Here is a 115,343-nt window from a genome sequence, read left to right on the forward strand (position 1 = left end):
TCAAATTGCAGATTTCAAATTGCAGATTTCAAATTGCAGATTTCAAATTGCAGATTTCAAATTGCAGATCGCAGATTGCAGATTCCAAACTCAGCTGGAGCAGGGATTGCTTCCCCTGCCATGTCTCCGGACGCCTGCTGGCTTTACGGAAGCAATCCCTGAATTCGCAGTCCATGAATGAATTTGCAGTCCATGGAAAGATGGAATGATCGAATAATGGAAATATCACCGTGCCACATTCATATTTTCATATTTCCATTTTTCCATTTTTCCATAGTTCCAGATACCCAATCACCTAACTTAATACGTTCCATGCAGCTTCAACACCGCATTATCTGTACACCACTGCTGATACTCCTCACACTCCTTGCGCTCGTCTCGGCGCAGACACACGCCCAGTCCACGGCCATGCAGCGTCAGCTCATGGGTTCTGCTTTTCTGGATAATGCGTCGTATGACATGCTCGAGCGGTTGAGTGATGAGGCAGGGGGACGCTGGATCGGCTCGAAGCAGAACAAGCAGGGCATGCAGATTCTGATGGAAGAGCTGCTCAGACAGGGACTGAAACCGCGGATGGAGAAATTCACCGTGCCTGGCTGGGTGCGGGGCGAGGACGAAGTGCGCATGATCACTCCATCGGATCGCGTCTTCCGTGCTGTCGCACTTGGCTATGTCGATCGCACGCCCGAGTTCGAAACGGCGCTCACCTGGTGCAACCGCGGGTATGTCGAGGACTTTGACAGCACGAACATCGCAGGGAACATCGCACTTGTCACGCAGGAGAAACTCGGGGGACGGGATGCACTGCTGCGTATGGAGGTGATACGGAATGCAGCGAACGCCGGAGCGCGTGCCGTACTGTTTATCAACAACAAGAAAGGCGGCATGGTACTCTGTGGCATGGGGAATTTCTCGGGAGATCCCACGCCCATACCCGCGTTCAGTATCACATGGGAGGAAGGACAGCGCCTGTACCGTCTGCTGGAACGCAACGTGCCGGTTCGCATGCGCATTACGACCAACTCGTACTGCACCGAGGTGCAAAGTGCCAATGTCGTCTGCACTCTGCCGGGTGCCAGCGAGGAAAAAATTGTGATCGGCGCGCACTTTGATTCCTGGGATATCGGGCAGGGAAGCATCGACAATGGACTCGGTACCGCCATCCTCTTTGATGTCGCACGCATTCTCGCCTCCGAATCCCCCGGCAACGCCCGCACTATCGAATTCGTCTGGTTCAACGGCGAGGAGATGGGACTGTGGGGTGCGCGCAGGTACGTCGAAATGCATGAGGACGAACCCATCCATACTGTGATCAATATGGATATGACCGGCTCCATCAATGGCTTCAACGCCATGGGAAACAAGCATCTCCTCCCCTTCCTCGAAGAACTGAATGCCGGAATGCACGGTTTTGAGATGTCCCGCGGCGTGATCAGCACGCCCTGGACCGCAAGCGATCATGCCCCGTTCATGCTCGCGGGTATTCCCGCCATTACCCCTCTGGGACACCTCGACAAGCACATGGTAGAAACCTACCATGACTTCGGCGACACCTTCGACCTCGTCAACCGCAAATACCTCAGTGAGGTTGCGGGAGTCGTCTCCATACTCGCCAATGAACTTGCGAATCGAAGCGATCTCCCCTACGTCCGCCGCAACCGCGAAGAAACCCGTGACTGGCTCATCGAGCACAAGCTGGATGAAAAACTGAAACGAACAGGCGAGTGGACCTTCGACTAGCGACGATTGTTAATAATCATCGTCCTCACGCAGAGCTTCATCGTTCATCGTCCCCACGCTCTGCGTGGGGACGTACGAAACCGCCGCTCTGCGGCGATTCATGGGTTGCATGAACGCAGAGCGTTCAGGATACGCGTCCCCACGCAGAGCGTGGGGACGATGGATGTTTCCATTTTTCCATCCTTCCATCATTCCATCATTCCATGGCAAAGGGGCAGGCCCGAACGGGCCTGCCCCTTTGCATTCAATCCATCCTGGTGAGGATCCGTTCAGACCATCACTCCACTATCCCAGCTTCTTTTTCAGGATGGAGAGAAGTGTTTTCGGATGTATGGGTTTCTGGAACACGCCATCGAGGCCGAGTTCCCTGTAGTCGGTGTTGTCGTCGAGACTGTCTCCGACGGAGCTGAGCATGAACACCGGGGCCGTATTGCCGAGGACTTTCATCTCCTTGGCGAAGTTGGTTCCGGCGTCCACTTCCTCCATCATGAGGTCGACGAGAAGGAAATCGGGATTGGTGTCCTTGTACACCTGCAGTCCTTCCTCGGCACTGTGCGCTTCGACCATCTCGTAGTCATTGGCTTCGAGAATGATGCGCACCGCGTCGAGCATGTCCTGATCGTCGTCCAGGTACAGGACCACGTGTTTGCCGTCATTCATTGTGCATCTCCATATGATGAAATCTCGTGTATTCGCATGCGGTTTCCTGCGAAGGATCAGTTGGCTTCGCCGCTCGTCTGTTCGAGCAGCTGTGGATCCTCGAGTACCATTCTGATGTATTGCAGCGCGTGATCAAGATTTTCCTGCGCTGCCGGTGACAGACGTTCGCCAAATTCGTTGAATTCATATCCGCGAATGCCAAGGATGTAGCCACGTGTCTTTGCCTCGAACAGTGTCTGTGCAAGGTGCAGCAGCACGGCGGGTTCGACGCTGTGACTCGAAAAACTCAAGGCGGCCTTGGGTTCAATGGCTTCCACGTAATACGGTTCCTTCCCGCTGGTCGACGCATCCGCAAAGATCACGATATCGTGCTTCGCGACATCACTGGCATCTTCCACGGTCAGCTGGTAGTCAGAGTCGACTGTGACATGAGACATTGGCCAGCCTTCCACCTCAGCGGCGAGGGCGGGACCGAGTCCGTCATCGAGCCGGCCCGGATTGCCGAAACCGATCAACAGAATTGTGCGCGCTTCACTCATCAGGTACTCTTCTTCGCAACCTCGTTACCTTCGGCATCGACCAGGCGCACGACCAGCGGCATTTTGCCCAGTGCGTGGGTGGCGCAGGACAGGCAGGGATCGTATGCGCGAATGGCGACTTCAATGTGATTGAGCAGTCCCTCGGTGATTTCCGCCTTACCGGAAATATGATCCATGGCGACCTTGGACACTGCCCTGTTCATGGGCTCGTTGTTCGACGTTGTCGATACGATGAGATTGGCCATCTCGACCTGGTCGTTTTCGTTGACACGGTAGTGATGGAACAGCGTACCGCGCGGCGCTTCGATCAGACCCACGCCCTCGGGACGACGATCGCCCTTGACCACAAGATCGGTGCCCTGCAGATCGGGATCCTCGAGCAATTCGCGGATTTTCTCGATGGAATGCAGCGTCTCGATCATGCGTGCCCAGTGATAGGCCATGGTCAGATTGTTCGGCTTTCCGTCGGTCACCGCCATGAATTCCTTCCGGGCGGCTTCCGCTTCGGGAGTGTCGATGAAATCACAGGCGTTGACGCGTGCGAGGGGACCCACGCGGTACCAGCCATCATCCACGCCGAGCGATTTGATGAAGGGGAACTTCATGTATGACCAGTCACGGACGTCTTCCGCGATATAGTCGAGGTAGTTCTGATAGTCGACCTGGTCGAAAATCTTCCCGCCCTGTGCGTCGATGGCGCGCAGGTTTCCATGGTAGAGATCCATGGCACCGTCTTCACGGATGAGCGAGAGATGATTCGAATCGAAGGAGCCGAACGGCGCCACAGCTTCGAGATTCTCCACTGTGTAATCCTTCGCAATCTTGAGTGCGCCGCGTGACCATTCCGTCATCTGATCGATGTCTTTCAGGAAACTGTCGCGTTCCTCGATCGAAAGATTCTTGTTGATACCGCCCGGAATGGCACCGGTACCGTGGATTTTCTTTCCTGCCGTGGCCTTGATGATTTCCTGGCCATACTTGCGCATCATCACACCCTGCACCGCGAGGTCTCTGTGCTTGGCGGCGACGCCGATGACGTTGCGAATGGCGACGTCGGCGTCGAAGCCGAACAGCAGGTCCGGTGATGCGAGATGGAAGAAATGCAGACTGTGCGACTGGAACATCTGTCCGTAATGCATCAGCCGGCGCATCTTCTCCGCCGTCGGCGTCAATTTGTCGACACCTACCACGAGGTCCATCGCCTTCGCTGCGGCGAGGTGATGGCTGACGGGACAGATGCCGCACAGACGCTGCACGAGCACGGGCGCTTCGGTGTAGGGACGTCCCTGGATAAAGCGCTCAAAACCGCGGAACTCCACGATATGGAGCCGCGCCTGTTTGACCTTGTTCTGCTCATCGAGCAGGATGGTCACCTTCCCGTGTCCTTCGACACGGGTCACGGGTTCAATGACGACCCGCCTGAGATCTTGTGTATCTTGCACGTTATTATCTCCTTTTCCTTTCACGTGTCATCCCGAGGGATTAGTCGTATTTGATCAGTTCGTACGGCAGTTCCAGCGGCTTGTCCGTCAGCAGCGCGGTGAGCGCCTGCCAGATGGTTTCTGCGGATGGCGGACACCCGGGCAGGTGATAATCCACTTTCACCACTTCGTGGCAGGGATACACCTTGTCGAGCAACAGGGGGATTTCCGGATCGTTAGGAATTTTCCCTGTACTGTTGTGCACGGAGGGACCGTTGAGATATGCCTCATCAAGACATTCCTTCAGCGGGATGGTATTGCGCATGGCGGGGAGTCCGCCGTTGATCGCGCAGTCACCGAGGGAAATGAGGATCTTGCAATGCTTGCGGAAGTCCTGCAGCACGCGAACGTTTTCCTCGTTCGCACAGCCGCCTTCGACGATGCCAACGAGGCATTCGCCGGTGAACTCCTTGATATCGTTAATGGGAGACTTGTCGAAGTCTATGATTTCCACGAGGTCGAGGATGCGGTCGTCGATGTCGAGAATGGACATGTGACATCCGAAGCATCCGGCCAGGGACGTGGTTGCAACTTTTGGCTTGGCCATGATGTGTTCCTGCTCCTTGGTCAATGTTTGTTTGCTTCGATGTCCGCACCGATGGGCGCGTGGTCGTACTGGCGTTTGCCGACGGGCGTCGCGTAGCCTTCATGCTTGCGCAGGATGGCACCGACGGGACAAACGTCAATCGCCTTGTCGCTTGCGTCGAGATCCGTATCCACAAGACGTGCGCGTGAATTGAACGCGATACGCTTCTCGTGTCCGCGGCCCACGAACTGGAAGACATTCTTCCCGTCGAGGTCGCGCGAGGCGCGCACGCAGCGGGCGCAGAGAATGCAGCGGTTGTGGTCGATGAACACGGCGGGATGCGATGCATCCACATTGCGGTCGGCCGGGAACATGTACGGATATTTCGGCGCGGTGATGCCGAGCCTGTAGGCCAGCGCCTGCAGTTCGCAGTTCCCGCTCTTCTCACAGAACATGCAGAAGTGGTTTCCTTCCACGAACAGCATGTCTACCAGGTTGCGGCGGAACTCGAGCAGTTCTTCCGTGTCGTTTTCTACGATGATGTCGGCTGCGATCGGCTGGGTGCAGGCAGACTGAAAGCGTCCGTTGACCTTCACCGTACAGACGCGGCAGCTGCCATATGGCAGCAGTCCGTCAAAAGCACAGAGGCGCGGGATATAAATGCCCGCGGCATCGGCGGCCTGCATAATGGTCTGCCCGGCCGTTCCCTGCACTTCTACGCCGTCAATTTCGAACGTGATGGTGTTCTCACTCATGATTGTATTCCGATTTCGTTCAATTGCGTGTTATTCGGCGAAGTGCATGGAGGGTCGGCCCGCAATACGCTTGGCGTCGCCCAATGCCTTCTGGATATCAAAGGTCGGCTGGAAGGGCTGATCTTCCTTGACCAGCGCGTCGTATGCCGAACGGAAGTTTTTCAGTGTCGTCAGCACCGGATTCGGAGAGGTCTGACCGAGTCCGCAGCGGCTCGTGGATTTCACGACTTTGCCGAGATCCTCAAGGTACTGCAGATCGGCGGGCTCACCCTTTCCTTCCATGATCTTCTGGAGACGCTCCTTCAGCAGCACGTTGCCGACACGGCAGGGTGTGCAGTAGCCGCAGCTCTCATCGATGAAGAAGTCCATGAAATATTCCGCGATCTCGAGCACGTTGCGGTTGGGACCGAATATCATCAGCGCGCCGCCCGTGGCCAGATCGTCGTAACAGATCGTGCGAGTGAAGTCTTCAGGCCCGATCAGACTTCCGCTCGGACCGCCGACCTGCACCGCCGTGGCTCCTGCGCCACCGGCCATTTCCAGGACTTCATTCATGGTGATGCCGAAGGGAACTTCGTACACTCCCGGACGACGGCAGTCGCCGGAGATGCTCAGCAGCTTGGTGCCGGTACTTCCCTTGGAACCGATCTGCGAGAACCAGCCCGCGCCCTGATCCAGGATGCGTGCCACACAGCAGAAGGTTTCCACGTTGTTGACGGACGTCGGATGCCCGAGATAGCCCTTCTGTGCCGGGAACGGCGGACGATTCTTGGGATCACCGCGCAGTCCTTCACATGAACTGATCAGTGCGGTTTCCTCACCACAGACATAGGCGCCTGCGCCCATCTGGATGCGAATGTCAAAGGAATATTTCTCGTTGCCGAAAACTTTCTCACCGAGCATGCCCGTGTTGCGGGCTTTCTGCAGCATATCCTCGAGGAAAGGACGCAGGTATGCGTATTCGCCTCGAAGGTAAATGATGCCTTCCTGTGCGCCGATGGCGTAACCGGCGATGGCCATTCCTTCAATCAACAGCTCGGGACGTTCGGTAAGGATTACGCGATCCTTGAACGTACCCGGCTCCCCTTCGTCGGCGTTGCAGATGACGAACTTTTTTTCGCCCTTCGCAGCGCGCGTGAAATCCCATTTCATACCGGCAGGGAAACCTGCGCCGCCACGGCCGCGCAGACGCGCCGTCTTGATGTCACGAATGACTTCATTCGGACTCATGGCCAACGCTTTCTTCAGTGCGCGTCCACACTCGAGCGGAGCAAAGATGACTTCGCCTTCCTTGCGAATGTTGTTCGCTACCGCGGCACCGACGAGGGGACTCGAATTGTTGCCGTCACCAAGGCGCCGACGAATCCGTTCCGGAGCGACACCTTCCTTCAGCTGTTCGACAATATCATGCACGGTGTCACGCGACACTTCCGTGAAGATTTCTTCGTTGACCATCACGGCGGGAGCCTGATCGCACATGCCGATGCATGGCGTGGTCTCGAGCGTGAATCGTCCGTCCTCCGTGGTCTCTCCCACTTCGATACCGAGAGCCTCGGTGAAGGACTGCTTGATCCGCTCAAAGCCGAACATGCGGTCGATGATGTCGTCGCATAGGCGTATGACGACACTGCCATTCTGTTTTTTGGTCAGGAACGCGTAGAAAGAAACCACGCTCTCGACCTCGACGCGAGGTGTCTGCACCTGCGCCGCGATGAGATCCATCGCATCATCGTTCACGCTGCCGAAGGTCTCCTGTACTTCCCGAACGATATCCATCATCCGGGTCGCGTCGTTTCCGAGCCCTTCGCAGATCGTCTTGATGACCGATTCCAGGTTTTCTGACATCCAATTACCTCTCAAAGTAACTCACTGTTTATCAGCTCAATCTCAGATTAAGAGATTTTCATAGTGCAAATTATCATTCGAGTGCAACCTATCCAAACAATCACGAAAAATTTCTCGATTAGAGAGAAAAAATATGCAGTTTCTGCATAACCTGCCCCGTATCCAGTCATTTCAAACGGGATTTTCCTCTCGATTCGCGCAGAACACCGAGATGGATATGCAGATTCTGCATAAAAAAATCCCGGCAGCATGCAGACACTGCCGGGATTCTGTTGTCATGATCAGGAAGTTGCGGGGAACTCCTTCATCAGGTGTGCATGGTTACGGGATGAGTTCCACCGTCTTGTTATAGGGGTCGCAGTTCGCATTGATGGCAAAGCCGAATTCACGGTTATTGAATCCGCTCTTCATAACGTCAACGCCGTATTCTCCCTTGCAGAGCCCGTCGAACACCGCTTGGCCATTCGGACCGGTCTGCGTGCTCTCAATGACCACGCCGTTTTTCCAGAGCTTGACGGTTGCGCCCTGCACTGGTGTCGATGAGGAATCGACTGCGGTAACCGTCAGCACGCCACTGCAGCAGACCGATTCGGTTTCAAGGATCACTTCCTTCGTCACCGGATCGCAACTGCTGTTGATGCTGAATTCTCCTTCGACGACCTTGTAGCCTTCCTTCGACACGCGGTAATTGTATTCGCCCTTGCAGAGTCCGTCAACGATGATTTTCCCGTTGGCGTCGGTACGAGGATCCTCGATAACCTGCGATCCCTTACGCACCAGCACTTTGGCGTTCTGCACAGGATTGTTGTTGCCGTCGCGCACGACCAGCGTGAGCACGCCTTCACAACAGGGCTGCTGTTCCATGACCACCGTTTTTGCAACGGGCTCGCAGTTTTCGCCGATACCAATTTCGAACTCACGTTCCGTCCAGCCATCCTTTGACACATCAACGCCATATCCACCGGTACAGAGACTGTCGAATACTGCAATCCCACTGGCATTCGTCTGTGCCGAACGGAGCATTGCGCCGTTGTGCCAGAGACGAACGGTGGCGCCGGCAATGGGCTGACTCTGCGGATCGAGTGCGGTGACGGTCAGCACGCCGCTGCAGCATTCCGGGGTGACAGACTCCAGCGTCACTTCCTTTGTGACCGGATCGCAATTTTCATTGATGGCGAACACCCCTTCAACCACCTTGTATCCTTCTTTCGAAACACGGTAGTTGTACTCACCCTTGCAGAGTCCATCGACGATGATTTTCCCGTTCGCATCGGTGCGGGGATCCTCGATCACCTGCGAGCCCTTGCGTACGAGCACCTTGGCATTCTGCACGGGATTGTTGTTGGCGTCACGCACGATGAGCGTAAACACGCCCTGGCAGCAACCCACCTGCTCCATCACCACGGTTTCGGAAACAGGGTCGCAGCTCTCGTTGATATTGAAATTGAACTCCCTTCCCGTCCAGCCTTCCTTGACAATACCGACGCCATACTTTCCGCCGCAGAGATCTTCGAATACGGCGATACCGTTGCCGCTGGTCGTGGTTTCCGCAATCTTCACGCCGTTTTTCCAGAGTCGGACTGTGGCCCCCATGATGAACTGCCCCTGCGGGTCCTTGACGGTCACGGTAAGCTTCCCGTCGCAGCACACTTCAGCCTTCGGCTCCAGCACTGCGGTCATTTCCACGGGCTCACAGCTGGTATTGATGGTGAATGTCCCTTCGTACACTTTGTAAGTCTCGGTGGCGATACGGAACGTATAGACGCCTGGACACAATCCGTCCTCGACGGCTTTCCCATTCTCATCGGTACGCGGATCCTGTACGATGACGCCATCCTTCTTGATCACGACGGGAATGTTCTGCAGCTTTTCTCCTGCGGTATTCTTGACATGCAGAATGAACACCCCACTGCAGCAGCTGTCCACCGCTGTCATCTGCACGGACATCGCGGAAAGATCTTCCGTTGTCGTGGAAGGATCCATGGCGCTGAAAAGCACCGGAGAGTATCCATCCGCTTCCACGAGGAGGTCCATCACGACCTGCGGGAGACCCGAGATGGTAAATGAACCTTCGCCGTCGGTCACCGCACTGCCGAGCACTTCACTGTTGTCGTGCCGACTTGCAGTCACCTTCGCCCCGGTGATAACATCGCTGCCTCCCGCTTTCTTCACGACGCCGGACACGCTTACTGTTGCCGGCTCGTTCGTCGAATCGTCTGAACAGGAAAGGAGAAATATTCCGAAAAACAGGAGGAGAAGAACGTATCTGTTGATCTGCATGGCACACCCTTGTGTTTGCGGGCCCGGGAAGCTCGGGCGACATGATTGAGGGAGAAATGGGAAATCAGCGTGAGCGTGAATACATAACACCTTATGAGGTATAAAGTTACACCCTCGGGTTTAATGTGCGATCCGCTTCGATGCCATAGCGGTCCATTAGTGTATACATCGTCGTGCGTCCGATGCCGAGCAGGCGGGCGGCTTCACGGACATTCCCCCGACTGCTGCGGAGCGCCTGCCGAACGGCGGCCTGTTTCACTTCGTCCATGGTCATTGTCTTTGTGCTCTCGCGGCTGGAAGCTAATGAGGAACGCGCGATCATACGCGGAAGTACGTGACTGAGCCTGCGGACGTCGATGGGACGCGAAAAATAGTCTGCCGCACCCCTGCGAAGCGCTTCGTAGGCTGTTTCGCGGTGCTGCGTGTCAGTGAGGATGATCAATGGGACGGATGCGCAGCACTTCTGTACCCGCGAAACATCTGACAACGGTGCAATGCCTTCCCCTGTCAACGCAAGGAGGATTGCGGAAGGACACGCACTGCCGTCCTCCTGCATATGTTCTACAAAGCGTGCAGCAGTCGGATACGCACGAAGCTGATACCCCTCCCCGCTGCCGAGCGTGCGCTGCAACAATCGCACTGTTGCGGCGTCCTCGTCGATAGTGGCGATGAAAAATGGCTGAGTGTCCGGCATATTTTCTTGTATATACGGCTGAAATTCGTGCATGCAATATACGCAGCCGCGCACTGTTCCGAAACGGGACACCGATGATTTTCAAAATAAAAGCAGAAAGCCGCGGAACCATGAATGGTTGCATGCGGCTTTCTGCCCTCGTGTGTGAGGAGGGAATCGTACGGTATTGCCTGTCATTCCATGGGATCAGGCCACATTGGCAGCATCCCGGATGAGTCTGAGTGAGGGCGCTTCGACCGTGGGACGGCTTTTCTTCCATTCCTCTTCCGGAATGGCATGCTGTGTTGTTGCCGTCGCAGGAAGCGTAACGGTGAACACTGATCCGACGCCTTTTTCGCTGTGTACGTCGATTTCACCGCCGTGGAGCTGGATGTATTCTCTCGTCAGCGCCAGTCCCAGTCCGATACCTTCATAGGGACGCGAATAACCAATCTGTTCCTGGGAAAACACGTCGAATGCGTGTTTCAGATATTCCTCGGAAATCCCGATACCGGAATCTTTCACCTGCAGGGTACAGGAATTGCTGTTTCCGTCAATGGAAACTTCGACATTGCCTTTTTCGGTGTATTTGATGGCATTGTCAAGCAGGTTGTGCAGTATCTGGTCAACGCAGTACCTGTCGGCATGTACGTTTGCACGCAAGAGTCGTGAACGGAATACCAGTCCCAGTCCACGGTCTGAGGCTGCCTGATGATAATTCTGCATGACATCTTTCGTTTTGCGAACGATATCAATGTCCTCCCTGCTCAGCTGGAAGGTGCCGGCACGGAGACTGGAGATATGCAGCACTTCCTCCACGGTCCGCATCAATCTGCCACCGGCATTGCGCATGCTGTCGATGTAGGCATCCTTATCATGCCCGATTTCTTCATCCGGCGCCCGCAGCAGTTCGACATACCCCAGAATGACATGCAGCGGCGTGCGAATTTCATGCGACATACTGCTGATGAAGGCATCCTTGAGTCGTTCCGAATGTTCCGCCTTGTCGCGGGCGGTGATAAGGTCCTTCTCGGTGCGTTTGCGCGCATCGATTTCCTGCTGCAGCTCGGTGTTGAGAGTGCGCAGTTCCCCCGTCCGGCTCTCGACAAGGCGACTGAGCACGTATTTGTTGCGCGTCGAGACGACGAAGAGGCTGAGCAGGAGCAGAATGATGATTCCTCCCGCAATGCGGAAGGCATTGACCTGATCGCTGACGGAAGCAGACCAGCCGATAGAAGGCACCGCAGCGAGTTCCCAGAATCCATCTATGAGTGGAATGCGCTGCACGGCAGGAGCGGATTTAAAAACTTCGGGGTCGCCGTAAAAAATGTTTTTGTCCGGATCACGTACTGATACGAGCATACTCCCGAGCCGGGATGTAACCTCCGCTTCCAGCATGAGCTGCTCAAGATCAATCACCACTGCAGCCAGTCCCCAGGTCTCTCCATTCTTCTGAATAGGCAGACGTGCGATGAGCCCGCGGCCTCCCTGCTTGAGTTCGAGGGGACCGTTGAAGGTAACACCGTCCGAGGCCATGGCTTTGCGAATGGTACGGGGAACCGAGGGACGCGGATCGGCAAGCAGATCGTAACCAATCACGGCTTCGTTGCCTTCTTCCGGCCAGACATGGCTGATGACGCCATCGTGCACGAGCTGCAGGCAGCGGATGCCACCTGAATTTCCGCGCAACGTGGCCGCGATATACGGGAATTCCCTCTCGAGACGAGCCTCGGAAGGATCAATTTCCACGAAACTTCGCATGCCGTACAGCAGGGAAATCTTGCCGTTCAGCGTGTTGCTGAGCCTTACGCCGCGCTGCACCAGCTGCTCGGCGACATGCGCGCGCACCCTGCCTTCGACCCAGCGTGTATGCACGGAATCGAGCAGGTAAAACGCCCACATCATGAGCAGCATGACGAGCGAAAAAGTTGTGAGTTCTCGATATGTGTAGCGAAGCATGACGTTCGCCCTTGTGTTGTTCTCTCCTCTTACGAATGTCCGCCACGTCACCACATCGCAGCGAACAATGACAACTTACAGTGCGAACATTAACAGAGACTTAACGCCACATGAAAAAATTGTAGGGAAACTGCAGCTTTCCCTTCCCGGCATGTAACAATTCACGGACTTATATTGTCATTATCACATATGCAGCGGCAAATCATTCATTCTTCATAACAACGGAGGAACACCATGAGAGGAAGATTACCACTCATCCTCGCAATTCTGCTGTGTTCGACTTCTCTGGCTCTGGCTCAGAATACGCGTATGATGCTGGAGATCAGTCCGTCCCACACACCTGCGGGACCCCTGACGGTCAAGCCGGGCGAACAGATTCAGTTCACCGCCAAGGCTTACGAGTTCACGGCGGCGGGACGCCAGGAGGTACAGATCGGGCAGCTCAGCTGGAGCCTGGATCCCCAGGCATTCGGCAGTATTGACGGCAACGGTCTTCTCACCGCCGCAGCGCAGAACGGCGCGCCCCGCGGTGTCGTCACTGCAACGGCCACGGTAAATAATGTCACACTGACTGCCGATGTTGCAATTGTCCTCGGACTCGGGGCCTCGACGCATACATTCTCCGGCAACGTCAGCGACGTTAACGGACCGATACAGGACGCCGAAGTGTCGGTGATGAGTGTCGGCATGCTTCCCTTCCTCGTAACGGGGAAAACCGACGCGCACGGCGATTACAGCGTGGACGTTCCCGCAGGCAGTTATATCGTCTACGCCGAGGCGTACGGGTACATCCCTGAGTACCATGACGATGCCCTGACCCGTGACAAGGCAACAACGTATGTGACGGATCCCAACGTAACGACTATCGATGATATCGACTTCGTCCTGAGCACAGGCGGCAGTATTTCCGGTACGGTCTACGACGCCGCCACGAACGCGCCGATCGAAGGCGCCATCGTGTTTGCGGGTCCCGACGGGAACCGCATTCCGCCCAATGGCAGCACTGCCGGATTCCATGCCCGTACCGATGCACAGGGGCACTATGAAATCAAGGGCCTGGTGGATGACGACTATATCGTCATGGCGATGGAACAGAATTACGTCCAGCAGTACTACGATGGCGAAACGGATCCCGCGAATGCAGATCCCGTCACCATCGCAAATGCCGGTACGGCCTCGGGCATCGATTTCGGACTGAATGAGCGTCAGCCGGATCCTGTCTACACCATCTCCGGAACGGTGTACGACAATAACAGCAATCCCATCGAAGGCGCCACGATCTTTGCTGAAATGCAAAGCGGTCCGATGCTTCGCTGGCTCTCCGCGCGCAGTGCGGTGGACGGCAGCTACAGCATCGACGTGCCCGCAGGCACCTTTATCGTGCATGCCATGATGCAGGGACTCGTGACCGAGTATTACGACAACGTCGCGGATGCCTCCCAGGCAACTTCCCTCACTCTCGATGCGAACAACACGGCCGAAACGGGTATCGATTTCACGCTGGGTGAAGGCGGTGTGATTACCGGTACCGTGAAAGATGCCAACGGCAATCCCATCGAAGGCGCTGCGATGAGCGCGTTCGGCGATCCGAATCATCGTACGCCATCCGGAAGCAACGCAGGTGCGTTCAGCCGGACCGACGCGAACGGCGAGTATCGCATCACCGGACTGGCCACGGGCGACTGGTATGTGCAGGCTGTCAAAGACGGCTATGTCATGGAATACTATGATGACGAGACGGACCTGACACTCGCCACCAAGGTTTCGGTCATCGACGGTCAAACCACCAGTGGTATCAATTTCGGGCTGGATATGCTCCCGGGCATCGATGGCACGGTCACCGACGCTGCGACCGGTGCTCCGATTGAGCATGCACTGATCGTGCTCGACGGACCCAATTCCCGCGCATTTGCGTACACCGACGCCAATGGCAACTACCACCTTGCCACGCATCCTGGCACGTTCATGGTCCATTGCAGCGCCACGGGTTATGGTGCCGAATGGTATGATGATGTCACCGATATCGCCCAGGCCACAGCCGTCACCGTCACGCAGAGCGGCTCTGTCACCGGCATCGATTTCGCACTCGACAAGTTCGGTGGCTCGATTACCGGTGTGGTGAAAGACGCCGCAGGCAACGGAATTCAGGACGCCATTGTGCGCGCCTGGTCCAACGTCCGCATTACGCCCGCCGGAAATGTGCCGCACAATTTCGGCACTGCACGTACGGCAGCAGATGGCAGCTATGTCATCGATGGACTCCCCCCTGCAGATTACATCGTCCGCGCAGAGGCGCAGCACTATCTTCCAGAGTACTATGACGATGCAGCCGATATGAGCAATGCCACCTCCGTAACGGTCAGCAACCAGACCGTGTCGGGCATTGACTTTGCACTCGACGCTGGCGGAAGTATCAGTGGCACAATCACGGATGAAGACACCGGCGATCCCCTCCCCCATGCCGTCGTCTTCGTACGCGGCAGCAACATGCGCTTTGAACGCGCGGCCCGCACGGATGCCAATGGTGATTACACGATTGAAGGACTCCGTTCCGACAGTTACATCGTCTTCGCGGCCGGACCCGGTCATCTCGGTGAATTCTATGATGACGCAACCAGTCCCAGCACTGCGACCCCTGTCACGGTCAGCGCTCCTTCAGCAGTGACCGGCATCGACATGGCCCTGGCGACTTCACCTGTTGGTCCGCGAATCTTCCGCGGTTACGTCTTCGCGCGGGGCAACAGCTCGGTACCGCAGTACGTGCTCGTCGAAGCCATCAACCCCGTCAACGGCATGCGTCTGACCACGACCACCAACATCCAGGGGCATTTTGAATTCCAGGCCTGGGAAAACGCCATCATCCGTACCCGCGCGATCGGGTATGTCGGACAGTATGCCGGCGGTACCATGAACTGGAAGGAAAGCCGCTGGGAAGGTGCAACAGGCAGCATGACCTTCATGCTCGACCCTGTGTCCGAAACCGGTATGGCTGAGGTCAGCGGTGTCGTCACCGATGCCTCGACCGGCAATGCGCTGGCCGATGCATGGATCTATGGCATGGATGCCGAAGGTAATGTCTTCTTCACCGTCACTGGCGGCGATGGCAGCTACCTGATGCAGAACACGACCAACGGAAGCCTTGATGTCATGGTTTCGGAAGTGCTGTTCGACAATTCCGGTCAGCAGACAACAGTGGACGATGCGAGCGGCAAGGCAAACATCGCCGCGCAGCGCAGCTCCGTCACTGCAGTGGACGATAGTCCTTCCCTGCCTGCCACGGTGCGCCTGTATCAGAACTATCCGAACCCCTTCAATCCTTCGACCACCCTGCGCTTCGATCTCCCGGAACGTACCGATGTCACGCTACGCGTGTACAACCTTCTCGGACGCGAAATCGCAACGCTGGCCGAGGGCATGCATGACGCAGGAAGCTACTCCGTCAACTTCGATGCGACGGGACTTCCGTCCGGTCTCTACTTCGCCCGTCTCAAGAGCGGCGAGGTGCTCCAGACCAGACGCATGACGTTGATGAAATAACCAATTCCCCTAACAAGACAACAAGGGCTGCCCGCAGTTTGGGCAGCCCTTGTTGTATATGGTCCTGAAATTCAGCGTTGCGGTGGTACTCCGTCCCGCGGTCCGAAGCACAGGTCAATCATCGAGTTTCAGCTTGCGCAGTTTCGGGGCGATGACCGCCTGGCAATACGGTGCGCGCCGGTTGTTGCGGTAGTAATCCTGGTGATAATTCTCCGCCGGCCAGAAACGGTCGAGCGGCGCTATTTCCGTCACGATGGGATCGTCGAAATACTCCTGCGCAGCTTTTTTCGATTTTTCCGCGATTTCATGCTGCTCTTCATCATTGTAGAATATGGCAGAGCGGTATTGTGTTCCGACATCCGCACCCTGGCGGTTCAGCGTTGTAGGATCGTGTGCCTGCCAGAACATTTCCAGCAGTTCGGCATAGCTGATCAGTCCGGTATCGAACACGATCTGCGCCACCTCGGCATGACCGGTTTCCCCGCTGCACACCGCCTGATACGTGGGATTCGGCACCGAGCCCCCGGCGTACCCGGCAGTGACGGACTCCACTCCGTCGAGCTGCTCGAAAATTGCCTCAATGCACCAGAAACAGCCACCGCCGAAGGTCGCCGTATCCTTGATACCACTCGCCTCCTGCTGTATTCCGTCGTCTGCAGTCGGCAGATCCTCTGTATTCTGCATAGCTGTATTCCTCATTTCTTCCGAATTGCCTGTTGATGTCATCTCAGATGTTGCCGCCTGATCAGCACCGCTGTTGTTTCCGCAACCCGTCCAGAACGGGAAGCAGAACAGGGCGACAGCGAGAACAATAGTACGCATTGTGTGCTACTCCATCGTTGTTCGTATGAGTATAACAGCAAGGAGCGGGAAAATCGTCCCCGGTGCAACGCAAAAGCTTCCCCCCCTTCGCTCAGAACACGCCAGGCGGTCGCTGTCCGGGATCCTTCTCGAGCATTTTGGGAGTGACGGTGGATAAGCGACATGAAATGTCTTATAATGTATCAGCCGTCAAACAATAACCGTCGCATTTCATGCAGCCTGATATTCCACTCCTGGCCCAGGCTTCCGAAGCCGTACATTCATCCTTCGAGAAGCATGCCATTCTCCAGAGCATCCCTGCAGGAACAGAACTCAGCCGCGAGGGGGACGCCTGCCATCATTTTCCCATCGTCAAGACGGGAATGATTCGCGTGTTCAAACTCAGCAGGCAGGGACACGAAGTCACACTCTATCGCATACGCGAAGGTGAGAGTTGTATTCTCACGCTGACCTGTTTGATGAAAACCTCCATGTTTCCCGCGCATGCCGTCGTGGAGGAGGACAGTGAGGTCTGGCTGGTGCCGGCAGATGTGTTCCGCGACTGGACGGCACGGGAGGATTTCTGGCGCGATTACGTGATCGGCTATCTGAGCAGGACGTTGAATAATGTGATAGGACTCGTTGACGACATGCTGTTTCGCCGCGTCGAACTTCGCTTGCTCGATGCGCTGCTCGAACAGACCAGTGATGCGCAGCCCGTACTCACCATCACGCATCAGGAACTTGCCAATGAAGTAGGCAGTGCGCGTGAAGTTGTCAGCCGGCATCTCAAGGAATTCGAACGTGATGGATTGCTGTCACTTGCGCGAGGAGAAATCCGCATTCTCGATCGCAGGGAAATGAAGAAAAGAAATGAGCTTTTGTGACTAAAGTCACTGATTCGCCGCGCGCGGGGAAGTATTTTCCCTCTGAGCATGAATCAGCAGCACACAGTACACTGTCCGCTCTCGGTATTGCTGTCCGTGCACGGTATAGCTACCTGCAGGCAGTCGCGGCTCCCCACGAGGAATGCTGTCCCCATAATCATAGACAGCGGCAGAATACCCTTGGCTCAGGATAGACTTCCGCTTCAACCCGGTCCTCTGGACCGGGTTTTTATGTCCCTGCCCCCGTAAAGCGCAGCAGAATATGGCCCCATGCAAGGGAAACACGTATATTGGATACCGGTCCCACGGGACCCTTTACCTGAAAGTAATCGAAGTATTATTTCACAATATGCAGGGAACACCGCATGACACAGGACAAACTTGAACTCGTCACACAGCATCTGACGGATTTGATGGATGCAGGATGGACGGTTGCCGCAATCTCGCGGGAATCCACCGTCAACCAGATCACACTGGGCAATATCAAGAACAGGAAGGCGACGCGGGTGACAGACAAAGTGTATCAACGCGTTGCCGATTTCAAGGCGCGTGTTGACAAAGGACTGGTTGAGGCGCCGACCCGCGGAAGAAAGGCCGGGAAAAAAGCCGGCACGGGGAAAGTCCAACCGACAGCTTCTGCCCCCAAATCTCCCACTCGCACACCGCGTGCAGCTGCTGCAACGAGGTCTGTACCCGCACAGAGAGGTAGCATCATCAATAATGATTACGTCCCTGTAAATGCCTCGCAACTCGGAAGCGTCATCGATCGCCTGATCGACAATTTTTCTGCGGCCATCGCCGAACTCGAAAGCATCCGCAAACAGCTCGGCTGATATCCGCAAGCAACTGGTTTTCGCGAAGCGAGGCTGTGAATCAGAAGCTGTGCCTGCGCGTAAGCGATATCACTGCTCAAACCGGCCGGTCATGAAAAAGCCCACCTTCCGCTTGAAGGTGGGCTTTCTTAATGGGCAGAAAAGAAAACGTCCCCACGAACCGTGGGGACGTTTTCGAATAGTCTATGAAAGGTGCTTACTGAATCGCTTCGATAGCGTTCTGAAGCATTGCCCTTGCATACTTGGGATTGTGCACGCCGTGCGAACCATCCTCGAGAACGAGGAAGCGGTAGTTCCACAGTGCGCCAGCGAGATCCGCAGAGACGGTCTGACCAGAAACGGCCGATCCGCTCTCGGTGAGGACGCCCTTGTCAATGAGAAGCTGCTCGAGCTGAGCGGCGAGGTTGTCAAAGGTGTCAATGGCGCCATTGATATTGAAGTCTTCAGCACTGCCGTGGCAGTTTGCGCAACCGGCCATGTTGTCTTCAATATTTCCATGATAATCATACGCCATCTTCCAGGTGTGCGCACCGGCCTGCGTTCCGTACGCAGCGGCCATATGACAGGTGATGCAGCCATCGCTGATCATCGTCGTGTGGGCGGTGTTGTCGTAAGGAAGGGAACCAGCAACTTCATAGCCACCGGTACCGGCGAGCAGGGCTGACTGCGGACCGTGATGCGGGCCATAACGTGAGCTGCTGATCTCGACATCCGGACCACCGACTTCCGGCGCCCAGACACGCGGCTGGTGACAGTTGGCACAGAGATTGGAGTTACCGAAGTCGTAGGATTCGCTTTCGTTGGCGAGGAAGGTCACAGGGGCCGTCGTCGTCAGCTGATAATCACTGGGTGCGTAATCTTTGTGAAGATTGTGGCAGGTGCGGCAGCCGACCGGAGTCGGATTCGCAATCGTAGCAGCAACGGAGCCCGTCTCCATCTTCTCGATGAAGCCTTCATGCGTATGGCATTCGGCGCAGGACGACGTCGCGCGCTCGAAGTTGCCACCGAGGAAGTGCGTCGATGCCTGATACTGCAGCACTTTCGCCTTCACGTCGGTAGAAACATCATGGCACTGGATACAACCGGCGGTACCGGCTTCACCGGGATCGCCTTTCTCGCCTTTTTCACCCTGCGCACCGGCAGGACCTGCAGGCCCCGTCGCTCCGGCAACGCCGTCTTCGCCTGCGGGACCTTCCGGACCTTCGCAAGCACTAAGTGAAAAAGCGAGGCATGCAAGCACAAACATACCTGCAATCGCACGAAGCATGGCGGGTAGTTTCATAACCTCTCCTGTAATGGTAATGGTGGGATTGTGGGTCATGGCCGGTTCTACGGCTCTATGAGAATCAATCAAGTGCAATTTCTTTTACTTCTGCCTTTCTGCGCGTTCCCCTCGATACAGCCATTATGCAACTTCTGCATAAACAAGGGTTAAGCATGTTCTAACCCGATAATACTCTATTTATCTGACAGAAGCAAATATTATTTTCATGTCCTTTTTTCTTTTGTCCAGCTCAGGAAAACTCGAAAAGAGTTTTGAGAGACGATTGTCGGGATTCAATGTATGGAATAGGACGGATGCAGTCAAGTGATGAACACAAATAATAACAGGCTTTTGCATTGCATCGCGGGAGCATGCGACGTAAGTTGCCTGACAATGCTAACGCGCAGTTCATATCGCATGCAGATCGCAACAGTTGCCATGCTCATTTTTTTTCTCGCTGTCCCTTTGAATGGACTCGGCGTCGTGCAGGCATCCCCCTCCCTGCAGGGTGAAGCACCGCTACTGCATGGTGAAACTCAGCAGCTGCACGTTGAAACTCAGCAGCTGCACGTTGAAACTCAGCAATCCGTTGTGGCAATGTGTGATGACGCGCAGGCATGCTGCCACGCGGACGATGTGCAGGACTACGACAAGCAACCATCGTCGGCGAAACACGAAAACCGTTCCGCACGCGACGCCGCCTCCGCGCCCTGCGAAGATTGCGGCGGTCCCTGTGACAATCAGCATTGCACGGATTGCGGCTGTCAATCCGCTGCGTTGATTTTCCTGCACGTTGACGCCACTGCACACACCGTACTCCCTTCCTCACCTCTCCTCCTGCTCGGCGATCAGAATCTGACATCCATCGACCTTGCTCTCCCCCTGCAGCCCCCTCGCGGCTGATCTCTCCTCATCTTTATTCCCATTCCATTTTCACAAGGAGAGATCCATGCAGTATTCTCACGCATTCGTGGCACGGGTGCGCAAACGCACTTCGACCATCATCATTTTACTTGCACTGCTCATCCCGGCAGCTCTTCATTCCCAGCAGCAGGTTACCGGTACCGTACGGGGTGAGCTGAATAATGAGATTCAGCCGGTCGAGGGAGCACATGTCTACTGGGCAGGGACAAGGAGCGGCACGGTCACCGACCGGAAGGGGCGGTTTCAGCTGCAATACTCTGAATCCCCGGGCACCTCGCTGATCGTCAGCCACGTGCAGTTCAGAGCCGACACCCTCGTGGTGCCGAACCCGGGAGAAATCACCATCACACTTACGCAGGCCAGGAGTGCCGGGGAAGTCGAAATCACCGCTACTGCGCCGGACACCTACATTGCTCCTTTGACGCAGAAAACGGAAGTCATCACCTCTGACGAACTCGAACATGCCGCCTGCTGCGACCTGGCGGGCTGTTTCGGGACGACTGCAACCGTGCAGGCAGAGGCGGTGGATATTGTCACGGACACAAAACAGCTGAGTATGCTGGGACTCGATGGCAGATACACCCAGGTCCTCGTTGACGATGTGCCGCAGATGGTAAGCGGACTCAATGCGCGCTTCGGTGTCAGTTTCCTGCCCGGTCCGTTCATCGACAGGATATACGTAAGCAAGGGAGCGAATTCCGTCATCCAGGGCAGCGACGCCTTCTCAGGTCAGGTCAATGTCATGTTGCATGAAAGTGACGGCGAACGTCCGCTGCTGTTCAACGCATTCACCAACAGCTTTCTCGAGCAGCAATACAACGCCTATGTCATGCGCAGCATGGATCGATGGAGCGGCATGCTCGCCGTGCAGGGAATCCGGCGCGGAGTACGACGCGATCGCAATGGTGACGGGTTCATGGACGCCCCTCTTACGGATCGATTTTCGCTGTTTACGAAATGGATGTATGAGAATGACGGTGCTCTGCTGATGCGCAGCGGACTGAAATACACCTGGGAGGACCGTCTGGGTGGATCGATGGATTTTGAGCAGGAACGTGATCTGGGTGGCGGCAGACGATATAGCCAGTTGATTCAGAATCGCAGAATCGAATTCTACAACCGCACTGAGTTTCCCCTCGGTGAGCAGCAGGCGCTCAAGCTGCATCTCGCAGGCAGCCGACATCAACAGCAGGCATGGTATGGTACAACCCTTTTCGATGCAATCGAACACAGCGGATATGCAGATATTGCATATTCCAGTACCTGGACCGACGACCAGGTCCTGCTCGCCGGCGCATCCTGGCAGTATTCCAATCTCGATGCCAGCATTGATCTCGGCAGCAACCCCCACGGCAAGAGCTACGCCGGAAACCATGATGATCTGATCAGTTCGCCGGGTATTTTCGTGGAGAATGCATCTTCCTTCTTTGAAGACAGGCTGGGAATTGTCGCCGGAGCCAGGGTCGACTACCACCGCCTCGACGGCGCAGTTCTGACGCCCCGTGCCATGCTGCGCTACAACCTCGATGAGGAGACAACAGTGCGGGCATCGGCCGGAACCGCCTATCGCAATGCGCGTCCCTTCCTCGAACACCCCGCAGCCTTCGCCAGCTGGCGTGATATCGTCATAGAAGGCGATCCTCGTCGTGAGCGCGCGGTCAATTTCGGGGCAAATCTCACACATATGTACACAACAGGCGAAATTCGTGGAACGCTCTCACTGGATGCCTACCGCACGGTCTTTTCGCGGCAGGTTGTCGCGGAATATGACGATGATCCATCGTTGGTGGTGTTTCGCAATATCGATGGGACCTCGGCAGCCGACAATATTCTGTTGGAAGCAACAGCTGAAATCGCAGCCGCTACCTGCCGTCTTGCATATACCTACTCCGACAATTACGAAGAAATCAACGGTGAAACACGGCGCATTCCGTTCACTACCCTGCATCGCGTTCTCGGGGTTCTCCACCTCTCCACCGAAGATGAGAGCTGGCAGGGCACTCTGACGCTCGAATGGCATGGAGAACAGACACTCCCTTCGACAATTGCGTCGCTGCCCCTCACTCCCGGTCCCACCGCTGCTGTACCGGAACCGAGCCGGAGTTTCTCACTCGTGCATCTGCATGCGCAACATCGTTGGGATTGGCTCGATATTTACGTTGGTGTGGAGAATCTGCTGGATTTCAGACAACAGTCCCCCATCCTGAACGCACAGCGTCCCTTCGAACGCGGCTTTGAGACCGCATTCGTGTGGGGTCCTGTCCGCGGGAGGGAGGTCTATGCGGGAATCAGGACGCGCGTAAACGTGTTTTGATGGTACACGACTCGCACACTGTTCCGTGGATTACCATTGCTCCCTGTCTTTTTGAGCCTTATCTTGTTGTAATGTGCCTATCCCGATAGGCACTCGCAGCCGACCCAGCCGCGTTACTCAATTCTGACGATTGGATATTTCATGACCATAGCCACTGATCATACATTCCATATCCCCGTTCTCGGTATCGGCTACAGTGTCGATGCCCCGCTGAAGGTTGCGCATCTCGGAATATCGTCCGTGATGTCTCTCGTCGACGACTCTCTGCTCGAAGAGCTGCGGAAGCATTACATGCAGCAGGACGGTCTTCCATATTCCCCGATTGAAGCAAAGGACGAGGACAGCCGCGCACGCCGCATCACCGCGTACCTCGATATGATCCAGCGAAAAGTGCAGGAACGTTTCCAGGCCCTGCGCACCGCATCCTTCGAAACCGACGAAGAATTGCAGCGCTATTTCACAATGCTGCCTGACTCCTCCCTGCTCAAGCGTCGCTACGATGAAATGCTCGCCGAACAGGATATGGAGAAAAAGTTGCTTCTGCAGCAGTGGCTGCGGCAGAACATGACCAGCGGCGCTATCGATGTCAATATCATGACCAAGCTCGATACAGCCCAGCAGCTCCCCGGCGGCGAGACGCAGCCGACAGAGTTCAACGACGCCCATGCCGCGCTGCGCGGTTTTGCCAACAGTGCCCTTGAGAGTTCCGTCGTGTTTTCTGCGGGAATGAATCCCCGACTCTACGGCTATCTCTCCAACTTCCCGGATTTCTTCCCTGACGAACAGGGCGTTCTACGCAAACGTATCACGATCAAGGTCAGTGATTTCCGTTCTGCACTTATCCAGGGAAAATACCTGGCCAAGCGTGGACTGTGGGTTTCCGAATTCCGCATTGAGTCAGGACTCAACTGTGGCGGACATGCGTTTGCGACGGATGGATTGCTCATGGGACCGATACTCGAGGAATTCAGGCATCGTCGCGACGAACTGTTCGCCGACCAGCATGCCGAATACCTCAAGGCTCTCGAAAAACGTGGGACGCAAACGATTCCTCCGCATCTCAATATCTCAGTGACTGCACAGGGCGGCGTCGGGACGCCGGAAGAACAGAGCTTCCTGCTGCGTCACTACAACCTGGAATCCATCGGCTGGGGAAGCCCCTTCCTCCTGGTTCCCGAAGTCATGAATGTGGAACACGACACGCTCGACCTTCTGAGCAAGGCAGGCGAAGACGATCTCTACCTCAGCGACGTTTCACCACTCGGTGTGCCTTTCAACAACGTCCGCAGAAACAGCAAGGATTTGGAGAAGGCAGCGCTCGCTGAATCCGGTAAGCCCGGGAGTCCCTGTGTCAAGAAATTCCTCACCTTCAATACCGAGTTCACGGACAAGCCAGTGTGCACGGCTTCGATCACCTATCTCAAGAAGAAGATTCGTGACCTGCGTGATCGTATCGAAGACGATGAGACCTATCAGAAGGAATACGCCAAAGCAGTCGACAAAGCCTGCCTGTGTGAAGGACTGACCATTTCCGCGCTTGCGGTAAAAGACATCGAGATGCCGAAACTCAGCAAGGCTGTGTCGGTGTGTCCCGGTCCGAACCTCGCATACTTCTCGCGTATCGCTTCATTGCGACAGATGGTGGATCATATCTATGGCCGCATCAACCTGATGACCGATCCCGATCGTCCCCATGTCTTCATCAAGGAATTGCAGCTGTACGTGGATTACCTGCACCGCCAGATGAAGGAGCAGATGGAGAGCCTCTCACAGCGCAAATCCGCCCTCTTCGATACCTTCCATGAGAACCTGATGCAGGGTATCAAGTACTACCGCTCGCTCATTCCGGAAATCCGCGAAGAAAGTGAGCAGGTACGCAATCGCATGCAGGAAATGCTCGCGCAACTCGAAGCGCGCCTGCTGGATCTCCAGCCTGCGGCTGTGTAATACGTGCCTGGCAATTCCCCACCCCGAATTCCCTTCCCTGACAGAAATGCAGCGCCCCGGTTCTTCCCGGGGCGCTATCATTTTACTTCAGTTCGCGTGCGCGCTGAAACACATCGTCCAGCGCCGGCCCCAGCAGAGCCGGATCATCGGTCTTGCTCGGCATATTGTCGAACACCACGTAAGGCACCCGGTGCCCCTTGATCTCAAGGTGGGTCGGGGAAGCGGCGGAAAATTCCTCCCAGTCGATATCCCGGTACATTTTCTCCAGCTTGGCATCCGGCAGTCCGTGCTCGAGTATGGAATCGGGCCGGTCGGGATTGAAGCGTTTGCGGTTCTTCCGCAGTGATTCCTCGTACGGCACCTGGATAAACACCACCACGGCCTTCTCCAGGATGGCATCGTTCAAATGCTGAAATGCGCTCCGATACCCGCCATGCTCGCTGCCGCGGGAAAATTCGAGAATCGCAGTGTGTGTGTCGTGATACTGCGGATCCCGCAGCTTTTTATCATACTCCAGGCTGATGCGTTCAATCAGCAGATCCCACTGATACTGGTGCAGGAAGTATCCATCGGCATCCGTATGCATACGCGGCTTACCCATTACCTTCTCGAGCAGCGCATCGTCCTCGAACCAGGTCCACAGCATCGGAAAATCATCGATCTCATCAAACGCCCCGATACCGAAACGACGCAGTCGCTCCTCCACCGGCGTCTTCTTCAGAAAATCAATCACCTCCGACTTCCCCGCCGCCGGACGTCCTATCAATATTATTACCGGAAAATCAGGCTTCATAGTATCACTCCTTCGTCGTGAATTGAAAGATGGAAAAATCGAAAAATGGAATAATACCGGATCTGCCATCTTTCCATTTTTCCATCTTTCCATTTTTACATCTTTCCATTTTTTTCATCGTCCCCACGCTCCGCGTGGGGACGTGAATTACCGCCGCTCCGCGGCGATTTGGAATTCAATGAACGCAGAGCGTTCGAGCTCGGCGTCCCCACGCAGAGCGTGGGGACGATGAATCTGCCATCTGCAATCTGCAATCTGCCATCTGCCATCTGCTATCTGCAATTTGAAATCAGGCCTTTTTCTTCGTCGGGATGGCATGCCAAATCCGTATTGTGAGCAGGATGCCGGCGATGGCGAATGGGATGAGGAAAATGGGCCAGTACTGCCAGTTGCTGCTGGTGATGTAGCCGAGAGAGAGTGATTGGATGCCCGTGCCGAGATACACGAGTCCGTCAATCAAACCCACAGCGGTGGCCGCTGCCTTGCGTCCACCGAAATCCATAGTCGCAGTGCCGCTCAGCATGCCATGTGTTCCGATCACGGCGATTGAGATGACAAAGACCAGGATGCCGAGTACATGCGGGTGTCCGTACAGGGCGAACACCATACCGATGACAGCGAGCAGAAGTACACTGTAGAGAATACCCGCGACGGGTGCGCGGCGGGAACCGAAAAGGTGGTCAGACATCCAGCCCGCGAGCATGCCGCCGGTCGCACCTGCAATCATCAGCATGAGTCCCCAGTTGTTGAGCCAGAACTCCCAGGAGGAGACCTGCGATACGGCAGCGATCTGCTCATTCGCGTAAATCGGGAACCAGTGCATGACGCCATTGCGCAGTACCCCTGTACACAGTTCGATCATGCCGACGGTTATGATGACAGGATTCGTGAAGATGCGGCGCAGAATATCCTTGAGTACGAACGGCGCGTCTTCTTCTCCGCTGGATGCATCGCCCGTGTCGAAGTCTTCAAATCCCGCCTGTCCGGGAGTATCGCGCAGGACAGCAATATCCATCAGTACCCAGAACAGCAGGATCACGGCGGGGACGAAAAACACCAGCCAGTATTGCGGGTGATGCGGATTTGCGGCTTCCGTCCAGTTGACGATGGCCTGACTCCAGTCGAAGGCGAAATACAGTCCCAGCGAAATCAGGATGCCGAATATCCCACCGAACACGCCGCGTTCGCGCACATGAAACCATGAGGAATTCACTTTCACGATGGCCACGGCGCCGTAACTCTGGAAATACATGTTCATGGCATAGGTGACGGAGAACGCCAGTGTCAGGTTCAGCGTCCATCCCCACTCGAGTATGCCCAGAACCAGCAAGCCCATGACGCCGTTCATGATGGCGGAACCTGTGGCACCGATAAGTATCGCTTTTTTCCCCCCGATACGATCAGTGAGGGGACCATTGATCAGGAAAGAAAACGCGTAGGTGATCGTTCCCGCGGCGAAAATAATGCCGAACGCCTCTTTCGACATGAGGGGACCAAGGGCATTTTTCGACACGGTAAGATTGTACCGGGCCATATAAAGAAAAGCATACGTGAGCCCAAGCGGCAGCCAGTTGAAAACGCGCCTTCGGCGGAAAGCGGGACTGTGCTGCATCGGATTTCGGGAAAACGGCATGGCATCCCCTGTTCACAAATGATGGCGTTGCGATAATCAATGAAAGATAGAGTTTTCCCCCGTCGCGCCAAAGAGATCGGGCCAGCGATCATACGCAAACAGCATAAAAAAACCCGTTCCGCTGACAGAAGCGGAACGGGCAACAGCGCATTGCTGACAGAATCAGACCTGGACGAACTTCTCGCCTTTCAGTCCGCAGGTGGGACAATTATCCGGTGCGGTACCGAATTCGATGTGTCCGCAGACGGGACAGAGGTAGAACTCTGTGACTTCGAGATCTTTTCCCTGCTCCGCGGCTTCCAGCGCCAGCGAATACAGTTTCGCATGCACGGCCTCTGCCGTCAGCGCATACTTGAACATGGTCTTCGCGCGATGTCCCTCGCTCTCAGCCTGCTCGAGCATCGGGGGATACATGGTCTCAAATTCAAACGTCTCGCCACCGATGGCTGCCTTGAGGTTGTCGGCTGTCGTGCCGATGCCCTCGAGCGAACCGAAATGTCCTTCGGCATGGATGCGCTCCGCTTCCGCTGTCGTACGGAACAAGCGGGCGATATTCGGATACCCGTCTTTCTCGGCTTTCTTTGCGAATGCACGGTATTTCTGATTCGCCTGGCTCTCGCCTGCGAATGCTTCCTGCAGATGATCTTTTGTGCTGGCCATGGATTGTCCTTCTGCTTGCGTGATACGATGATGCTCCTCCCTTCCCGCTGCCCTTGCAGCTCTACGAATGTAGCATCACGAAAGCGGATAATCAAACCCCATTATATAACACTTAGACCCTTCCTGCGTCCTCACATCCCCCAGGGATAAATATGACGTGGCACCCGATGCTCGCCCTCGGACTCGGAGGCCAGGTCAATTTCGAATTCCATCGGTGTATCCGTTACATGGCGATATGGCTCCTCGACCACAATATGCCAGACCTGTGCTGCGAGATGCGTGAGCTTCAGGTCAAGGTCGTACAGGCAATTGCAGCGACAGGCAGCTTCGCTCTCGTGCTCGGTGATGGTGATCACATCACCATTGATGCGCATATCCGCTCCGAGCACACCGGGACAACAGTTAAATCCTGCGTTCTCATGTTTGAGCGAGAGCGTCTGCGTCTCACGGTCGTAGGTAAAAAGCATTGCCGACTCTGAAGAGCCGTTGCGATCATCGAACGCATGCTTCATGAACAACTTGCATTCGGTCGCACTCGTCAGCGAAAGTTCCGGGTCATGCGAGGCCCCGTCATCGACCGGCGACGAGTCTTCACTGCAGGAAATCATTACAAGCGCAATCAATGAAATGAATACAGATACCTTCAGGCGTTTCATTGTTCTCTCCTCGTGCTTGGAAACTGCTGAACCGCACGGCGCCTTGTCCGTGCGACGACTGCTTCATAGACCAGCGACAGTGAAAAACGTTACGTCAAAATTACATAAAAAACGGGGCATTTACCCGGTATCTGCCTCGACCCTCCGGAATATGCAGTTTCTGCATATTTCAGGCGGAATAATTATGCAGTTTCTGCATAATTCCAGGCGGCAGTTTATGCAGTTTCTGCATATGGAAGGACGTGAAGGACGTCAGTAGATTCCCAGATCCCTTCCGACCCTGACCTCACCATCGTAGGTGGAGTGTACTTCGTCAAGCAGATCCTGCTCCGATGCGCCCCAGAACAGGATGTGGTAGAGCAGAAGCAATTTCGGCCGGGCCTGTGCGGCGATGCGTCCCAGTTCGATCGTGGATGTGTGATGTGCATGATGGTAGGATTGCCACGCGTGCCGTCGGCCTTCCTCGAGTCCCCGCGCATAGTAGACCTCATGCACCAGCACGTCTGCACCCCGGGCGATGCGAGCGATGGTTTCCGAGGGACGTGAATCCCCGGAGATGACGATGACCCGGTCCGGGGTCGTGAAACGATACGCCAGCGAAACGGGCCAGCTGCCATGGGGAACGGCGAAGGCCTCGACACGCACGAGGCTGTCCGCATACACCAGGCCGGTATCCACCTCCGTTACAGCGGTGCGCCAGCCCTGGTTGTTCGCGGGTTCTTCTCCGAAGAGCCGGTACTGGATATCGGCACTGTACGCCTTCTGCAGATGCGACATCATGTCACTTGTCCCTTCGGGACCGTAAATCTGCAGTGGTCTGTCGCGTCCCATCACCCACGGCGTGAGCATGAGATCCGGGAGTCCGACGGTGTGATCGGAGTGCAGATGCGTGAGGAATAGGATATTGAGCTTTGAGGCTGCGAGAGCGGTGACCGCGCCACCGTAACGGGGAGAAAGCTTCGCCGCACGCCGTACGATGCCGGCTCCTGCATCCACCAGGTACGCCTGATCGTCGACGACAACGGCGACCGCCGGACCCGCGTGCTCCGGATCGGGGTTGGGATTACCCGTCCCGAGCAGGACGACCTTACTGCGGGGAGCGACAGCGTCGTCGCTCTGCGCCAAGACGCTCGTTGAGCAGAATGCTATAAAGACAAGGAGAATGAGGATGGATCGCATGCGTTGCTCATGACTGTGACAATGCAATAATCTGTGGCGGAAACGACAAAAGTGCAACACCGCCGAACTGTCTCACGGGAGCGGCTGGACACGAAAGCGGCTGGACACGAAAGCGTCAGATCACGGCAGTGGGTGGTCACGGGAGCGGCAGCTTCCCGAGCAAGGCGGAAAAGGCCTTATCCCGGCGTGAGAAATCGAATCGTGCTCGTTCCTGTCGGAGGAAATCCCCGATCTGCGTGATTCCGGGATTTCCGGGACTGCCGAGGTGCGTCGATGGGACAGCAGCTTCTGCTGTAAAACTTCCATCATCCAGTTCCACGCCGACCTGGCGGTAGGCTTCCCGAAACGGTGTACCGGCTTCCACCCTGCGTTGAATCTCGTCGACTGAAAATATGACGTCGTAGCGGCGGTCTTCAAGGATGTCGCTCTGTGCTTCGATGTGCGCCGTGGCGTGCTGTGCGATGGCAAGGCAGCGCTGCAGGCGCGTCAACGCGGGAAGCATAAGCGATTTGCACAGCTGGAAGTCACGGTGATAGCCTGACGTCAGGTTCGTGGCAAGCCCGCTGACATTCCCGGGAAGTGATTGCAGCAGGTTGCAATGCGCGCGGATCAACTCGAAGACGTCGGGATTATGTTTGTGCGGCATGATGCTCGATCCGGTGGTGATCTCGGGATGCAGGCGGATGAAACGGTAATTATCGGACGCATACATGCAGACATCAGCGGCGAAGCGTCCCAGCGCTGTCGCAACGACGGCAAGTGCATTCGCCACTGCGAGGTCCGTCGACACTCTCCCCATTTGCGCCTGCACCGCGCTGACATGCATACCGGAAAATCCGAGCAGTTCCGTTGTGCGCTCACGGTCGATGGGAAAAGATGTTCCAAACCCGGCGGCGGATCCGAGGGGATTGCGATCCGCAACACGGTAGGCTGTCTGCAACGGAAGCAGCGCCTCCGCCAGTGCCTCTGCATGTGCGGAAAACCATTGACCGAACGAAGACGGCATGGCAGCCTGACCGTGCGTATACCCCGGCAGCAGTAAATTCAGATTCTCTTCAGCACGCCCGAGCAACGTCTTACTGAATTGCGTGACCTGTTCGACGATGTCCCGCAGCCTGTCCCTGTAAAGCAGCTTGATGTCGACGAGTACCTGGTCATTCCTGGACCGGGCCGTATGCAGCCGTTTCCCGGCATCACCGCACATCCGTGTAAGTTCAAACTCCACCTGACTGTGGATATCCTCCATGCCTTCTTCCATGCTGAACGTGCCGTTGATGATGCGTTCATATATCTCACGCAGTCCATTGTCAAGCGCCTGCCAGTCGTCCAGCGGCAGCAGTCCACGTTCATGCAGCATGCGAGCATGCGCCAGCGATGCGATGACATCGTACGAAGCAAGCTGCATGTCGTACAGCGGATCATCACCGACGGTAAAGTCGTGTACCAGGGCATCCATTTTCATTCCCTTGTCCCATAATTTCATTGCATGATCTCCGCATATTCATCCAGTAATCGCAGGTAGGTTTCGATGCCGTTTTCCAGTTCATCCGCAGTCACGAATTCGTCTGCGGTGTGCGAACGGGAAGAACGGCCGGGACCCAGTTTGACGGAAGGGACCGAGAGCAGGGCCTGGTCTGACATCGTGGGTGACGCATAGGTTTCGATGCCGCAGCGTTGGGCGGCAAGGACAACAGGATGATCGAGACTGATCGCGGAGGGACGCAGGCGGGTCGACCGCGGGACGACATCAGCGTCAACGTGCGACCGGATGATGTCGAGCAGTTCCTCATGCGTGTAGGCATCGGTGACACGCACATCCACCACATACGTACAACGGTCCGGAATGACGTTGTGCTGCGTTCCCGCGTTGATCTGCGTGACGGACATCAGGATGTCGCCAAGCGCAGGTGAGGATTTCTCAAACTCGTATTCCTGAAACCACCGCACCTGCTCCAGCGCAAGGGTGATGGCGTTCGTCCCATCTCCCCGTCCCGCATGTCCCGAAATCCCGTGCGCGGTGCAATCGAGCACCATCAGTCCCCGCTCCGCAATCGCCATGCGCAGTGAGGTCGGTTCACCGACGATGGCAAGATCGACGGGCGGCAGCTCATCCTGAAGCAGTCGTATGCCTCCCTCACCCGCTATCTCTTCTTCGGCGGTGAGCGCAAGGATGAGGTTGAAAGGCAGCATACGCTGCTGCAGGGCATCAAAAGCGACGCTCATGCAGGCAAGGGATGCGCCGGCGTCATTGCTTCCGAGTCCGCACAGCTTCCCATCGGAATAGAACGGCGCGAAAGGATTCTCGGTCCAGGTGGAAACAGGGCGCACGGTGTCATGATGGGAACACAACATGACGGTGGGACGCGAGGCATCGAAGTCCTCGCGTTTCACCCAGATGTTGTTTCCCTTCCTGCGTGGGGTGTGTCCTTTCGCAGCGAGCCATGTTTCCAATATGTCCGCGGTGCCCTGCTCCTCCCGGCTGAATGACGGAATGCGGATGAGATCGCAGAGCAGCTCAAAGGCATCGCCGAATCGAGTCCCGTACTTTGCCCTCATATTGATGCCACCTCCCTCCGTTGCGCCGATGTACGTACCTGTGTCCAATTTCCTTCCCCTCCCTGTGCCGCTGCGGCAATGTCCCCGGCAGCACAAAGCACAACGCGTGAAACGCCCCGTGTACTGGCAGACAACGCAGCTTGCACCTTGGGGATCATTCCGCCATTGATATACCCGGAGTTGATGCCGTGCTGCAGCATGTCGCGGTCAATCACCGGCAAGGTGTGCTGCTTTGCATCCTGGACGCCCGGACGATCGAGAGCCAGCAGCAGCTGCGTCGTTGCGTGCTCAGCGCTGGCAGTAGCGACAGCTGCAGCGATGGAATCTGCGTTCGTATTCAGCAGCTGACCATCGCCGTCATGTGTCAGTGGCGCGAGTACGGGGAGCAGTTTGGCCTCAAGGAGCTGCATGAGTACGTCGAAGTTGACGGCAAGGATATCCCCGACAAAACCGTAGTCGATATCGGCTCCGAAGCGCCGCTGCGCAAGAATGCAATTTGCGTCGGCGCCGGTGAGTCCGATCGCAGGTCTGCCCAGGGCAGACAGTTCAGCGACAAGCCGTTTATTGACCAGTCCCCCGTACACCATGGTCACCACATCGAGCATGTCCTTCCCGGTAACACGTCGTCCATCGACAAGCGTTGATGGGATCCCGGCGCGATCGCCCCAGGCGGTCGCTTCGCGTCCACCGCCATGGACGAGGATGCAGTGGCCCGGATAGGAGGTAACCGCAGTAAGGACTTCCTTCCTTCCATGTTTATGCTCGAGCAGTGCCCCACCCAGCTTGATGACGGTAATTGTTGATGAAGAGTTCAATTCATCGCCTCCAGCATGCGTTTGAGTACGACCTGGGCTGTCCATATCCGGTTTTCTGCCTGAGGGATGACAATGGAGTGATCGCTGTCGAGTACCGCATCCTCAACGACGACGTTGCGGCGTACCGGAAGACAGTGCATGAAATGCGCATTCGCGGTGTGCCGCAAATCCTCCGCAGTCACCATCCATTCGCTGTCCCGGGTGAGGACTTCCCCATACGAAGTGTAACTGGACCAGTTTTTCGCGTACACGAAATCGGCGGACGCCAGCGCTTCTTCCCTGTCATGCAGTACCTGCACTCCTTCCGTGAAGGCGGGATTGAGTTCATAGCCTTCGGGATGGGTGAGGACCAGATTGACATCCATGTGCCGCATCCATTCAAGAAAGGAGTTGGCGACACTGTGCGGCAGCGCCCGGGGATGCGGGGCCCAGGTGAGAACGACCCTTGGTCGTGCGCCGGTACGGAATTCTTCCACCGTGAGACAATCGGCAAAGGATTGCAGCGGATGACGCGTGGCCGATTCCATGCTGATGACGGGTTTCCCCGAATGACGGATGATGCTGCTCAATATCTCTTCCTTCTCATCGTCATCCCGGTCTTGCAGTCCCGGAAATGCGCGAACGGCAATAATATCACAGTACGCACCGAGCACTGCGGCCGCTTCACGGATATGCTCGGCAGTGCCACCGTCCATGACGGTCCCGTCCGCAAATTCGAGTTTCCAGGCATCGCCACCGGTATTGAGGACGATCACATCGAGTCCCAGGTTGCGCGCGGCCCGCTGCATGCTGAGCCTCGTGCGCAGGCTGTTGTTGAAAAACACGAGTCCGAGTGTCTTCCGTTGTCCGAGCGCGCTATGCGCAAAAGGATCTTCCTTCAGACTGCGAGCTTCCGCGATGGCCGCCTTGAGATCTCCGATATCCGCGACGGAAAGAAATTGCTTCATGGGTTACCTTGTTCCCGTTGATAACATGAATTAATACACCGACGCCTTGAGCTGCAGTCCCTCGCCCTCATCGAGGTCCAGCACGAGATTCATATTCTGCACCGCCTGTCCCGCGGCGCCCTTGAGCAGATTGTCGATTACCGAAGTGACCACGAACATGCCCTCCCGCACCTCGACATGCACCTGACAGTTGTTCGTGTTGACCACATCCTTCAGCGCAGGCTGTTGTTCACACACCGCAACGAAATGCTCCAAATCGTATGCGCCGTGATAGAGATCCGCGACAGCACTCGCATCTCCATCGAAAGCCGTATACGTACAGGCAATAATTCCACGGGTGAAAGGTCCCCGGTACGGGATGAAGAAATGCCGTCCTTCATATCCCGGTACATGCCGCCGCAGCGTCTCCCGAATCTCACCCAGATGCTGATGTGTCAGCGGTTTGTAGACCTGCATGTTCCCCTGCCGCCAGGAGAAATGTGTCGAGGGGAGTTGCGCGTTCCCGGCTCCGGTCGATCCCGTCACCGCACTGCTGTGAAGATCGCTGACCGGGAGTCCGGCACGCAGCAGAGGGAGCAATCCCAGCTGAATCGCCGTCGCAAAGCAGCCCGGGTTGGCAATATGCTTACCCCGCCGCCGTGCGCCGCGAATTTCTTCCCTCCGATCCTCCGTGAGTCCATACACGAAATCTGCTGAAGCATCGCGCAGACGATGGTCGGCGCTCAAATCGATAACTGTCGTCCCCTGCGAAATCGTCAGTGTCCGAAGCGCCGCGGCACTTTCCCCATGGGGTAGAGCCAGGAAAAGAATATCCGCTTCCGCCACAGCTTCCCCCGCAAACGGCATGTCCGACAGCGCCGTGAGTCCCTGATGCACACTTCCCAGTTTCTGTCCCGCCTGCGATGCGCTCACAACCGAAACCACTTCAGTATCGGCGTGCTGCTCGAGCAAACGCAGCAGTTCTCCCGCCACGAGTCCACTGCCCCCCAGAATTGCGATTTTATATCGCATCCGACCCCCGGTGCTTTGTGAAGTACATCATTAACTGATTGGCGTAAATCTTTGAAAAACCACGCACATCTTCTCCATTCCACAAAGAATTTTCCTCCCCGTACGTCCCGAAGTCGGTAGACAGCAGATCATGATCGGAGCGTATTCCGAGCAGGTCGAATCGATGCGGAGCGAGAAGGATATCGACCTCTCCGGTCACATGCCGCTGTGTGCTCAGCAGCAGCGCTTCAATATCACGTGCGGCGGGTTCGAGGAACTGCGCTTCATGGACCAGGCTGCCATAAGTGAGTGCGACCTGCTCTTTCATCAGCTGCTGCTGCCTGGTCAGCGTGTGTTTCTCGAGCAGACGATGTGCAGCGATGATGACATGCGGCGCCGCGGCAGCAAATCCCACACGCCCCTTGAGTCCGATAATGGTATCCCCGACATGCATACCTCTGCCGATTCCGTATGGGGCGGCGAGATCTTCGAGCTGACGAATCACGGAGATTGAATCAGCGGAATGTCCGTCAATGCCGTCCACCTCACCCTGTGTGAAGTGAAGGGTGACCTTGCGTTCATCGATTGCAGTCTGAGGCACGGGGTAGGCAGTTTCCGGCAGCACTCCGTCGGATTGCAGCGTTTCACGTCCCCCGATGGACGTCCCCCACAATCCGGCATTGATCGAGTACACGGAAGCTGCGGCATCCATGTCCACTCCAGCTTCCTGGAGGTATGCGATTTCCTGCTCCCTGGAGAGCGACATATCCCGAACGGGCGTGATAATGCGCGCTTCGGGCAGAATGATGCGGAACACGGTATCGAAACGCACCTGGTCATTGCCCGCACCGGTTGAGCCATGGGCGATGGCATCGGCATGCTGATCACGCGCGTAGGCTGCAATGGCTTCTGCCTGGAACACGCGCTCGGCGCTCACGGACAGTGGATAGCTGTTTCCGCGAAGGACGTTCCCGAACACGAGGAAGCGAATGCAGCGGCTGTAAAACTCCTGCGTGCGCTGCAGCGTGACATGTTTTTCCGCACCGAGCAGCAGGGCCTGTTGTTCCATGGCAGCAAGTTCTTCAGCCGTATGCCCCCCGGTATCGACAAACACGGTGTGCACGCGATACTGCAGCTGTTTCGACAGGTACATTGCGCAGTAGGAAGTATCGAGTCCCCCGCTGAATGCGAGCACGGCGAGTTTTTTCTCAGGCATCGAGTCCCTCCTTCTCCATGTTTATCGCAGGGATGGCGACTTCGCTGCGCTGCACTGTCTTCACCGGATCATAGAGCATGCTCGTGCACAGGCACATGCTGCGTCCCGTTCTCTGGAGAATATCGTAGTTGGGACAGCTTTTACAGCCGTTCCAGAATTCGTCATCATCCGTCAGTTCCGAATACGGTACCGGCACATAGCCGAGATCCGTATTGATCTTCATCACTGCATGACTGGTGGTAATGCCGAACAGCCGGGCTTCAGGAAACAGTTCACGCGAAAGCGCGAACGCCTGCCGTTTGATGGAACGGGCGAGTCCGCTGTGCCTGAATGCCGGTACGACAATGAGACCGGAATTCGCCACATACTTTTTCCCGCCCCAGGTTTCGATATAACAGAAACCGGCGAAGGTCGCAGCAGCCTCCCCTTCATCGAACGCCAGGGCGATGACCGCCTTGCCCTCGCGAATTTTGGCGATGATGTATTCCTCCGTACGCAGGGCGATGCCCGTGCCGCGTTCCTGTGCTGCGCGCGCGATGGACTCGCAGATGTGAGGTGCCCAGGAAACATGGACTTCCGTTGCTCGTTCTATGTTGAGACGTACTGACATACCGTATCCTTAAACCTGTAGCGGAATGGGGAAAAAAATGCCGCGTATCACACGCGGCTGCACAAAATGTTCGGGGGATTCTAAACGAAGGGGAGAATTACCAGAAACGCATACCGGTGTGGAGAGCGGCGGTTCGTCGTCGCGGAAAAGCAGCACCCGGAATGAGCGCGGAAAATGCGAAGTATGCGTGTTCAGTATTCAGCATATGGTCTAGTGATATTCAACTGGGATAAAGGTAGTCCTAATTACAGATAAAATCCAAATAAAAAATTCATCGGACAGGTACACCTTAAGATGATGTAATTTATTTGTAACGCAATGTTCAGGCAGCGCAATGACCTGTGCCGTAGATTATTTCCGTGGGATGCCCCCTTATCGGAGCATTCCACGGAACGTGGCCCGCACGGACTGCGGCGGTTTCATTCATGTACAACAACGACCGGGAATCACCATGGGTGGTGTTCAAATGATGCTCGTACTGGCGGCGATGACCCTGCTGTCCATCCTGGTACTCTCGATGAACAGGGCGAAGCTCTTTTCAGACGAGCAGCTGTCACAGGCCGAGTACACGATGGCCGCGACTGCCGTGGGACAAACCCTGATCAACGACATCGTCAGCAAGGAATACGATGCCGCTACCGTGGGAAAGGATTTCGTGGACGTTTCGCAGTTCACCGCACCGCAGTCGCTCGGACATGGCTCCTGGGAAAGCTATCCCAATTTCAATGATGTGGACGATTACAACCGGCTGCGAACCACGGTAAACACACCACGGGCCGGCAGCTTTGACCTTACTTGCCGTGTGCACTACGTGAATCCGTCCAACCCGGACACTCCCGTGTACGTGCGCACACGCAGCAAACGCATCGAGGTTTCGGTCAACTCCGCATTCCTCGCCCATCCCGTCACACTCGTTTCCTACAAAAGCTTCTAAGGCATCGATATGGGATCTTCTCTCGACCTGTTAGGATCGTACATCATCGGCGGCATTGTCATCATTCTTATGGGTGCAGTGATACTGAATTTCCAGGAGGGTGCGCAGCAGGCGACGCTCAATGAAATTTCCCAGGTGACCATGGCGGAAATGAGTCAGACCATGGAGAAAGAACTCGTCAATCTCGGCTATCGCGTGCCGGGAAATAAAATTGTTTCCATCGATTATCGTTCCATCACTTTCCTCTCGGACTATGACAATGACGGTACGGTCGACACCATCAGCTATATGATGGGCAAGGGCGCAAGCGGACCGGTGATCACGCGCCGCATTGCCACTCCCGGACAGCGTCCCATGGAATGGACCACGCGCGGATCGATGGTTCTGTTCTCAGGTTACGATTCGACCGGAACGCAGACGTCCGTCGCGTCCCGTGTCCGTGCAGTCGAGGCCTCCATGCTCACCAGCAACGTCCTTTTTGAAAAAATCTCGGATGCGAACGCACAAACTTCCACGCTGCTGAGCGGTGACCTGGACGGCAAGCAACTGACAGTCTCGCATGACCGCCTGCTGACAACAGCGGTGGACTGTGAGGCCGGAGCATACTGGCACAAGGTCATCTACCCACGCAACCTCGGCACCGTTGCCCCGCAGATCGCAGGTGCCACACCCTCATCCTCCACCGGATCGAGTACCGATGAAGGAGATACTGATGATGGAGGATATACCTATCCCGGCGATACGGGTGACACCGGTGATACGGGTGATGCCGGCGATACAGGCGGTACGGTGGACGCAGGCGACACAGGTGGATCGGAAGACGACAGCGATATCCTGCCCACAAAGGATCCCTGTGATCCCCCGCCGGGGAAAAATGACCCGTGCTGCTGCGGCAGTGGTCTGAAGTACAAACAGTGCTGCGGGAAGTAGTCGCGATGATGCGCGCGCGAACCGCAGATATGGAATCGTATATAGGAAAAGCTCATGGGTAAAATGCTTGTCATATTGGTCATCGGAATGGGACTGATTGCGTCCTGGTCGATGATGCAGCTCAACGAAAGCAATATGAACGTTACCGACAATGCGTCGGACGATTATGAAATCAACCAGGCACGCAATCTCGCGGCGAGTGGTGTTGAACATGCCATCATGGAACTGGCACAGGACAGCACCTGGTCGAGTGGATATAAAAGCGAGATGGCAAGCGGGACTGTTGCGGTGTCGATTGAACGCACGCGCGCCATGTATCCCGGAGGTCCCGACGAGGGACTCAACAACGCCCGCCTCATCACTGCAACAGGTGTCGTACAGGGAAGAACAGTGACCGTGCGCACCGTGGTTGAAATCCCTTCGGTATACGTCCGTCCCCCGGGACTCGGCTACGGCATCTTCTCGGATCAGAGCATGGATCTGAGCGGAAACATCTTCGCCGGGGACTACAACAATCCTTCACTCAACGCAAACATCCATACGAATAATGATCTCACGTATGGTGGAAGCACCAAGGTGGAAGGATACGGTACCTTCAGTGAAAGTTGTCCCTCCGGCACAGGCGATGCCGCGAAGTACTTCGACCCCAATCGTGACAGCGGTGGCGACCTGGTGTACAAAGACGATCCCGTTGCCATCCCGGAAATCGATCCGGACAAATGGGAGCATCTGGCGACACGGAAATTCTATTCCAACACCAAGGTGACCGGGAAAATGAAACTGGGCACAAAGGAGCAGCCTGAGATCATATTCGTGCAAGGGGACCTTGACCTGAACGCCCAGATGGAAGGATACGGCGTGTTTCTCGTCACGGGTGACTTGAAAATCAACGGACAGGCAACGGTGTCCGCCGTCGACCCCAGCGGAAACAATCTCGGCATAATCGTTGGCGGTGATGCACAGATCAATGGTACGAGTGATATCGAAGCCACACTGCTGATCAAGGGCAACGCAAAGATCAACGGTACCACGCGCATCGTTGGCTCCATTATCGCAGAAGGAGAATTGAACTTCGGCGGTACGGCGGACGTGCTGTACAATCCCATGCTTGATGAACTCGCACGCAAGATTTGGGAAGGAAAGGCCGAGCGTCCCCGCATTGTTTCGTACTACGAGTAATCCCTCCAGCAGTTATACATCCCCGTCAGCACCGTTCCGCTCAACGTGGAGCGGTGCTTTCGTATAAAAGCCATATTGTCTTTTGTTCCGGGACTGCGTAGATTTTCACATGCAGCAACAACACTCCCCTCATGTTCCCCGGCTTGCATGGACTGCGCTTTTCAGCGAGAACGGTACCCCCATCGCTTCCGGCGCACAGGCATTCGGTGATGCCCTGCGTGTGACTGGTTTCGCCGTCATTTCCGGCGCGCCGTTCCGCAGCGACCTGCTGCAGACCAACTACCAACTCATGCGTGAAGTGTTCGGGCTCGGGAGCGAACAACTGCAGCGTGAGTGCAGTCATCCGGAAATCGGCTTTCAGCGCGGCTACATGCCGACACGCACCGAAGTGGGCATCCGCTGTGGTGGCGATCCCGACGACAAGGAAGTCATGGCCTTCGGGTCGTATCACAATGTCGCCGTCCCTTCCGTGCCTGCCTATCTCGATGCAGCCGAGCAGTACTATTCCGCCTGCCAGGACATCGGCTACGCGCTCATGCATGTCCTTGCCCTGTATCTCGATCCCTCTGGGGCTGAAACCGGCTACGTGCTCGGACTCTTCCGGAATGCTGACGGAAGGCGCATCGACGATTCACACATGCGGCATATCCGCTATCCCGGCACCGCCCGGCGCATGGCCTGCGAACATACGGATTCCAACATGCTCTCCCTCCTTCCCGCTGCGACGAGCAGAGGACTCGAGGTACTCGACAACAGCGGGAACTGGCTGGCGGTGGAAACGACGGAGGGGGACCTCGTCGTTAACGCCGGAGACATGCTCAACTTCATTTCCGGGGGACGCATTCGCAGCACGCTGCACCGCGTGGAAAACCGCTTCAACGATCCCACGCGCTACCGTCACTCCATGCCCTTCTTCTACCACCCCGACCACACCCAGGAACTGAAAATCCTCGACAGCTGCACCGATGAACCCACCGACCGGCGCATGTTCCCCCACCAGCGCATCACCGGCTACGCCCTGCTTTACGAACTCCTCTCCACCTACAAAGTCATCCCACCCGATGTGTCTCTCTCGCAGTGGGTCGACTCCATGGAACATCTCAAGCATCACGGTTTCTGAGAGCCATGGAACGATAGAAGGATGGAAAAATGGAAACATGACACCCCGGTGTCATATTTCCATCCTTCCATTTTCCTATCTTTCGATAAGCGATCAGGGATCGCTTGCGGGATGAAGCCAGGCATCTCGGAACACGCAAAAGCAAGCAATCCCTGCTCCAGCTCTGTTTGCCATCTGCCATCTGCAATTTGTCATCTGCCATCTGAGGTCACCTATGCGAAGCATTCTCGCCCTCATCATCCTACTAAGTTCAATCGCAGCAGCCCAGACGCCGACAAAGCTGTGGGAATTCGATACGCAGGATGCGAGTTTCGGACAGTCCGCCGCAGGGGACATCGACGGTGACGGACGACTGGAACTGGTGTTCGGCTGTTATCGCAATGATGGACACATTTACGCATTGAATGCTGAGGACGGTTCGCTGCTGTGGAAAGTGGATGCCACAGCTCCCGGTGGACAGGGTTGCAATGACGTCGCACCGGCGATTTTCGATACTGATGGAGACGGCACGCTCGAGGTCATCGTACCCAGCAGTTGCAATCCCATCACGTATTGCTTTGATGGAGCAACGGGGAATATCCGTTGGTCCGCCCCCACGCGCGGAAGCGATTCCCCTCCCTCCGTGGCCGACATTGACAACGATGGCGTCCTTGAAATCCTTCACGGGGAATTCGGAGGCTGGGTGCGCTGTCTTGATGCGCGCAACGGTGATCTCGAGTGGGAGCTTGCGGTGGATACGCATTCCTGGATACAGACCGCACCCACGCTGCTCGACGCCGATGGCGATGGCGGGATGGACTTCGTGGTTGCAACCTGGAACCGCACCGAAGGCGACACCAACACCATTCGCTGCTACCGATGCAGCGATCGCGCACTGCTCTGGAGTCATCCGCTGAGGGATGTCGTCTATCACGGAACAGCCGTGGCCGACCTGAACGCGGACGACATCCCGGAACTCGTGATCGGGGATTACAACGGAGACATCAACGTGCTGCGTGCCAGCGATGGCCAGTGGCTCTGGGGAGTGAATACTCCGGGACATTATGTCGGGAGTCCCATCACCGCTGGCGACGTCGACGGAGACGGAAGCTGCGAACTGTTCGCCGTCGTGTGGTACAGGGTATACGGCATCAATTCCAGCGGGAGTATCATTTCGGAATACATCATCGATCAGCGACAGACCGCGTTCCGGGGCGTCGTGCTGTCCGACGTCAACGGGGATTCCCGGCTCGACCCCGTCTTCGGCACGAGTGACGGGAAACTCATCGCACTCAGGGACACATCGAGCGAAGAGCTCTGGAAAATCGACCTCGCGGCGGAATACGGCGACAGCCGCTATGAACTCGATCACGCACCCATCATTGCCGATTTCGACGGCGATGGCGGACTCGACGTCTTCATCGTGGGCGGACACGCCGAGTACCCCGACATACAGAACAACTTCGGGCGCGCATACGCATACAGCATCGGCCGCGGCGAGGGTCCCCCCTGGCTCATGTTCCAGCAGAATCTGCACCGCAGCAGCAGTCTCTTCCCCGCCCGCACCGTCGGCATCAGCGATCTGCCCTCCGCCAGCACGCCCGAACTCGAAATCTACCCCCACCCCGTCCGCAACATTATGCACATTCTGCATAATTCGGAGGGGCCCACCAGGATATACGATCTCTACGGCCGTGAAGTCCTCAGAGTTAGCTCAATCGAATCAGCTGGGAGCATAAATCTCAGCGCCCTTCCTTCAGGTATGTACATTCTTCGCATTGACAATGAATTGCAGCCAGAGACAATCCCCTTTGTCAAGCGCTAACCGGAAGCATCTGCAATCTGCAATCTGCGATCTGCAATCTGTATTCTGCCCACGCGGAATGGTATTGCCTTCGACTGCGTAGCAATGTACTTTATATATTCCCAATGGGGATGCAATGGTTTCGACGGGTTGTCGGGATTATGCAAACGCGTTCCGTGCCTGGTGTAAGCACGTTAATCTTGGACCATTTGGTATAATTGCCAACTACGATTACGCACTGGCCGCTTAATTGACGGTCACGTCCCCCGGAGACCCGCCTGTTGGCCAAAGGGTAGGACGACGCCAATAACAGGATAGGCACCTCTAGCGTTCGAGGCGAGGGCCGAAACACTTCTTCGAACTAGCTTCATCGCACGTCCTGTCTGTCGGGCAGCGACGAAGCGAACCATCAAAAGACAGACTATGAGCGTAGTAAGTTGCAGGTTCTGCTTCTCGGACGGGGGTTCGATTCCCCCCATCTCCACCAGCCTCCGCTTCGCGCCGTCAGGCGAGAAGCAGAGGCTGTCCGCCGAAGCCTTGGCGAAGGCGGAATCTTTTCGAATCGGTTCAGGCTCAGCTTCGGCTGGCACAGCCATTCAGATGTACCCGCTCAGCTACTGTGTCCGCCGAAGTTGAGCGTAGCGAAACGAAGGCGGGCGGCTGGCACAGCCATTCAGATGTACCCGCTCAGCTACTGTGTCCGCCGAATTTGAGAGCAGTATTTTTTTCTCATGCATTCAATGTAGGGAGCATCGAATGTACTACGTATATGTCCTTCAATCTAATAGGTATCCAAAGCAGCACTATTATGGATTCACGACACACGTCGAGAATCGCGTGCGAGCGCATAACGCTGGACAGGTACCCAGCACTGCACGGCTGAGGCCATGGAGGCTATTGGCATACACCGCGTTTCCAGATAAGGGGCTAGCCCTCTCCTTCGAGCGCTACCTCAAATCCGGCTCGGGCCGTGCGTTTGCGAAAAAGCACTTTGAAGCGTGATGCAGATTCCTGTTTTACCGCAGCAGGAGAATCTTACGTGTCTGTGCACCTGATGTCGTCTCGAGACGTATGAAGTAGGGTCCGGGTACAAGTTCACCGGCATTCATCGTATACATGTGGCGACCCGGTGAACGATCGCCCTCTGCCAGCACTTTCACAATCTCACCCACTGAGTTCAGAAGGGTCAGACGAATCCTGTCCATTCGCAACAGGTTAAATGAAATTTGTGTGCTTGAATGAAAGGGATTCGGAATATTTGTCTCAAGTTCAAAGCCGAGTGCGTCGGCGGGAGAATCGACCCCATCCCAGATTTCCCATTCAAGAATGAATCCCGAGCGGGTGGGCGAGCTTGTGGTTACATCGATGCCATCGGTGGCTTCCACAAACCAGAAAAACTCCATATACCGACAGCTTCGACACCCCTGTGAGCGAAGAATCTCAATCAATTGACCGTTTGCGACGGTAGCTCTGGGCAGGGCACCTGCACTGTCGGAAGGACAACGGAAAATGGTCGTGCCGTATATGTTTGCAATGGAAAGGGTGTAGCGAACGCTATCGGACCAGCGGGTAGAATCGTTTATGGTCCGACGCATTGAATCGTAGGGATCCGGAGGCTCGGGTTTCTCCCAGCTGAACACTGCTGTCCTGTTGGGGAGATGGAACCATACCGTGATTTCGCCATCAGGAGGAGGATCTTCCAGGGAGAAGGACGAAGGGGGATGTGGAAGCACGAAAAACTGCTCACTTTGACCGCTGCTATGCACCGAATCTTCGGAGTACAAAAGCAGCCTCTGCTGCTCCATCCCGCCAACCCGTTTGAAGGAAGGCGTAAGCATGATTGAAGTTGCTCCACGAATTTCGAATGGGAACTGGAAGTACCCCATAGATGCGGCATCGAACTCACCCGGGAAACGCGCACCCAGACGGACACGGAGCAGCGTGTCGATCGCGTTCCCGTCACTGTCGCATGGTGTGATTCGCAGTTCAAAGGGACGCTGCACATACACATTATGCATCCCTTCCTGTGGCCAGGTTATCTCCAGTTTAAAATCTGCAACGCGTCCCGGTGTCGAATGTGCGAGAGATGGAACGCTCAGCAGGAAGAGTATGAGGATGATTCGGACAGTCTGCATCTGCTCCTCACGGAAGTACTTAATGTCCACTGCATGACACATGACACAGCTGATAATTCCGCTACGGAGCAATGGCGGACAAGTTCATCGAAGCCTGGTCCGTACCGTTTCCGGTGAGTTCCTTCCCCTCAAATTCGTAGCACATTGGATTAACGCTTCAATTCTGCACTGCCGATTCACCGCACCAGCACCATTTTTCTCGTCTGCCTCTGCCCGCCGGCCTCAAGGCTGTAGAAATACACCCCGGAAGATAAACCGGAGGCATCGAACTGTGCGCGATGCGTTCCTGCCAACTTGAATTCGCCTTCGAGGATACGTCGCACTTCGCGGCCATAGTGGTCACTGACAACGAGAGAGACGTGCTGCGGCTGCTGCAAATTGTAGTCGATCGTGGTTGCCGGATTGAAGGGATTGGGGTAGTTCTGATGCAGTACGACGTTCTGTGGCACGGACTTCTGATCATTTACCGATGTCACACGTCCGATGCTGTTGTGAAGTACGATGCCGAATTGGCCGGCGACGGAATATTTCCTGCCACCGAATGCATACGCCACGGTCAATCCCCAATCGAAGAGCTTGGGTTCAGCAATCCACGTCTCTCCACCATCAGTGGTACGAAGTATTGTCCCGCCATCTCCGGCAATGCATCCATTCCATCTGTCTGTGAATGCAACAGCAGCAAGGTCAGCGCTGCTTCCACTTGTTTGCGTTTCCCAGGTGTCACCGCCATCCTCCGTTTTCCAAATGGCGCCGTTGTTTCCCACGACGAATCCCAGCCGGGCATCGATGAAATCCATCGCGTTCACAGAGTACGTTGGAGAGGCAATGGTTTTAGGACTCCAGCTATCGCCCTTGTCGGTGGAGATAAGCAGGATGGCGTTGGCATCCAGCACGAACACAGTGTTCGAATCCATATGGCAGACCTGGACGAGCTGATGATTGGTTTCGGCAGTAATCTGGGTCCATGTGCGTCCCGCATCCGTGGACCGTATCATGGCTCCTCCTGTGCCGACTGCAATGCCGTTCCTCTCATCGCTAAAGGATACATCCTGCCAGTTGACGGTGGATACAGGTGCAAGCATCTTGCGCCAGTTCTGTCCACCATCGGTCGTCCGCAGGATGGTACCCGCTTCACCGACGACCACTGCTGCATCCCTGTCAATACAGGCTACCCCCATGAAATGCCTCGCCTCCCCTCTCTCATTGAACTGATGCGCCTGCTGAAATTCCCAACTTCCACCCCTGTTCGATGTTCGAAGTATTGTGCCGGACAAACCAACGGCATATCCCGTAGAAGAGTCGCAGAAGTCCATATCCTTGAGATTCCAGATCGACCCGCCGGCTGCATACCCCCATGCCCAATCGTCTACCGGAGCGTAAGCGATTATCCCCATGGTACCGAAGCCTAAAGCATTCAGAGAATCGGGCATGAAGGCAGCACTATAGTTCCATCCGTGGATGAAGGGCACGGACCGCTCCCATGACGCACCTGCATCTGATGACTGATAAAATCCGAAACTGCCGAGACCGGTCCACCTGGAGGCATCATTGAAGTATACGGCAGCAATGAAATCCCCTGCGATCCATGTCTTTCCGCCATCGTACGTTCTGTAGTTACTGTACGCGAGGATACCGGTATTGTTGTCATAGAAATGAAAACGCTGTCCTTCACCCGTGTTCTCGAAATTCAAACGCGTCCAAGTGATTCCTCCATCCGTGGTCCGGGAGGAGGAATCTCCGCAAATGATGAACGTACGGTCATCGAACATATGGACATCATACAGGTTCGAGTCTTCACCGTACTCGAGTGAAGTCCAGTGTTCCCCGCCATCCTTGGTTTGAAGGACGGTACCTGCATCACCGACCACCACTCCTGTCTCTGGAGTGAGGAAATCCACTCCGATCAGATGCTTTGAAACGTCGGCACTGCTTTCCTCCCAGTGAACTCCGCCATCGGAGGAGAACAAAATGAGTCCATCCTGTCCGACTGCTACCACGTGAAAAGCATCGATCATGACAACATCGTTAAGATCGGTCCCGTTATATGGAGTGCGGAGCACCCATTCTTTCCCGCCGCTCGTTGTAGTAATGACGGTTCCCTGATCCCCCACGCCCACACCCTGCTGTTCGTTCGCAAAATCAACTGCCACGATGCTTTTGTGATGCGTGAGTGGATTCTGCCACTGCCAGTCGGACTGCGCCCTGGCGATGAAACATCCCGACAATGCCAGTGACAGGAATACTACTGCTGATATTGATTTGTGCATGGTCCCTCCAATTTGAATTTCCCAGGCTACCAAGTAGACACATTAAATGAAAAATGGTTGCGGATCAACAGGGAGAAAGACCCGTGTCCCCCATCGGGCGATGATATTTACTGCATGAGGAATCGCTATGCATCTCTGCAATCGAAGAGAAGAAGGCAGAATAATTGTAACAACACACTACCTCTGGTGTTTAACTCGTACCACATCATCGAAATAACTGTGCCTCCCAATCGTTGAAATGCTGAACAAAATTTTTTATTCTCGACAGTTGCCGAAAACAGGGATCACTTCGGAAAAGATCGTACTGCATCAGGAGGGTTTATGAAACTCGTACTACAGGGCATGTTCACCATACTCAGTCTCATTGCGGTGCTGCCGCTTCCGGCCCAGGCCCAATGGACCCGTCTGATGTCGCTGGAGGGTATGAATGTATGGGACTTTGAAGTATCGACTTCAGGGGTTCTGTATGCCCTTCCTTTCCCGCGGACTGAATTCTATGTTTCGACGAATGGCGGAGATTCATGGGAATTGCGTGCCGCTCCCGATTCCCTGGAGGTTCGGAATTTCGAGGTAAGTGGAGAAGATCTGTATTTGCTCGCAGAAAGTCCTTCCTCCACAACAAGATTCTACCGCAGTTCGGATCAAGGGAGAACGTTCACGTTCGTTCCGACCGAACGTCCGTTACGGGCTTTCTGCTGCAGCGCTGACGGAAAGGTGTACGGGGTAATGCATGCCGTGGAGATGGATTCCGTCTTCGTATCTGAGGATAAGGGCGCACACTGGGGTGGTTTTGCTCCGATCGACTTCCAACTGTCGCAGCTTTATACCGAGGACGTCTTGAGTACGGGATATGATGGCAGTCTGTGGTGCAACGACCGCAACCGGCTGCTGCGCTTCGATGGAGGAAGCAGCAACTGGATTCCGTATGAAGGCGGCGTTGAGGAGGGCACGCAATTGCAGACAGTATTTCATCAGCCAAACGGTGACATCTATATGAACAGCTGGTATCGCATGCTCAAATATGATGCCGTTGCGGACTCGGTGAAAGAGCTGTACAACCGTGATAACCTTTGGCCGTTTGCATTCAATGCCATCGCGACGGAAGACGGCCGTCTGCTCGTTTCGCATGGGTCTCCCTACGGGCCACACAGTTACATCCTGGAGAGCAGCGATGATGGAGCGTCGTGGAGAATCGCCGACTCCACACTTGCCTCCACTCTTGAGTACTACGGACAATATGACGGACGCATATTCGCCGGAAGTGAGAGTGTCATGCGCAGATCCACAGATGGCATCGCCTTCGAGGAATGTATGAATGGGCTGTCTTCGCCACATATCATCCATTTCGAAACGCGTGGTCAACGGGTACATGTCATGGGGGGAAGGTACGCCTTGAGCAGTGACGGCGGGACAACCTGGTGCTACCCGGGAATCGGGAGCGGCATCAATCCATACGCACTGCAAATGACCTCCGACGGAATCATGTATGAGAACCGCGGACGTCTTCGTATCTCACGCGACAGCGCCAGGACCTGGGAGCAGCCATTCGAATGGGAGATGTATGACTTTATCGCGCTGGATGAAATCATCCTTGTTTCGGTCTCGGACAGCAGGATCATTCGGTCAACGGATCAGGGACGAAGCTTCTCGGATACCTATACGAGCCTGACCCCTGTATCCAATTTCAGGGAAGAAGGAAACACGCTGTATGCCCTGACGCGGGATGTACTTTTACGTTCATACGACAGAGGTGCCAGCTGGTCGGAATTCTCTCTGCCCCAGGGCCAGGGAGGGTACAGAAACATCATCGCCAACGACCATGTGCTTGTGTACACTGTCGGCAACATGGCATGGACGTCGCGGACACAGGGAGAGGACTGGACAGGTCCAACCGAAGCCGGACTGGATGTCGGATTGGTTGACGCGACAGTCAACAGCGATGGCACCTTCGCGGGGATTGTCTGCCGCGGCTTCCTCGATGAGCGACACCAGACGCATCCGATACAGGATGTCGTGCTCTCCACAGATGACGGAATGTCCTGGAAGTCAATCGGGGAAGGTCTGCCAGCGGCATTCTTCACACCCAGGAATTACATCATGTATTCAAGAGTCGGCTATACGGAGCGCAGCCGTCTGCTCGTGAACAGCGAGTATGGATTGTTCGCGTATGATGCAGTTCCGCTATCGGTAACGGAGGATGCAGTATCCCCTGAAGGACCTGTTCTTTCTGCGTGGCCGACACCCGCACATGACAGGATCACATGGACTATACATGGAGCAGATGCCACGGTCAATGTATGTCTCATCGATCTTTCCGGCAGAGAGGTTGTCCATTCAAGCAGCACCTCCGCCCTCACTGGAAGCATTGATGTCTCCGGGCTGCCGGAGGGAGTGTACCTGCTTCGTGTCGCCTCTTTAAGCGACCGGCTGCGTTCCGGTGGTCCGCGCCTTACCAAAAGGGTGGTGGTCCTGCGGTAACACACAGACGAACACTAAGTAACACTGGATTGCATGGTATGTCAATAATTTGATTACATACCATGCAAAATCATGCAGATTATCAAGTAGCGCTACAATGGAGTTCTCGACCTGAACAATCCCGATGTCGTGCCGAGAAACAGGTGGCCTTTTGAATCCAGCACTGCGCTTGTGATGTGTCCGTGTTTCCCGATTGCGAGCTGAATTTCTCGCCAGGTCGCACCTGCATCCATGCTCAGGTATATGTAGGGCCGCTTCCCGATAATGGCAACAGTGGAGTCGTTCACGGTGAGAAGATGCTCGAATCGTAGATCATCACGATCTTTGCGCCATGCGTCCCAGCTCTCGCCGGCATCCGTGCTGCGCATGAGTTTCCATGGAGTCAGGCAGATGATCGTATGACCCATGGTGAAAACATCTTGCAGAAAGCGTTCCGTAAGAAGCATAGTTGTTTCCTCTGCATCGTACCGCCGATGAAACAGCGTATCTCCTCGAACCGCATATATACCCGAAGTAGTAGCATGGATGTCACGCGCTTCGCTGAACATTGGGTCCGTCGACCAGGTGTCCCCTCCATCAGTGCTGAAATTGTTCTCACGTCCGCCAGTGAATACGTGCATTCCTTTCCCTGGCTCCATCGCCCAGTTATCGACGCTCCGGACATCCAGTGTGCTCCAGGTTTTACCGGTATCATGAGAGACATGAACACTCAGTCCGGTGCAAATGAAATCCTGGTGAAGGACACTGCCATTGAACCTGTAAATATCATTCGGTGCAGATGAACTGCTGCCGATGACAATGTGTCCAGGTGCAAGCGAGAAACCGCGTTTGATGTTATGGAGTCCGGGAGTAGACCGCATCCAGCTCCCGCCATCGTCCGCCGAACGATACAATCCACCCAGTGCCGTCCCGGCCCAAGTATTCCCCGCATCATCCCTGAACAGATGGGTGATACCACGCTGTCCGAGACCATCTGAGGATTCCATCCATGTGCGGCCGTCATCGACCGACCGCATTATCGCGCCGTGCATGGCCGCAAAGGCTGTACCGTCCGGCGTTTCACAGAAATCATTGACTGCACCGGTTATAACTGATGTTTCCTGCCAGGATTGTCCGCTGTCCGCCGAGTACCATATCCCCATCGAGGACGACTTCTTACCACTCAGCACTCTCCCACTCTGCAGGACGATGGACGGGGACTCAAGGAGAAATCGTTGTGTAAATGGAGCAGTTGTCCAACTGTCACCAGAGGGATCAATTCGGATCAGGGATCTCGGGCCTGGACTCATCAGTGAATCCATTGCCTCTGTGATTACACCGCCCAGAGGATCTATGCTCAGACCTGAAAAATATCCGAAGGGTAAATCAAGCTTTCTCCATGAGATCCCATGATCGCTGCTGTGAAATATGCCATAGGGACATTGAGTAAACATTGCGGTATCGGACAAGATTTCCAGCGGGTATTCGCCATGGCAACGTTCTGAGTGCGGCGGTGTCCTCTGCAGGGTGGTCCATGTCACACCGTCATCCGTCGACTGATGCAGACCGGCACCTCCAACCCTGTTCTCATCCATGCCTTCGCTGTAAAGGCTTCCTTCCCATTGACGTATGACCGTACTTCCGATGTAGCGGTCGTACTCTTCGGGAAGGGACTCCCATGTATGCCCCTGGTCGGTAGAAACCGCAATCATTCTGTCGAAAAAGGGCTTTCGGATGAACGCAAAGAGTTTCCCCGTGGCAGTCACGTACAGTGGATACACTGCCCCTTCCTTCAGCGCCGTCGCTTCCCACGAGTTCCCGCCATCGGTCGAGCGAAACACTCCCTTTCCTCGCATACCGGCAAATACCATTCCGTTGCTGTCCGACACGATGGACAACACGACGTCGCCACGTGGACCGTCGATCTTCTCGAACGTACACCCCGAACCCTGCCGGATGACGGTGTCAAGCAGCGGCAGCGATTGGCAACCGGAAAGCAACACCAGCGAAATGACGAAGAAGAAAGCGCGCAAGATTCCCCCATGCGGTCAAGAGAGGACAATGTCTTCTTTCATATATATGCAGAAATGAGGTGTACTGCAAGGAATGCGCAATCAATCTTCCCGGTGGTCACACCTCCACCCTCTCCACCGCTGCATGAAAAAATCTTTTGTCCATACCGCCACGCTGTCGGGAGTTCTGAGGAAGGGAAGCACCGCATTCTTCGCTGCATCAACATCGAGAGTGTCGATCCGAAGGCAGATGGCGCTTCAAATCCAGCACCGTACTTGCGATCTGACCGTGTCCTTCCGATCTCGAGGTTAATTCCCCTGCATCCGCATCAACCATGCCCGCAATCCTGATGACACTCCAAAATGTGGGAAACTGAAGGTATTGCATGTGTTTCTCGTATTCCATATGATGAATTACCGTATTGGGGGGAATATTTTCTGTGAACTGTATTCTTCCCCGCAGTGCGGCACACTGTCCCACTCCACTGGCATGCTGGTGATAATTTTGAACAGTCATAGGGTGATGAGACGAGTGATACAAGGGGCGATGCTTGCTGGCGTGCTCATGTTCTGTCTGTCCTGCCAGGAGGATCTTCCCGTGCAGCAGCAAAGCGAAACTGCACCGCCGGCCGCATGGGAGAAACCGTTTGCCCTTCTATCCTATCTCACTCCCGACACGATCGCGCCGCTCCCGGCACCACGGTTGCGTTGGGTTCTGTATGACAGCACCATTCGTGAAGTGAGCATCTGGTATCAGAAAGATGCGTTGCCGCGGTGGAACTACATCGAAACGGTGCCGGCGGCACTGCCATACTATGATGTGCCGGTGGATCTTGCGGACATCTCCAGTGTGCGTTTTGCGGTGACGCGTGTGAACGGGAAGGAACGGGATTCCTCCGCTGTGCTGACAGTGGACAAGCAGCAGGTGTACCTCCTGGAACCGGTGGACGGCATGCTGTACCTGCGCTCTGATTCCCTGCGAATACACTGGCGTCCATTGGTAGATGGCATTGAAAAGGTCCAGATCGAAATAGCCACGGAGGGAAAGGACGACTGGCATCATGCCCTGATGCTTACGCGCGCTGATACCGTATACACCTGGGTGCGGCCGCCGTTCTACGCGGGAGGATGCAACAAAATGCGCATCAGTGCCCAGTACTGGAATACATGGTCAACTGTGGAGGAACTGAAATTCGCTTCCTTTAATGTAGACCATCCCCGTGAAGGTGATGTGCTGTATCGTTTTCTCCCGGCAAGTATCGAGGATGAGATCATCATCCCTGATTGCATGACGCCCGCGGAATCGACACAGTACGCGCTCTCGACGGATGGTGGCGTGAGCTGGAATGATGTGGAAAAAGAATGGGTGGTCATGGCTGAGGCCACGACATCTGCCATGCTGCGCGTGACGCAGCCAACGCTGGGGATGACTGCGACTACGGGACCATTCACTATCGAGGATCGCAGCGCGACTTACTTTGCCCTGCAGAAAGGTATGGAACTCCGTTACATGCGCGCTGATGTCAAAGTTGGACTCCACCTGCCTTCCGACACCGTTTTGACGCAATGGCTCACAGTACATATTGACGATGAGATCGTCCGCAACGGCCGCACGGAGTATCCGTGTACTGTGACTGTTCGCGACGGGAACGGCACGTCAACAACCTCGACGCAGCTGCTCTGGCAGGAACGGAGCGGACAGCAACTGATCAAAGGAGATTTTGAACCGTTCAGCCTCGGCGAGATCTTCGGGATTCATGACGCCTCGATAGACGAATTTTCCAATAATCTGGTGATACAGCAGACACCCACATCTACAACAACCAGGCGCTATCGCACTGAGCGCGGCCGGGGACTCGTTTCCGCCGCTCATACAGTGGTCACCGGACACATCACGCCTACCTCCCAAAGCCGCACATATCAGCTCCTGGACTAAGGCGGATCTGGGCAGTTTCATTCCATGCATGTCGATTTTCATTGATTGGTATGCGGGATTTGCCGTTCTTTCAACATGCTTCGGCGAATATTCATACCGGCACTGATCACCGCTTGCCTCTTTCTGCTGGCAGTTAGTCCGCAGGGCGAGCTTCAGGGATGGGTTCCTTCCAGCACCACGATGGTGGCAGGTCCTCTCATTCCAGTGCAGGAAGCCGAAGCGGAGGAACAGCTCTCAACGGCTCAGTCCTTCGCCCATGTCCGGCAGGAACGTCGTCAGGTCAGCGTCAGCCCCGTCAAGGTGACGCCGACGCAGAGCAGTCCACCCGTTCCCCGTCTCAGACCGGCGCCTGATATCCTGCCCGATGCGCCGGAATTCCTCTTTCTCTCCCCCCGTGCCCCTCCAGCCTGCTGATTCCACGACAACAGGCATCTTTTCGAACATTTCAATTTTGGAGGAGCACCATGTCTGAGCAAACTCAGCAAACGGAGCGCCTGCCCATTGGCCTCATCCTTATGGTATCGGTCATTGTTCTGGGCGTTGGCATGCTGGCCGTGCAGCTTATCATTGGCTAAGCACACACCACAGATTATCATAGACGACAAACCCGGGCACACAGTGTGTCCGGGTTTGTTGTTTCCAGCCTGATGCAGATCTCCGCGATTAGCGACCCACCCGCTGTCTCTTTTTAGCACACTCCATCATTTTCAAAATAGCACTTGCACTGTGTCTTTATTGCACAGCGTGCGGTTCCGGCCATGCATGGATTTTTCCATTGCCGGAGTTCCTGACCTTTTACATGTTTGTGCGGTAATAAATGCATTCTTCTTTTTCCACCGTGGAAGAATGGCGGGGCCCGGGCGAGGAAAATTTGAAAAGCCCAAGTAAGGATTGTTCATAAACGAGGTCTGAAATGCACAAGTGCTCCATGTTTCCCGGTACGCGGTGCGGCGTGAACACGCCGACATTCGCTCAGCGGATGCTGCGTATAGTCCTGATCTTCTGTGTCGCGCTCGGCAGCGGACTGCTTGGCAGCGCCCTGCTGCCCGCAGCTGTGCAGGCGCAGGGATCGATGTCTCTTTCCACCGGGCACACCGCCAACAACGGTGCCGGCGCGAACAGTTCGATCATGTTCAATATCACCGCGCTGCAGCCCGTGCAGATTTATCGCTTCTCCAGCGCCTTCGGGACGACGGGAACGGACTATGTCGAAATCTGGGCCAAGGCCGGCGGTATTGTTGCGAATGACAATACAGGTTGGACCTTCGTCGGTCGCGCACAGACGACGGTGACGAACACCACCGGCGATTTTGAAATCCCGGTCAACATGAATTTCAACATCAATCCAAACCAGACGTATGGATTTGCCATCTTCTCGCCGCTGGGCGTGCGCTATCAGACAGGCGTGACGGGTACATACATCACGTCTGATTCGTGGATCTCCATCAATACCGAATCCTACGCCAGCACCGGTTCGACGAACTGGCAGGCCGGTACGGTCAGCTTCGGGTACGTCAACTATCCCCGTCAGCTTTGCGGCACGGTGAAATACGATCCGGGCGTCGTCGCTCCGAACGACGCGGCGCTCTTCTCCCTGACATCGCCTGTCAATTTCTGTGGCGGAACGGAACCGATCAAGGTGCGTCTGTTCAATATGGGCAACAACACGCTTACCAGCGTGCAGATCAACTGGACCTTCGACGGTATACCGCAAACGCCACTGTACTGGACCGGAAGTCTCCCGAGCACTGCAAATGAAGAAGTCACGCTCGGAACGAAAACCTTCAATCCCGGTGTGCTCCACAATATCGTGGCCATCAGCAGTCTGCCGAACGGCGTGCAGGATACGCGCATCAGCAACGATACGCTCATGGCGAGCGTGAAACCTGCGCTGAGCGGCACCTTCACCGTCGGCGGCGCATCGCCGGATTATGCGAACCTGACGGATGCCCTGGCTGATATCCATGCCACCGGACTCTGTGGTCCTGTCGTCCTCAAGGTGCGTTCCGGCACCTACAACGAACAGATGCGTATCGGTCGTCCGACAAGTATCACCGGCGTTTCCTCGGTAAACACCATTACCATCGAGTCGGAAAGCGGTAACCGCGGTGATGTCACCGTGACCTATGCATCGACCACCGGCAATCCCACGCTCGTCATCGACAACACGGATTACGTCACCATCCGCAACATGACCATCCGCGCTACCAATCCTTCGGACTGCCGCGCTCTGCACATCACAGGCGGCGCAGAGCATTGTACATTTGAGAATCTCGATCTCATCTCCATGCCGACGACCACGATTTCCAACGTCACCGCGGTGGTGGAATCCCCGAGCGGTTCTCTCGACAATTACATGACTTTCCGCAACTGCAACATCCAGAACGGCAGCTACGGCATGTATATGTACGGTTCAGGCACAACGGCAACTGAGGACTTTAACGTTATCGAGAACTGCACGTTCACCGGACAGTACTACTATCCCCTCTACATGTACTATATCGGCGAGCTCAGCTTCCTCGGGAATACCGTGGTTCAGAACTCCGCATATACCACCAAGTATCTCGGACTGTTCTATTACGGCTACAACACGAAGATGGAACGCAACACCTTCCTGGCGGATGGTGGTACCTACAGCTACGGCGTCTACCTGTATTACGACAACTACTATCAGACGGGTGAAAGCCGCTTCGTGAACAACTTTGTTTCGGTAATGAATTCGACGTCCACCACCTATGGCGTGCGTCCCTATTACTGCGACAACCTCCTGTTCGCGCACAACACCGTGTACACGAAAACTCCATACACAAGTTCGTACACGGTGTATTCGTACTACGGCTCGAACCAGCGTTACTACAACAATATTTTCTATACTGACGGACCGGGGATGAACTGGTATGTGCCGAGTACGACCAGTATCATTGCATCCGACTTCAACGTATTCCACACCAACGGCAGCAGCTTCGGATACTGGGGCGGCACGATCACAAACCTCGCGGCTCTGCAGGCAGCTTCGGGAATGGATGCCAACTCCATCGACAAGCTGGTCAGTTTCAAGAACACCCTCACCGGTGATCTGCATCTCGCCAGTCCTTCCGACGACGACATCGCTCTCTTCGGCACACTGCTCACGGAAGTCACCGATGACATCGATGGCGACACGCGCGTCAATCCCTACCGCGGGGCGGACGAAGCCTGCTACGTCATTCCCGGCTCCCTGAATTATTCGTTTGTCGACGAGTACGGGTACCCCGCAGCCTACTGCGAAGCGCCGGGCAGCATCGGCGTGAAATACTCCGTAACCTTCCCCGAGTTTGCTTCGACTGTCGGCTTCACCGTGCGTTTCATCAACGTCCATACGGAAACCGTCGTCTGGCAGACCTCGTTCAATGCGAACAAGGCCGCGGACGTTGCGCTCAACGGCGTGCAGTACATCACACTACCGTCTTCTCTGCCGCCGGGCGCGTACAAGATCGAAGTGGTGTTCAACACGAAGAACAGCTGTGATGTGTACCATGAGTACATGCCGTATCCTTCCGCACTGCTCGTGGTCGGAACCGGACAGCAGCCCTGCGTTGTGTGGCCGGGTGACGTCAATAATGACGCCATCGTCAACTACACCGATCGACGCGCGCTGAATCTCTACATCTTCAACGCCAACCTCCGTACGACCTGGCTCAACGGTCCCGCACGCTACCAGGCTGATGTGGAAAGCAATCCCTTCACCTACCTCGAATGGAAACCGCAGGCCGGCGCGCCGTGGCTCACCCCCGAGGGCTGCTACATGGACACCGACGGGAACGGCGTGGTGAACAACCTCGATTACGTTGCCATGAAGATCAACTGGGCGCAGTCCACCCCGTACTACGGCGGAACACCGAAGTCCGGCAACAGCAATGCGAACAGTTTTGCGATGGATCAGAACTATCCCAACCCGTTCAATCCCACAACGGTGATTCGTTACCACGTGCAGGAAAACAGCAACGTGCGTCTTACCGTTACCGACGCGCTGGGACGCGCGGTCGCCACGCTGGTTGACGGTATCGTCGAAAGCGGCACACACGAAGTGACCTTCGATGCGTCTTCGCTCTCCAGCGGCACGTACATCGCGACGATCAATATGACCGGTGCGTCCTCTGGCGTCACCTTCACGAAGAATATCAAGATGGCGCTGAGCAAATAAACGCACCATCTCGATTACCTCATGGATGCAGGCTCCGGAAACGGGGCCTGTTTTATTCTATCCAGCGCAGAGCTCTTGGTCAATCATACATGCTCGAGCGATGGTCACTGAACGGGAAACGCATGGAATTCGTTATCATTGCATAAGAAAAAGTCTTCACGCAAACAGGAAATCTGAAAGCACGCATGTCTGAACATACCGCTGAAACTCCCACACCGGCTCCCGCGACAATCGAACTCCGTCATCTGCAGCTCGAGGATTATCTCGACCTCAAGGAGGCGATGACCGATGCGTATTCCGCCATCGGCGGAGCGCACTGGTCGGAAGACGCCATACGCAAGCTGCTGGATATTTTCCCGGAGGGACAGATCTGCGTGGTGGTGAACGGTCGCGTGGTCGCTTCCGCGCTGGCCATCATCGTCGACTACAGCAAGTTCGGCGACAATCATACATACCGTGAGATCACGGGGACATACAGTTTCGACACGCACGATTCAGATGGGGATATTCTGTACGGCATCGAGATTTTCGTGCATTCGGAGTACCGCGGACTGCGTCTCGGCCGGCGACTGTACGATGCGCGAAAGGAGCTCTGTGAGAACCTGAATCTGCGGGGCATCGTCGCCGGGGGACGCATCCCGAACTTCGAGAAATACGCAGACAACATGACGCCGCGTGAGTACATTGAGAAAGTCCGGCTGCGGGAATTGCATGACCCGACTCTCTCATTCCAGCTTTCCAACGGCTTCCACGTGAAGAAAGTCCTGAAAGGATACCTGCCCGGGGACAGTCAGTCGCGCGAGTATGCCACGCTTCTCGAATGGAATAACATTTACTACGAGGAGGAAACCAGACTCATCAAGCGCCCCAAACCTGTCGTGCGTCTCGGTGTCGTCCAGTGGCAGATGCGGCATTTTGACGGACTTGAGGCGCTGCTCGAGCAGATGGAGTATTTCATTGATGCCGTCAGTGATTATGCATCGGATTTCATCCTCTTCCCTGAACTCTTCAACGCGCCGTTGATGGCCGAGTACAATCATCTCGGAGAGGCGAAAGCAATTCGTGAGCTGGCAAATTTCACAGAGGATATCCGCGCGAAATGCGTGGAGTTCGCGATGAGCTACAATGTGAATATCATCATCGGCAGCATGCCACTGCTCGAGGATGGGAAACTCTACAACATTTCATATCTCTGCAGGCGTGACGGAACATGGGATGAGTATCGCAAGATTCATATTACGCCGAGTGAAGTAGACGCCTGGGGAATATCAGGTGGAGACAGCGTCGTTGCATTTGACACGGATGCCGGACGCATTGGAATCCTGATCTGCTATGACGTGGAATTCCCTGAGCTTGCGCGGCTGTACGCTGACCAGGGGGTGCAGATTCTTTTCGTACCCTTCCTCACCGATACGCAGAACGGCTACAACCGTGTCAAGCGCTGCGCACAGGCACGGGCGATTGAAAACGAATGCTACGTTGCCATCGCCGGCTGCGTCGGCAATCTCCCCAAGGTCAACAACATGGACATCCAGTACGCGCAGTCAGCCATCTTCACTCCTTCCGACTTCGCCTTCCCCACCAACAGCATAAAGGCGGAAGCGACGGCGAATACAGAAATGACACTGATCGCAGATGTGGACCTCGAACTGCTCATGGAACTGCATGAACATGGAAGTGTGCGCACGCTCAAAGACCGAAGGACGGATCTGTATGAATTGAAGATGAAAAGCAGGGGTGGTGGACAGTAGTCCAACGCCTGTCCCATCGTCGCAGCCTCCCCCCCAGCATTTCGATTACCGGCTCCTGAACAACCCGGATTCCGGGGCATCGGTTCGGGCGCTGTCACTATCACCGAGCAGAGAACTCATCACCTTGTCGATAATTCCGATGGAGAAACGTTCGGAGAAGCCGGCCAGGAAAGCAATGATCAGGAGGAGATGGTTCTGGTCGATGACCGCATCTCGTGATATGGCAAGAAGCGCGGTCTGGATAATGAGCACAGCGAGTCCACCCATGATCGCTCCCATCGCAGGTTTGAGCATGTACCACGTGCCGTAGGATGGGTCGAACGCCAGGCTGCGCGTATGCCGGACGATACCCCACCACGATGCTGTCACACCACCGAGCATCCCAAGCCAGAGATATTGATAGAGATCAGGAAGGAATTTCCCGAGAGAAATGTCAGAGTCCGCCATCGATCGGAAGGTGTACTCCAATCCCAACAGCGCTGCAAACCAGACAATATTCACAAAGAAGATTCGCCATCGCGTGTCCCTGGATTCATCGGAAATGATGGCACGGTTGATCATGGACACGGCGCGATTCATTTCCGTGATCGCTTCGTTTGCGCTGGCTCCCGTGAGCAAGCGCCGCGCCCGCGTGGTGTGATCAAGCACGCCACGGGTGAACTGCGGATTGTGTGCGTACTGCTGTGCCGCCTCTTCGACCTCCGCGAGCCGACGGTACAGCATCGGGAGATCGTCTTTCCCTTCTTCCTCCATCTCACTTAATTCCGTGAGGTGGATGATCGGATATTCACGCCGTACCGATTGAATTGGTTCGACTACGGCCGCCTCTACCGTTTCTTCTTCAGACATGAGGGCTACTCCTTTAGAAGATGCGTCTACTGCTGCGCCTTTCAGCAGTGATCGAATGGCGTCACCTGGACCAATGAAGTACTCCGGGCCGTACGCTCCTCTTCACGCATCTGGGACAATGCTCAAACAATGAAATATGATGGGACCAAGAACAATATAAGGAATTCAGGGAAAGATGCATATGCCGCCATCTTGATCCGGCCGGGATGTACTACCCCCATCTGTAAAGCGAAGGCACCCCGGCAGCATCACCGCGAGCCCTCACGCAGCGTATTGTCATCATGCCGTAAATCCTTGCCAAGAGGACGGGAATTCCGTGTTCACCCAGCACCTGTCGGTTCCTTTACCGTATCGACTGCTCCGTTCCTCATCTGAAGCATTATGCAGTTTCTGCATATTGCATTTCACCCAGCATCAGTATACAAGCAGCTTGGTGTGAAGGGCACGGCTGGATTGGTGCAGTGTCACCATGTACAGGCCAGGAGAGGTATTGTTGAGTGTGATTTGATGTCGAACGCTTGAACCGACAAGTGAGATACTGGCAGTCTGAATTTCGCGTCCAAGCATATCTGTAACACACAGCTGCGCCATCCCTGCCTGAAATCCGTCACCCACAATCACCACATCCTGCTGGCTCAGCGGGATGGGATTTGGATACACAGAAAGTTCGAGACTGGAGGGCTGCAAGAGTTCAGTGTCAATCTCTACAAGATCGCCCCAGGTCTCACCACAGTTTTCCGCGTATAAAAGCTCAAACCGTGATTTGTACTCCCATCCTACCCACTCAGCCAGTTGCATCCCCACTCCTGCCAAAAGGTACACTGTCCATCCTGGAGCACCTTCAGTGGAATAACCGATATCGGCTGCGGCTTTCAACAATCGACGGTGTACACCGGCATCGATGACGGTGCTCGTGTCATACACGATGCCCCACTCGCACCAGTCGCCAAGACTCGCATCACTGCGAAGAATAAGATTGTCTGCGCCTCCCTGCGTGTCATAGCTATGCAGCCCGTCCTCAGCCCATCGCAACCACCCGGAAAGTGGTCTGCCGAATATGCCTAACCTTGTCTGCGGGAGGAGAAACCAGGTATCGCCCGAAATGATGGAGTCGGCTGCAAACTCCCACCAATCTATGCTTTCACTCCATTCAAACGTCCGTTTGAATTGCATGCGATCACCTTCACAGAGGTCGAAATACCTGTAGCGCGAACTGTCACGATTGAAAGACGTATCTCGCACCACAGCCGAAGTGAGATAGCATTCTCCTGCGTCAACCGATTCGGATCCGGTAAACGCGCGGATCTCTCCGAATCGGTCAGTAATGATACGTGAATGGGGGCCGCGGACCAACTCATACGCCCTACAATCCGCTCCCAAAACCAGCGTGTCAAAACGCCGGGCAACTGTCCAGGCTACATCGTTCAGGAGTATTTCATCCCTCGTTGGAATGAACGCGGGGTACAGTTCGAGGGAATCGTTTTCGTAAACCTCATACCAGGTCAGGACATTTCTCTCATTCAGGGAAACGCGCACTCCATCGTACGGGATACGATATCGTTTTGGCAGCAATAAATATCCTGAATGCCAGGATCCCCTGATATTCTGTCCCCTCTTCAGGGTCTTGAGAAAATAATTATGCCAATCCGTTGTGAACCAGTGTGTGGTTCGGCGCCGAAACACGAGCAGATCTTCGTCTCCGAAGGGTGGAGTGAATTCCTGTTCCTGGAAGATTCTCAGAGGCGCGAAACATGATGTCGATTCCATGAAGCGAAACGTGCGATTCCCCTGATCCACCTGCACCGCGCCAAGTTGGTCCGCCCATCTCCATACTCCATCTGCACCGTAGTCAATCGTCACCGTACTTCTTCGCGTTACACCACAGTGTACGCTGCCGGTATCAACGATCATTCCGCTTTCGAAAATTTCACCAACGCTGCACTCAAGAGGAAGCCACAACCGGTCAACGGTGCTGCCTGCACTGTCTTTGAGCATATGTAATCCATCGACTGCGTACCGGTACCAGCCGCACATGGGACAATCATTTCTGCCCGAGTGCAACTCAACCCATGCATTCCCCAGGCTATCTCTCACAGCCCCGGATTTGAGCTGCATAGCCTCCCCCAGCATCTCTGTATGATCATCCACGACGTAGCGCGAGGATACGTTCTCAAGCGGCACAGTAAGAGGAGTTCGATTCAATCTACTCCCTCTCGGTTGTGCATCCATCGCACCTGACAGGCAGGAAAGTGCAATTGCGAGAAACAGAATACGCATTGCCATGTGGCCCTCCACCAGTAATATTCAGGGAACCTGATTGAAGATATAATCGTCATTTAATATGTTATGGTCAAGCTCATGTGCATAGGAACGGCTACAGCTATTCATGTGTCTTGTAATTCGAGCACATAGATGCAGAAGTCATGACAGTCAGGTACAGACAATGACAGCAGCGCCACGTTCTCTCCAATTCCACTTTCGTCTACAACAGGCGACCGGACTACTCGTCCTCTCCCTGCTTCTGCTCTCCTGCACAGAGGAGACTCCACAGGAACCATCTGCCTCGGTCGTGCCGTCGGTTACATGGGAAAAGCCATTTGAGTTGACCTCCTATACCACATTCAGCACACTGCTATCCCGGGATACGGTACGCCTCAGCTGGGTACTCTATGACACGAGCATGACCAACCTTGCTGTCTGGTATCGAAAAATTCCGAAATCTGAATGGACCTTCCTCAAGCTTGTTCCCGCAATAAAGCAGAGAACCGATGTGGAGGTGGCCCTCTGGGACGCTCCTGCCTGGAGGTTCGCGATCGCCAGGACGGATACCCTTGAGATGGATTCGACTGCGGTTATAGGCATTGAGCAGGAAGCAGCCTATTTCATCGAACCGAGGGAGAATACGATTTACTTCAATTCAGACTCCGTTTTGATACACTGGAGACCAAAAACTGATCGTCCCATCAGAGCCATACTCGAATACACGAAGATGGGGAATGAGGACTGGAAGGAGGGTGTCATACTGGGTCCCGCAGATACCGTTTTTACATGGACGGACAATCCGCTCGGACAGGGAGGCTGCTATCAGATGCGTCTTTCCTTTATAGACGCGCCCCCCTCCTACGTACGTGGTGTCATGTTCGGCGGATTCGAGGTGCACAAGCCGCAGGAGAATGCTATCCTCTACCGCTTCCTGCCTGTCGACATTGATGCCGAAATACATATTCCGCATTGCATGAATCAGGATGGTGAAACCGTGTATGAATTTTCCTCCGATGGTGGAAGCTCCTGGCGGGAAGTCGATAAAGGCTGGCGACTGACAGCGGATGCCACAAACAATGCTGCGCTACGTGTCTCGGAGCTCACGATGGGAGTTTCACAGATCATCAGTCCTGTGATCATTGAAGATCGCAGTACGACATTTTTCGAACTGAACCCTGGGCTCGAAATGCGATACCGACACTCAGGGTTCAGGAGTACTCGCTACGGCTCCGATACAACATATGCAGAGTGGTACACGATACATGTCGATGATGAGATCGTCCATAATGATCGCATTGAATATCCCTGCACGATTACGATTGAACGGGACGGCGAAGCACCGACTACTGAGAAACATTCTCTGTATCAGTCACGAGATGGACAGCAAATGATCAGCGGGAATTTCGGACCGTTCAGCTTCGGCGAAATCTTTGGTCTCCACGACATTTCCATTGACAGCGAGCAATTCTCCATCGTACATAGTCAGGGACCCGATTATGTCGATCGCAGCTTCTATGTCGTGGAACGCGGACGCGGTATCAGTACCGGCTACCATACGCACGTCTCCGGACATATCAACCCTGTAGGAAGCGGACACCGATATGTCCTGATGGACTGATATGCACTTTCTGCATATTTCATGCGGCGCTCCCCCCTGCAGCTGGGGAAATATGCACTTTCTGCATATTTCCTTCCACGCAGTCTACCGAATCTGCACCGCACGGATGGTGTTTACTCCGCCATGATGGATGTGGAGGTAGTAGATGCCCCTTCCCCATCCGTCGGTTTCGATGGTGAAGGTGTGCAGTCCCACGATACGAAATGCCTCCGAGGAGTACACCGCGCGACCCAGCAGATCGTATGCGGTGATATCTACCGATTCTGATCTGCTTGAGTGGAAACGAAGGTTCAGTGCGCCGCTGCCGGGCTGCGGGTAGATATCCACGGCGAACAATCCCGGAACGGGGAACTCCGCATCGAGTACATCGACGGTGAATGGATCCGAGACATTCTCACATCCGTCACCGTTCCGCACGATGACTCTGTACACACCAACATCATCGAGTTTGTAAGATCGTCCGGTAGCGCCGGGAATGGACGTGGTGTCCTTCATCCACTGCCAGCTCGTGGCAGGATCCGTTCGCAGACTGTCCCCGCTGCGCGTAATCATCGGCTTCGGCGGCAGGGGTACTGCGGTTACGTTGATGGTATCCGACATCGCGGTCTGACCGAAGTAATCGGTTACCTCCACCCAGAACGCACCGCTCTGCGTGACTTCGATGCGGCGCGTTGTATCGCCTTTTGACCACAGGTACGTTTCATACCCGGCACCTCCATCGAGTATAAGGGACTCTCCCTCACAGAACGTGAGAGCACCAAGTGGGTTGATCTTAACGGACAATGGAGCAGTGAGCGGCGGAATCGTGATCGTGACCTGACACATTGTTGAGTCCGCATTCGCTGTCTTTACCCAAATTTGAATATCATACTGCTGCGCGGTTAGTGTTCGGGGGTGCTTGACCATCCACATGACGCTGCCGGATTGTGCGCTGGATAACCGTGACGGCAGAATGCGTTTCGTATTGTTGTCGGGCGCATCGATATCTGCCAGAGAGAGATCAGGCGGGAGGATGATGGTCGCAAAAACGGAATCCGTTCGCAGCCCCCCGGTATTCGTGACCGTCAGCGTCACGGGAAATGGCATCGGGGCATACACACCTCTCACGGTATCCGCCACGAGAGTCGGGACATTGATACCGCATTCGAGAATGGGATCCGTGGGCGGAATGTACACCGGGGTGCAGCAGGTTACGTCCCTGTGATTATCCGCCATCGCCGTGATACATATCTGTGTGGCGACACCGTTGCTCCGTCTTTTGGCGGACACCTGCCAGCGCACTTCCGTATAGGCTCCGGTATCGATATCTGCTGGGACACCGGGCTGTTCGTCTGAAAGCGGGGACACCAGCTCAATGTCATTGGCGTTGTACGCGATTTTGAAGCGGACGTTTTCCACGCTCCAGTCTCCCTGATTTCCGAAACGTCCGACGACCTCGAAGGGATTGGGGAGATAATCGTTGATGGCGCGTTGCCATGTCAATTCCAGGGGCGCATCGACATCACAGGTCAGAATTGGGAGCTGTGGATAAATGCAGATTTCCCCGGAGGTAAACTTCGGCAGGAAACAGCCCTGCTCTAACACACCGTCCGACCCGTCGATCTGCACGCAGGTTGTGTCGTCCGGATCCGACGCCCGGAAGGTGAGTTCCATAAGCGTCCCGGTGCCGCTGAGCAGTTTCCTGTCCGTGGTCTGCACCCGCATGCCACCAGCGACTTCCGTCGCATTGATCCCCACATTTTCCAGGAGGGTCCCTGGAGGTGCTTCGGCACCCAGAAAGACCAGCTTGCTCTTGTCATAGAGCAGGGTGTATTCGAAAGGGTAGAATAGTTTATCTCCCGCGGGCGTCAGCAGTTCGAGGGGTATCGTGATATCACTCCTACCCTCGCCTGTACGCGTCCCAACTTCCATGTACAGATCTGAATACGTGGATGAGTCACTCGGGGCACGATAGGATCTGGTTTTGACGTCCGTGCCGCCGCAGAAATCCGTCAGATGAAGTTCGACGCTACGCATTTCTCCATCCGCGCAGTCACGCTCGTAGGTGATCACGCATTCCTGGAATCCCTGGAAAAGTATAGTAGCAATCTCATCATATATCGACGCCAGCTGTCCCGCATCAGGTGTCCGGTAGTAACGTCCCCCGGTGAGTATCGCGATCATCTCCAGCTCCACCGCGTTGACGTTGGAGCCATACGCCACGGTGTATACGCGAATGTGATTATTAATGGCCAGGTTAATGATTTCCGCAGGGGTACGTGTTGAGGAATTGTCTGCTCCGTCACAGAGCAGTATCACCGCGCGACAGGGATTGATGCCATTGTTGATCAGCTCGAAGATTCCTTCATACGCACCATCCCACACGGCCGTGGCTCCTCCGACAGGCAGACTGTCTATCGCTGCATGCAGCAGGAACTGCAGCCGTGTCGTCTGCTGCGCAATATTCACCCTCTCATTGAACCACAACACCACAGCTTCGTCAACAGATTCGTCCATTCTGTCAACGAATGCATGTCCCGCAGCCATGGCGCCCGCGTTACCGGCGCCGGACATTGAGCCGGATGCGTCAAAGACGAGAGCGACCGAGGCAGGACAGTGCTGTGAAGGATCCGGGCAGGACATCGTGAAATCCTTTACCTCCACCCCGTTCTCAAAAACGCTGAAATCCTCTTTCGCCATGTTGTAGGCCGGAGTCCCATCGCAGGCGACGGAGAAATACAGCTCGATCGTCGGCCAGTTCACTGCAGCGCGTTTGAAATTCAAATAGGGCTGTGCATACGTCGCGCCTGACATGCAGGAAAGTGCAATTGCGAGAAACAGAAAACGCCGTGCCATGTGGCCCTCCACCAATAAAATTCATAATCCCGATTGAGGATATAATCGTCATTTTCCCTGCCTGTATCAACCCACCAGGCGAAATCCTTGCCCGTGGTAATATGCACTTTCTGCATATTTCCCGCCGCTCAGGCTACCGTATCTGCACCGCACGGATGGTGTTTTCTCCGCCATGATTGATGCGGAGGTAATAAATACCCCTTCCCCATCCATCAGTTTCGATGGTGAAGGTATGCAGTCCCGCGATACGAAATGCATCCGAGGAATACACCGCGCGGCCCAGCAAATCGTAGGCCGTGATGTCCACCAGTTCCGACTGCGTCGAATTGAAACGAAGGTTCAGTGTGCCGGTACCGGGCTGCGGGAAGATATCTACAGCGAACAATCCAGGAACGGGGAACTCCGCGTCGAGCACATCCACGATGAAGGGATCGGAAGTATTTTCGCAACCTTCAGCATTGTACACGATGACCGCGTATTCGCCCACATCATTCAGCACAATTGCTTGTTCATCCGCTCCCGGGATCAGCGCACTGTCCTTGATCCACACGTACTGCGCCGCGGGATCGGTGATCAGGCTGTCGCCGCTTCGTCTGATAACGGGCTTCGGGGGCAGGGGGTAGACAGTGACGACGACGGTATCGGATGTCGCGGTCTGTCCGCTCGCGTCCCACACCTGCGCCCAGTATGAGCCGCTCTGATTGACGAGAATCTTCTGTGTGGTATCACCTCTCGACCAGAGATATTTTTCGTAACCACTCCCTGCATCCAGCACAACAGACTTTCCTTCACAGAAAGCGAGTGCACCTTCCGGTGTGATGGTGGCCGACAACGGTGTGGTGAGTGGAGGGATCGTAACGACAGCCTCGCAGAGTGAGGAGTCTGCGTTCGAAGTTTTCACCCATACCTGAATCGTATACTGTTTTTCGGTGAGGGCACGGGGATGCTTGACCATCCACATGGCCGTACCGACTTGTGACGCGGAAAGTATTGCAGGCAGCACGCGTTTTGTGTGATTGTCAGGAGCATCATTCGCGGCCAGGGAGAGATCAGGAGGAACGATGATGGTGGCGAATACGGAATCCGTCTGCAGTCCACCGGAATTCGTAACCGTCACAGTGACGGGAAATGGCATCGGCGCATACATCCCTTTCTCTGTATCGGCAGTGATTATCGGGATATCCAGTGCGCATTCAAGGATAGGCTCCGCAGGCGGAATATAAATCTGCGCACAACATGTCACGTCTTCATGATTATCAAACATCGCAGTGATGCACAGATCCGTCGTATCACCTGTAGATTGCGGCTTAACCTGGATGATCCACTCCACCTCCACAGAACTCCCGGTATCGATATCCGCCGGCACAGCAACCTGCTCATCCGAACTTGGCGTCATCAAGGAAAAGACGGAGTCATCATATGTAATTTTGAAGCGCGTATTTTTCGCTCGCCGGTCACCGGAGTTGAAGAATCTCCCTCGTATCTGGAACGGGTTTGGATTGTAGGAGCCCAGCGCACGATCCCAGACAAACGAAAAAGTTGGGAACGGTTCGCAGGTGACGAGCGGAGCCCCGGGGAGGATGCAGATCTGTCCCGCTGCCACGACAGGCAGGAAACAGCCCTGTTCAAATGCCGCGTCAGCAATCTGAATATTGCAGCAGGTCGTATCATTGGGACGCGAGGCACGGAAGGTGAACTCCATGAGCTCGCCGATACTGCCGAGCAGCTTGCGGTCCGTCGTCTCTATTCGTACGCCTCCCGGAACCGGTGAGATGTCGAGTGGAACTCCTTCAAGCAGCGCCCCTGTCGGTGCGTTCACGCCCACAAAGGAGACGCACTGCTGATCGAACAGCAACGAAAAGCTGAAGGGATAGAACATTCTGTCACCCGGTGGCGCAAGGAGGTTGAGCGGGATGCTGACTTCGCTCCCGGCATTGACCGTGGCATCTCCAATTTCCATCTGAAGACCGGAGAAGGTCGTGGAATCCATCGGCGCACGATAGCCTTTGACTTTCACATCCGATCCCCCGCAGAAATTTACGAGCTGCAGTTCCAGATCCCGCATCGCACCATCGGAGCAGTCGCTCTCATAGGTGATCGTGCATTCCTGGAAACCCTGAAACATGATTGTCGAAATCTCCTGGTAAATCGCAGCCAGCTGTCCCGCATTGGGAGTATGGTAATAGCGTCCCCCGGTCAGCAGCGCGATCATCTCCAGTTCTGTAGCATTGATGTTTGAACCCAGTCCAACTGTGTACACGCGTACATGGTGCTGATTCGCAAGATCGATGATTTCCTGCGGGGTGCGTGATGAGGAATTGTCTTCCCCGTCGCCCAGCAGTATCACCCCCCTGCAGGGATTGGTCCCATGCAGAGCCACTTCCTCAACTCCTCTGTAGCAGCCATCCCATATGGCGGTGAAGCCACCGGTCGGAAGTGCTTCGAGCGCGGAATAGAGCAGCGGTTTCAGAGTCGTCATCTGCTGCTGCACCGTGACCTGCGCGTTGAACCAGATAATGCTCACCTGGTCGAGGACTCCGTCAATAATATCCACGAACGCCCGTCCCGCCGCTTTGGCACCCGCATTCCCCGCACCCGCCATTGAACCGGAACCATCGAACACGAGGGCAACGGAAATGGCGCAGCGCTGTGTGGGGTCGGGACAGGAAAGCGCAAAGTCATTGACCTCCACTCCATTTTCGAACACCCGCAAATTCTGCTTTGTCATGTTGTAGGCGGGAGTCCCGCTGCAGCCCACCGAGAAGTACAGTTCGACCGTCGGCCAGTTCGTCGCGACCCGTTTGAAATTCAGGTTGGGCTGCGCTGTCACTGCTACGGTCAACGCAGCAAAAAGCAGTGTCGTCAGAAGGAAACGCTTCGCCAAAAGGCCCTCCACCAATCTTTTCTCATGAAAACCGATTGGAGACATAATCGTCATTATTGGTATTTGAATCAACCGGCCGCGCAGCTAGCGAATCGTCAGGATTTTTGTTTCCAAATGATTCGGCGTGCGCAAAAGCAGGAAATATGTGCCAGTAGAAACCCCGGAGAGCAGAAAAGTTTCAGTATGTGTACCTGAAAGAAAGGACAGGGAGCCGCTGGAGCAGCTCCCTGTCCATGGATGTCAGTTTTGAAGGACAATGCGCATGCTCTGGACGCCTTCGGCGGATGAAAGTCGCACGAAATATGTCCCTGACGGCAAGGCGCCGGCATTGAATTGCACGTTATGGGAACCGGCTGTACGGTATTCGTCAACCGCAGTGATGATCTCCCTCCCGAGAGCATCGTATACACGGATCGAGACATGCATTGATTCTTGCAGAGCAAATCGAATATTTGCTGTGCTTCCACCTGTGAACGATCCCGTCCCGAATGGGTTGGGATATGGAGCGTGAAGCAGACAGTTCGATTGAACCTCTGCACTGCGCTTGGGACTCCCTTCGCACAGATACGGGACACCTGTCTGATCATTGAATGTGTAACCAGCCAATTGAATATCAGTCACCGTATAGCACCAGTTGAGATTCAGGTCCTTCTTCGTGCTGGCAGTTTCAATCGTTACCTGCCCCGAAGCGTCCGTGAATCCGGAAACCACCCCAGTTGTCGGCCCGGAATATGAGACGAAAACCTCAGCACCTGCGACTGCTGCGGAATTGCCCTCAATCGTCAGGAGGGACTGTCCGGCAGTTCTGTTTCCTGGCAGCACCACACGCGAAAGAAGCTGGTTTACCACGAAGATGTCCATTCCACCGGTTGAACTGACATTGATCGATGCAGTCGCTTGATCAATTCCGGAATCGTCATCCGTTACAGTGAGTGTAGCTGTGTAAGTACCTCCATTCTGATACGTGTGGGAAATCAGCATGCCGCTGCCTGTCGATCCGTCACCAAAATCCCAATCGTAGGCCACGATACTCCCGTCCGGATCGTCCGAGGTCGAAGCATCAAAGCTCACTTGCAGCGGAGCGTCTCCGCTGCTGGGTGTGGCTGTGAAACTTGCGACTGGGGGTGTATTGCTCCCAATTGGTTGTGAAGGGTCGTATGAATACCACTCATATCCGTAGGTTGGCTCATAGGCAAAGAACAGAATCTTTCCATTTACTTCGGTGATATAGAGCGGATTCGAACTGCCTGCGGGATTGATATCGAATAGTTTAGTAGTCCCTGCTGAGGTACCATCACTGCTCCAGAGTTCGTATCCGTTCCCATCATCTGCAGCGAAGTAAACAATACCGTTGTAGGAAGTCATGACCAGCATGTAGTCCTCATCCGAACAACGATACTCGTAGTTCGCAAACGTTGTGAACCGGGGATTTGAACTTCCATACGCATTGATATCCTTCAGCATATTCGTACCACCTGGTGTACCGTCGCTGATCCACAACTCTCTGCCGTTTGTGCCATCGTCCGCGCTGAAGAACAGCAGGTCTCCGCCCGCAGTGTTCACTGTCGTGAGCCACAGCGGTTCGGAATTTCCGTTCGGATTAATATCCTTCACCAGCACCGTCCCGTTGGCGGTGCCATCGGACTTCCACAACTCAAATCCTGCGTCATCATCGTAGGCGGCGAAATACAGTTCCCCATTCAATTCCGCGAACATGCAGGGCCAGGAACTGCCAGAACCAGGGTTGATATCCTTTACCATCACCGTCCCTGCTGCAGTTCCATCGCTCATCCATAGCTCATCACCGGCAACGCCGTCTGCGAACCGACCGTAGTAAGTTCCATTGGAGGCGAATGGCCGCCAGTAATGACTGCTTGCGTAAGGATCGGGCAGCGGATATGGTTCGACGGAACAGTATCCGGTACCGGGACATATGTCCTTCAATTCGACCGTACCACTTGAAGTCCCATCTGATTTCCAGAGATCAAACATGTAGATGAAAAGATCGTTTCCCATAGGAGTCAAATCAATGATCCCGTTGGGGACCGAAGCAACGACAGAGGTACCGTTCGTCGTTCCATCCGTTGTCATCAGATTGATCACAGGCGTGGTAAACTGTTTCTTGTTGTACCCATGAATGAAGTACACAGCACCATTGAACGACTCGAAGTCCCACTCGTTGGTAGATGCAGACATACGTTTGCCAAGGTCTGTAAGCCTGAATGTTCCTGCCGCTGTTCCATCGCTTCGCCATGGATCGTCCCAGTTGTTGGGATCTGGATCAGCTCCGGTGAAGTACACGAGATCACCAATGGCCCTGACTTCGCCGACGACCTGCGCCGATGCATATCGGGTCGTTCCGGAAGGCGTACCATCAGTCCTCCACAGATTTCCGATACGAACAGTGGAATTCGTGGGATGGATTTCCGATCCGATGCCATCATACATTTTGAAATACATGTATCCGTTTGCCACATCACGTGACATCCAGCCTCTGAAGATATTGTCGTTTCCGGGATCGATGGGTCCAAGCATGGCGGGATTTTGCTGTCCATATGCGAACGATACAGACAACAACACAATCGCTATCAGCATCATCGAAGTTTGCTTCATGACGCCTCCTGCTACAGATGGATAAAAATTCGGAAATGTATATGATTGCTTCCGGTTTGAGGGAAGCAGTGGATGCTGTTGACAGGAGTTCGCAAAAGACGCGCAATCAATCCGTGCCACGAATTAATTTGATAGGTGGATTTTCCTTGTCGTGGGACAACGCAATACGCGTCGACACAGGCAGGCGAATACACAAACAGTGCTTCGCCACCGGTTCATCGACCATCCACGAAAAGGATGCGATTACGGGTGGGATGATGAGACTATAACAAATAAACAAACGGAATAGCAGATTTCAATAGGTGGTACTACCTATTTTACTGATGGTGCAATGCCAACAGTTGAGATTCGTGCAACTACGCGATTAGATTACGTAGCATTTGTCCACTACCTGACTCATAGAGCGATTCAGTTAGGGAACAGCCGAATTCACCTACCGCAGCGAGTGCAGTACACTGAAAACATCCACCTCGGGAGCACCGATGACCTTATACGACGACGCGATTGTTGCGGCGAGCTCAGAATTGCGGAACGCCTGCATGGATTCTTCACTGTCCCACACATACACACCTCCGAATTTCTTCCCTTCGGCGCAGCGTAAAAGGCGGTTACCGTGATGACAGACAACATCACGGCATGTGTGCGGAGGACCGAACCGGTAGCCGGGAGACAGGATGACTCAGCGCAGCAAGAGGAGCTTTTCTGTACGCACATCTTCACCTGCGGCCAGGCGAACGAAATACAATCCCGCGGGAACGCTTGTAAGCTGCACAGAGCGGGTATACTTGCCACTGGATAGGTACTCGCCGTCCAGGACCGTATGCACAATTCTCCCCAGTGCATCGGTCACGACGAGATGCACGGAGCCTGTTCGGCCAAGGGTGAGATTAATGTATGCGGTGTTCCTCACGGGATTGGGCTGGACGCTCAATGCGCAGGTCTGAGGCAGCGTCGAGTTTGAGTGTACAGCCAGCGGCATGACGGGATCAATCTGCACGTAGCCATCACAGGCCTCTCTGTTGTATGGCGTTTCCTCCGACCCTGCTTCAAGGTGGAATTGAATGTACTGCGGGGTTTGAGTGGTGTTCATATTCCGCAGACGAAGTCCCCAGGTACATGTGGTATCCCTGCCCGGAAGCAGCATACCGAAAAAGCGTGGATTTCCATTGTTCGGGTAATCCGAATCGAGTTCAAGGAGGTGCTCACCACTGACATCATCCCAGCGAATCCTGGTCTCAATATTGTACAGCGGTACGCTGCCAAGATTCATGAACTTCGCGGAGAAGACAAATCGATCAGGATGATACGTACCTGTTGTGGAGTCGTATTGCAGCACAGGGGTATCGGTGTGAAAGTCGCAGGCAAGTGTGGCTTCAAGTCCCACAATCGGCAGCCAGTCTTCGCAGGGAATGGGATTGCCTTCATCATCAAACGCTATGACCTGGATTTTTGGCTGTCTGCGCTTGGCACGCCCGTCGACATTAATCGTCCAGGTCCAGGTGTGTTCCTCCCCCATATCCAGTTCCAGATTCGGATTGAAAGTCGTCGGATTAGGCGAGGACGTACTCAAACTCAATCCCTCACTCATTGGGAAATAGAGTGTCACCTGCTTAATTCTCCCCACCTGGTTGCTGATGTTGCGTATGGTGTACTTCACGGTGAAGGGATTTGGTTCGACATCCGTCCCTTCCCGGTTCAAACCGAGCGAATCTGGAAGCTCGAGGTCGCAGGCGAAATATGGCTGCAGGCCCGGGACACTGAACTGCCCGACCGCGTCCACGGAATCAAGAAGCACACCGTTCGAATCTCTTCCCACAACGACGTACCGTACCCGAGGAACCTTCTCGACTCGATGACGCTCGGTCCACCTACACGTCCACCGGACATCCTGTATCGAGTCACCGGACTTCCACGGATGTAGCGTCGAGGGTGAAAAATTCAGTACAGGAGATTGTCCCGGGGGATCGAATTCCATTCCGGGCGCAAGTTCTATTCGGCCTATGACATCGTAGGCCGGGTTGCTTCCCCGGTTCACACATTCCACCCTGCAGACAAACGGATTGGGATAGTAGTCGTTTGTCTCCCTGTCGAAGCCCAGCGAATCCGGCACAACGCAGCGCGGCGAGAGTGAGGGACCCGATGTTGCCTGCGCCCATCCCGCAGACAGTGGCAACAGCAGGACTAAACTCAGAAACGTAACAGTTCTCACGATCAGTTTGCTGTGAAAGCTCTGCATTGCCATGCGAATCAGATAACGCATACTCATCCCGCCTTTTGTTGTGGACTCCCATATACAACACATGAAGTGAGGAGTGGTTACGCTGCAATCAATGCGGAAGGCATTGCACGACCTGGCGAACTATCTCACGGTGTAAAATGCACACTCATTGACGCTGCGTTGGTTGGATACTCCCGGGCAATGAAGTTGTTCGTAACATCGGTTTCTCCGAGGTGTTGCCAGAAGGTGTAGCTGATGGAAAGAATCAATTCTTCCTGCATCCCTGACCACTTACCGACAGGCAGATCCGCAAGGAGTCCGGTTCGAAGCACCGGGTACCAGGGAAGAGTCACCTTCCCATCATCGATCTCGTCCTCGTAGTTGAACAGAAGTGTAAACATGTCGAGTATCGACGCACCGGCTGTGATACCAGGATAGATACTGCTTGAATACATGAAACGTGTCGGTTCCTCGATGTATGTGGCTCCAGCGCCAAACAGCAGTCTGGGTTTGAGATCCGACGAGCCGGACACATGAAGGGGCAGCTGCCACAGCGCGCCCAGACGGAGGTGTCGTACTTTCCGCTCGGTGTACACTGCAACGTCCTCCAGCGGAAGCTCAAAATCTGTATCGAGAAGATTCGCGGCCTGCACTCCTGCGCGCAGAACATCCCCCTCTACAATCGCGTCTTCTGTGGAAATGCGAAGCGACAATCCGAGATCATACGTGGGATACACGGTACCATCCGACACGCTTATAATGTTGTTCCCTTCGTCCCTGCGTACGATTCCTTCCGTGCTGTATGCATACCGGCGCCCCTCCACACCGACCTCCAACCACTCTGCCAGCCGATACCCGGCGTGCAGACGCAGGAGGGCGTAGTCGATGCTCGCACCAACGTCTGCGAGATCGAACGTCGACCAGGTGAGTCCGACACCGAGTTTACCAGGGAGTACGGCCGCTGCGGCGGCGAGATCGGCAGCATCAGCATCCATATATGTAGGAAGCGTCTGGCCCAATCCGGCGGAAATGCCGTAGCCGCGCAACGCGGCGGCAGCAGAGGAATTGACAAACAGCGCCGATGTGCCTTCCGCGGCTGCGACGGCGGATTGTCCCCACGCGACATTTCTCGCATCGCGAAGATGGCTAAATTGCACGCCGTACTGTGCAACAGCGGTGTCAAGTACGGTGATACTCAGTACAGCAATGAAAAGAACCCAACGCATGCAGCCTCCAGCTTCCTGATTAACGAATCCATGTACGAATTGTCCTGGTGTTTTTCCACTCCCCGTCTTCCCGATCGAACAGCATCATCCGGTACACATCCCTGTACAGCTCCACCTCCACTACCGCCTGACTGCGGTCAGGGTGCACAGCAATGCGACAAACGGTTGGATAGCCCGCACGCACGTGGAAGCGGGAATACCGATCACTCCTGATTGCAAACCATTGCTCGATCCACCGCAGCTTGGCTATCGCGATATCGGAGAACGCAGATAGAGTAGCACCACACACCCAGTGTTGCCATGCATCAATGGCGTGGTGAAATGCTTTGTCGAGGTAAATGGTCTGCTTCCCAGGGACCTCAATCGGCGGCGTCCTGTACGCAGGGAGAAACCGCAGCACGCGGTCTGCCTCTTTCGAGACAGGGTTTTCGAGTATGCGATCCCAGTCACGCTCGCATTCCAGAACGGAGTACGCCAGACTATCCGGCAGAATGATATGCGGTTTCTGCAGGTCGAATGTAGTGAGCACAGCTTCGAGCAGCTCTCCTGCCTCCTGTCCGGCAGTTGCCGACTCAAACCTCTCACGCGTCGTTCGGGCGGAAGCGTATCGCAGCAGTTTCTCCATCTGCCTGTAGGCCTCCGTACTGTCGCCGGAGTTTAAGCTCTCCGTGATAGCGCAGAGTGTATCGATGTATGGGTGCGTATGCGCGTAATACGTCGAATCCCAGAAACTCCACCGCGGGTATACAGGGCGTCCACGAATCCCGAACGCAGGCCCGTTGCCTTCAAATGCCAGCTCAATCGTTTCACGCAGACGCTGCTTCCACAGATCGACGGGAATATGCGTACCGAAGCCGAAGTCATCGTATTCATCGACTACGCATCCATCAACAACCGGATACATGCAGCCTGTGGTGGAGAGCCAGACTATCGAAGGTGCAAGGCTTATCGGAAGAACATTACGGTATTCCTTGCTGCTGTGGTCGACAACAACACCCAGAAAATCGAGGAAGACAACATACTCCCGTCCTTCCTGAACCCAGTTATTGAGGTTCCCCGAAGGCTCCATCCCGTACCCATGTCCCAGGCGATGCCAGCTTTCTCTGTACTCGAATTCCAGGCAGCTTGCAGGCTCTGCCTCGTGCTTAAACGAGACTGAGGAACTTCCTGTACAATCCGGCACATACTCTCCCTTGATCACGTCAAGGATTTCTGCCGTGGCTATCGTAGAACTCTTATCCACAATGGCGGTGCTATCGATTTCATAGCGCACGTCGTTCACTCGTACGTGGGCAATGATTGGACTACCGAGCAGTAATCCAGCAGGAACATCATCATCCATACGCTGTCTCACTGCATTGAAAACAGCCTCATCCAGAACGCTGAATTCAATCCCCGGTCTGGCGGAACGCCATTGGAGGTAATACAGCGGATCTTCGTTCTGCATGATGTATGTCGCGTGCATGAGCCGCCGCAATGAATCCGCATCGAATGTGGGACGCGCGATAATTTGTTCCATCTGCCATCGAGGGATGCCCATTCCCAGCAGCTGCTCGATCTCCCGGTAGCTGTCTTTCGCCTCTGTGGAAAAATCTGGTGGCACTGCTGCCCTGTCCGCAATTCGGGGGATCCTGAAGATCAAGGGAGGTGATGGGGCAGACTGACCTGCGGAATGAAGGAGGAGCTTCCCCGCGGGGTCCTTCCTTCCAGCGTGGGGATTCGCGATCGAATCCTGCTGTGCCTTGCAGGTCACAGCGAGCAAAAAGATCAGGATAGCCGTACGGAAAATCATGCGGTGTCCCTCCGGGAGATCGTCAACCTGAAAGTAATCGGGTTGGGGTGGCCACTGCCCCGCCCACACAATACGAACTCCCGTGTTCAGGAGCAACAGATCGTTTTCCCCTATCCCAAATTTTGTGATCGCCGCTGTGGGACGTATATTTGTAGATCATGAAGTGACAATCCCCCCATATCCTCATTCCTCGAAGCAGTGTTTCGCTGCTCCCTCTCCCCTGTTGCTGACAGCGCTGTGAAGTGTTCTGTCGGCCTGTCCACCTTACGAAGCATTTCATGTATTTCAGGATTATCAAGGATTGTCATGTATACCACACTGTATCAATTCACACAGCGTCCCGTGCCCTTCTCGCGCAGTACCGCGCGAGAGTTGTGGACGCGTCCCCATATTGCGCGTCAGATGCTGACGTATCACCTGAATCCGGAGACGGAACTCGCATCCCGCAGTGCAGGCATCATCGATGGTATTGTTACATCGCTTGATGACAGATTTTCACTCAATGGGAAGCGGGTCTGTGATCTGGGGTGCGGACCGGGACTGTACACTTCCCGCTTCGCCGCACTCGGTGCGGAGGTTACGGGGGTGGATTTCTCCCGGAACTCGCTCGAATACGCGGAGAAAGAAGCCGGCCGCAACGGACAAGAGATTACATATATCCATGCGGACTATGTGGAAGATGCGCTGCCGGGAGATTTCGACCTCGTCACCTTCATATACTATGACTATGGCGTGCTCTCCCCCGAACATCGTCGCCACCTGCTCACGAAAATTCATTCCATGCTGCGTCCAGGAGGCTATCTCGCGCTGGATGCCCTGGGAATGGGAAGCTTTTCCGCGAAGCGGGAAACGACAGCGATCGAACACAGGCTCATGAACGGATTCTGGTCTGAGAAAGATTACATCGGACTGCAGCGCACGCTGCTCTATTCCGACGATGCCGTGTCACTCGACCACTACGTGATCATCGAGCCAGGAGAGCACTGGGAAATCTATAACTGGCTGCAGCACTTCACCCCTGATCACCTTGCTGACGAACTCGAGCAGGCTGGATTCAGCATTGAAGCGGTCAACGCTTCCCTTGCAGGTGATGCGCTCACCGACACCTCCGAAACCATTGCTGTCATCGCGAGGAAATAAACCATGTCGCTATCCTTTCACAATATCACCTTTACGCATGACGGCGCGCCGTTCCCGCTGCTCGAGGATGTGTCTGCACATTTCGATGCGGGGTGGACCGGCGTTGTCGGTGCGAATGGCACAGGGAAAACCACCGTGCTGCAACTGGCTGCTGGACTGCTTGAAGCTGAAGCGGGAAATATCATCAGAGCCGGACATATGGTCATCTGTCCCCAGCGCACAGATCATGCACCGGAGATGCTGGCGGACTTCCTCACAGCGATGGAGCCCGAGGCTTTTGCGCTGCGTGGACGTCTGGGCATCGGGGAGGACTGGGCCGCCCGCTGGTTCACCCTCAGTCATGGCGAACGAAAGCGCGCCCAGATCGGTACGGCACTCTGGCGCGATCCGGATGTGCTGCTCATCGACGAGGCGACGAATCATATCGACGCCGATGCGCGCTCACAGCTCATCGACGCGCTGCGTCGTTTTCACGGCGTCGGCATCATCGTCAGTCACGACCGGGAAGTACTCGACATACTCTGCTCACAATGCCTTTTCCTTCATCCCCCGGACGCCGTCATGCGTCCGGGGAGCTATACGCAGGCTGCCGCCGAAGCGCAACGCGAAGCGGAAAGTGCATACGAAGAACGTCAACAACTGCAGACGCAGCTCGTGCGCCTGAAACAGGAGTCCCGCACACGGCACAGCAAAGCGTCGCAAGCGGACCGGAAGCGCTCGAAGCGTGGACTCGCGCGCGGGGACAGTGACGGACGCGCGAAACTGGATCTCGCTCGAGTCACGGGGAAGGATGGACAGGCTGGCAGGCTGGCGCGGCAGCTCGATGGACGCATTGCGCAGCTCGAAGAAAAAGTCGCCGCTGTGGAAACCCACGCGCAACGTGTGCCGCAGTTCTGGCTCGAAGGTTCGTGTTCACCGCGCCGCGTGCTCTTCACACTTCCATCTGGTGAAATCGATCTCGGGGAATCGCGCATACTGAGCTTTCCTTCCCTCACCATGCAACGGAATGACCGCATTGCAATCACGGGCGGGAACGGACTCGGAAAAAGCACCTTCATCCGTCATATTCTTCGTGAACTGCAGATCGAGGAGCAGCACCTGGTTTATCTTCCGCAGGAAATTGACCTCGAGCAGACAAGGCGCATCATGTCGGATGTACGTGCGCTCCCGAATGACCTGCTGGGACATGTCTACACCATTGTCAGCACACTTGGATCCGATCCGAAACGGCTGCTGCAGAACGATGACGCGAGTCCGGGCGAACTCCGCAAAATCCTCCTCGCCCTCGGGGTCGTGCGCCATCCGCACCTGATCGTGATGGATGAACCCACGAACCATCTCGATCTTCCGGCAGTGGAATGTCTCGAGCAGGCGCTGCGTGACTGTCCCTGCGGACTCCTTCTCGTCAGTCACGACATGCGATTTCTTTCGAACGTCGCCACGACGAAATGGCAGTTGACACAAAACGGATCCACTGTCAGCATTGCCGAGGAATTGATCTGATCGGAACAGGTTGGAATACAATAGCCCAGCGTCTACTCCTCGAACCATGACCTTGTGTTATCAGCCGCGAAGCAACGCCCTGATATCCCGATTTTCAAGAATGGAGCGTCCCGCCAGCAATTCCGGTGCCGCCCCGACCTTCACCATCACACGTGCGAGGTCGTCTGATGTCAGTCCGATATTCGGATAGACGTACCGTGCGACGGGATACAGCAGCCTGCTGATGCGATACATGAGATTGGGTTCTTCACGGGGAGTACTCGGGTATATGTAGCCGGGACGAAATATCGCGAGGTGTTGAAAATCCATCGACATCAGGGCCTTCTCCGCCGCACCCTTGTAGCGGGCGAAAGACAGTCGGCTTTTCTCCGTCAGGTCCGCCCCCTGTCCACTGAGAAAGCAGAACGTCGCATCCGGACTCCACTGCTTCAGCGCAGTCGCAAACGCGATGGTATAATCGACTGTGATCTCACGAAAGCGTTCATCATCCACCGCACCGGTATAAACGCCGATGCAGAAGAATGCGATATCAAATCCAGCGAGCTGTTCACCGAGTCCACTCATATCCCCGAAATCCTCATGCATTATCTGCCTGACTTCCGGGGGAGCAGACTCCATCGGCCGTCTTCCAACGACGGTGATATCCCCTATGTCTGTATGATCGATGCAGTACTGAAGGACTGCTGAACCGACCATTCCCGTCGCACCGGTGATGATCGCACGTTTCTTTTCCATACCTGGCCTTTCTTCTCACTGTGCTGTGGAGGAATCTGGAGCAAGGTACACATATTCTCCGCCGAATCAGCTCAGTCAGCTGCTCCGATCTGAAGGCGAAGGCTGAAGGCGTTCACCTGTTGGGGATGTTTCTCGGGATCGAAGCGGTACCATGAATCCGTCTCGCTGTTCCATGCAGTATGTGCGTAGTCAAACTGCACTCCGACCGCCCTTTCAAAGTTCAGTATGTGATGAAGCGGGAGATAAATCCCTATACCATAGCGGAACACCGGGTATTCATCCCATCCCGAAAAGCTCTCCGGCAGCCGGATGATATTTTCCACCCCTCCACTGAGCATAAGCACTTCAAGGAGACGAACTTCCATCGCGCCAGCAACCGTACCCCAATTTTTGAATTCATACTCGACACCCTGAATCGTCGATTCTGCGGATACGAGGGCAGAAAAGACATCCAATCCGGCGGCCTGACCGAAATCGGGATTCCAGAAATACGCTGCGCCGACGCGGAAAACCTGTTGTATGGGGTCCTTCTGGGCCTCGTCAATGTAGTAGGTCTCCGTGCTCAGTACATTCGAGAGTCCGAGCATGCATCGAAGCTCATCGTCATCGCGCCCGAGGAAATCCACCCGGTGCCGTGACATGGCCGAGAGTGCGAAGTCCATAAACGTAGCGCGCCCCGTTCCCGATTCATGCGCCCAAGAGTAGGCTTCCAGGTAGGAATCATACACCATGATCGCAGCTCCGATCGCCAGCCAGTCCGTCATGCTCCGTGCCGCATGCAATCCATACCTTCTATTTGTTACTGTGTACCTTGAAAGATTCTCAGCATCCCACCGCGGTTCCCATTCAAACTGATCCAGGTTAACGCTCGCACCGAAGGTCATTCGCCATTCAGGAACGTGCACCGTTGCAGCGGCGTCGAGCGGAAGGTCGTATTCCCAATCGTTCTCGCCAAGACTGCGACCGGTAGACACATCCAGTTGCTTTCCTTTCAGGAACGCGAGTGCGGCACTGTTGACATGCATGACTGCAGGACCGCGTCCCACCGCGGCATATGCACTGCCCAGCCGGATTACCTCCGCGAACTGCGGATAGGTGTATTCGGTAAACGCTCCGTAGCGCTGTGCATGCGCAACGGAGAACGAGCATAGAAGTGCGAAGAGGAGCATCAACTGGTGAATTCGCATAATCCCGCCAGAAAGTGTTACGGATGAGAATATCGGATAATACGCTCCCCGGCAATCATGACGAAAGGGGAATTCTGATCCGGTCAGAATCTCTCCTGCTGCAAACTACGTCACCAGCGTCGGATGAATGTCCAACCCGAGCCCTCGCTCTGCATTGGGGATGAGGCGCTGCCACGCCACGAGCGTTTTAATCCGATGCCGCGCTCGAGTATCATGCCGCTCCAGCTGCGAGGGTAATTGGAATACGGATATTGATTGATATAGCGGTCGTAGCTGATCGTATCGACATCTGCATCCAGATAGCGGAAGATCCTTCCTCCAGTAGCCAGGAGACCGGTTACCTCATGCAGTCCTGAATTTTCCTCATAAACCGTCATTGCCGACCAACTGCTATCCACGCTTCCGATGAATCTGCTCCTGGCCTGATAAACGAATCTGGACGCCTCCGATGAGACAGAAAGTATCTGAATTTCAAGTGTGTCGTCGAATGTCGTCGTTGGTGCTCCCATTTGTCTTCCCCCCCTTGTATACCTGTAGTGGAACTGAGAGCCCGCTTCCAGTGGAGGGAAAAATTCTGTGAGGTTCTCTGTAATGCTGAACGTTGCTGTTGTGTCACACAATACGAATCCCTCATACTCCTTTTCAATTCGAATCATGTTCTTATTCCCGGCAGCAGCGGTGATGATATCGGTAACAATGTCGATGCTGTCCCAGTGCTTTCCACCATCTGAGGACATGAAATGAGTCACCTTCTCGCCATCAATGGAGGATGTGCCAGAGAGCACGATGTCGTGATCCAATGTCCATGGTGCACCTCGTTTCGCGACATGTGCATTTCCGGCCAGCGCAACCTGGAAATGCGCATAGAAGAAGGTCCCGGATTCCACCCATCCCGCACCGCCCACGCGACGCAGCCGAAGTCGATATTTCCCTGCTTTGCTGAGCAGCGATGAGAATGGTATTTCCCGTTCACTCTGATCGTACACGCCGATTTGCTGCCAGGGATCATCACCTCTCGCCATTTCGACCTCAACAGCTGCGAAGTTGACGCTACCACTGGGTCGCCAGCACAGTGCAACGTCAGACATTTTGTGATGATAGAGGATATCACCTCCCACCGGCTTCTCTATCCAGAGCGCGGGTTCATCCTCTACGACAAGCGGAATCACGACGGCTGTCGTATCCTCGTATCCCAGCGCCTGCAACTTCAGTACAGCATTCCCTGCGTACACAAACGAGGATGGCCAGCTGCACTGGTTTGCGTCTCCATACACAGTAGTGTCGAAGGTCCAAAATGCGGCACCTTCGGGTTTGATTGAAATCGTCACCGCATCCACAATGAAATTCTCCGTTCGCTCCCACTGTATGATACCTTCCTGTTTTCGATACCTTGCTACGTGGGCATGTGGATGTGGTGTGATCAGAGTAACAGGCTGCAGAACTTGTGATCGGTCCACTGTAATCCAGCCTGATAGAGCGGCCTCCTCTCTTCTGATAGGATGAAGGCGAAACTGCAGGCGGTCAACACCGAGACGCTCATGTTCGATGCGTACCCGTCCGGTATATCCTGAAACCTGCCCAACCACCTCCCAATCGTCTCCGGGACCGCGATATTCCAATTGCACCACGAGATCGCTGAGGTCTGGTCTGATCTCGAATGCAATGATCAGTGGTCCCCCTATCCCCACGGTCACATCCTGTTGGAAATTCAACATGCGAATAACCGGAACTTCAGGTGTTACCGGATCATCTTCTCCGCAAGCTGAACACAATATGGCGCTGATTATCCCCATCACAACGAATATTGCTTTTGTGCGAATCAGAACGCGCTTCATCATTCCACCACCATTACCCTTCGTAGCTGTGTGAGCCGGATCTGCGAAATCCATCCCCTGAATGACACAAGAAAGCAGCTCAGATTCCTCTCAGCGCCGGGAATATGCAAAAACTGCATAATTCTTCGCTCAGCCGCTGAGCAGGATGGAGACGAGTATGAAAACAGAAAGACGCACAGGGGATATCCTTATGGATGTAGAAGTTGAAATCGCGTAACAGACACAGTAGATGCTCCGGCCTGGCCTTTCACACCATCGGCGGTAATGCGCAGGAGGTACATCCCTGAAGGAAGCTTACTGCTCAGTGCAATGGTATGCACACGCTCCCGTCCCTGGCTGGCAGGCAGGATGCCATGCCATACTTCACGTCCCAGGATGTCAACAATACTTGCACGAACTGCGGTTGCCACATCCGACTGGTAGGTGAGGTGCAGCTGATCCCGCGCGGGCTGAGGGTATGCGCTCAGGAGTTGGAATCCATCAGCGAGAGACTGAGAGGTAACACTGGAAACTACTGGCATCACCGTGAGTTCAGCCTGTCCTGCTTCGGTCACGATACAGTTGCCGTATCTCCCCCAGACGTGACAGGTAACCGGTGTTTCAAGTGTGTCCTCTGTAGCCAGCGCTGTGAAATGGAATGTTCCAATAGGTCCACTCCCAGGTACCCTGTTCGTGTGGATTCCAAAGAAAAGGCTTCCCTTCTTCTCCAGCGGATTCAGCAAATCGCCGTATGAACCTCCGGCATAATGGATGCTGTCCAATTGAAGAACAAGTGTATCCCAGGTAAGCAGACACTCGGAGTTTGCCCATGATTCCCCAACCGCCAACTCGTATCGAAAACTGACGGAAACTGGCTGACCGGCATGAACCTGCAGCTTTTCTCCCAAGACGCGCAGGGGTGTGGTGCGTTCCTCCGGCACGGTGAACGTGTGAGAGATCGTCGTGTCCTTTCCACATCCGTCCGTTAGCCGAAGCGAGAGTTCATGTTCAGGACCGCTCCAGCAATGGATATTATAATGTATGCCTGCATCGCGATAACGTTGGTCTGCGAGACGCTCACTCACAATACGATCAAGAAGATACGAGGACGACAGGTAAGAAGGGTATTGGTACGATTCGGAGCGGACCAACAATGCTGATGTCGTGGGCATCGCCTGAGACAACCGAATGGAGTGCCTGCTCGCAATCAACGATGCGGAATCCTGCGCCTGTTGTGCGGACTGATGCCAACCATCGGATAAATAGTACATCAATGAAGATCCGCTATGCGGGTTCCGCGTTTCGGCAAGCACCGCTTCCTTCAGTCCCACCTCGATCTGTTGTCCACCTCTCGCCGTGAGTGTATCCAGATAGTCGGCAAGCCCGGACATGATCCCTGTGAATTCCCGCATCCCTTCGAGATGATCCGTCAGTTCATAAACGACCAGGGTGTCACGACCGGCATCGAGCATCCCACCTGCCTGACGTATGAGATCCTTTGTCAGCTCGAGTGCTGCTCCATCCGCCATACTGTGGCTCAGATCCAAGGCAAAGGCGAGCCGTATCGCGCGGACCTCGTCATTGAACTCCTGTCCGCTATAGGCGAATTCCATCGGTACACCGTTGTCATGGAGTTCAATAGCGTTCTTCAACAATGTGACGGACTGTGAACCACACCATGTTTCAAGATTGACGTTCATTGATGGACCAGCCGGCTTCTGACGGTCGAGCCGGAAGCGGACTGCAAGTTCCGCCAGCCGGGCCCTGATTACGGGCACGGCGCTTGTCTCGGTCATTGCATACGCCAGGAAATCCGTACAGTCGTCTTCGTTGTAAACGATTGTTTCGAAATGGAACAGGAGGAAATCCGATAATGTGGAAACCGGGATCCACATTCTGCAATTGACAAGCAGGGTGTCTCCAGCTCCGATGCGTATGCCGTCAAAACCACCCATGGGATCGGTGAATTCATAGAAAACCCGTGCTCCGAAGGCAAACAATCCGTCAGTATCGAGCAGGAAATCCTTCAGCAATCGCGCGCTCCCACTCGCGCTGTATATGCGAATGGGGATTTCGAGCAACAGTTCGCCGGTGGAGTCGGAAACTTCATTCAGGCGCAGTGTATCAGGGAACTGTGCTTCCACCCTCAGATCGTTCGGAATACGTTCTCCAGAGCACCCACCAAGATCCATCACCACCCCATGTCCCTCACGCGTGTTGACTGCACTCCCGGCACTCTCCTTCCACTTGATAAGCCAGAACAGCTGCTGCGGCACATACAGCTTTCCACTGTGACGGATATTCTGCTTCAGGTCCAGAGGCAGAACAACCGAATCACCGGGAGCAATCGGGTCTTCAAGATCGATCGTTCGGGTCATCAGCTTGTCATCAAGCATGAGTCCTTCAGGACAGTAGATCTCCACCCTCACATCGTACGCCGTATCAGCTCCGGTGTTCAAAACCGAGACGTCAGCCGAAATGTCAAAGGGATCGTATGTCCCCGTGGCTTCGTCATACCAGGAGGTATCCGACTCCCAGACCTGTGCGACAACCTGCGCCTCCAGAGAGGAAGGCACAGCACAGAGTAGAATGATCACAGTGGCAAAAAGCGATCGTGTCAGAACGACAGCATGTATGCGACAGGCATTCATCACGTGCAGGAATAGCATATCCCCCTCCGAATAGTACAATGAACCGAATGTGCAAAACATACAGGATTGATTGTAAGATGCAATGCGAAAAACCCCGTCGGGATGCTTCAGTCACATTTGTTCACTGGCACAAATCACGCACAGGTAACGCGAAAGCCCCGCCTGAGCGGGGCTTTCTCAACATAGCGTCGATGCAAGAGCGTAGATTAATTCGGACTGGAATACATGGTGTACATATTGTCCTTATGCGACTTGATTTTCGACACCCACTCCATAAACGTATCTGGATGTGCTGCCTGCAGCCGATCGATGTACTCGTCCCACGCTTTGAGAAAATCCTCATGCGTTTTCGTGACGAAGAAGAAATTGAAATTCCATTCGTCGCCCCAGGCATGCGTGAACAAACCGTAATTGAGGACGAGTCCTTCCTTCTTCATTTCCTCGAGAATGGGCACGGCCCGTTCAAACCACATGGTTCTGAGGGCGGCCATGTCCTTCATGTCCACCTGGTTCTGATTGACGACCAGAAACACGGGTTCAGGGCTATCCGCCTCCTGTGCGTAAATGGCAGTGGTAAGCAGCAGGCCGAGCAATGTATACAGCAGTGTGCGTTTCATGAAAACCTCCGGGGTAATGTATGTAATTATGGAACAGCCTGCACAGAAAGCTGCCACCACGGCATCACACCGGGTCCTTGAGACTCCGGGACTCACGCGTGCCGCAACGCCTGCAACAACAACAACTGTTTGATGACGGACATAATGTACAGGTTTTAACCTGTATCCGCAATACGACGCTGCAGCGGATCAGGTATCAGAGGGAAGGAGTACAGCATTCCCACAGCAGGGAATGTTTGATGTTCTGCGGCATACGACTTTCGCGCTTCTGAATTCGTCCGGGAATTTGCAAATGGCGCAATGAGGCAGGCAGGAATGGACTGACCTGCACGTCGTGGGGATTTACCTGAATGCCACACTGTTGAGCGGACGCTGAATGCTTTGGCGATAGCGGTACTTTGGATAACCAAGAACGAGAGACGTGATCACCCGATGGGAATCCGGGATCCCGTAGCGCTGCCGCAGTTCCTTCGACCTGTCAACGATCGGTGGCACCAGTCCGATAATCGTACTGCCCAGTCCCATCGACAGCGCTGCAAGCATCGCCTGATGACAAACGATGTGCGCGTTCTCCTCGTACGACATGGCCCCGGTGTCGCCATGAAACAGCATGATGACAGGCGCGTTATAGGTATACCTGTCCTTCCTGTCCCGGCGAAAATCGGCATTCGCAGTGCGTGTAAGATGCAGTATATGTTCGCGAAGCATGCGGTAATTTTCCCCACCCGCTGCGCGGCGAACGAAGAAACGTCCGACTGCGCTGCCCATCGCCTTATCGATGGAGGCGTACCCCTCCACAAGTTCTTCGAGCAGGTGTTTTCTTTCCTCTCTGTCCGACAGAACCACAACCCCGGTGGAATGCGGCGGGAAGCCCATTGGCGCAAGTGCCGCCATCGCAAGGATCCGGTCGACCACTTCCCTTTCAACCGGAGTGTTGCGAAATGTGCGTACGCTTCTGCGTGAGCGAAGAAAATCTTCAAATTGCTCTGCGGAAAGCACATCCCTGTTGAGCTTCCGGAAATTTGCTTCCGGAAGATCGGGCATGGTGATGGAGGCTGTTGGACACACAGCAACACATTGACCGCAGAGGATGCACTCATCGACGCGTTCTTCTATCGTTGCTACTTTGGCTGCACGAAGTTGCAATACATCTTTCGGGCAAACATCCACACAAATCCCATCACCCCTGCATGTCTCCCTGTTTACAACATGTAACGATTGCATAAAGTCCTCTCCTGGCAGATTCCCAAATACGTCCACCTGCCTCTCCCCTGGAGAGCCACGGACGTGTTATTCAAACCATTGCGTTTTTAACCTCTGTGTGTATTTTACCAATTGCATAGGTACCAGACAAACTCATCGGATAGTTTTTTATCATTCCCCGGGGGGAAGCATGCACAAAGTTATCGTTCCAGTATTGCTGATAATCTTGCTCCCTGCTTCGGTGCAGGCACAAGGCCTCAGTTGTACTGTGACGGATTCAACAGGAGTCTCCGTCACCGCGACATGGCTGAATCCTGAGCCACAGGGCAACACCATTCGCGATATGTGCTTTCCCGACAGCCTGCACGGCTGGGCGGTTGGGGATTATGGTACTATCATGCATACGCGGAATGCCGGACAGAATTGGGAAATTCAGCCCTCACGTACTACACTCCCGCTTTGGGGACTATCCTTCTGCGATTCCACACATGGCTGGATATGCGGACATAGGATCCTGCTTCGAACTACCGATGCCGGGGCATCATGGACTGAAATCCCATGTCCACAACCTTTCAGACACACGCGTGACTGGCCAAAACAGGTGCATATGATCAGCAAGGATACTGTACTTCTGCGCACCTACTATTTCCTGTACTTGAGTTCCAACAATGGACGCGACTGGGCGCAAAAACATCTCCGCTTCAGTGACATCATGCACTTCCGCAATCCCACTTCGGGCTTACTTATCGATGGCCATCAGCTTCATCACATCGACAACAAAGCGAACTACCTCGACACCATTCAGATTTCGAGTTCAGGATTCTTCGATATGGTCTGTCCGACAGATTCATTATACGTCGGAGCAAGTATCAATGGATTGGAAATAAGTACAGACGGTGGGCATCATTGGAGATCTACAGTCCCTCGGATTCCTGCGGTCACACAGATCGCGTCAGTGGCGGGAGAAAAACTATTCGTTCTGTCGAATAATACTCTGAAGGTCAGCAACGACCGAGCGGCGACATGGGAAGAAAGTCCACACCCCGCAGAGTCTGCACTGACCTGTATCCGCTTCGTTGACAATTCAGCTGGATATTTGGCAGCTCACGACGGAAGAATGCTCCATACCACTGATACTGGTGTGACATGGGAACCGATGCATACCTCTCAATTCAACATCCCCCATGCTGTCTCCTTCACTTCCCGCGACGAAGGCTGGCTCGCCGGAGATGGGATCTTCCACACGACTGACGGAGGATTGCACTGGGAGCGGCAGAATGCTGAGCAGGATTCTCTTCTCTATAACATGTTCTTTCTCGACAACACACATGGCTGGATAATCGGGGACTCGGGACGCGTTCAGCGTACGACGGACGGTGGTGCGTCCTGGCAGTACCAGCACCTCCCGGCAGGAAAACGACAAGGACTAGTTCGCGTTTTTTTCTCCGACACCCTTCATGGGTGGATTGTGAGGAGTGATGGTGTTCTCTTCCGCTCTGAGGACGGAGGATCGACCTGGCATTCACAGAATCTCCCAGTATCATTTTTCACCACAGGCTTGCACTTCGCTGACCGTCTTCATGGATGTATCGCAGGAACCGGGCATATTCTTACCACTACCGATGGCGGAAACATCTGGAGGCACAACAGCCTCCCGGATAAGTACAGGGTTGAAGATGCCCGGATTTTGAGAGATGGCACCCTCATTGTCCTCGCGAGGGAATACAATGTGAGCACCGTACTACTACGAAGCAGCGACAGCGGATCGCACTGGGAGGAAAAGAAAATCGCGGATGATGACGAAGGAAAGGGACTCACCCTCTTCGGTGACGATGAGATCTTTGTCCAGTGCTACAATGGTGAAATCCTGCACTCCATGGATGGAGGAGTCTCGTGGGTTACCCTTCCCCTGCCTTTTGGTTTCGGCGTTTCACATTTCTCCGTGCCTGAGCGTGATCGTGTCTTCCTTACCGGGCATGGTGGTACCATTCTCCGACTCGATTTGACAGAACAGGCACAATAACCATCAGAACGCCAGATATTATGCAGAAACTGCATATTCCTTGCTCCGGGAATATGCAGTTTCTGCATAATTTCGCGCGACAATGTCATGACACACGCATTTTACTCTGCACGAGCGATGGCAGAATGCGAATCAGTGTTTTCAGGATGCGCGTTTTCCCGACAAGGATTTCCGTAGCTCCCCGTTCCAGACCTTTCATCAGCGCCTCGGCAACTTCTGATGGTGTGACCTTCCCTGTACAACGTCCTGCAGTCATGTCGGTGTCCACGAGCGGAGGCATGAGTTCGACGATGCGAAGCGGACTACCCTCCACCTGGTAGCGGAGGCTTTGTGTGAAGCTCTGCAGGGCGGACTTTGTCGCGCAGTACACCGCGGCATTCTGCTTTGGTGCAAGGGCGAGCGCGGATGTGAGGTTGATGATGGCTGCTTCATCCTGCACACTCAGGGTGGACAGGAACAATGCCGACAGACGTATCGGGGCGAGCAGGTTCACCGCGACCTCATCATCGACGCGGGTGAACGGAAGCGGCTCCTCGGTGAACTGGTAATTGAACTGCACGCCTGCATTGTTGACAAGGATATTGAGCGCGGGCCAGCGTTTGGTGACCTCGGTGAATAGTCGTTCGATTTCATCAGCCTGCCTGAGGTCGCAGCACACGGATTGCACGCCCGGGAGTTTTTGTGTGGCTGCTTCCAGGTGGGACTCACTGCGGCCCGTGATGATGACGGTGTTGCCGCTTTCGAGAAAGCGCTTCGCAATGGCAAATCCGATCCCACGGCTGCCACCCGTGACCAGTATGGTGTTTCCGGTGAGCTTCATCGTGCTGTCCTTTCCGCTGCAGCCTGGGGCTGTTCGGCTTCCGCGAACTGCTGCTCCGCAATGTGTTTGAGTGCAATGTTCATTTCGTTGTATCCCTGTTCTATGTATTCAGCGCCGAGGGGTACGACGGGGAGTGCCAGTCCCCAGAAATCTTCATCATGCCGAACGCGTGTCGTGACGCTGTCGATTTCTTCGAGAATGAAGCGATGCTCACCACTGAAAATACCGGGCAGTCCTTCACCCCAGTACAGTGCGAGACCGGGATCGAGTCTTGTGATCTCCGCTTCGAGATCCAGCGAGTCGCCGTTGGGTTTGTGGATGAATACCTGGATTCGATCATGCTGCTCGATGTTCGTGGAGTTGGCTCGGTGTGCGAGTCGCTCTACGCGAACATGATAGGGATTCCAATCGCTGTAGTTGTCAAAATCACTGAGGATGTTCCAGACGATATGTTTCGGTGCGCGAATCACGATGTCGGTGCGGATTTCCTTCCTGAACGTGTTTCCTTCAATCATGACGAACATGGTGAGCAGCAGGACGAAGGCTGTTATCAATGCGATTCCTGTTGTTGTGTTTGTCATGATCATTACTCCGCGATCCTGTAGGCAATGCCGAGATTGAACATGTGGTAATGGTTGTGGAGGTTGTCCTTGTATGCTTTGCGCATGTGCTGCTTGAGAGACGCAAGGTCCGCCTCGCGAAGTTCGGCATCGTGCCGAACCGTGATATCCGGCGTGGCAACGGCAGTGAAGAATGAAAGCGCAAGGTTGGTATTTACACTGATGCGATTGTCGAAATCGTACTGCCAGCCGATGCCGACGGTGGGACCATGTCCCGAAGGACGACTCTGCGTAATGTCGATCGCTCCGGGATACATGTTTTCACCTATCATGCGCTCACTGTTCCCGAAGCGCATTTCCTCGGTATCGATGTCGTTGTATACCCAGCCGGCGGTGACGTAGGGACTCCATTCCACCGGACGATAGCGAAATTCAATTCCCGCCCGCATACCTGTACGCTCCTTCGAAGAGAGCAGTCCTCCGAGCCCGGTGTTCTCAGCGTTGAAGGATTCCTGATCGCGCTGGATGTAGTCGTGAGACTGTATGATGACACCAAGATAGAAATGCTCATCGAAATGGTAGCCAACGGTGATGCCCGGTTTGAAACTGCCGGCAAGGATGGGAATCTCTCCGAAGGTGAGTCCGATCTGCCACTGGTTGCGATCGATAGTAGGGGATTGCGCCTGCACGGTGGAGCTGACGATGGCGAGGGCGAGGAGAAGTGTATATATGTGTCGCATGCTGCGTCCTTTCAAAATCATGAGGTGATTGATTACGCAAGCAAGCTAGCCCTCACGCTTCCCCGGGACATTAACATATGTTTATGGATGCACCGTGCTCCCCATCTGCATCAGGATTGAAAGAGTTTTTTCCGTATACGACTCAGCTGTATGGGTGTCACACCGAGGTAGGAGGCGATGTGATATTGCGGGATACGCTGCTCGAGTCCGGGATGCTCCTCCCTGAATACCTCGTATCGGGTGGTCGCATCATCCGTAACCAGGCGTATTTCCCGTATCTCCTTTTTCGCCCACTCGAACTCGATGATGCGGCGCGCCATGCGCTCGAGCAGTGGCCAGCGATCATACAGTGCGAGCAGCTGCGCGTAATCGAGCAAAAGCAGCTTTGAATCCTCGAGCGCCTGCAGGTTGATTAGGTTCGGCTGTCCCGTAACCATCGCGGTTAGTGCGACCATGAACGTTCCTTCCGGGAAGAACGTCTTGTTGTATTCCACTCCCTCAGGGGTACGGTAAAATGCACGGTAGACTCCCTTGCAGATGAAAGCGAGATCGGTTGGATTGTCACCCTCGGCTGCAAAATAGCCGTGTTTCGAAATACTGCATTCACGCAGCCGGGGCTGAATGTCAGACCAGCATTCATCCGATATCGCCTCAGCGCTGCGCATGGCGTCACGCATGGCGTCCGTGCATGAGTTCTGCATGCTTCAATCTCGTCCATGTGTTGAGGAACGCAGAAAAATACGGCTGCTTCTCAACCCATACAACCACCAGGCTGCGTCGCCCGGCATACCACGCTCAGCGTAGCAGCAGCATCCTGCGGGAAACCACCGCATCATCAGATTCCAGTGTGTACGTATAGACACCGCTCGAGAGTGTGCGTCCATCAACATCACGCCCATCCCATGCCACATACTGCAGAGCAGAAGAGGATGATTGAACTCCGTACCTGCGCACTTCCCTGCCCAGTGCGTCGAAGATGCGCAGCAATGCCTGTTGTCCTGATGGAATGGAAAATGCTATGGTCGTTGTCGGGTTGAACGGATTGGGATAATTCTGCCGGAGACTGAGCTGCGGCGACTGTGTCGCCTTCCATTCAATGCCCGTGCTCGCAGACCACGGAAGGTGGATGTAACGTGGGTCCTGCATTTCCTCGAAATACTTCCCGGCGATGTAGGGACTGCTCTGTATGCGTGCATCTGACCAGCCAGGGTACGCATGTTCCGGCCAATCGGTATTGATGTAGCTGAAGCCCTTGATCTCCGGATGCACTTCGATGAATTCCCAGAACTTCTCGAACCAGGCATCCCAGTCCGCCGCTCCATCTGCGGGATCCGCGGTCAGTTCCAGCCTGATCGCCGAAGTTTCGCTCATGTATACGGGCTTATTCTTCGCACGCGCCATGGCGAGGAAGAGTTCGCTTTTCCCCTTTGTCGTGAGTCCGCGACGGTCGCTGTCGGGGAGGGACTGATCGAAGTTTTCGGAATCAAACACATCGAGTCCGAACCAGTCGACATAGTCGTCGCCGGGATACCAGAGCGGACCACGTACATCGACGGAATCGAAATTCGCCGGTGCAGCAGGCATGTAGCACCAGATGGTGGCGATGGAATCCCGGAGTCCCCGCGCGGCAAACATATCCGTAATCTTCCGAAACATGTCCACATACAGATACTCATGATACCCGTTCCAGGTGCCGTTGAATTCCCCGCCGATGCGCAGGAACATCGCACGACCATACTGCGCCGACAGCGTGACGATGCTGTCGATCACATCGTCGTAGGTATCCGACACGGCGATCACGCTGTCCGTAGAATGTTCCCCGGTCAGGAACAGGCTCAGCTCGGGAATGAAGCCGATGGAATCGGCCTGCTCGTAGAACCGCTCCAGTGCCTGCAGCGTCATTGCCGGACCACGCGTACCCGGGATGCTGAAGAAGAAGCCACGCACCGCGGGCTGCGTCCGCTCATCCATCGCAGCCAGGTACCCATCCAGATCCGCGCTTCCGTTGCCGAAACTGACTGTCTGCACCCCATGATACACGCGTCCGTCTTCAGGTTCCAACAGCACCCTGCCGGTATCAGCAATTTCTTCCACGTCCCACACAACGAACTTTGGCTCCTGTCCCGCCAGTATGCTGATCTCATCGAGTGGAACGAAGCGGGTTTCCAATAACTGGCCGAAAATGTCGTACACCTTGATTGCCAGGGGACCATCGGGACGCCCCTTGAGTTCCACCGGGACCGGTAGTATCGCACCCTGAGTTGAATTGTCCGTATCGAACAGGGCATCCATCCAGACGACATCAATGATGCTTTTCTCTCGGAAGCGGTATACCGCGGTTGCACTTCCTGAGAAGTCCTCAGGTGCTGAGCGGGGATGGATCAATGAGTGCACGAAGGTATAGGCATCGGCGGACATGTAGCGCTGACCGCGATCAGAATACAATCCGAAAAAGCGATCAGGTGGCGCACCGACAATCGGCGTGCAGATGCCCTGCAATCCTGCGATGATACCACTTATCCATTTCCGCACCATGTCCCCCGCGTGGAAACGATCGTCGAACTGCGTCGTCCCACCGGATTCAATCTGCATCGCCGCTTCAGCTGCGAACCAGGGCTTGAGTGTTCCACCTGAATCCTGCACAGCGGACTCAAACGCATGCATGTTGTGGAATATGTATCGCGGCTTGAAGTGATAATGGATGTCGAACCAGTCGAGCCACTGGGTCTGTCCCGCTATTGCATCCATCCAATACGTCGGAGGCATCCCGCTGCCGCGTTGCATGTGGCGGCGGAATTCGTTCCAGTTCGAAAGCGGATTCGGCCACAATCTCTCGTAGTGCGAATTGTACAGTGCCAGAAGTGAATCCTGTACCGACACGTGCGCCTCCCCGTATTCGAACCACTCCCGCTCCAGTTGTGCATAGTAATAGAAGCCGCCATGCGAAACCATGATATCGGTGCCGTTGTCGGCTGCCGCCTTGTGAGCGGCGACGTAGGCCGTACGCAGGCAGCGGATATAGTCTTCCACATCCTGCCGGTACGTCTGTTCAGTCGTAATCCAGTGATCTGTAAACTGCGGCTCATTCCCGTAACGAAGGTAGCGCAGCACGGATGGATTCCGCTTTGCGGCACGATCGACAATCTTATAAGTGTAATCGTACAGTGCTTCGGAATACCCACGTTCCGGTACCGCTGCGGAAAGCGGCAAGTTGCGATCAAGATCATCGGGAGCCCGGGCTTCCCCGCTGCTGGCCCAGGAAGATGCCGGTGTCAGTAGCAACACGGCATCCGCGCCCATATCCGCAGCAAAATCCACTGCGTTATCCACGTACGCCCAGTTGAACGTATCGTCAGGATTTTCGAGACGATCCCACTGAAATCCGAATGCCACATGTTGAGGATTCAGTGCGTCGTACACAGGCTGAGGCAACTGCATATCGATATTGCGCAATCCCCAGTATCCGGCTTGCGGCGGCGGTGGTGGTGCGAGCCCGCGCAGCACTTCACGAGTGAGATTCGTCATGGTGTATGGCATACTCTCAGGCAGCCAGGCGTCAGGCAGCGAGTACCAGGACTGCACCCAGTAGCCGTCGGGATGTCCAACACGCTGATGATAGAGGTCGATTAGTGCAAGCGTCTGTTCGGAATACTGCTGCGCGGTGCGTGCACCATTGGTGTTGAAAATCATATTCACCCGCATACCCATGCTGCGTGCGGCCGAGTCCAGTTCCGCAAGGCGCTGCATCCAGTCCACCCCCCTGATAAGACTGGCCTGATTGCTCTGTGCGCTCCCGGTGGCATAGTCGTATGGATTGTCTATGGTGAGTCCATCGAGCTGAAGGCCAGGCTTTGCTGCAATGGCAGCGAGGACGTCCTGGTACTGCCCGTAACCGTCACTGCTGCCATTGAGGAGATAATACGCCGGCGTCGAACCCCACGCCCAGTTCGGGAAGTTGGTAAGAAGGTTGATACGGATGCCGGGAACGGAATCCCGCCACAGCTGCACGACCTCAGCCAGCTCATCAACCGCTGTCGTCAGTGTATGAAAGTTTTCCTTCTTGCCCTGTGGATACAGCATACGCCGGATGGGTCCGTCCATATCCAGCATGTCTATACTGCGGGAAGGATCAACGTCCTTTATCATTCGAATGAGCGGTAACACGTTGCTGTAATCCTGCTGGAAGGAAGCTTCGGCGGACTCGGATCCCTTCGATGCGTACCAGTCCAGCAATCCCCCGAGTTCGACGGCAAATTTAATATCCCGGGTGACCATCGTCCTGACGAACGCCCGCTGCAGCGCGGTATCCACACGTCCTCCACCGATATTCCCGATGTAAATCTTGATCACGTCGAGCTGCCCGTACACCTCACTCCACTGCGAAGTATCGGCCAGTTCCCACGGCTGTCCCCAGCACATGGTCACCTCCCGCGGAGGCTGCGTGGGCTGAGCGTGGAGCGGCTGAAAGGCAAGAACCTGGATCAGAATGAGTATGGGGAAATACCTCATGGGGACTCCGGATGCATATGATCAATCGCGATTTTTCCGATCACCCTGCCCTCTCCGATTTCACGCATGGCATCGGACAACCGTGTTAGCGGATACCGGCTGCCGATGATGGGAGTGACTTTCCCTTCCACGACCATATCTGTCAGTTCCTGCAATCCCTTATTCGGCACATGCGGCATGACGCCGAGGAAACGTCCACCGGAAAAACGCCGGGTCCATCCAAACAATCCTACCGAAATCAGCGAGGATGTGCGCCCCCCGACCATGGAATACACACCGCCCGGACGAAGCACACGGCTGTACGCACCGAGTCCATGCTGCGCGATGACATCCAGCACGCGGTCGTAGCGCTTTTCCCTCTCCGTAAAATTCTCTTTCCGGTAATCGATAACATGATCCGCACCGAGCTGTCGCAGCATATCGAGTTTCTCAGCGCTGTCGACCACGGTCACTTCAACCCCAAGGGATTTCGCTATCTGCACCGCGAAGGTACCCACACCTCCACCTGCCCCGTTGATGAGCAGCTGCTCACCTTCGCGCATTTCCCGGTGCTGCCGCAGTCCCTGCAAGGCCAGCAGTCCCGCCTGCGGGAGTGACGCTGCCTGCTCATAACTCAGCGCTGACGGCTTGGGATGAAGCAGCTTGGAAGGAACATTCACATACTCCGCGAAGCCTCCCCAGTTCCTGTCGGTCAGATCCCCGAACGCCGCATCCCCGGGACTGAACTGCATGACATCCTTGCCCACGGCTTCAACGACACCCGCGACATCGAAACCGAGGATGCGATGTTTTGGACGCGTCAATCCCCACATGCGTATGAAGAACGGTGATCCACAGAGCAGATCCCAGTCCCATGAATTCACCGACGAAGCATGCACGCGAAGCAGCACCTCATCGTCCTTCGGTACCGGAGTCGGGACTTCCTCAACGCGCAGTTCTTCCGGACCGCCATAACGGTCGTAAACGACAGCTTTCATAAACACTCAATGGGAATGGTGTGTACGGCCTGCCACAGCAACCTACGACACATCCCCGAAGCTGTCAACTACTCGACCTGAATACGTGCAGTGACATGCATACCAGCCTGCAGAAATTGCAGGAAGTAGCTGCCCGTTTCGAGCGCGGAAGGAAGCTGCAGAGACAGATCTTTCAACATCACAGACCCGGGCGGAATACTGCCAGCCAGCACTTCCCTGCCCAGCACGTCGAACATCCTGTAGCTGCAGCCCGCACCGGGACTCATTGAAATGCGCACATGCAACTGTTCATCGGCCGGCTGCGGATAGACGTTGTGTATCGCCAGTCTGCCGGGTATCACCGGGACTCCGACCCCCGTGCTGTTCGGTATGACCCGGAGTTCGCAATCTCCGGAAGGAACAGGATCGCACGCAGCGTTGAGATCCCACGCATCAAAGGAAAATCCTGCAGCGGTCGTGTCTTGCACGTCAATAACCGTGAAGCAAAGCTGCGCAAGTTCATGCGTACTGTAATTCGGACGAAAGCGTGCCTCCAGGTGAAGCTGTCCCATCGTCGGAGAACCCAGTTCCCACACTTCGATGCCCGCGCCCTGTACATCAACAGAATCGAAATACATCACGCTTGTATTGTAGTGCACCTTGAATTCCGCCTCGTAGTTTCGTCCTGCCGAGAGTCCCTCATATCGCAGCGGCAAACGCAACTGCTGTCCGGGATGGGCTTCCCCGGGACAATCGAAAACGTATGCGGCATTCGGCGGTGTCAGGCTGTCTCCTGCCATGGAATACTGCACCGTGTACGTTGTATCACGGTCGCAGATGTCGTTCAGCAGGATATCGACCGTGTGCTCCGTACCCTGCCAGCACGGTGCAATCCACTCCAACCGACCCGGTTCATAGCGGTTGGGATCCCATCTGTAGCTCGCCAGGAGATGCGAAACTTCCGTTGCATCGAGACTGTTCCCCGCATTTTCGATCACGTAGGCTTCTGCGTTGTTGAGGAGATCCAGCCTGGTATCCATGTCCGGAAGATAGCGGGACAATCTCAGATTGTGTTCCCGGCTTTTGTCCTTCAGCGTATCGAGATCATCCTGCATGGCGGAGTACCACCTGTCGGTCAGAAGGAAAAATAATCGCACGGCTGAGGACCGGGGTGGTGGAATATTGTCCATCGCAGCCAGTGCCGAAACGGGAACGGCGTTACCCGGACGAACCTGCAGCTTTCGCAGTGCGGCTTCGATTGTGGACACATCCTGCGTGAGTGAGCAGAGCCTTTCAGAAGTATTTGAAAGACTGTATATGGAAAGTGAATCCGTATTGTTGTCCATTCGTGCATACCAGTCACGAATGATCTCTCGAACCCGTTCCAATCCTTCCTCCCCGATGCTCTCGGTGACGTCAACGGCGAAGTAGGCGTGGATAGCGTGCCTCTCCTGCTCAAGAACTGCCGGATCGAAATCACTGAAGTGCACACGCTCACCGTTGTCATGAAGCAGCACCTGCGATGAGTCGAGCGGTATGGCTATACCGTCGCAGAAGGGAATGATGGTGAATGCCTGGACCTGGCGTCCGGGGGTCCGGCGATAACTGCCTGCTCCCACATATGCGATGCTCACGGGCGCTCTCTCGATCCAGACTGTTTTCCGCCGGAATGTAGACAGTGTAGGTGTACCGCAGTCGACTGCATTTGTCCGTGTGACATCTGCGCTGAGATTGACGTACTGATGCAGTGCGAGATAGGAAATCCCGAGGCTGTAGCGGATGGCCAGCGTATCCCCAGGCATGATGGTCGCACCCTGAATGGAATCAAGAGGCGTCAGTCGCGTGACTTCACTTGTATACGGAATGTTGAGTACCATGGCGCCTTCGATGTGCAGACTGACATCGACGAGATTGATCGGGTCAGCAGTTTTCGAATAGATACGGCACAGCACATCGGTTTCCGTCTTCGTTTCATGATCCGGGAACGGATACAGTGTCAGCGTATCGATTGTGACGATATCGATCCCGACAAAGTGTGGTGCGTCACTGCCTTCCGGACAGTCCCCGATGAGCAGGGCGGGGGCATGTCCCTCAGTTGAATACGCCGTTCGCCCCGGACCCTGCGCCCACTGAATGAAAAAATGCGCCTCCTCCGCAATCTCGAGCTTTCTCCCGCTCACGTCTGGTTGCACGAACAGATGCAATGGGATATGGAGGGAGTCATGGGGTGCGAGAATCGCGGCAGGCCGGAAAATCCGGAAGTGTGTGCTGTCATCGAACTCAAGATGCCGCTGAAGGGACATCTCCACGACAGGCGTATATACGGTGTCGTCACTCTCATTGACCAGCGAGAAGACGGGCGTTATGATTTCAGGGATATAAATCCCGAGCGGCTTGTAACGCCAGCTGGTATCCGCCTTCCATATCTCTCCATGGACCATGGACCCCGATATCGTTCCGGATCCGGAGATTGTCCCCCACCGCGCTCCACAGATCTCCGCATAGATCAACTGGTAATCAATTGTCCCTGCTTCAAAAGTCACGACATGGCGCGAGAACAGGCCGAGGCCTTCCACGAACTGGGACGCACCGCTATAGTGATGGTATGACAGAATGGTATTGAGCTGCTTGCGCGTGCTGCCGTCATCAGATCGCGTGAGCGTATCGACGACCAGTCCATACCCGGAGACATCCCCGATGTTCGCGTTCCCAGCGAGTACGAGCACCTCCCGGTCGGTGGAGGTATCATAGCTGTACACATCGCTTCCGTCTTCACGGAACCAGCCTGTGAGCGGACCTTCACCTTCGAGCGCATACCAGGTTTTCCCGGCTATGGTCGTATCATGCGTTACCACGGTCCACACAGTCCTGTCCTGCACGTATTGTTCCGAATGATCGTACTGATAACGGTTCCCAACGCAGAAATTGAAATAGCTGTGTGCCCGCGTATCCCGATTGTAATTCACGCCTCGAATGCGTGCGGAACTCAGAAGGCAGACGCCGTCACTGGATGTCCAGTATGTATCACCGAAAAGATTGGTGATGACCCGGTACTGATCCGCACGCTGCAGCACATAGGCGCGGCACTGTTCACCGAGTACGATCGTATCGAATACGCGCGGTACCTGCCAGATGACATTGTTAAGCATGACCTCGGGAGTGGTGGGAATGTATGCGGGATAGAGTTCCAGCGGTTGATTTCGTCTCTGGGTGTCAAACGTACTCAGCACATTCCGCTCATTGAGGGCCAGGTACCATTCAGACTGAGAGGACGCTGAATTCGGGAAGAGTAGATAAAAGCGGCCACTGTTCGCCCATAATGCCGTCCCTGAATCCGCGCACTGCAGGATATTCAGGCTCCAGTAAGAGTATTTTTTACGCATCCTATGCACCAGGATGTCCCCTGAGCCTATCGGGACCTCCCACTCGCGAGGATTTACAGCGAGCAGTGGATGCAGGTATCCGGTCGTTTCCAGAAGCTGATAGTACCGACCGAAGGATCGTACCTCGAGAATGCCTATGCCGTCGACCAGCACCCATTCCTCGCTGCTGCTGCGCTGCAGGGTAACGGATGAACGCAGCACGCCGTTGCAGTCGACGCTGCCGGTATCGCGAATCCACCCGGACGGTATCGTGTCACCCACATTCCAGCTGGCAGGAAGCAGCTGCAGCGCTGTGCGCCGCGCCCCTGCACTGTCGCGTAGGAAATACAGTCCGTCCACATCCGTGCGATACCAGCCATCCATCGGTGAAGATGCTTCATCCCCGAAAAAACCAAACCAGCGATGTCCCAGCGTATCGAGCCAACGCGAGTAGTTGTGTGTGAACGCAGTCCCGACGATGTCCGTCTCCCTCTCCATCGCGTAGCGCGGCGCAGTGAGTGTATCGATCGGGAAGGAGATCTGTGATTGCAGCGAGATTGCAGCATTCCCTGCCGCCTGCTGCGCGTTGACATGTCCTGTCAGGCATGCAGCTGTAAAACAAGAGCTGATAAGCAGCATTGTGAAAATTCGCATGGGACCCTCCATCAGTATAGAGCATGCGCCAATGGGCACATAGTTTTATTGGAATACTATCGGTTGTGTCTGTACGCGACCGTGTGCGGACAATGAGATGAAATACAGCCCGTGCAGCCTGATTCTTGACATGTATGTGTAGAGCGTTGCCTGATGATCTCCCCGTATGCGATCACCATCGAGCAGCACGTACATTTCTTTCCCCGAGGTGTCGTGGAGTGTGAGACGCACGTGACCGGGCTCATCCAGTTTGAATGGTATAATCGCGTAGTTCGACGCCGGATTGGGAAAGGGCGGACGCAATGTAAAGGACATGGGGAAATAACTTGCCGCAAGGGTGGCATCGCTGCGGTACAGTCCGGCAGAGGTCCCAACAAGAAGTCTCCCTTCCCTGTCGAACACACTGGTATACACCTCCTGCAACAGGCCGGACTGTTCCACCCCGATGCGCGTCCAGGTGCTGCCGAGGTTCGTTGAAAGCAACAGCGGCCCCCGCCCGCCTGTCATCGCAACGGCTCCAAACCAATCCGATACAGCATGCTCATATTCACGCGATGTGAGTCCGGAAATAACCGTGCTCCACTCCCGTCCAGGATACTCCAGCCTGTGCATCCCATCACTATCTGTGACAAGCAGGTTGCCCTCGACGCTAACAACAGATCCCGGCCAGTCAAACTCGGCAAACAGCTCCCAACTATCCGCCCCATGCGCGCGATACAGCAGGGAGTCCCTGCGAAGCACATACATGCCCTTGAAATGGTACGTGATGTCCTTCGCGCTCGCGTACATCGCGTCAGTTTGCCAGGTAATCCCACCATCCGTCGAGTAATTATTCTCCGTGCTATTCGAATACACATTGAATCGGCCATGGGTAGCGACCCGTGTGGCGGAAAGATGTTCTCTGGTGGGACGTGTCCAGCTGCTTCCACCATCAAGCGTCAGCTCAGCGTCATAGCTCCAGCCCCATCGCTCATCCATCAATGGTCCCGACAGAGTATATATTGTCATCGAATTCGGTACTTCCGTCCAGATCAATACCTGTCCCGCCCGAGCGGAGTGACAGTACTGCACGGTGGAAGGAATGGACGTCAGCACTTCCCAGCTGCCGCCGTCATCCGTTGAAGCATACAGTCCGCCGAACATGGTCCCGGCATACAGCGTCCCAAGACTGTCCGTTTCAATCGCGGTTATTGTGCGGGGCGCTGTGGTCATGGAACAGAGCTTCCAGCTCGTCCCGTTGTCACGGGAACGGTAGAGTCCTGCCGCCGTTGCTGCGAAAATGCTCCCATCCACACCCAGATGGAAATCCGCAATGCGCGTGCCCGCCATCAGGGTATCAACCCACGTGCGTCCTGCATCGGTGGAGCGAAAGATTCCTTCGGCCTTTTCGTTGTGTCCCGCCAGAAGAAGTCCATCAGACAGCACGATCGTTGAGGTAGGACCGTCAACCATGGGTGCCGGACCGAGCTTCTCGAGCACGGCACCCTCCGGGGAGACGCGATACAGTGAGCTTGGGGCACCGAATTCTGCAGCGGTATCCCTCGCAGCCATAACGACATTGCCGAGTCCATCATGAAACATCGAGGTAAAGGCGGTGATCCCGGGTTGTATCTTGTCCCAGTTCTTACCATTGTCCGCACTTCGGTAGAGGGTGCGGTAATTGCATGCCAGTGCATTGCCGTCAGGGAAAAACTCCAGCAGATAATCTCCCGAGCAGCACTTGTCGAACGCAGAGTCGCGCAACACCGTCCATGTTCTGCCATTATCGTCACTGCGATGCAGTCCCCCGCCACCCTCACTGAAGATGGCACTCCCGGTTCTGTGTACTACCGACCAGCCGTAAGGCATATCCATTTCCTCCTTCTGCTGTTCCCATTGCATCCCCCCATCGCGGGAGATCCAGATACTTCGCCACGAAATATATCCAGTGTAGCTGAATGCGATCAGACTGTTTGCCGGAGTGGCATAGAGAAAGGCTATGTCGCCGGACTGCAGTCCTGTCTTTTCCCAGCTTGCACCCCCGTTGGTCGATTTCAGGACCCCGTGTCCCACAGTACCTGCAAACAGGGTACCGTTTTCGAATCCTGTGACCGATACAATCTGTTCGCCGGTGGGACCACCCACGAACTCGAGTGCGAAGGGACGCAACGGTGATGTCGCCGTTCTGTGCAATGACTGGGCCCAGAGCTGACCCGACACAAGCAGCAGCAATAAAAACAGACGCATGGATTCCCCCCGTTTCGGACAGCGAACAAATACGTTATCTCTGTCCGAATATAGAGATATGCTATTCCATGTTCAACCCGCGCTTGCGCCGTCAGCAATGCGCAGGTTATTTTCGCAAAACGAACTGTCAGACATCTCATCTCGCTTACCAAATATCTCATCACGCTGAGGAGACAACGATGAAAAACGGGAAAGCGGCGCTTGCCGTGATTGTTGCGGGACTCTGGATCACGCTATCGGAGTTCGTGCGCAACGAGCTGCTGTTCAAATCATACTGGACCGAGCACTACGCATCGCTCGGCCTCACATGGCCCTCGGATCCGGTCAACGGCATGCTCTGGCTGGTGTGGAGCCTGGTGTTTGCCGGAGCATTGTTCTGGATATCAAGGAAGTTCTCCTTCTTCCAGACCTTCATGCTCGGATGGCTCGTGGGCTTCGTGCTCATGTGGCTGGTGATCGGCAACATGCAGGTGCTCCCCATGGGAATCCTGACCTACGCCATCCCCCTCAGTCTGCTTGAAGTACTCATCGCCGTACTGATACTCACGAAAATGGCTCCAGCACAGAAAGCGAAATGATCATCCTGCAGGCGCCGCAGCCGCTTCGCTCCGCACGCCTTTGATGAGCAGATACAGGCAGAGCGACAGTTCGGCGACGACAGCAGGAGGAGCAACAACCCATGCAAATACCTCCTCGAATTGCGGAAGCAGTATCGTCCCGAAGCTTTCCGCCAGGTACCCCAGCGCAGCGAGAGCCAGCAGATAGCCCAACCAGGCAGGGAAACGGTCGGACTTTACCAGAAGATATCCGAGCAGCAGGCAATGCACACCGAAGAACGCCCCCGCGATGAGATAACCGAAATGATGCGCGTCAAGAAACACCATGACCAGCGTCTGCAACTGGACTGCGTCGAAACTGCCGGCCGCCGTGGCGCTGCCCAGAAGCGGCAGAACGATCAGCTCGTTCAGCAGGTTCACCGCGGCAATGGCCGGATGCGCCAGCAGCCGCAGCGACGCTGCCACGAGGGCCAGCGAACGATGGACGGGACGCAGCAGGACGTAGAAGAGTACCGAAACCACCGCATCGCTGATGAAGGCAATCAGATCGGTAACGATGCCAAGGCGATAGAATGACAGCGCGCCTCCGATGTTCTCCACTGTAGCTGCGCCATCACCAGGAACAATCAATCCAGCCCGCATCGCACCCTCACTGAAACCGGCGAACACGATGATGATCAGGTACAGCACTCCCGCTGTACGGGCAAGCGATTTCGGTGACGCGTCGTGAAATTGACTGCTCATGATGCTCCTCGAATGGGGGATGACAGTTCAAAATCTACCACGGAACAGCTTTCATCGCAAGTCGGCGACACAACGAGATATTTTTATTTCGGAGGCGGGAATGCAGAACTTCCGGCCACCGTTTTGCGTTGTGCATATATGGGATAGGAAACGCCGTCGGCGGCATTTCCACCAGAGCCTTACAAACGCATCTCACTTTTTTCATATCATTACGAGGAATTACTCATGCAGCGTTTTGCATCAGCCCAGTGGCAGGGAGCACTTAAGGACGGCAAGGGAACCATGACAACAGGCAGCGGCGTCCTGACAGACATCGCCTATGATTTCGGCAAGCGTTTTGCCGACGAACCCGGTACCAATCCGGAAGAACTGATCGCCGCCGCGCATTCGGGCTGCTTCTCGATGGCACTCGCCAACATTCTCGACGGCGACGGCTTCCCGCCGCAAAGCGTTGAGACCAAGGCTACCATGGATTTTGAAAAGACCGATGCCGGTTTCACCATCACAAAAATTCATCTCGATACCGTGGTGAAGGCGGAAGGCCTGACTGAAGCCGCCCTGCAGGACTGTGCCGGCAAGGCCAAGGCCGGCTGCCCCGTCAGTCGCGCTCTGACCGCGGAGATCACCTTCACGGCCAAACTCGGCTGATTGATTTTCGGGTTGGACCATGCTGCACACGCGGCATGGTCCAACACTTTTTCCCCTCCCCTCCTCCCTTCCTTCTTCTCAATACTGGCATTTCTTTCTGTGCTTCCTTATGCTATGGGAAACCATGACATGACGCAGAGCGAGGCAGAAGCGATGAAGGAAGCGCACAAACTCGATAAAATCGCCATCACGGTAAAATCCCACCGTTTGCTCAAACAGCTTCTCCAGGAAAATCCCGTCCTGGAAGAAATCATGCGCAACTCGAAAAATGAGACGGAAGCGCTGGTGGGTGTGCAGCAATGGGTGCTGGAGGAGTTGCGTAAAAATCCCGATGCATACGCCTATTATTCGCAGGAGCACGCGGGACGCGAGCTGTTCGAACGGCTGCAGTGGAAAGACTACGCGGCGATTCGGCTGCTCGATTATATCGACAATGCGGGACGAGAATTCCCGGACCACAATCTCCGAGGAGAGATCGCGGTCAGTAATCCCATCAAACTGCTCTGGCTTGCGGTCAACAAGGGTACGGGCGGAGCCAAACCCTACTTCTTTGAGGACATGCTGCAGCTGTTCCGGCAGCTGACCGGTGCGACCACGGTGCATCCGCCCGACGATGAACAGGTACGGACGTGGATGGACCGCTATCCCACGGGAACGGACCCCCGCATCATCAAGCTGCGCGAGGAGAACCGCGAGCGCATCATCAACCTGCTGATCGACCTGATTGACAGCGGGGAGATGTCGAGCAACAAATACAAGTTCACCGAAGGGATGTCACGGGAACAGAAATTCCTTCAGATGCTGCGCTGGTGGAACGAGCATACCTTCCATCTACATTTCGCCGTCCGCTCTCCTGACCTGCTCAACCGCATGCTCGGAGAATCCCTCGACCCAGATACCATGAAAATCCTCCACGCCGCGGAGGAACAGGGCATTCCCTTTTTCGTCAACCCGTATTACCTCTCCCTTCTCCACGTGCGGGTGCCGTACTTCGCCATCGGCGCCGATCTCGCCATCCGGCACTATGTCGTGTACAGCCAGCAGCTGGTCGACGAGTTCGGGCATATCGTGGCATGGGAGAAGGAAGACAAAGTGCGTCCGGGTGAGCCCAACGCTGCGGGCTGGCTCCTGCCGTCGGAGAAGAATGTGCATCGCCGCTACCCCGAGGTCGCGATTCTGATTCCTGATACGGTGGGACGCGCATGCGGGGGACTCTGTTCATCCTGTCAGCGCATGTACGATTTCCAGAGCGGACATCTGAACTTCAATCTCGACCGTCTGCGTCCCGACGAAACCTGGTCCGAGCGCCTGAAGCGGCTGATGGACTATTTCGAAAACGACACGCAGCTGCGCGACATCCTGATTACCGGCGGCGATGCACTGATGAGCACCGACCGCTCTCTGGGGCACATCCTCGACAGCATTTACGATATGGCGCTGCGCAAGCGCGAAGCAAACAAGGAACGTCCCGACGGAGAAAAATACGCCGAGCTCCTGCGCGTACGCCTTGGCTCGCGCCTGCCTGCCTATCTCCCCCAGCGCATCACACCCGAGCTGACTGCAATGCTGGCAGCGTTTCGTGAGAAAGCCGCTGCCATTGGTGTGCGGCAGTTCGTCGTGCAGACCCACATCGAATCGCCCATGGAGATCACGCCGGAAACACGGGAGGCCGTCCGCCGATTGCTCGACGCCGGCTGGGTGGTCACGAATCAGCTGGTCTTTACCGCAGCCGCATCACGAAGGGGACACACCGCGCGACTGCGGGAAGCGCTCAACGATATCGGTGTGCTCACCTACTACACTTTCACGGTGAAGGGGTACATGGAAAACAATTTCAATTTCGCCCCGAATGCGCGTGCCGTGCAGGAGGAACTCGAGGAAAAACGCCTCGGTGTGATTCCGGAAACTTATCATGATCGCGTCCGCAGTTTCGCGGATGACGGCATGCATATGACGGAGAATATTGACGCCCTGCGGCGGGAAGCCGGACTCCCCTTCCTCGCAACGGATCGCAACGTGCTCAACCTCCCCGGTGTCGGAAAAAGTCTCACCTACCGCGTTATCGGCATTACACGGTATGGCCGCCGCATCCTGGCCTTCGACCACGACGCGACACGAAATCATAGTCCCATCATTCACAAAATGGGAAAAGTCATCATCATCGAATCGAAATCCATCAGCGAATACCTGCAGCAGCTGGCGGACATTGGTGAGGACAGGGACGAATACGCCGATTTGTTCGGATACTCCATCGGTGAAACGGAACCACGCATGAATATTTTCGAGTATCCGGAATTCGACTTCGCGATTTCCGAAGAGTACTCAAATCTGGAAGTGTAACGACTGCACCAACCCGGGAAATCAGAAAGGCCGGTCACACTGACCGGCCTTTTCATACACATCATGTACCGTAATGCTAACCGAGCTTCGCTCGCGCTTCATTGCGGATAACAGCATAATCCAGACTGTTGAAGTTCCAGTCTGCCACCTCTTTGTAGAGCTCCATCGCCCTGTCGGTATTCCCCAGTGCTTCCTCCGCTCTGGCGGTGAAGAATTTCACCTCGAACCAGTCCTGGTCAGACTTTCCAAGATAATCCAGTGCCTCCTGCGTATCGCCTTTCTGCAGGGCGATATAGCCTTTGAGTAGATAGGTCGCATCGAGTTTGTTCGGATTCTTGCTGCTGGCGAGATGCTCGGCTGCAGCATCGGCATGTGCCATCGCCTCATCATATTTTCCTTCCTTCGCGGCAATCCAACCCTGGAGAATTGAGAGTGACGATTCGACGCTGCTGCTGAAATCTTCAATGTCCACCGAAGATGTAATTTCCCGCTCAAGCCGGGCATGTTCAGCGAAGGCGTCGTGCGCAATGTCGAACGCGCCGGCTTCACATGCGAGTTTGACGCGATCTTCCAGGCATCGTGCCATCGCCTGTTTCTGCTGATCCTCATCCGGGATCATCGTCTGGAGATTCTGCATCACCGCAGCGTTCGCATTGAGTGCGGAAGGGAGGTCACCCGCGTACACGTACGTGTACACGCCGAAATTCGCTCCACTCGCCTTCATTCCCCCCTCGGCATGCTTCATCGCAGCCTGGAAATCCGCCCGCGCCTGATCGAAATCGCCGAGGAAGGTGTTGGCATGTCCCAGCTTGGCATAGGCAACAGGCTGATCCGGGTCCACCTCCACGGCTTTCTGATAGGCGTCCCGCGCCTTGGTAAGTTCCACCTGCGCGCGATAGACATCCCCGAGCAGAATATGGGAGTCCGCCTCGTTGGGAACCAGCTGCACGTACTTCTTCGCAGCTTTCTCTGCCGCTGAATAATCCGTGGGATCGTCAAACGTGTAGCTGTTTGCGAGTTGCCGGTAGGCACTCGCAAATTCGGGAAATTTTTCGGTGATGGACTGCAGTTTCTCCCGCCGCGCCTCCGTCTGCTTCATGCCCCCGAGCGCATAGGCAACTTCCATCGCGGCCCTGGGACTTTCCGGGTAGGCCTTTTCCAGTTCCTTCGCCTGTTCGAGTACCGCTTCCCTGTCATCCGAGACGAAATACGGGATCATCCCGATCATGAGCTTCTCACCGTTACTCGCGTTCGTCGAGTGTTCCTTGGCCAGATCCGTGAATTTTTTCCATTCCGCCGGAGTGCGCGCGACCCGGGCACGATAGAAATAGGCTATGGCGAGCGTCGGATCCGCTTCGATCGCTTTGTCCAGTAATTCACGGGCATCTTCAGTGCGGCCTACATCCAGAGCTGTTCTGCCCTGAATGAAATACGCATGTGCCTCGTCGGATTCGGTAGTGATGGGAATGCTGCCTTCGTCCGCAGCGTTCTGACCGCAGCCACCCACGAGCATCAGGAGCACCAGTGCGGCACCCATGCTGTAAGCAATACTATGTCGTTTCATAATTCGCTCCAGTAAAATGATGGTAACCCGCCCCGTCTTGCAGCGGCGTTCGGAGATCATGGTTGTAGTGTGATGGACAACAGGAAGATGGCACAAAGCGAATGGAATTTCAAATGACTATATGCTCTGCTTTTGCCGTTTTCTCTGCGCATTCCGAGTAATCCTTGCGCATTCCGAGTAATCCTTGCGCATTCCGAGTAATCCTTCTCATGCGGTCTGCCTGCGCTTCCGTATATTGAGGTACATGACCTCAACGAATGGGAATCGCATGCATATCCTCCCCTCGCTCCTCAGTATTGTCGCATTCATCAGCTTCGTCGGTTGCGGACAGCAGGAAGCTCCCGCAGTGCAGGAACCCGCGTTCAGCGACATCACACCGGAAATCAGTGCCCTTCTGCAGCGCTGCGACGTGACGCTCGATGCGATCGGCGATATACGTTACAATGTGCTGCACAGCTTCAAATCGACCACGAGCAAAGACACGACGCACAATATCTACACGGTGCTGCTCCGGCGGGATACGGAAAATCCGTACGGCTACAAGTTGTTTGCACGCAATGCCGGAGGATACCACATCCTTTATGACGGCGTTCGAGTGTATTCAGGCGATCCTTCGACGAAGAAAATGACCGTGCGGGATTCTTCTGATGCACCCGTGCAGTGGTTGGACCGCAGCTTCGCAAGCCGCGTCCGTATCGGTATGCTGAACGGGTCACGACTGACGAAGCGAATTCGTCAGAGTGGAACGATTGAGGGCATGAGACTGGAGGATACGAAATGGGAGAATGCTCCAGCGAAACGCCTCCTGCTCAAGGTTGGCAGCAAGCCTCCCGTTACCGGGGGTGAAGTCGAGCTGATTTTCCGCAACAGCGATGCAATGCCTGTTTCAATCCACGAAGAACTCCATTTCCTCATCGATGGAAAAGAACAAATGCAGTTTACGTCTGCAGCATTCGTGGAAATTGACAGGGAGCCGGCGTTTCCGGAGGGACAGTTCACACGCCAGGCACTGCCGGAAACTGTGGAGTTGGAGTCCCCGTAATCGCGTGGATGCTGTGTGTCAGGACTTCCGCTGAAACCGCCTGAACATGCTCCAGATCAGCCAGCCCAGGTAGAGGAAATAGCCGATAAGAACAGGCCAGAACAACGGACTGAGCCGGGGTGAGGGAAGCAGGTTGGCTTCAAAGGTATCGAACATCATGAGTAACATGAAAAGCAGTGTTGCATTCCCCATGCGCATCATGCTGTTGTGGAGATAGGCAATACTTTCCGCCCTGCGTTCGGGGGCGAGCCAGTATTTCTTTCGCGGAAGATTGATCATGCTGTCTGGCAGCACCTTCATCAGCCAGGCACTCCCGGCAAACGTTCCGGCAAGGAAGAGGAACAGGAAGCCGTACAGGACCATGAAGCCATCGCGTGACATCCAGCCGTTTGCCTCCCCCTCACTGCCGAAATGTGAGGCGACTTCCTCAGGCAGGCTGGGGTAGTACCAGATACCGAGCATGGCTGCCAGGATAAGCAATATGACCATGGTTCTCATGGCCGCAATCTACGCAAGCATTGTTGATTTTCCATTCCCCCCCCCCGTTCCGGAGCATTGTCTCTTTACCGAAGCACGACGCATTGCCGCGATTGCACACCCTGTGGCGTGTGCAGCCGGATCATGTAGCTGCCCGCCGGAAGGCCGGTGGCATTCCATGCCGCTGTATGCGCACCTGCATCCTGCATGCCCTCGGTGATATCGGCAACCTTGCGCCCCTGCAGTGAATAAACGGAGAGACGCACGTACATGCGCTCAGGCAGGTCAAAACTGATATTCGTGCCGCGGGAGACGGGGTTCGGGTAGTTCTGATGCAGCACGGGCGTGCGGACATGCGCCGCACCGTCATACGAGACTGAGGTGACTTCGGTACTGACATTGATGTCATCGATGTGCAGCAGGTATGTCGGTGTACTTGTATCCCATATGTAGGCACCGATGGCACCTTTGAGAATGCTGAAATCATTGACCGGACAACCAGGCAGTTCCTGTCCGTCGAACCAGAAGGTGAAGCTGTGGTTCTGACAGAGCACCGCCATGAGATGCCAGCCGCTTTCCTGTGGAATTCCGCCCGGAATATCATCCGCTTCCCAGTCGCGGATCACCGTCGGCATGCCGGGGTTATCCGGGGGACGCACTCTGAAGCGCAGCCGTTCACTGACCATGCCGCCGGGACGAAATCGCGCGACGAACTGGTAGCCGGACGAGAGTCCCGCCGTATCAACACGAAATTCGAGTCCGTAATACACGGCCTCATCCACGGGAATGTAGACATGGGCTTCGTAGTAATAATTCGCCATTTCCGGATCGCCGGAATGGCTCTCCCCTACATTGCCACCGGAGAAGTGATTTCCCAGACTCCCCACCCAGCCGTCTCCGCTCGGATTTCCCGGCCAGTTGGCCACTTCCATCGTGTTCCCGTTGAATCCGGCGAACCAGGCATTGTCTGCCGTCCCACCGGTAAACTCCTCCTGGTAGAGCACGCCCTGTGCGCTCAGCATGCAGGGAATAAATACAAGAAGCAGAGTCAGTGACCGTGTGCTCATTGGGGCCTCTTTAGAAATCTTCGTCCTCGTCTTCATCCCCGTCATCGTCCATGGTGTTGTTCACCTTGAAGTCGGGGTTGATATAGCTCAGAATTTCTGCAACGCGTCCGGCCTCCTGTTCGTCCCCCTGCTGCTGATATGCGAGATAGAGATTGCGCCACATGCGCTCTATGATATCACGCGTCGCCACCGGAGCGAGCATCTCTGGTGTCAGCCTGATACCGCTTGAGCTCAGCATGAGCCGGCACTGATCACGCGTGATGATGATACCGCTGTTGAAGGCGTCGACAAAGAACATGCGTGAACCATCGTCATACTGTACGAGAAAATGCATGGGCATGCCGATGCCGTGCAGTGAAATCCCCAGCCGCCGCCCCAGCGTCAGCAGCAGAATGGACAGCGTGATGGGAATGCCTTTGCGGTAATCGATGACCTTGTTGATGAAGCTGTTGTTGGGATTGTAATAATCTTCCCTGTTCCCGATAAATCCGAGGTCACTGAACAGGTAGCTGCGCAGCTTCATGAAGGTCTCGAGAGGTGTGGCGCGCGTTCCCGCGAGCACACGAATGTCAGCCGCCATGTCGTCGAGACGGCGCTGATACGTCGTTGTGCTGATTTCAGGAAAGCCATAGCGGGCGAGGATGAAGGCCCCCTCTTCGAGATCCACGGGTTCGTCAGGACCCGAAAACTCCCGTTCCAGGCGGCGAAGGGCCATACTGCGGCGGATCTCGTCTACGAGATCTCTCACCACCTCCTGATGCATATTCCCATGCGCTTCTGTCAACTCACGGAGACCGGCGACGGATTCTTCTCCCAGGGCGAGGATCCGGTCCCGAACAGCTTGCTGAACAGAGGCCTGCGGATCATCGAGAAGGGAATAGAGCGCATACAATTCGCGCGTGGGAGTCATTTTTCGAGATACCTCTCCGTAAGTTTTCTCTTGAGATAATTAAAAGCTTCTTTGGGAGTATTGCAAGTCTTGAAAAGTCTAAGGTCTGCGCGGCTGATCACGTGCATATCGGCAAGCGCTTCGAAATCGATAATTTTATTCCAGAAGTCGCCTCCGTAGAGCACGATGAACACTTTTTTCCGCAGTTTCTCGGTCTGCACCAGTGTCAGCACTTCCATGAGCTCATCCATGGTGCCAAAACCACCCGGGAACACCACGATGGCCTTGCTCGGGTACACGAACCAGAACTTGCGCATAAAGAAATAGTGAAATTCAAAGTTGAGTTCGGGCGGGATGTATGGATTGGAAAACTGCTCGAACGGCAGACTGATGTTGAGTCCGATGGATTTCGCACCCGCGGCATGCGCGCCACGATTCGCGGCTTCCATGATGCCGGGGCCTCCACCGGAACAGATGACGAAGCGCTGCTTCTTCAGCGTCAGCGACCATTCGGAAAGCAGACGCGCCAGTTCGACGGCATCTTCGTAATAGCGTGAAGTTTCTACCTCGCGCTCGGCTTTCTGCAGCTGCTCGAGCAGCGATTTCGGTGTTTCCGTGCGGCTCGAGCGATGGATGGCGTCCAGAACCTCCTGCTTCTCGCGCAGTGCGTCCTCACGCGATTTCAGGCGGGCGGATCCGAAGAACACGATGGTATCCTGCACCTTGTTGCGCCGCAGCCTGCGGAGAGGCTCGAGGTACTCCGAGAGCAGGCGTATGGTGCGTGCGTCGGGACTGGTGAGGAATTCGAGATCCTTGTACGCCTTGGTCGGTTCGCTGTGATTGCTCATGTATTACCGCTGCTTGATGATGGTTGTTTTGCTCAAACGGCCACACTGCCCCCGGTGACGGGAAGCACATGTCCGGTGATATAGGCTGTCCCCTCCGCGAGAAACAGGACGGCATCCGCCAGATCTTTCGGCGTTCCGTATCGCTGCATGGGGAAACGGGACGCAGGGATGTGATCGATCACTTCTTCGCCGGGGACGATGATGATTCCCGGTGCCACGGCGTTGACGCGCACCGCGGGAGCGAGCGCTTTGGCCATGCCCCTCGTCAGCATGATGACACCTGCCTTGGAGACATTGTACGGGATATGGCTGTTCCAGGGCTCATAGCCCCCTGCACTGGCAATGTTTACCACACAGCCCCCCGCCTCACGCAGCAGTCCGATGCAGGACTGCGTCATGAAAAAGTAACTGCGGCAGTTGACATTCTGTGTTTCATCCCAGAGCTCAGGTGTCACATCGTCGA

Annotated in this window: 82 protein-coding genes, 1 other RNA gene and 1 pseudogene (1 of these 84 running past the window's edge); 28 read left to right on the forward strand and 56 right to left on the reverse strand. The window is 55.1% G+C overall.

Going from position 1 to position 115,343, the window contains the following annotated elements:
* Together KQI65_13595 and KQI65_13600 are read left to right on the forward strand one after the other, a co-directional pair.
* The coding region (locus tag KQI65_13595) for a hypothetical protein (protein ID MCB2205774.1) at positions 1 to 181 on the forward strand (181 nt) is incomplete at its 5' end.
* Between the two features lie 131 nt (positions 182 to 312).
* Positions 313 to 1,740, forward strand: a complete 1,428-nt coding sequence (locus KQI65_13600) for a M28 family peptidase (protein ID MCB2205775.1) — start codon at positions 313 to 315, stop codon at positions 1,738 to 1,740.
* 9 nt (positions 1,741 to 1,749) lie between these two features.
* Here the strand turns inward: KQI65_13600 and KQI65_13605 are convergent, their stop codons facing one another.
* The 10 genes from KQI65_13605 to KQI65_13650 form a co-directional block, all read right to left on the reverse strand.
* Complete coding sequence (locus KQI65_13605) at positions 1,750 to 1,932, reverse strand: hypothetical protein (protein MCB2205776.1); 183 nt, start codon at positions 1,930 to 1,932, stop codon at positions 1,750 to 1,752.
* 93 nt (positions 1,933 to 2,025) lie between these two features.
* Positions 2,026 to 2,400 carry a response regulator gene (locus KQI65_13610; protein ID MCB2205777.1) on the reverse strand — a complete coding sequence of 125 codons (375 nt, stop codon included), beginning with the start codon at positions 2,398 to 2,400 and terminating at the stop codon, positions 2,026 to 2,028.
* Between the two features lie 56 nt (positions 2,401 to 2,456).
* Positions 2,457 to 2,939 (reverse strand): hydrogenase maturation protease, encoded by a 483-nt coding sequence (locus KQI65_13615; protein MCB2205778.1) that lies wholly within the window; start codon positions 2,937 to 2,939, stop codon positions 2,457 to 2,459.
* The gene (locus KQI65_13620; GenBank protein MCB2205779.1) at positions 2,939 to 4,381 is read right to left on the reverse strand and encodes a Ni/Fe hydrogenase subunit alpha; all 1,443 of its coding nucleotides are present in this window, start codon (positions 4,379 to 4,381) and stop codon (positions 2,939 to 2,941) included. The genes KQI65_13615 and KQI65_13620 overlap by 1 nt, the downstream gene beginning before the upstream one ends.
* A gap of 40 nt (positions 4,382 to 4,421) precedes the next feature.
* Positions 4,422 to 4,967: an NADP oxidoreductase gene (locus tag KQI65_13625; protein MCB2205780.1), complete on the reverse strand. Its 546-nt coding sequence runs from the start codon at positions 4,965 to 4,967 to the stop codon at positions 4,422 to 4,424.
* Positions 4,968 to 4,987: 20 nt separating this feature from the next.
* Positions 4,988 to 5,701 carry a (2Fe-2S)-binding protein gene (locus KQI65_13630; GenBank protein MCB2205781.1) on the reverse strand — a complete coding sequence of 238 codons (714 nt, stop codon included), beginning with the start codon at positions 5,699 to 5,701 and terminating at the stop codon, positions 4,988 to 4,990.
* Between the two features lie 30 nt (positions 5,702 to 5,731).
* Entirely contained in the window at positions 5,732 to 7,546 is a 1,815-nt protein-coding gene (locus tag KQI65_13635; GenBank protein ID MCB2205782.1) for an NAD(P)H-dependent oxidoreductase subunit E, read from the reverse strand.
* A gap of 321 nt (positions 7,547 to 7,867) precedes the next feature.
* On the reverse strand, positions 7,868 to 9,826 hold the full coding sequence (locus KQI65_13640) for a carboxypeptidase regulatory-like domain-containing protein (GenBank protein MCB2205783.1): 1,959 nt from the start codon (positions 9,824 to 9,826) through the stop codon (positions 7,868 to 7,870).
* Positions 9,827 to 9,932: 106 nt separating this feature from the next.
* Complete coding sequence (locus KQI65_13645; protein ID MCB2205784.1) at positions 9,933 to 10,520, reverse strand: hypothetical protein; 588 nt, start codon at positions 10,518 to 10,520, stop codon at positions 9,933 to 9,935.
* A gap of 186 nt (positions 10,521 to 10,706) precedes the next feature.
* Complete coding sequence (locus KQI65_13650; protein MCB2205785.1) at positions 10,707 to 12,458, reverse strand: CHASE domain-containing protein; 1,752 nt, start codon at positions 12,456 to 12,458, stop codon at positions 10,707 to 10,709.
* A 234-nt stretch (positions 12,459 to 12,692) separates the two neighbouring features.
* Here KQI65_13650 and KQI65_13655 point away from each other — a divergent pair, with 234 nt between their 5' ends.
* On the forward strand, positions 12,693 to 15,995 hold the full coding sequence (locus KQI65_13655) for a carboxypeptidase regulatory-like domain-containing protein (protein ID MCB2205786.1): 3,303 nt from the start codon (positions 12,693 to 12,695) through the stop codon (positions 15,993 to 15,995).
* A gap of 114 nt (positions 15,996 to 16,109) precedes the next feature.
* Here the strand turns inward: KQI65_13655 and msrA are convergent, their stop codons facing one another.
* Complete coding sequence (gene msrA / locus KQI65_13660) at positions 16,110 to 16,694, reverse strand: peptide-methionine (S)-S-oxide reductase MsrA (GenBank protein MCB2205787.1); 585 nt, start codon at positions 16,692 to 16,694, stop codon at positions 16,110 to 16,112.
* A gap of 335 nt (positions 16,695 to 17,029) precedes the next feature.
* Between msrA and KQI65_13665 the strand changes: the two genes are divergently transcribed.
* A complete protein-coding gene (locus KQI65_13665; protein MCB2205788.1) occupies positions 17,030 to 17,683 on the forward strand; it encodes a Crp/Fnr family transcriptional regulator in 654 nt (217 codons plus the stop codon).
* A 365-nt stretch (positions 17,684 to 18,048) separates the two neighbouring features.
* Complete coding sequence (locus tag KQI65_13670; protein ID MCB2205789.1) at positions 18,049 to 18,516, forward strand: hypothetical protein; 468 nt, start codon at positions 18,049 to 18,051, stop codon at positions 18,514 to 18,516.
* 1,081 nt (positions 18,517 to 19,597) lie between these two features.
* Here KQI65_13670 and KQI65_13675 read toward each other — a convergent pair.
* Positions 19,598 to 19,717, reverse strand: a pseudogene (locus tag KQI65_13675) (collagen-like protein).
* Positions 19,718 to 20,197: 480 nt separating this feature from the next.
* Here KQI65_13675 and KQI65_13680 point away from each other — a divergent pair.
* From KQI65_13680 to KQI65_13690, 3 genes are all read left to right on the forward strand, one after another.
* Complete coding sequence (locus KQI65_13680; GenBank protein MCB2205790.1) at positions 20,198 to 20,683, forward strand: hypothetical protein; 486 nt, start codon at positions 20,198 to 20,200, stop codon at positions 20,681 to 20,683.
* 46 nt (positions 20,684 to 20,729) lie between these two features.
* Positions 20,730 to 23,018: a TonB-dependent receptor gene (locus tag KQI65_13685; protein ID MCB2205791.1), complete on the forward strand. Its 2,289-nt coding sequence runs from the start codon at positions 20,730 to 20,732 to the stop codon at positions 23,016 to 23,018.
* Between the two features lie 141 nt (positions 23,019 to 23,159).
* Entirely contained in the window at positions 23,160 to 24,965 is a 1,806-nt protein-coding gene (locus KQI65_13690) for a hypothetical protein (protein MCB2205792.1), read from the forward strand.
* A gap of 82 nt (positions 24,966 to 25,047) precedes the next feature.
* On the opposite strand, the gene KQI65_13695 is transcribed toward KQI65_13690, so the two are convergent.
* The 12 genes from KQI65_13695 to KQI65_13750 form a co-directional block, all read right to left on the reverse strand.
* Complete coding sequence (locus tag KQI65_13695) at positions 25,048 to 25,758, reverse strand: hypothetical protein (GenBank protein MCB2205793.1); 711 nt, start codon at positions 25,756 to 25,758, stop codon at positions 25,048 to 25,050.
* A 289-nt stretch (positions 25,759 to 26,047) separates the two neighbouring features.
* Positions 26,048 to 27,391: an MFS transporter gene (locus tag KQI65_13700; GenBank protein ID MCB2205794.1), complete on the reverse strand. Its 1,344-nt coding sequence runs from the start codon at positions 27,389 to 27,391 to the stop codon at positions 26,048 to 26,050.
* A 162-nt stretch (positions 27,392 to 27,553) separates the two neighbouring features.
* Positions 27,554 to 28,051 carry a rubrerythrin family protein gene (locus tag KQI65_13705; GenBank protein MCB2205795.1) on the reverse strand — a complete coding sequence of 166 codons (498 nt, stop codon included), beginning with the start codon at positions 28,049 to 28,051 and terminating at the stop codon, positions 27,554 to 27,556.
* 131 nt (positions 28,052 to 28,182) lie between these two features.
* On the reverse strand, positions 28,183 to 28,707 hold the full coding sequence (locus KQI65_13710; GenBank protein ID MCB2205796.1) for a hypothetical protein: 525 nt from the start codon (positions 28,705 to 28,707) through the stop codon (positions 28,183 to 28,185).
* 252 nt (positions 28,708 to 28,959) lie between these two features.
* Entirely contained in the window at positions 28,960 to 29,787 is an 828-nt protein-coding gene (locus tag KQI65_13715) for an MBL fold metallo-hydrolase (GenBank protein ID MCB2205797.1), read from the reverse strand.
* Positions 29,788 to 30,022: 235 nt separating this feature from the next.
* Entirely contained in the window at positions 30,023 to 31,369 is a 1,347-nt protein-coding gene (gene argH, locus KQI65_13720; protein ID MCB2205798.1) for an argininosuccinate lyase, read from the reverse strand.
* Positions 31,366 to 32,442 (reverse strand): M20/M25/M40 family metallo-hydrolase, encoded by a 1,077-nt coding sequence (locus KQI65_13725; protein MCB2205799.1) that lies wholly within the window; start codon positions 32,440 to 32,442, stop codon positions 31,366 to 31,368. The genes argH and KQI65_13725 overlap by 4 nt, the downstream gene beginning before the upstream one ends.
* The gene (gene argB, locus KQI65_13730) at positions 32,439 to 33,257 is read right to left on the reverse strand and encodes an acetylglutamate kinase (protein ID MCB2205800.1); all 819 of its coding nucleotides are present in this window, start codon (positions 33,255 to 33,257) and stop codon (positions 32,439 to 32,441) included. Before argB ends, KQI65_13725 begins: the two co-directional genes overlap by 4 nt.
* Positions 33,254 to 34,204 carry an N-acetylornithine carbamoyltransferase gene (locus KQI65_13735; protein ID MCB2205801.1) on the reverse strand — a complete coding sequence of 317 codons (951 nt, stop codon included), beginning with the start codon at positions 34,202 to 34,204 and terminating at the stop codon, positions 33,254 to 33,256. Before KQI65_13735 ends, argB begins: the two co-directional genes overlap by 4 nt.
* 30 nt (positions 34,205 to 34,234) lie before the next feature.
* Positions 34,235 to 35,215: an N-acetyl-gamma-glutamyl-phosphate reductase gene (argC, locus tag KQI65_13740; GenBank protein ID MCB2205802.1), complete on the reverse strand. Its 981-nt coding sequence runs from the start codon at positions 35,213 to 35,215 to the stop codon at positions 34,235 to 34,237.
* Positions 35,205 to 36,410: an argininosuccinate synthase gene (locus KQI65_13745; protein MCB2205803.1), complete on the reverse strand. Its 1,206-nt coding sequence runs from the start codon at positions 36,408 to 36,410 to the stop codon at positions 35,205 to 35,207. The genes argC and KQI65_13745 overlap by 11 nt, the downstream gene beginning before the upstream one ends.
* Positions 36,403 to 37,020, reverse strand: coding sequence for a GNAT family N-acetyltransferase (locus KQI65_13750; protein ID MCB2205804.1), 618 nt, complete (start codon positions 37,018 to 37,020; stop codon positions 36,403 to 36,405). Before KQI65_13750 ends, KQI65_13745 begins: the two co-directional genes overlap by 8 nt.
* Positions 37,021 to 37,486: 466 nt before the next feature.
* Between KQI65_13750 and KQI65_13755 the strand changes: the two genes are divergently transcribed.
* The 7 genes from KQI65_13755 (at position 37,487) to KQI65_13785 (ending at position 43,968) form a co-directional block, all read left to right on the forward strand.
* Complete coding sequence (locus tag KQI65_13755) at positions 37,487 to 37,954, forward strand: hypothetical protein (protein ID MCB2205805.1); 468 nt, start codon at positions 37,487 to 37,489, stop codon at positions 37,952 to 37,954.
* 9 nt (positions 37,955 to 37,963) lie between these two features.
* On the forward strand, positions 37,964 to 38,884 hold the full coding sequence (locus KQI65_13760; GenBank protein MCB2205806.1) for an SEC-C domain-containing protein: 921 nt from the start codon (positions 37,964 to 37,966) through the stop codon (positions 38,882 to 38,884).
* 54 nt (positions 38,885 to 38,938) lie between these two features.
* Positions 38,939 to 40,063 carry a hypothetical protein gene (locus KQI65_13765; GenBank protein ID MCB2205807.1) on the forward strand — a complete coding sequence of 375 codons (1,125 nt, stop codon included), beginning with the start codon at positions 38,939 to 38,941 and terminating at the stop codon, positions 40,061 to 40,063.
* 109 nt (positions 40,064 to 40,172) lie between these two features.
* A complete protein-coding gene (locus KQI65_13770; GenBank protein ID MCB2205808.1) occupies positions 40,173 to 41,183 on the forward strand; it encodes a hypothetical protein in 1,011 nt (336 codons plus the stop codon).
* Between the two features lie 214 nt (positions 41,184 to 41,397).
* Positions 41,398 to 42,987: a VCBS repeat-containing protein gene (locus KQI65_13775; GenBank protein ID MCB2205809.1), complete on the forward strand. Its 1,590-nt coding sequence runs from the start codon at positions 41,398 to 41,400 to the stop codon at positions 42,985 to 42,987.
* A 106-nt stretch (positions 42,988 to 43,093) separates the two neighbouring features.
* Positions 43,094 to 43,453, forward strand: a transfer-messenger RNA (tmRNA) gene (ssrA, locus tag KQI65_13780).
* A 269-nt stretch (positions 43,454 to 43,722) separates the two neighbouring features.
* On the forward strand, positions 43,723 to 43,968 hold the full coding sequence (locus KQI65_13785) for a GIY-YIG nuclease family protein (GenBank protein ID MCB2205810.1): 246 nt from the start codon (positions 43,723 to 43,725) through the stop codon (positions 43,966 to 43,968).
* Between the two features lie 14 nt (positions 43,969 to 43,982).
* Here the strand turns inward: KQI65_13785 and KQI65_13790 are convergent, their stop codons facing one another.
* Together KQI65_13790 and KQI65_13795 are read right to left on the reverse strand one after the other, a co-directional pair.
* Positions 43,983 to 45,101 (reverse strand): hypothetical protein, encoded by a 1,119-nt coding sequence (locus tag KQI65_13790; protein MCB2205811.1) that lies wholly within the window; start codon positions 45,099 to 45,101, stop codon positions 43,983 to 43,985.
* 176 nt (positions 45,102 to 45,277) lie between these two features.
* On the reverse strand, positions 45,278 to 47,368 hold the full coding sequence (locus tag KQI65_13795) for a T9SS type A sorting domain-containing protein (GenBank protein ID MCB2205812.1): 2,091 nt from the start codon (positions 47,366 to 47,368) through the stop codon (positions 45,278 to 45,280).
* 321 nt (positions 47,369 to 47,689) lie between these two features.
* Between KQI65_13795 and KQI65_13800 the strand changes: the two genes are divergently transcribed.
* Positions 47,690 to 49,846, forward strand: coding sequence for a T9SS type A sorting domain-containing protein (locus KQI65_13800; GenBank protein ID MCB2205813.1), 2,157 nt, complete (start codon positions 47,690 to 47,692; stop codon positions 49,844 to 49,846).
* Positions 49,847 to 49,938: 92 nt separating this feature from the next.
* Here the strand turns inward: KQI65_13800 and KQI65_13805 are convergent, their stop codons facing one another.
* The gene (locus KQI65_13805; protein MCB2205814.1) at positions 49,939 to 51,858 is read right to left on the reverse strand and encodes a hypothetical protein; all 1,920 of its coding nucleotides are present in this window, start codon (positions 51,856 to 51,858) and stop codon (positions 49,939 to 49,941) included.
* Positions 51,859 to 52,435: 577 nt separating this feature from the next.
* Here KQI65_13805 and KQI65_13810 point away from each other — a divergent pair.
* From KQI65_13810 to KQI65_13825, 4 genes are all read left to right on the forward strand, one after another.
* The gene (locus KQI65_13810; protein MCB2205815.1) at positions 52,436 to 53,773 is read left to right on the forward strand and encodes a hypothetical protein; all 1,338 of its coding nucleotides are present in this window, start codon (positions 52,436 to 52,438) and stop codon (positions 53,771 to 53,773) included.
* 75 nt (positions 53,774 to 53,848) lie between these two features.
* Positions 53,849 to 54,187 carry a hypothetical protein gene (locus KQI65_13815; GenBank protein MCB2205816.1) on the forward strand — a complete coding sequence of 113 codons (339 nt, stop codon included), beginning with the start codon at positions 53,849 to 53,851 and terminating at the stop codon, positions 54,185 to 54,187.
* 499 nt (positions 54,188 to 54,686) lie between these two features.
* Positions 54,687 to 57,956, forward strand: coding sequence for a T9SS type A sorting domain-containing protein (locus KQI65_13820; GenBank protein ID MCB2205817.1), 3,270 nt, complete (start codon positions 54,687 to 54,689; stop codon positions 57,954 to 57,956).
* Positions 57,957 to 58,141: 185 nt separating this feature from the next.
* Entirely contained in the window at positions 58,142 to 59,707 is a 1,566-nt protein-coding gene (locus KQI65_13825) for a bifunctional GNAT family N-acetyltransferase/carbon-nitrogen hydrolase family protein (protein MCB2205818.1), read from the forward strand.
* 45 nt (positions 59,708 to 59,752) lie between these two features.
* Here the strand turns inward: KQI65_13825 and KQI65_13830 are convergent, their stop codons facing one another.
* Together KQI65_13830 and KQI65_13835 are read right to left on the reverse strand one after the other, a co-directional pair.
* Positions 59,753 to 60,556, reverse strand: a complete 804-nt coding sequence (locus KQI65_13830; protein MCB2205819.1) for a hypothetical protein — start codon at positions 60,554 to 60,556, stop codon at positions 59,753 to 59,755.
* A 414-nt stretch (positions 60,557 to 60,970) separates the two neighbouring features.
* Positions 60,971 to 62,839 (reverse strand): T9SS type A sorting domain-containing protein, encoded by a 1,869-nt coding sequence (locus KQI65_13835; GenBank protein MCB2205820.1) that lies wholly within the window; start codon positions 62,837 to 62,839, stop codon positions 60,971 to 60,973.
* Positions 62,840 to 62,999: 160 nt separating this feature from the next.
* Here KQI65_13835 and KQI65_13840 point away from each other — a divergent pair, with 160 nt between their 5' ends.
* Entirely contained in the window at positions 63,000 to 64,436 is a 1,437-nt protein-coding gene (locus KQI65_13840) for a hypothetical protein (GenBank protein MCB2205821.1), read from the forward strand.
* 84 nt (positions 64,437 to 64,520) lie between these two features.
* Here KQI65_13840 and KQI65_13845 read toward each other — a convergent pair whose 3' ends face one another.
* The 6 genes from KQI65_13845 to KQI65_13870 form a co-directional block, all read right to left on the reverse strand.
* Positions 64,521 to 67,271 carry a VWA domain-containing protein gene (locus KQI65_13845; GenBank protein ID MCB2205822.1) on the reverse strand — a complete coding sequence of 917 codons (2,751 nt, stop codon included), beginning with the start codon at positions 67,269 to 67,271 and terminating at the stop codon, positions 64,521 to 64,523.
* Positions 67,272 to 67,404: 133 nt separating this feature from the next.
* The gene (locus KQI65_13850) at positions 67,405 to 70,155 is read right to left on the reverse strand and encodes a VWA domain-containing protein (protein MCB2205823.1); all 2,751 of its coding nucleotides are present in this window, start codon (positions 70,153 to 70,155) and stop codon (positions 67,405 to 67,407) included.
* Positions 70,156 to 70,395: 240 nt separating this feature from the next.
* Positions 70,396 to 72,768 carry a PKD domain-containing protein gene (locus KQI65_13855; protein MCB2205824.1) on the reverse strand — a complete coding sequence of 791 codons (2,373 nt, stop codon included), beginning with the start codon at positions 72,766 to 72,768 and terminating at the stop codon, positions 70,396 to 70,398.
* A 679-nt stretch (positions 72,769 to 73,447) separates the two neighbouring features.
* Positions 73,448 to 75,028: a T9SS type A sorting domain-containing protein gene (locus KQI65_13860; protein ID MCB2205825.1), complete on the reverse strand. Its 1,581-nt coding sequence runs from the start codon at positions 75,026 to 75,028 to the stop codon at positions 73,448 to 73,450.
* 104 nt (positions 75,029 to 75,132) lie between these two features.
* A complete protein-coding gene (locus tag KQI65_13865; GenBank protein ID MCB2205826.1) occupies positions 75,133 to 76,212 on the reverse strand; it encodes a hypothetical protein in 1,080 nt (359 codons plus the stop codon).
* 19 nt (positions 76,213 to 76,231) lie between these two features.
* A complete protein-coding gene (locus KQI65_13870) occupies positions 76,232 to 77,815 on the reverse strand; it encodes a hypothetical protein (protein MCB2205827.1) in 1,584 nt (527 codons plus the stop codon).
* A 495-nt stretch (positions 77,816 to 78,310) separates the two neighbouring features.
* Between KQI65_13870 and KQI65_13875 the strand changes: the two genes are divergently transcribed.
* Complete coding sequence (locus tag KQI65_13875) at positions 78,311 to 79,144, forward strand: class I SAM-dependent methyltransferase (protein ID MCB2205828.1); 834 nt, start codon at positions 78,311 to 78,313, stop codon at positions 79,142 to 79,144.
* Positions 79,145 to 79,147: 3 nt separating this feature from the next.
* A complete protein-coding gene (locus KQI65_13880) occupies positions 79,148 to 80,647 on the forward strand; it encodes an ATP-binding cassette domain-containing protein (GenBank protein MCB2205829.1) in 1,500 nt (499 codons plus the stop codon).
* A 60-nt stretch (positions 80,648 to 80,707) separates the two neighbouring features.
* On the opposite strand, the gene KQI65_13885 is transcribed toward KQI65_13880, so the two are convergent.
* The 6 genes from KQI65_13885 to KQI65_13910 form a co-directional block, all read right to left on the reverse strand.
* Positions 80,708 to 81,382 carry an NAD-dependent epimerase/dehydratase family protein gene (locus KQI65_13885; GenBank protein ID MCB2205830.1) on the reverse strand — a complete coding sequence of 225 codons (675 nt, stop codon included), beginning with the start codon at positions 81,380 to 81,382 and terminating at the stop codon, positions 80,708 to 80,710.
* A gap of 71 nt (positions 81,383 to 81,453) precedes the next feature.
* The gene (locus tag KQI65_13890; GenBank protein MCB2205831.1) at positions 81,454 to 82,569 is read right to left on the reverse strand and encodes a hypothetical protein; all 1,116 of its coding nucleotides are present in this window, start codon (positions 82,567 to 82,569) and stop codon (positions 81,454 to 81,456) included.
* A gap of 110 nt (positions 82,570 to 82,679) precedes the next feature.
* Positions 82,680 to 84,284, reverse strand: a complete 1,605-nt coding sequence (locus KQI65_13895; protein MCB2205832.1) for a hypothetical protein — start codon at positions 84,282 to 84,284, stop codon at positions 82,680 to 82,682.
* A gap of 308 nt (positions 84,285 to 84,592) precedes the next feature.
* Positions 84,593 to 87,052, reverse strand: coding sequence for a T9SS type A sorting domain-containing protein (locus KQI65_13900; protein ID MCB2205833.1), 2,460 nt, complete (start codon positions 87,050 to 87,052; stop codon positions 84,593 to 84,595).
* Between the two features lie 188 nt (positions 87,053 to 87,240).
* A complete protein-coding gene (locus KQI65_13905; protein ID MCB2205834.1) occupies positions 87,241 to 87,651 on the reverse strand; it encodes a hypothetical protein in 411 nt (136 codons plus the stop codon).
* A 342-nt stretch (positions 87,652 to 87,993) separates the two neighbouring features.
* Positions 87,994 to 88,821: a nitroreductase family protein gene (locus tag KQI65_13910; GenBank protein MCB2205835.1), complete on the reverse strand. Its 828-nt coding sequence runs from the start codon at positions 88,819 to 88,821 to the stop codon at positions 87,994 to 87,996.
* 301 nt (positions 88,822 to 89,122) lie between these two features.
* Between KQI65_13910 and KQI65_13915 the strand changes: the two genes are divergently transcribed.
* Positions 89,123 to 90,877, forward strand: a complete 1,755-nt coding sequence (locus KQI65_13915) for a hypothetical protein (GenBank protein ID MCB2205836.1) — start codon at positions 89,123 to 89,125, stop codon at positions 90,875 to 90,877.
* Positions 90,878 to 90,962: 85 nt separating this feature from the next.
* Here the strand turns inward: KQI65_13915 and KQI65_13920 are convergent, their stop codons facing one another.
* The 8 genes from KQI65_13920 to KQI65_13955 all read right to left on the reverse strand — a co-directional run bounded on the left by KQI65_13920 (position 90,963) and on the right by KQI65_13955 (position 104,704).
* A complete protein-coding gene (locus tag KQI65_13920; GenBank protein MCB2205837.1) occupies positions 90,963 to 91,697 on the reverse strand; it encodes an SDR family NAD(P)-dependent oxidoreductase in 735 nt (244 codons plus the stop codon).
* On the reverse strand, positions 91,694 to 92,278 hold the full coding sequence (locus KQI65_13925; GenBank protein MCB2205838.1) for an SRPBCC domain-containing protein: 585 nt from the start codon (positions 92,276 to 92,278) through the stop codon (positions 91,694 to 91,696). The genes KQI65_13920 and KQI65_13925 overlap by 4 nt, the downstream gene beginning before the upstream one ends.
* Positions 92,279 to 92,283: 5 nt before the next feature.
* Positions 92,284 to 92,997, reverse strand: a complete 714-nt coding sequence (locus KQI65_13930) for a porin family protein (protein ID MCB2205839.1) — start codon at positions 92,995 to 92,997, stop codon at positions 92,284 to 92,286.
* Between the two features lie 110 nt (positions 92,998 to 93,107).
* Positions 93,108 to 93,674 carry a Crp/Fnr family transcriptional regulator gene (locus KQI65_13935; protein ID MCB2205840.1) on the reverse strand — a complete coding sequence of 189 codons (567 nt, stop codon included), beginning with the start codon at positions 93,672 to 93,674 and terminating at the stop codon, positions 93,108 to 93,110.
* Positions 93,675 to 93,792: 118 nt separating this feature from the next.
* Entirely contained in the window at positions 93,793 to 97,506 is a 3,714-nt protein-coding gene (locus tag KQI65_13940) for a T9SS type A sorting domain-containing protein (protein ID MCB2205841.1), read from the reverse strand.
* Positions 97,503 to 98,483 carry an NAD(P)-dependent alcohol dehydrogenase gene (locus tag KQI65_13945; protein ID MCB2205842.1) on the reverse strand — a complete coding sequence of 327 codons (981 nt, stop codon included), beginning with the start codon at positions 98,481 to 98,483 and terminating at the stop codon, positions 97,503 to 97,505. The genes KQI65_13940 and KQI65_13945 overlap by 4 nt, the downstream gene beginning before the upstream one ends.
* A 68-nt stretch (positions 98,484 to 98,551) precedes the next feature.
* Complete coding sequence (locus KQI65_13950) at positions 98,552 to 102,478, reverse strand: hypothetical protein (protein MCB2205843.1); 3,927 nt, start codon at positions 102,476 to 102,478, stop codon at positions 98,552 to 98,554.
* Between the two features lie 45 nt (positions 102,479 to 102,523).
* A complete protein-coding gene (locus KQI65_13955) occupies positions 102,524 to 104,704 on the reverse strand; it encodes a hypothetical protein (GenBank protein MCB2205844.1) in 2,181 nt (726 codons plus the stop codon).
* A gap of 179 nt (positions 104,705 to 104,883) precedes the next feature.
* Between KQI65_13955 and KQI65_13960 the strand changes: the two genes are divergently transcribed.
* Complete coding sequence (locus tag KQI65_13960; protein ID MCB2205845.1) at positions 104,884 to 105,282, forward strand: hypothetical protein; 399 nt, start codon at positions 104,884 to 104,886, stop codon at positions 105,280 to 105,282.
* Here the strand turns inward: KQI65_13960 and KQI65_13965 are convergent, their stop codons facing one another.
* A complete protein-coding gene (locus KQI65_13965; GenBank protein ID MCB2205846.1) occupies positions 105,283 to 106,005 on the reverse strand; it encodes a DUF4386 domain-containing protein in 723 nt (240 codons plus the stop codon).
* A 225-nt stretch (positions 106,006 to 106,230) separates the two neighbouring features.
* On the opposite strand from KQI65_13965, the gene KQI65_13970 reads away from it, so the two are divergent.
* A complete protein-coding gene (locus KQI65_13970) occupies positions 106,231 to 106,653 on the forward strand; it encodes an OsmC family protein (GenBank protein MCB2205847.1) in 423 nt (140 codons plus the stop codon).
* 153 nt (positions 106,654 to 106,806) lie between these two features.
* Positions 106,807 to 108,993: a KamA family protein gene (locus tag KQI65_13975; GenBank protein MCB2205848.1), complete on the forward strand. Its 2,187-nt coding sequence runs from the start codon at positions 106,807 to 106,809 to the stop codon at positions 108,991 to 108,993.
* 76 nt (positions 108,994 to 109,069) lie between these two features.
* Here KQI65_13975 and KQI65_13980 read toward each other — a convergent pair whose 3' ends face one another.
* Positions 109,070 to 110,557 carry a tetratricopeptide repeat protein gene (locus tag KQI65_13980; protein MCB2205849.1) on the reverse strand — a complete coding sequence of 496 codons (1,488 nt, stop codon included), beginning with the start codon at positions 110,555 to 110,557 and terminating at the stop codon, positions 109,070 to 109,072.
* 244 nt (positions 110,558 to 110,801) lie between these two features.
* Between KQI65_13980 and KQI65_13985 the strand changes: the two genes are divergently transcribed.
* The gene (locus tag KQI65_13985) at positions 110,802 to 111,599 is read left to right on the forward strand and encodes a hypothetical protein (protein MCB2205850.1); all 798 of its coding nucleotides are present in this window, start codon (positions 110,802 to 110,804) and stop codon (positions 111,597 to 111,599) included.
* 18 nt (positions 111,600 to 111,617) lie between these two features.
* On the opposite strand, the gene KQI65_13990 is transcribed toward KQI65_13985, so the two are convergent.
* The 5 genes from KQI65_13990 to KQI65_14010 form a co-directional block, all read right to left on the reverse strand.
* Positions 111,618 to 112,097 carry a DUF1648 domain-containing protein gene (locus tag KQI65_13990; GenBank protein ID MCB2205851.1) on the reverse strand — a complete coding sequence of 160 codons (480 nt, stop codon included), beginning with the start codon at positions 112,095 to 112,097 and terminating at the stop codon, positions 111,618 to 111,620.
* Positions 112,098 to 112,162: 65 nt separating this feature from the next.
* Positions 112,163 to 113,143 carry a T9SS type A sorting domain-containing protein gene (locus KQI65_13995; protein ID MCB2205852.1) on the reverse strand — a complete coding sequence of 327 codons (981 nt, stop codon included), beginning with the start codon at positions 113,141 to 113,143 and terminating at the stop codon, positions 112,163 to 112,165.
* Positions 113,144 to 113,153: 10 nt separating this feature from the next.
* Entirely contained in the window at positions 113,154 to 114,053 is a 900-nt protein-coding gene (locus tag KQI65_14000; GenBank protein MCB2205853.1) for a transglutaminase-like domain-containing protein, read from the reverse strand.
* Entirely contained in the window at positions 114,050 to 114,880 is an 831-nt protein-coding gene (locus KQI65_14005; protein ID MCB2205854.1) for an LOG family protein, read from the reverse strand. Before KQI65_14005 ends, KQI65_14000 begins: the two co-directional genes overlap by 4 nt.
* 32 nt (positions 114,881 to 114,912) lie before the next feature.
* On the reverse strand, positions 114,913 to 115,343 hold the 3' portion of the coding sequence (locus tag KQI65_14010; GenBank protein MCB2205855.1) for an SDR family oxidoreductase. 295 nt of this gene lie beyond the right edge of the window; only the last 431 of its 726 coding nucleotides appear in the window; its start codon lies off the right edge, out of view; the stop codon is at positions 114,913 to 114,915.

Source organism: bacterium, assembly GCA_020444325.1.
In the GTDB taxonomy this organism is placed as follows: Bacteria; Bacteroidota; Ignavibacteria; order SZUA-365; family SZUA-365; genus BM516.

What these genes read in the sequence shown, in the direction of transcription:
- KQI65_13920 (MCB2205837.1), bottom strand. Translation starts at nt 91,697, where the DNA reads ATGAAGCTCACCGGAAACACCATACTGGTCACGGGTGGCAGCCGTGGG.
- KQI65_13795 (MCB2205812.1), bottom strand. Translation starts at nt 47,368, where the DNA reads ATGCACAAATCAATATCAGCAGTAGTATTCCTGTCACTGGCATTGTCG.
- KQI65_13760 (MCB2205806.1), top strand. Translation starts at nt 37,964, where the DNA reads ATGGGATCTTCTCTCGACCTGTTAGGATCGTACATCATCGGCGGCATT.
- KQI65_13665 (MCB2205788.1), top strand. Translation starts at nt 17,030, where the DNA reads ATGCAGCCTGATATTCCACTCCTGGCCCAGGCTTCCGAAGCCGTACAT.
- KQI65_13865 (MCB2205826.1), bottom strand. Translation starts at nt 76,212, where the DNA reads ATGCGTTGGGTTCTTTTCATTGCTGTACTGAGTATCACCGTACTTGAC.
- KQI65_13815 (MCB2205816.1), top strand. Translation starts at nt 53,849, where the DNA reads ATGCTTCGGCGAATATTCATACCGGCACTGATCACCGCTTGCCTCTTT.
- KQI65_13960 (MCB2205845.1), top strand. Translation starts at nt 104,884, where the DNA reads ATGAAAAACGGGAAAGCGGCGCTTGCCGTGATTGTTGCGGGACTCTGG.
- KQI65_13710 (MCB2205796.1), bottom strand. Translation starts at nt 28,707, where the DNA reads ATGAAACGCCTGAAGGTATCTGTATTCATTTCATTGATTGCGCTTGTA.
- KQI65_13885 (MCB2205830.1), bottom strand. Translation starts at nt 81,382, where the DNA reads ATGGAAAAGAAACGTGCGATCATCACCGGTGCGACGGGAATGGTCGGT.
- KQI65_13770 (MCB2205808.1), top strand. Translation starts at nt 40,173, where the DNA reads ATGCAGCAACAACACTCCCCTCATGTTCCCCGGCTTGCATGGACTGCG.
- KQI65_13690 (MCB2205792.1), top strand. Translation starts at nt 23,160, where the DNA reads ATGACCATAGCCACTGATCATACATTCCATATCCCCGTTCTCGGTATC.
- argH (MCB2205798.1), bottom strand. Translation starts at nt 31,369, where the DNA reads ATGAAATTATGGGACAAGGGAATGAAAATGGATGCCCTGGTACACGAC.
- KQI65_13875 (MCB2205828.1), top strand. Translation starts at nt 78,311, where the DNA reads ATGTATACCACACTGTATCAATTCACACAGCGTCCCGTGCCCTTCTCG.
- KQI65_13800 (MCB2205813.1), top strand. Translation starts at nt 47,690, where the DNA reads ATGAAACTCGTACTACAGGGCATGTTCACCATACTCAGTCTCATTGCG.
- KQI65_13860 (MCB2205825.1), bottom strand. Translation starts at nt 75,028, where the DNA reads ATGCGTTATCTGATTCGCATGGCAATGCAGAGCTTTCACAGCAAACTG.
- KQI65_13835 (MCB2205820.1), bottom strand. Translation starts at nt 62,839, where the DNA reads ATGGCAATGCGTATTCTGTTTCTCGCAATTGCACTTTCCTGCCTGTCA.
- KQI65_13975 (MCB2205848.1), top strand. Translation starts at nt 106,807, where the DNA reads ATGAAGGAAGCGCACAAACTCGATAAAATCGCCATCACGGTAAAATCC.
- KQI65_13820 (MCB2205817.1), top strand. Translation starts at nt 54,687, where the DNA reads ATGCACAAGTGCTCCATGTTTCCCGGTACGCGGTGCGGCGTGAACACG.
- KQI65_13900 (MCB2205833.1), bottom strand. Translation starts at nt 87,052, where the DNA reads ATGCTATTCCTGCACGTGATGAATGCCTGTCGCATACATGCTGTCGTT.
- KQI65_13825 (MCB2205818.1), top strand. Translation starts at nt 58,142, where the DNA reads ATGTCTGAACATACCGCTGAAACTCCCACACCGGCTCCCGCGACAATC.
- KQI65_13785 (MCB2205810.1), top strand. Translation starts at nt 43,723, where the DNA reads ATGTACTACGTATATGTCCTTCAATCTAATAGGTATCCAAAGCAGCAC.
- KQI65_13605 (MCB2205776.1), bottom strand. Translation starts at nt 1,932, where the DNA reads ATGATGGAAGGATGGAAAAATGGAAACATCCATCGTCCCCACGCTCTG.
- KQI65_13790 (MCB2205811.1), bottom strand. Translation starts at nt 45,101, where the DNA reads ATGCAGACTGTCCGAATCATCCTCATACTCTTCCTGCTGAGCGTTCCA.
- KQI65_13725 (MCB2205799.1), bottom strand. Translation starts at nt 32,442, where the DNA reads ATGAGGGCAAAGTACGGGACTCGATTCGGCGATGCCTTTGAGCTGCTC.
- KQI65_13650 (MCB2205785.1), bottom strand. Translation starts at nt 12,458, where the DNA reads ATGCTTCGCTACACATATCGAGAACTCACAACTTTTTCGCTCGTCATG.
- KQI65_13945 (MCB2205842.1), bottom strand. Translation starts at nt 98,483, where the DNA reads ATGAAAGCTGTCGTTTACGACCGTTATGGCGGTCCGGAAGAACTGCGC.
- KQI65_13685 (MCB2205791.1), top strand. Translation starts at nt 20,730, where the DNA reads ATGCAGTATTCTCACGCATTCGTGGCACGGGTGCGCAAACGCACTTCG.
- msrA (MCB2205787.1), bottom strand. Translation starts at nt 16,694, where the DNA reads ATGAGGAATACAGCTATGCAGAATACAGAGGATCTGCCGACTGCAGAC.
- KQI65_13670 (MCB2205789.1), top strand. Translation starts at nt 18,049, where the DNA reads ATGACACAGGACAAACTTGAACTCGTCACACAGCATCTGACGGATTTG.
- KQI65_13600 (MCB2205775.1), top strand. Translation starts at nt 313, where the DNA reads ATGCAGCTTCAACACCGCATTATCTGTACACCACTGCTGATACTCCTC.
- KQI65_13775 (MCB2205809.1), top strand. Translation starts at nt 41,398, where the DNA reads ATGCGAAGCATTCTCGCCCTCATCATCCTACTAAGTTCAATCGCAGCA.
- KQI65_13700 (MCB2205794.1), bottom strand. Translation starts at nt 27,391, where the DNA reads ATGCCGTTTTCCCGAAATCCGATGCAGCACAGTCCCGCTTTCCGCCGA.
- KQI65_13955 (MCB2205844.1), bottom strand. Translation starts at nt 104,704, where the DNA reads ATGCGTCTGTTTTTATTGCTGCTGCTTGTGTCGGGTCAGCTCTGGGCC.
- KQI65_13895 (MCB2205832.1), bottom strand. Translation starts at nt 84,284, where the DNA reads ATGTTGAATTTCCAACAGGATGTGACCGTGGGGATAGGGGGACCACTG.
- KQI65_13985 (MCB2205850.1), top strand. Translation starts at nt 110,802, where the DNA reads ATGACCTCAACGAATGGGAATCGCATGCATATCCTCCCCTCGCTCCTC.
- KQI65_13845 (MCB2205822.1), bottom strand. Translation starts at nt 67,271, where the DNA reads ATGGCACGGCGTTTTCTGTTTCTCGCAATTGCACTTTCCTGCATGTCA.
- KQI65_13695 (MCB2205793.1), bottom strand. Translation starts at nt 25,758, where the DNA reads ATGAAGCCTGATTTTCCGGTAATAATATTGATAGGACGTCCGGCGGCG.
- KQI65_13635 (MCB2205782.1), bottom strand. Translation starts at nt 7,546, where the DNA reads ATGTCAGAAAACCTGGAATCGGTCATCAAGACGATCTGCGAAGGGCTC.
- KQI65_13830 (MCB2205819.1), bottom strand. Translation starts at nt 60,556, where the DNA reads ATGTCTGAAGAAGAAACGGTAGAGGCGGCCGTAGTCGAACCAATTCAA.
- KQI65_13890 (MCB2205831.1), bottom strand. Translation starts at nt 82,569, where the DNA reads ATGCGAATTCACCAGTTGATGCTCCTCTTCGCACTTCTATGCTCGTTC.
- KQI65_13625 (MCB2205780.1), bottom strand. Translation starts at nt 4,967, where the DNA reads ATGGCCAAGCCAAAAGTTGCAACCACGTCCCTGGCCGGATGCTTCGGA.
- KQI65_14005 (MCB2205854.1), bottom strand. Translation starts at nt 114,880, where the DNA reads ATGAGCAATCACAGCGAACCGACCAAGGCGTACAAGGATCTCGAATTC.
- KQI65_13655 (MCB2205786.1), top strand. Translation starts at nt 12,693, where the DNA reads ATGAGAGGAAGATTACCACTCATCCTCGCAATTCTGCTGTGTTCGACT.
- KQI65_13705 (MCB2205795.1), bottom strand. Translation starts at nt 28,051, where the DNA reads ATGGCCAGCACAAAAGATCATCTGCAGGAAGCATTCGCAGGCGAGAGC.
- KQI65_14000 (MCB2205853.1), bottom strand. Translation starts at nt 114,053, where the DNA reads ATGACTCCCACGCGCGAATTGTATGCGCTCTATTCCCTTCTCGATGAT.
- argC (MCB2205802.1), bottom strand. Translation starts at nt 35,215, where the DNA reads ATGCGATATAAAATCGCAATTCTGGGGGGCAGTGGACTCGTGGCGGGA.
- KQI65_13640 (MCB2205783.1), bottom strand. Translation starts at nt 9,826, where the DNA reads ATGCAGATCAACAGATACGTTCTTCTCCTCCTGTTTTTCGGAATATTT.
- KQI65_13925 (MCB2205838.1), bottom strand. Translation starts at nt 92,278, where the DNA reads ATGACAAACACAACAACAGGAATCGCATTGATAACAGCCTTCGTCCTG.
- KQI65_13610 (MCB2205777.1), bottom strand. Translation starts at nt 2,400, where the DNA reads ATGAATGACGGCAAACACGTGGTCCTGTACCTGGACGACGATCAGGAC.
- KQI65_13755 (MCB2205805.1), top strand. Translation starts at nt 37,487, where the DNA reads ATGATGCTCGTACTGGCGGCGATGACCCTGCTGTCCATCCTGGTACTC.
- KQI65_13970 (MCB2205847.1), top strand. Translation starts at nt 106,231, where the DNA reads ATGCAGCGTTTTGCATCAGCCCAGTGGCAGGGAGCACTTAAGGACGGC.
- KQI65_13905 (MCB2205834.1), bottom strand. Translation starts at nt 87,651, where the DNA reads ATGAAACGCACACTGCTGTATACATTGCTCGGCCTGCTGCTTACCACT.
- KQI65_13930 (MCB2205839.1), bottom strand. Translation starts at nt 92,997, where the DNA reads ATGCGACACATATATACACTTCTCCTCGCCCTCGCCATCGTCAGCTCC.
- KQI65_13745 (MCB2205803.1), bottom strand. Translation starts at nt 36,410, where the DNA reads ATGCCTGAGAAAAAACTCGCCGTGCTCGCATTCAGCGGGGGACTCGAT.
- KQI65_13990 (MCB2205851.1), bottom strand. Translation starts at nt 112,097, where the DNA reads ATGAGAACCATGGTCATATTGCTTATCCTGGCAGCCATGCTCGGTATC.
- KQI65_13645 (MCB2205784.1), bottom strand. Translation starts at nt 10,520, where the DNA reads ATGCCGGACACTCAGCCATTTTTCATCGCCACTATCGACGAGGACGCC.
- KQI65_13980 (MCB2205849.1), bottom strand. Translation starts at nt 110,557, where the DNA reads ATGAAACGACATAGTATTGCTTACAGCATGGGTGCCGCACTGGTGCTC.
- KQI65_13630 (MCB2205781.1), bottom strand. Translation starts at nt 5,701, where the DNA reads ATGAGTGAGAACACCATCACGTTCGAAATTGACGGCGTAGAAGTGCAG.
- KQI65_13680 (MCB2205790.1), top strand. Translation starts at nt 20,198, where the DNA reads ATGCAGATCGCAACAGTTGCCATGCTCATTTTTTTTCTCGCTGTCCCT.
- KQI65_13840 (MCB2205821.1), top strand. Translation starts at nt 63,000, where the DNA reads ATGACAGCAGCGCCACGTTCTCTCCAATTCCACTTTCGTCTACAACAG.
- KQI65_13995 (MCB2205852.1), bottom strand. Translation starts at nt 113,143, where the DNA reads ATGAGCACACGGTCACTGACTCTGCTTCTTGTATTTATTCCCTGCATG.
- KQI65_13855 (MCB2205824.1), bottom strand. Translation starts at nt 72,768, where the DNA reads ATGAAGCAAACTTCGATGATGCTGATAGCGATTGTGTTGTTGTCTGTA.
- KQI65_13940 (MCB2205841.1), bottom strand. Translation starts at nt 97,506, where the DNA reads ATGAGGTATTTCCCCATACTCATTCTGATCCAGGTTCTTGCCTTTCAG.
- KQI65_13765 (MCB2205807.1), top strand. Translation starts at nt 38,939, where the DNA reads ATGGGTAAAATGCTTGTCATATTGGTCATCGGAATGGGACTGATTGCG.
- KQI65_13880 (MCB2205829.1), top strand. Translation starts at nt 79,148, where the DNA reads ATGTCGCTATCCTTTCACAATATCACCTTTACGCATGACGGCGCGCCG.
- KQI65_13935 (MCB2205840.1), bottom strand. Translation starts at nt 93,674, where the DNA reads ATGCGTGACGCCATGCGCAGCGCTGAGGCGATATCGGATGAATGCTGG.
- KQI65_13735 (MCB2205801.1), bottom strand. Translation starts at nt 34,204, where the DNA reads ATGAAGCAATTTCTTTCCGTCGCGGATATCGGAGATCTCAAGGCGGCC.
- KQI65_13950 (MCB2205843.1), bottom strand. Translation starts at nt 102,478, where the DNA reads ATGCGAATTTTCACAATGCTGCTTATCAGCTCTTGTTTTACAGCTGCA.
- KQI65_13750 (MCB2205804.1), bottom strand. Translation starts at nt 37,020, where the DNA reads ATGTCAGTACGTCTCAACATAGAACGAGCAACGGAAGTCCATGTTTCC.
- KQI65_13615 (MCB2205778.1), bottom strand. Translation starts at nt 2,939, where the DNA reads ATGAGTGAAGCGCGCACAATTCTGTTGATCGGTTTCGGCAATCCGGGC.
- KQI65_13965 (MCB2205846.1), bottom strand. Translation starts at nt 106,005, where the DNA reads ATGAGCAGTCAATTTCACGACGCGTCACCGAAATCGCTTGCCCGTACA.